Raw genomic sequence first — 111,682 nt, 5'->3', positions numbered from 1 at the left:
CGGTGTCAGGCGCGGCGGTGGCTGCCTCGGCGGCGCTGGGAGGCGAAGACCGCTCCGCCGAGCAGGATCAGGCCGGTGCCGGCGGTCAGGGCCATCAGCTCCGTACCGTCGGCGCCGGTGGAGGCGAGTTCGCCGCCGGTGCCCGGGGGCGAGGCCGTCGGGTGCGGGGCGGTGGCGGAGGAGCTGGGCGACGGGGTGGGTGTGGCCGTCACGGAGGTGCTCGGACCGGGGCTCGGCGAGGGCGCGGCGGTCGGGGTCGGGGAGGCGGTGACCGGTACGGGGGCCTGACCGGTGGCGGCGTGGGCGGTGGAGAGCACCACCGCGCTGTAGGGCGCCAGGGTGATCCGGCAGGTCCCGCCGGGGCAGTCGGCGTGGTCCGGCGCGCCGGGGGCGAAGCTGCCGTCGGCCGCCACCGAGGCGCCCTGGATCTTCACCCCGGCCTTGGCGTCCAGGCCGGGCGCGGTCATGGTGAGCACCGACACCCCGGTGGCCTCGCCCGGCCGGACGCCGACCGTCGCGGCCGCGCCGTCCAGATTCTCCAGCAGGACCCGGGTGCTCCCGTCGGCGTTGCGGACGGCGTGCGCCGCGAGGTTGCCGCCGCCGGAGACCTTCGCCTCCAGCAGCTTGCCGGTGCCGAGCTGACGGGCCAGCAGCATCCCGTAGTAGGACGGCGCGGCGGTGTGATGGTGCTCGCCGTCGGCGAGGATCGGGCTGTACGCGTTGCCCAGGGCGCCGGTGAGGTAGGTGCCGGAGAGGCCGCCGTGGATGTTGACGCCGGCCGCGCCGTGCTCGGCCGCGATGAGCAGGAAGTCCGCCATCCACAGCGCGGAGGCGTAGCCGTCGGTGACGCCCGCGATGCCGCCGCAGGAGATCGAGTTGGTCTCCGACAGCCGCAGCGGGACGCCGAGGCCGGCCGCCGTGGCGGACAGCTTGCCGATGGTGCCCGCCGCCGACGAGGCGCGCTCGCGGGAGAGCAGGCCGGCCGCCGTGGCGTCCTTGGACCTGCAGCCGCTGATCGCGTAGTAGTGCTGGTCGAGCTGGCCGATCTTCCCCTTGGCCCAGCCCGCGTAGGCGGGCAGCATGCCGGTGCTCGCCAGGTCGGGCCCGGCGAAGGGGACCTGCGGGGCGCCCTTGCGGATCGCGTCCAGGCAGCGCTTGGCGTCGGCGGGCAGGTCGTCGGCCCCGTAGCCGGTCGGGCGGTAGCCCTTGCTCTGCCAGCTGCTCGGTTCGTTGCCGCAGGCCAGCGCCGTCAGGGCGGGGCCGAGCGCGGCGCTGACGGCGGCCACGTCCCTGGTGACGGCGGCGGCGTCGAGGTGGGCACCGTTCTCGGAGTAGATCACCCGCCAGCCGGTGGCGTCGGTGAGGCGGCGCAGCGCGGCCAGCGCCTCGGGCGAGGAGGTCGTGAAGTCCTTGTCCACCGTGTTGCCGCCGAAGCGCAGGACGCCGGGCCCGAGGTTCTTCAGCAGCTGCGGGTAGTTGCCCCGGGCGTCGAACTCACCGGTCCGCAGGTGGGTCGACTCGTAGGAGAAGCCCAGGAAGCCCTCGAGCAGCGTGCCGATCACGGCCGGTTGCGCCCCGATCGTCACGGTGGCCTCCGACGGCGTGGCCTTCGACGGCGCCGCGGAGGCGGCCGGCGCGGTCAGCAGGACCAGCGTCATGGCGCTGAGCAGCGAGGCGCTCTTCGGCAGAGCCATGGTGAGATGCCGCCAATCTCTCGGGCAGGCGGACCGCACCCGCCCGCGGTCCGGGCATCGGGCGGGTGCGGCCTCGCGGTCGGTACCGGATGACGTCATGCGGAACGGCGTGCGGCCCCGGCGGGTTCATCGGGTGCGGGCACGAACCGTCCGGCCGGCGGCGGTCCGGCCGGTGGTCCGTCAGGCCACCCCCGCCGGGGCCCGCTCCGGGCCGGGCGTACCGGCGCCGGCCGGGGACGGGTCCTTGAGCAGGACGAGCGCGGCGGCCGAACCGGCCAGGGCGATCGCGGCGCAGACCCAGGTGCCGCTGTGCATCGCCGTGGTGAAGGCCTGGTCGGCGGCCTCGACCAGCCGCGCGCCCGGGCCCGGCGGGAGGTGGGCGGCGACCAGGTGGGCGGAGGGCAGGTCGGCGTCGGCCGGGGCGGGCGCACCGGGCAGGTCGGTGTGCAGGTTGCTCCGGTAGGCGGCGGAGACCACGGTGCCGACCACGGCGATGCCGAGGACGCCGCCGAGTTCACGGACCACGCTGTTGAGCGCGCCGGCCATGGGGGCCTTCTCCCGGGGCAGGGCGGCGACGGCGGCCGCGCTGGCCGGGGCCATGATCAGGCCCATCCCCGCGCCGACCACCGCCATGGCCACGGCGAGCAGCGCGAACGGTGTGCCGACCCGGACCAGTGACACCCCGGACAGGCCGAGCGCCATCAGGGCGAGGCCGGCGGCGATCGCCCGCCGGGTGCCGATCCGGGCGGTGCTGCGGTCGCTGGTGGCGGCGGTGGCGGCCATCGCCAGCGCGAACGGCAGCGCTCCGAGGCCCGCCTTCAACGGGCTGTAGCCGTGCACCAGTTGCAGGTACTGGGTGAAGACGAAGAGCAGCCCGAACAGGGCGAAGAAGGTGACGGCCAGGACGCCGCCCGCGACGCTGACCGCGCGGACCGCGAACACCCGGATGTCCACCATCGGCTGGCCGGCCCGGAGCTCCCAGCCGGCGAAGGAGGCCAGCAGCAGGACGGCCGCGGCGGCCTCGACCAGCGAGCCGGTGGACAGCCAGCCGCGCTCGGGGCCGCGGACGATCACATCGACCAGCGCCGCCAGGCCGGCGGCGGAGAGCAGCAGCCCGGCGAGGTCGAGCCGGCCGGCCCGGCGGCCGGGGAACGCGGGGATCACGGCGACGGTGGCGACCAGGGCGGCGGCGACCAGCGGCACGTTGATCCAGAAGACGCTGCTCCAGGAGAAGTGGTCGAGCAGCAGGCCGCCGGCGATCGGGCCGATCACGATGCCGAGGCCGGCGGTGGCGGACCAGATCGCGATGGCCCTGGGGCGCTCCCGCTCGGGGAACAGCGACACGATGGTGGAGAGCGTGGCCGGCATGACGAAGGCGGCGCCGAGGCCCATCACGGCGCGCAGCGCGATGAGCTGGCCGGCCGAATCCGCGCAGGCGGCGACCGCCGAGCCGAGCGCGAACACGGTCAACCCGCCGATCAGCGCCCGGCGCTGGCCGAACCGGGCGCCGAGGCCGCCGGCGGTGATCAGCATGGCGGCGAAGACCAGGGTGTAGGCGTTGTTGATCCACTGGAGGTCGGCGGTGGAGGCTCGCAGCGCGGTGGCGAGCGCGGGCAGGGCGGTGTTGAGCACCGTGTTGTCGATGGTGACCACCACCAGCGAGGAGCAGAGCGCCGCGAGGGCGGCCCAGCGGCGCGGGTGGCCGCTGTCCGGATCGGTCATCAGGCTTCCTTACTCATGTAACCTTACGCCCGTTAGCTGTTGGACGAGGAAGCTAGCGCACTCGCCTAACAGGTGTAAAGTCACATCTCATGGAGCAGGATCCGACCACCCTCGACCAGCGGGAAGAGCCGCCGGCCCGGCACCGGAACCGCCGGGGCGAAGGCCCCAGGCTGCGGGAGGAGATCGTCCGGGCGGCGATCGCGCTGATCGAGCGCGGCGGCTCCAAGGAGTCGGTGACGCTGCGCGCGGTGGCCCGCGAGGTCGGCATCGCCGCACCCTCCATCTACGGCCACTTCGCCGACCGGGACGCGATCGTGGACGCCGTGGTGGCGGAGGCGCTGACCCGCCTGCAGCAGACCGTCAGCGCGGCCACCGCCGCCCAGGACGACCCGGTGGACTCGCTGATCGCGGGCTGCGCCGCGTACGTGGAGTTCGGCAGCCGGGACCCGGCCTGCTACCGGATCGTGTTCGGCTCCTCCCGGCACCGGACGCAGCCCGTGCCGTGCGAGCGCCCCTCGCCCAGCGGGCTGGACGTCTTCATGGCGCTGGTCCACAGCCTGGAGGCCTGCGTCCGCGCCGGGCGCTCCGCCAGCACCGACCCGTTCGCCGACGCGGTCGCCCTGTGGACGGCGCTGCACGGCCAGGTCACCCTGCGCGCCGCGCTGCCGGACTTCCCCTGGCCGCCCACCGACACGGTCACCCAGCTGGCGCGCAGCCTCGGCCGGGTCACCCCGTAGGGCGCCGCCCTCGGCAGCGCGAAAGGGGCACCCGGCGAACCGGGTGCCCCTTCGGGCCTTGGCCGCTCGGGCGTCAGATGATCAGGCTGAGCGGCAGGATCAGGACTATCGCGACCACCGAGATCACGGTCTCCATCACCGACCAGGACTTCACGGTCTGGCCGACCGTCATCCCGAAGTACTCCTTGACCAGCCAGAAGCCGGCGTCGTTGACGTGCGAGAAGAACAGCGAGCCGGCGCCGACGGCGAGCACCAGCAGGGCCGCGTGGGTGCTGGACATGCCGGCGGCCAGCGGGGCCACGATGCCGGCCGCGGTGATGGTGGCGACCGTGGCCGAGCCGGTGGCCAGCCGGATCAGGACGGCGATCAGCCAGCCGAGCAGCAGGGCGGAGATGTGCCACTTGCCGGCCCACTCGCTGACCGCGGTGCCGACGCCGACGTCGATCAGGGTCTGCTTGAAGCCGCCGCCCGCGCCGACGATGAAGACGATGCCGGCGATCGGGGCGAGCGACTTCTCCACCGTCCGGGAGATCCGGGCCTTGTCGAAGCCGGCCGCCCGGCCGAGGGTGACCATGCCGAGCAGGGTGGCGGCGAGCAGCGCGATCAGCGGCGAGCCGATGAAGTCGAAGATCCGCTGCAAGGTGGCCTTCGGGTCGTCGATCACCACGTCGACCAGGGCCTTACCGAGCATCAGCACCACCGGCAGCAGGATGGTGGCGAGCACCGCGCCGAAGCGCGGGGTGTGCTCGGGGCGCTCGGCGGCGGCGGGGGCGGTCTCGGCCGGGAGCTCCAGCGGGCCGACCCAGCGTTCGGCGACCCGGGCGAACAGCGGACCGGCGATGACCAGGGTGGGGACGGCGATCAGCAGGCCGAGCGCCAGGGTGATCCCGAGGTCGGCCTTGAGCGCGTCGACGGCGACCAGCGGGCCGGGGTGCGGGGGCACCAGGCCGTGCAGCACGGAGAGTCCGGCCAGCGCGGGTATCCCGATCCGCAGCAGCGGGACGGTGCCGCGGCGGGCGACCAGCAGCACGATCGGCACCAGCAGCACCACGCCGACCTCGAAGAAGAGCGGCAGGCCGAGCACGGCCGCGATCAGCGCCATCGACCAGGGCAGTGCCCGGCGGCCGGAGCGGGCCAGCACGGTGTCGGCGATGATGTCGGCCCCGCCGGAGTCGGCGAGCAGCTTGCCGAGCATCGCGCCGAGGCCGATCAGCAGACCGACGCCGCTCACCGTGGCGCCGAACCCGCCGGCGAAGCTGCTGGTCAGTTTGTCGAAGGGGGCGCCGGCCACGGCGGCGAGCAGCCCGGAGCCGATGGTCAGGGCGAGGAAGGGGTGCAGCTTCAGCTTGGTGATCAGCAGCACGATGGCGGCGATGGCGGCCAGCACCGCGATCAGCAGGGTGGTGTCGTTGCCGGTGTGGGGCAGGGCCGGTGGGGCGGCCACGAGCAGCGAGGTGGGGGTCACGCGAGGTCTCCATTGACGGGCCGCAGCAGCTGCGCGGCCATCTCGGCGAGGTCGTCGGGGGCGGGGCCGACGTCGAGGACGGCTCCGTGCTCATCGGGCCGGAGCGGTTCGAGCGCGGCGTACTGGGAGTCGAGCAGGGTGGCGGGCATGAAGTGGCCGCTGCGGTGGGCGAGGCGGTCCCCGACCAGCCGGTGGCTGCCGCTGAGGTGCAGGAAGAACGCGTCCGGGCAGTGTGCGCGCAGGATGTCGCGGTAGCCGCGCTTGAGGGCGGAGCAGGTCACCACTCCCCCGGTGCCGGCGTGCCGCCGGGCGCCGAGCCAGTCGCCGAGTGCGTGGAGCCAGGGCTCGCGGTCCTGGTCGTCCAGCGGGATGCCGGCCGACATCTTGGCGATGTTGGCGGCGGGGTGGAAGTCGTCGGCCTCCGCGTAGGGCAGGTGGAGGCGCTGGGCGAGCAGCCGGGCGACGGTGGTCTTGCCGACGCCGGAGACGCCCATGACGACGATCGCGGGCGGCTGGTTCTCGACGTTGAGAGCCATGGGTGATGCTCCTGTTCTGCCTGTTCCGTCGGCCACTGTGGCGTAAAGGTATGACTTATTCAAGACGATGAAACTTAATCGTCATACTTTTGCTGCCCGCTAGGCTGTCGGGATGGAGATCCAGGGCCTGCCCGGCCGCCTGCTCGCGGACCTCGGTCCGGCCATCGCCTCGGGCGAGATCCCGGTCGGTACGGTGCTGCGCGCCGAGGAGCTGGAGGCCCGCTACGCCGTCTCGCGCACGGTGGTGCGGGAGGCGGTGCGGATCCTGGAGTCGATGCGGATGGTCGAGTCCCGGCGGCGGGTGGGCAGCACGGTGCTGCCCAGGAGCGACTGGGACGTCTTCGACCCGCTGGTGATCCGCTGGCGGCTGGCCGGCGCCGACCGGGGCGCCCAGCTGCGCTCGCTCGGCTCGCTGCGGGTGGCGGTCGAGCCCGCCGCGGCCGCACTGGCGGCCCGGGCCGCCAGCGACGACGACCGGCGCGAACTGAGCGCGCTGGCCGTCGAGCTGACCGTCACCGCGCGCGCCGCCGACCTGCGGACCTTCCTGCGGCACGACATCGCCTTCCACTCGGCCGTGCTGCGGGCCAGTGGCAACGAGATGTTCGCGCACCTGGGCGACACCGTGGGCGCGGTGCTCACCGGCCGCACCGAGCACGACCTGATGCCCCACCAGCCCGCGGACTACGCCGTGCGACTGCACCGGGAGGTCGCGGACGCGATCTGCGCAGGTGACGCCGAGTCAGCCGAACGGGCGATGCGCACGATCGTGCTGGGGGCGCTGGAGGAGCTGGACGCAACCCTGGACTGAGCCGAGCGCTGCACCGGCGGGGTGGAATGTTCCTGGACGCACGGGGCAGGCTGGGCGTGGACGCGTCGCCGCCCGGTCACTCCGGCGCTCGCCGAGACCTGGGGGGTTTCCGAATGTCCGCCGCACGCCGCCGACTTCCCGACGAGGTCCGCTCCGCCGCCGTCCGGGCCGTGCTCTGCATCGCCTTCACGCTGGTGGCGCTGATGATCGCGGTGCTGGCCTCGTACGCGCGCAGCGGGCTGCTGACGCCGGCCCTGCTGGGCATGGCCCTCGGGGTGTTCGGCTGCGCCTGGTGCCTGCTGGAGATCGTGATCGCCCGTCAGATCGCCGCCCAGCGACTGCGCGGGCCGAACGCCGCCTCACCGCTGGCGGGCAGCCGGGAGCGCGGCCGCGGCCGCCCCGCGGTGGAGCGGCGCACGCCGTCGCACGGCTGACTCCCGCAAGGTGCCCCGTGCACCGGGGCCGGGGCGGGCGCTACCGCGCCAGCGCGCCCAGGCGGCGCCAGTTGCGCAGCAGGCCGGTGGGCACGCTGCCCGGACGGTCGCGCGGGACGCGGACCCGCAGCGCGCCCGGCCGCAGGCCGCAGCGGACCGGCACCGGGAGCACCAGCGACTCGCCGTCCACCGCGACCGGGATCTCGGGCTCGGCGGAGGTGACCACCACGTCACGGGCGGTCAGCTCGGTGAGCCCGGCGGACTGGCCGCCCAGTGCCACCGCCGCTGCCTGGGCCGCGTTCTGGAGCCGGATGCCGAGCACCCCGAGCTGCCCGGTGTCCAGCCGCGGCCGCCGGCCGGCGCCCAGCCGGTCGCGGGTGTCGTACGGGTTGTTGCTGATCAGCAGCGCCTGGGGCTCGGTCAGCCGCACCCCGTCGGCATCGGCGGTGATCAGCGCGCCGGACTCGCCCGCCAGCAGCTCGGGGAGGGCGTCGAGCGCCGTCCCGGCCTTGGCGTCGCGGTAGGCGGGGCTCTGCACGATCTCCGCGTACGCGCCGAAGGACACGGTGTTCACGAAGGCGCGCCCGGCCACCGTGCCGAGGTCGACCCGCAGTTCGACACCGTGGACCAGGGCGTCCAGGCAGCGCGCGGGGTCGGTGCGGTCGAGTCCGAGGTCCATCGCGAAGTGGTTGCGCGTCCCGGCGCAGACCACCAGGAACGGCAGGTCGTGCTCGGCCGCCACCCCGGCGACCAGCGCCTGGGTGCCGTCGCCGCCCGCGACACCGAGCAGGTCGGCGCCGTCGGCGACGGCCCGCCGGGCGATCGCGGCGACGTCCTGGGTGGTGCCGGTGTCCAGCACGATCACCTCGGCGCCCAGCGCCTCGGCCCGGGCCACCAGGTCGAACCGGCCGACCTTGCCGCCGCCGGAGCGCGGGTTCATGATCAGCACCGCCCGCTTCGGGCGCGGGCTCACCCGGACCAGCAGGTCGGCGACCGGCCGGGTGAGCCGCAGGGCCCGGTCCGCGCAGACCAGCGCGGTGCCCCAGAGCAGCAGCGCGCTGCACGCGGGCACCCACAGACCGCTGCTGACGAAGAACGTCAGCACCGAGCCCACGGCCACCAGCACCAGCGCACCGCCGAGCACCCGGACCAGGCCCCGGCGCGCCACCGTCCACCAGGCCCCGGCGGCGGCCGCCGCCAGACCGGCCAGCGCGACCAGCAGCACCCAGGCCCCGCGCAGGCCCACCATCGCCAGGACCGCCAGCAGGGCCAGCGCCCCGCAGGCCAGCGCCACCCTGGCGAGGCGCCTGGCCCGGCCCGCCGCCGCCTTCGGTCCGCTCGTCATCGGCTTGCGCACTGTTCCCCCTGATCCCGGCCCGGTCCCGGCTCGACCCGCTCCGCAGGGACGGTAGCGCGACCCGCGCCCGCGCGGCGCGCCGCCCGGCGGAGCGGGTCAGCCGCGGTCGCCGACGGCGAAGCCGTACTGGCGGGGCCAGCGCCGCTCGGCGCCCAGCACCCGGGCGGCGTGGTGCGGCCAGTGCGGGTTGCGCAGCAGCTCGCGACCGAGCATCACCGCGTCGGCCAGGCCCTCGCCGACGATCCGTTCGGCCTGCTCGGGTTCGGTGATCATACCGACGGCGCTCACCGGGAGGCCGCCGCCCGCGCGGACCCGGGTGGCGAACGGCACCTGGTAGCCGGGGCCGGCGGTGATCACCGCGTGCGGGGCCAGGCCGCCGCTGGAGACGTCCAGCAGGTCGATGCCGACGGCCTGGAGCTCCTTGGCCAGCAGCACGCTCTCCTCCACCGTCCAACTCGGCTCCTCGGGCAGCCAGTCGGTGGCCGAGACCCGGAAGAACACCGGCAGCTCCGCCGGCCAGACGGCGCGGACGGCGGCCGAGACCTCCAGCGCGAGGCGGGCGCGGCCGGCGAAGGAGCCGCCGTAGCCGTCGGTGCGGTGGTTGGCGGCGGGCGACAGGAAGGTGTGGATCAGGTAGCCGTGCGCGCCGTGCACCTCCGCCACCTGGAAGCCGGCCGCCAGCGCGCGCTCGGCCGCCTCCGCGAAGGAGCGGACCACCGCCTCGATCTCGGCCACCGTCAGCTCGTGCGGCAGCGGGTTGGCGCCGAAGGCGAGCGGGGACGGGCCGACCGGCTGCCAGCCGCCCTCGGCCGCGGGCAGGGGCGCGCCGCCGAGCCAGGGCTGCCGGGTGCCGGCCTTGCGGCCGCTGTGGCCGAGCTGGATCGCGGGGACGGCGCCGTGGCTCGCGACCAGGGCGGCGACCCGCGCCAGGGCCCGCTGCTGGTGGTCGTTCCACAGCCCCAGGTCGTACGGGGAGATCCGGCCCTCCGGGCGCACCCCGGTCGCCTCGACCATCACCAGGCCCGCCCCGCCGGCGGCCCGGGCACCGAGGTGGGCGAGGTGGAAGTCGGTCGCAGCCCCCTGCTCGACGCCGTCGGCCGCGGCCGAGTACATGCACATCGGCGACATCCAGACCCGGTTGGGGATGGTCAGCGAGCGCAGGGTGAGCGGCTGGAACAGGGCACTCATGGCAAGTCCTCCGAGAGGTCGGCCGGTCGCGGTGACCCCGCACGATACCCACGCTAGTTCGAGATCTGTCAAACTACGAGAGTTCTCGTACCATGTGAGGGTGCCCGAGACGGAGACCGCCCCCGAAGCCCTGCCCGAGCCCGGCCTGGACGAGATCCGCCTGGAGGCCGTGCTGCACGCGCTGGCCGATCCGGTCCGGCTGCGGATCGTCACCGAGCTCGCCCGCCCCGGGTCCGAGCTGAACTGCCTGGCCTTCGAGCTGCCGGTGACCAAGTCCACCAGCACCCACCACTTCCGGGTGCTGCGGGAGGCCGGGGTGATCCGGCAGGTGCGGCGGGGCACCTCGAAGATGAACACGCTGCGCCGGGACGACCTGGCGCAGCTGTACCCGGGCCTGCTGGAGAGCGTGCTGGCGGCGGCGCTGGGCCGGCGGCCGCAGGACTGACGCTCAGCCCTGCGCATCCTCCTGCGCACTGCGCGGGAGGTCGATGCCGTGCTGGGCCGCGATCCGCAGCAGGCCGGTGATCCGGCCCCGGTAGGCCTCGACGCCGTCCTCGTCCCCGTCGGCGCGCGCCTGCTCCAGCGCCCGGCGGGCCGAGGCGAGCTGCTCGCGAAGTTCCTGGCCGAATTCCTCTGCCACAGCCGCCCTCCGGTGCCGAAGTGGACGAACACCCGCCGATCCAGGGATCCGCCCGGGGCGTCCAGCATGGACGAATGCGGGCAATTCATCAACCAGCGGCAACGCTGACCAGCGCCACGCCCACGATGGAGTGAACCAGGCCTCGCGCGTCGGCCGCATCCCGCTGCCGCCATCGGCTCGTCACCGGAGTTGTCCCGGCGTTCATCCTTGATCGACAGATGGTCTATACCAATCCGGTACGGTGACCCCCTAAGCTGCAATTCGACGGCTGTGGGGGCCTCATGACTGCCGATCATCTACCTGCACCACCGACCGACCGGGAGCTGTACTGGTACTTCGGCCCACAGCGCCGCTGGGTACCGATCTGCTCCTCGCTCGCCTTCGTCTGCTCCGCGCTGACCATGGTGTCCTTCGCCCTGCGGACCATCGCGCTCTGGCCGTTCCTGGCCGTGCTCGCGATCAATCTGGTCGCGCTGGCCCTGTCCTGCGTGAACGGGCTGCGCGGGCGCCGCTTCACCCGCCGCTCGCACGAACTGCTGCTCTCCGCCTGGCAGCCCGCCCGCACCCCGGACGTCGACCTCTACCTGCCGACCTGCGGCGAACCGCTGCCCGTGCTGGCCAACGCCTACCGCGCCGTCGCCGCCCTCGACTGGGCCGGCGCGCTGACCGTCTGGGTGCTCGACGACGCCGACCGCCCGGAGGTCGCCGAGCTGGCCCGCCGGCACGGCTACCGCTACGTGGTGCGGCCCGACCGCGGCCACCTGAAGAAGGCCGGCAACCTCAACCACGCGCTCGGCCTCAGCGGCGCCGAGTTCATCGCCATCCTGGACGCCGACTTCGCCCCCCGCCCGGACTTCCTGCACCACCTGGTGCCCTACCTGGCGGACCAGCGGGTCGGCATCGTGCAGAGCCCGCAGTGCTTCGACACCGACCCCGCCATGGGCTGGATCGAGCGGGCCGCCGGTGCCGCCCAGGAGTGGTTCTTCCGCTGGATCCAGCCGTCCCGGGACGCCAGCGACGCGGCGATCTGCTGCGGCAGCAACGCCGTCTACCGGCGCGCCGCCATCGACGCCGCCGGCGGCTTCGCCCGGCTCGACCACAGCGAGGACATGTACACCGGCCTCGCCCTGCATGAGCGCGGCTACCGCACCGTCTACGTGCCGGTGCTGGTCGCCAAGGGCACCTCGCCGGCCGGCCTGGCCCCCTTCGTCAACCAGCAGTACCGCTGGGCGATGGGCAACCTGCACCTGCTCGGCAGCTCGGACCTGGCCCGGATGAAGCTGCCCTGGCGGATGCGGCTGTGCTACTACGAGGGCGTGGTCGGCTACCTGACCATGTTCGTCAACATCCTCACCGCCCCGCTGCCGCCGCTGGTGATGCTGTTCTGGTACCCCGGCCAGATCCGGGCCTGGTACGCGCTGCCGCTGATCTCCCTGCTGTGGCTCTGGCACGTGCTGCTGCCCCGGGTCAGCCGCACCCGCTGGCGGGTCGAGGTGATCCGCGCCAACACCCTGATGGCCTTCGCGGCCGGCGCCGCCCTGCTGCACACCCTGCGCGGGCGCAGCGCCGCCTGGGTGCCCACCGGTGCGGGCCGCGCCAAGCCCGGCGGGATGGCCCGGCGGGTGGCGCTGGTGACCATGCTCTGGACGGCCGCCACGGTCGGCGCCACCGCGCTCGGATTGGGCCTCGCGGTCACCCGCTACGGCTGGGGCCCGAACTGGGGGCTGGCGCTGTACCTGCTGGTCCAGGCCCAGATCGGCCTGCCGCTGGTACGTGACCTGGCCGTCGAACTGCGCGGCGCGGCCCGCCCCGGCCGGCGCCCGGCCGGCCCCCCGATGCGCCCCCGCCGCTGGCCGGAGGCGCTGGCCGTCACCAGCTCGCTCGCCCTGACCGCACTGCTCGCCTCCGGCTGGGTGGCCCCGATGCTGCCCTGGCTGGGCTGAAAGGTCGTCACACCCGTGTCCATCCAAGCTGTTCCCGACCAGCGGACCGAACTGCTCACCGTGCTCGCCTCCGAACCGCCTGAGGAACGGGGCCGGTTCCGCCCCGACATCGAGGGGCTGCGCGCCGTCGCGCTGCTCGCCGTGCTCGGCTTCCACGCCGCCGTCCCCGGCCTGGCCGGCGGATTCGTCGGCGTGGACGTCTTCTTCGTGCTCTCCGGCCACCTGATCACCGGCCTGCTGGTGCGCGAGGCCGCCACCGGCCGGATCCGGCTGGCCGAGTTCTTCTCCCGCCGGGCCCGCCGGCTGCTGCCCTCCGCCGCCCTGGTGCTCGCCGCGGTCGCCCTGGCCGGCGCCTGGCTGACCGCGCCGCTGCGCCGCACCGACCTCGAACACGACGTGCTGGCCGCCGCGCTGTCCGTCGCCAACTGGCGGTTCATCGGACAGCAGACCGACTACCTGGCCGCCGGTCGCGACCAGAGCCCGCTGCTGCACTTCTGGTCGCTGGCCGTGGAGGAGCAGTTCTACCTGATCTGGGCCCCGCTGGTCGCGCTGCTGGTGGTGCTGACCGCCCGCCGCCGGCGCGCCCTGCGGCCGCTGCTGCTCGGGCTGACCGCCGGGCTCGGCCTCGCCTCCTTCGCGCTGGCCCTGCACTGGACGGCCGGGTCGGTCTCGCTCGCCTACCTGGGCACCCCGTCGCGGGCCTGGCAGTTCGCGGCCGGCGCGCTGGTGGCCGTGCTGCCGGCGGCGCCGGTGCGGCGGCTGCGGGCGGCGTACGGGCCGAGCGCGCCACTCGGGGCGGCGGCGCCGAGGGCGGTGCGCGAACTGCTCGGCTGGGGCGGCCTGGTGGCGATCGGCTGGGCCGTGCTGCGGTTCGACGCCGCCACCCCCTACCCGGGCTGGGCCGCGCTGCTGCCCACCGCCGGCACGGCGGCCGTACTGCTGGCCGGCGCCGGCACCGGTACCCACACCGCCGGCCGGCTGCTCGCCGCCCGGGCACCACGCGCGCTCGGCCGGCTCTCGTACAACCTCTACCTGTGGCACTGGCCGGTGCTGGTGCTGGCCGAGGCCCGGTACGGCGCGCTCGGCTGGCCGGTGAAGGTGCTGCTGACCGCCGCCGCCGCGCTGCCCGCGTACGCGGCGATGCGCTGGCTGGAACGGCCGCTGCGGCGCAGCCGGGTGGTCGCCGAACTGCCCCGCCGCGGGCTCGCCCTGGGCCTGACCGCCGTGGTGCTGCCGGTGGTGCTGGCGCTGGTGGTGGGCACCGGCACGCTGCGGCTGCTCGGCCCGGCCGGACCGGTCGACCTGGCCGGCCTCACCGCGGGGAACCCCGACGGAACGTCACTGCTGCTGCCCGGCGGGGTGACCGGCGGGCCGGTCGTGCCCAACCCGGTGCAGGCCCGGCAGGACTTCCCGCCGGACGGTGCCTGCGAGGTGCCGCCCACCGCCGTGACCAGCCCCGAGTGCCGCTTCGGCGATCCGGCGGCCACCGACCGGATCGTGCTGCTCGGCGACTCGCACGCGGGCCAGTGGTTCTCCCCGCTGCTCGGGATCGCCGCCCAACGGCACTGGGCGCTGGAGGAGTTGGTCAAGCAGGGCTGCCCGCTGGCACAGCTGCCGGTGGTCAACCCGCAGCTCGGCCGGGCCTACCACGAGTGCGACGAGTGGCGGGCGGGCGCGCTGGAGCGGCTGCGCACCGGGCCCAGGCCCCGGCTGATCGTGATCGCCTCGCTGAACCGCTACACCGCCGACCGCGAGCTCCTGCTGCGCGGCTGGCAGCAGACCCTGGAGCCGCTGCGCGCGCTCGGCGCCCCGATCGTCTACCTGGAGGACCCGCCGACCCCCGGCCTGGACGTCCCGGCCTGCCTGTCCGGGCACCCGGAGAACCCCGCCGCCTGCTCCTTCCCCCGGGCCCGGGGCCTGTGGCCCGATCCGCTGGCCGAGGCCGTCGCGGCGGGCACCGTGCCGGGGGTGCGGAGCGTGTCGGTCAACCCGGTGCTCTGCCCCGGCGCCGGGCGCGACTGCCCGGCCGTGCTGGACCGGATCCTGCTGTACCGGGACGACGCCCACCTCACCAACACCGCCGCGGTGGTGCTGGCCCCGCGCCTGGAGCGGCTGCTCGCCGAGGCCGGAGTGCCGGCCCCGGCGGCAGGCGGCGGCGCCGGGTGGCGGGAGCTGCTGCGCGACGAGTTCGACGGCCCGGCGGGGAGCGCCCCGTCGAGCGCGCTGTGGCAGCACGACCTGGGCACCTGCTACCCGGGCTGCCCGGCTGCGCAGTGGGGCACCGGGGAGGTCGAGACGATGACCGACTCGACCGAGAACGTCCGCCTCGACGGCGCGGGCGCGCTGGAGATCCGGCCCACCCTGGTGGACGGGCGGTGGAGTTCGGGCCGGATCGAGTCCCGGCGCTCGGACCTCGCCGCGCCGGTGGGCGGGGTACTGCGGCTCGAGGCCTCGATCGCGCTGCCCGAGGTGACCGGCCCGGCGGCGGCCGGCTACTGGCCGGCCTTCTGGACCCTGGGGTCGGGCCTGCGCGACGGGTACACCGGCTGGCCGGGGATCGGCGAGCTGGACGTGCTGGAGTCGGTGAACGGCCGGCCCTCGGTCTTCGGCACCATGCACTGCGGCACGGCCCAGGGCGGCCCCTGCCAGGAGCCCGTCGGCCTCGGCTCGGGTGAGCAGCGGTGCGAGGGCTGCTGGGGCGGCTTCCACACCTACGCGGTGGAGGTCGACCGCTCGACCTCGCCCGAGCAGGTGCGCTGGTACCTGGACGGGCGGGAGTTCCACCGGGTGACGGCCGACCGGATCGACGCCGGGGTCTGGGACCGGGCCGTGCACCACGGGCTGTTCCTGATCCTCGATGTGGCGGTCGGCGGGAGCCTGCCGGGCGCGTACGGCGGCGCGGCCGGCCCGGCCACCGAGCCGGGGCACCCGATGCGGGTGCGGTACGTGTCGGTGGCGGCCCGGGGCTGAGCGGCTCCCGCTGACGGGCGGTGGCCTCCTGACCGGGGCCCCGCCCGTCAGCGTGCCGGGGTCACCTCCGCGCGGCGGACGTGCTCGGCGATCAGTGCGGCGATCGCGGGTCACAGGGCGCGCGGGAGATCGTGGCCCACGCCGTCGAACACCACCAGCTCGGCCCCGGGGACGGCGGCGGCGGCGGCCCGACCGCCGCTGGGGTCACACATCGCGTCGGCGGCGCCGTCGATCACCAGGGTGGGCACGGCCAGCGAGCGGAGCAGCTCGGTACGGTCCCCCGAGGCGAGGGAGGCCACCGCCTGGCGGGCGACGCCGGGCGGATCGTAGGACCGGCCGGCACGGTCGGCGACCGCGGCCTCGTCGGACTCGAAACCGGGCGAGCCGAACACCCGGACGGCGCGCACCATCCGCTCGACCACCTCCTGCCGGCCGGTGGGCTGCGGCCCCGCCAGCGCGGCCAGTGCCTCGGGCTCGGGGCGGCCCACCGCGAGGTCGCCCGTGGTGGACATCATGGAGGTCAACGACCGCACCCGGCCCGGGTGTTCGATCGCCATGGTCTGCCCGATCGCCCCGCCCGGCGAGAGGACGACCACGTGCGCCCCGGCCAGCCCGAGCACATCGAGCAGTCCGACGGCGTCGGCGGCCATGTCGGAGAGGGTGCAGGAGGCCGAGGAGTGGTCGCCGGCCCGACGTGCGCGGCCCGCTGCTCATCCACCGGCACACCACTCCTCAGCTCCGGGCCCCGCCGGTGTCGAACTCCCCACGGGCGACGGCCGTCACGAACGCCCGCCAGGCAGCCGGGGCGAAGGCGAGCCGGGGCCCGTCCGGATCCTTGCTGTCCCGCACCCGCCCGGGGCTCGCGTCGTCCACCTCGACGCAGTTACCCCCGGTGCCGTCGCTGTACGAGGACTTGCGCCACCGCGGGGCGCCCGGGTCAGTCGCTGTCGGCATGTGTGTGGTCCTCCGCCGCCGACTCGAGCAGATGCAGGGACGCCTCCGGCGACATCGCGGCGGCCCTGGCCAGATCGTACGACCTCTGACACCTGGCCACCACGCCCGGATCGTCGAGCAGTTGGCCCGAATGGAGCGCCTCCACGTAGGCGGCGGGCGGGGCGTCCGGAAACGTCATCAGGAAGACCGAGCCCGGCATCATCGCGTGCGCCCCGGCCGCGAACGGCAGCACCTGGACCAGCGCCTTCCCCGCCCGGGCGACCTCGACCACATGGCGCAGCTGGCCTGCCATCACCACCGGGCCGCCGACCGGGGTGCGGATCACCGCCTCGTGCAGGATCACCCACAACTGCGGGGCTGTTGGGCCGTCCAGCACGCGCGCCCGCTCCAGCCGGGCGGCGACGCTCACGTCCACGTCGGCCTCTGCGGCGAACGGCAGTGCCGCCCGGATCACGGCGCGGGCGTAGTCCGCCGTCTGCAGCAGGCCGGGCACCAGCGCGGGGGCGTACTCGCAGATGGTGTCGGCCATCGCCTCCAGCTCGGCCGCCTGCGCGAAGTACGGCGCGTGCCGCGAGCGCGCGACCAGGGCGTACAGCCGCTTGAAGTGGCCGTCGGTGCCGAGCACCGCGTCCAGCCGCTCGGAGAGCTCCTTCTGCGGCTTGCGGGCGGCCGACTCCAGGTAGCCGATGTAGGCGCCGGAGTGGAAGAGCAGCTCGCCCAGGGCGTCCTGGCTCAGGCCCCTGGCCTCCCGCAGGCGCCGGAGCTCCGCGCCGTAGAAGCTCCTCGGAGACTCGGACGGGTCGAGATCGCGCGGGTTCACCATGCCGTTGCACCCCCTTGCCGACAGATCGCCTGTCGGATCGTCACCACTGTCCAAGGCTAGCTCCTCAGCGCGATGCTCTGGGCACGGAACGTGACGACGGAAGGACGGAGACTGCCCATGGACCCGAACGACGAGCCACCCGGCAGCGCGCACCCCTGGGCGCCGGGGGTCGGTGAGTTGGTGCTCGATCCGGCATCCGGGCTGGTGGGTGAGTACCGGGGGGCGGAGGACGGGCTCTGGTACCTGCGGCCGCGCGGGGGTGGGATCGAGTGGTGCGTGCGGCCTGGGCGGGTGCGGCCGGTGGTGCCGGTCGAGGGCGTGCGCGGTGCGTGAGCGGGCGCGCGAGGTCGCGGCGGCGCTCGCGGACGCCACGGGCGCCCGGGTGGTGGTGGTCGGGATGCCGCACGGGTACCTGCTGGCGACTCCCGCGCCCACCGACCCGGCGCGCTTCGCGGCCGTCCTCCCGACGCTGGGCCTGGCCGACCGCTTCGGGCACAGCACGCGCCACGGCGGGGTGCTGTGGTGCGAGCTCACCGTGGACTGACCTGGTGTTCGGAAACCCGCATGCGTCGGCCCGCGTGCTTCTGGGAGCATGCCCGGATGCTCCAGCATCTCGAAGCGATGGTCATCCGGCACACTCACCGCCTCCCCGCTCCCGCCGGGCCCGCGGGGGAAGGCGCCACCGCGGCGCGGCAGTTCGACGCCGCGTTGATGTCCGTGGGCTTCAAGCTCTCGGCGGAGCTCCTGGAGCAGCTGTCGGGGCTGGCCGGACAGACGGTGGTGGACACCGCCGTGCGCACGCTGGACACCGTCCGCACGATGACCGGCGACCACGTCCGGCACAACAGCTACTTCATCGACTTCCCGCTCAACGTGCCGGACACGCTCGAGTTCTGGACGCGCTGCATCGCCGAGGCGCTCGCCGCCGACGACGAGGAGGACGAGGAGGAGGACACGCCCGCCCGCACGCTCGACCGGCTGCGCGGCGGCCTGGTCGACCTGCTGACCCTCCCGTCGTACGGCACCTACCGGCACACCTACGCGGAGCTGCTCGCCGCGCACGGCGAGCTGATCGCCGCCGCGGGCGACCGCCTGACGGTGCTGCACCCGGGTGCGGCCCTGGGCGACGAGGTCACCGCCCTCTACCTGGCCCTGGCGGGCAGCACCACCCCGCTGGGCGAGGAGGGCCTGCGCGACCTCGGCGTCCTCGCCGGGCACTGCGCCGACGGCCCCCAGCCGCCGGCCGTCCCGATCCGGGAGAACCGCGCCCTCGTCAACCTCGCCCGCCTCGAGGCCGGCGCAGGCCTCCTGCTGGACACCGTCACCGATGTGCTCCGGCTGGCCTGCGCGCTGTCGGACGGCGATGTGACCCTGCTGGCGCCGACCCGGTTCCGGCCCTTGTCCCGGCCGGTCCGCCGGGCGCTGCTGGCCGGCCTCGACGAGGTCGTCGCCGCGGCCCCCGCCAAGCTGGCCGACGTCACCGCGCACCGCGAGGCGTTCAAGCGCCTCGGCGAGCGGCTCCACCCGCACGAGTACCCGCGCTGGCCGCACGCCGCCCAGGTGTTCGCCGTCGCCCGGGGCGAGCAGGAGGCCCGCTCCTTCGACAGCCGCGTCGAGGAGCTGCTCGGCGCCGAGGACGTCACCGCGGCGGCGCGCCTGCTGACGGCCGCCCCGGGCCGGCTGCTGCGCTCGCTGGACCGCCTGCTGCGCACCTGCCGCACCCAGGACGAGCGCGAAGCCGTCGTGGCCGCCGCCGAGCAGGTCGCGGCGCAGGCCTCCGGGCGGGTCCTGCTGTCGGTCCGCGAGCACTTCCACAACCGGACCGAGGAGGCGGCCGGGAGCCGCGTCTTCGTCAACCGCCTCGGCCGCGCCTGGGTCACCCCCGACGCCCGCCCGCCCGTGCTGCCGGCCGAGCGCGAGCGGCTGGTCGCGGCGCTGGACGCCGAGGTGCGCCGCCGGCTCCCGGCGCCGGCGCACCTGCTGGTCGACCCCGACGTCCTGGAGGTCGCGCTCCCGCTCAGCGGCAGGGCGACGGCCGCCGGGCTCGGCGTGCTGCCGCGCGGCTCGCTCTCCCCGGTCGACGGGGAGCTGCTCCGGTTCTTCGTGCACTGGAAGCAGACCGAGCACAGGACCGACTTCGACCTGTCCGCCCTGCTCCTGGACGCCTCGTACGGGACGGTCGGCTGGCTGTCGTACACCGCGCTCACCCAGGTCGAGGGGGAGCACTCCGGGGACATCACGGATGCGCCGGACGGTGCCTCGGAGTTCATCAACCTGCGGCTGGGGGCGGTGCGCGGCACCTTCATCGTCCCGCAGGTCAACATCTACTCGGGCGAGGGCTTCGAGGAGGTCGAGGAGTCCTTCTTCGGCTTCATGCTGCGCGAGGGCGAGCAGCAGGGCCGCCCCTTCGAGGCGCGCACCGTGCGGATGAAGTCCGAGCTGCGCGGCCCGGGGAGGGTCGCGTTGCCGCTGGCGTTCCTGCGCGGGCGCGACGGCAGCTGGCGGGCGAAGTGGCTGCACCTGTACCTCACCGGCAGCCCCGACTCCAACCGGGTGGAGGGCAACCGGGTGTCGGTCGCCACGCTGCTGCGTGGCATCGTCGAGCGCGACCACCTCACCGTCGGGTACCTCACCGGCCTGATGGGAGGCGGCGCCACGGCCACCACGCGGTGGGACGGCGCGAGCGTCCCGGACGGCCCGGTCACCTTCGTCGGGCTGGCACGCCCGGCGGGGCTGCACCCGGATTCCGTGGTCATCACCCCGGAAAACCTGCGCGACCTGATCCCCGCCTGACTGCTACCGTTGACCTCGGCGAGGCCATGAAGGGGCTTCCTTCTCAACTCACTCCGAACTAGTCCCTTCGCTCTCCTCGCCGTCGGCCTCACGCCGGGGTGCCCATGCGGCACCCCGGCGTCGTCGTTTCTCCGTGCCCAGCGACAGCAAGCACGCCTGGCGGCTCGAGCGCGTCTCCCGACCGCCGCGGGACCACCGGAGCGGGCCGTTCCGGATCGGATCCGGATCAGATCCGGATCGCCAGCTTGCCCCGGACATGACCGTCCCTCAGGTACTGGATCGCGGCCGGCACCTCGGCCAGCGGGAAGGTCCGGTCGAGCGCCGGGGCCACCGAGCCGGCCTCGATGAACCCGGTGAGCACCTCCAGGAGGGCCGCGCGCGGGACGGCGGCGACGGCCCGCAACCGGTGGCCGACGAAGGGCGACAGCAGCGGGGCCCGCAGCTGCCGGCCGAAGCCGCCGGTCCAGTCGCCGCCGCGCTCGCCGCCGACGATCGCCAGGGTGCCGCCCGGGGTGAGGGCGCGGCGCAGCCGGGCGATCGGGCGGTTGCCCGCGATGTCGACGATCAGGTCGTAGCGGCGGGTGCCGTCGGCCGGGTCCTCGCGGGTGTAGTCGAGCACCTCGTCGGCCCCGAGCGAGCGGACCAGATCCTCCTTGCCGGTGCTGCACACGCCGGTCACGTGCGCGCCGAGGGCCTTGGCCAGCTGGACCGCGAAGCTGCCCACCCCGCCCGCCGCGCCGAGGATCAGCACCCGCTGCCCCTTCGTCAACCGGCCGCTGTCGCGCAGCGCCTGGAGCGCGGTGCAGGCCGAGACCGGGACGGCGGCAGCCTGTTCGAAGGACAGGTTGGCCGGCTTCGGGGCGATCCGGTCCTCCTTGGCGCAGGCGTACTCGGCGTAGGAGCCGTCGCAGGTGCCGTACACCTCGTCGCCGGGCCGGAAGCGGGTGACCTCGGGGCCGACGGCGACCACCACACCGGCCAGGTCGATGCCGCGGATGCGGACCTTGGGCGCCCGCAGGCCGAAGCCGAGGACCCGGAGCAGGTACGGCTTGCCGGTCGCCAGGTGCCAGACGCCTTGGTCGACGCCGGCCGCGCGGACCTGTATCAGCACCTCGCCGCGGCCGGGCGCCGGCTGCTCGATCTCGTCGAGCCGCAGGACCGAGAGCGGCCCGTAGCCGTCCTGGACGATCGCCTTCATGAGGACTCTCCCTGGATGTCGGGGTACTGGAACACGTCGTCGAGCGGGAGCCCGAACACGTGGGCGATCTGGAAGGCCATCTCCAGCGAGGGCGAGTAGCGGCCCTGCTCGATGGCGATGACGGTCTGCCGGGTCACGCCGATCCGGCGGGCGAGTTCGGCCTGGGTCATCTCGCCGTGGGCGAAGCGCAGGGCCCGGATCGTGTTGGTGACGCGGGTCGGCTTCACCACGGGTGGAAGCCCAGCCGGTAGGAGGCGATCTTCGCGGTGGAGCTGAGCAGCGCCGACAGGACGAACGCCAGGTAGATCGCGTTGGCGATCCAGAACTGGTCCACGTCCGCCATCGCCAGGCAGAGCCCGGTCACGCTGCCGATCACCACGAAGGACTGGCCGATGTACTCCCCGAACCGGTGGATCTCCCGGTCGCGCTGGTCCTTGACGTTCGCCCCCTCGGGCGCGAGCACCGACGCCAGGATGCCGAGCACGATCGACCCGGCGATCGCCAGCCCGACCGACCACAGCAGCGCCGCCACGTACGGCGCCTGCCCCAGCGGCTCCCCCGCCGGCCGGTCGAGGACGGTGGCCAGGTACCCCGCGTACGCCGCGACGGTGACCACCACCATGATCCAGGCGCGTTTCTCCTCGTATGCCACTGCCGCTCCCCATGTAAAGAAAACCAGACACCGAGGAGTGTCAAGCAGCCTGGACCTGGTGTCAAGTTTTCTATACACGACTTCGGGACCGACGGACCCCAACAGGCTGCAACCGGCCTCTTTCTGTGCGAAGTTGGATACTCAGGGTGATAACGTCCGTGCTCGATGCACCTCTTCGAGATCCGCATTCGTCCACGGCCCGCCGCCACCCCCGACGAGGTGGGCGGATGGCGGTGATCACCGGACTGGCCACCCTGACGGCCTACGGGCGGGGGGCCGAGCAGCTGTGGGCGGGGCTGCTGGGCGGCGTCCCGGCCCGCACCCCCGTGACCAGGTTCGACGTCGGCGCCCGGCGGGCCCGGTACGCGGCCACCCTGCCGGGCGACCCCGACCTCACCGACGAGCTGGCCACCCTGGTCGACCAGGCCTGTGGCCAGGCCGGGTTGACGGCCGATCAGCGGGCCGAAACCCCGCTGCTGCTGGCCCGCCAGCCGACCGGCGCCGTGGACCGGGCCACCGCCGGGCTGGCCGCCGCCTGCGGGCTGCTCGGCCTCCAGCGGATCCACACCAACGCCTGCGCCGCGGCCGGTTCGGCGGTCGCCGACGCCGCCGCGCTCATCGCGCTCGGCGAGCACCCCCGGGTGGTGGTGGCGGCGGGCCAGCTGGTCGACGCCACCGGCTTCGCCTCCTTCGACAGCGCCGGAGTGCTGGCCCCGGACGGGATCGCGCGCCCGTTCAGCCTCGGCCGGCAGGGGCCGGTGCTCGGCGACGGCGCCGGCGCCCTGGTCATCGAGGCCCCCACGGAGGCCCGCCGCCGGGGCGCCGCACCACTGGTCCGGCTGGCCGGCTGGGGGCAGGCCGGCGACGCGCACCACGTCGCCCGCCCGCACCCGCAGGGGCTCGGCATCGCCCGGGCCACCGCCGCCGCCCTGCGCCGGGCCGGCCTCGCCCCGGAGGCGATCGGCTACGTCAACGCCCATGCCACCGCCACCCCGCGGTTCGACCCGAGCGAGGCGGCCGGCCTGTACCGGGCCCTCGGCCCGCACGCCCACCGCGTCCCGGTCAGCTCGACCAAGGCCCTGCACGGGCACTGCCTGACCGCCGCCGGCATGGTCGAACTCGCGGTCTGCGCGCTGGCCCTGCGGCACGGCCTGCTGCCGGTCAACGCGGGCCACCTCGGCCCGGATCCGGACTGCCCGCTGGAGCTGGTCCTCGACCGGCCCCGGCCGGCCCGGGTGCGCCATGCGCTCAGCCTGAGCGCCGGGTTCGGCGGCACCTGCACCGCCCTGCTGCTGGAGGCCGTGTGACCGACCGCGGGCACCACCGCCGCTCCGTCGTGCTCTGCGAAGCCCACTGGCCGCCGCCCGGGGCGCCGGCGGCCCGGCCGGAGCAGGGGCGGTTCCTGCACTCCCGCTTCCCGCCGCTGGTCGCGGCCGTCGCCGAGGAGTGCCTGCGGCAGCGGTACGGCGAGCCTCCGGCGCCCCCCGCACGCGGGGAGCGGACGGCGGTGCTGCTCTCCTCGCTGCGCGCCGACGAGCCCACCGCCGCCGCCGTGGCCGAGGCCGTCCGGGCGCGGGCCCAGGTCGCGAAGCCGCTGCTCTTCCAGTCCGCGCCCACGGCCGCGCTCGGACAGCTGGCGGCACGCTGGGGGCTGGCCGGACCGATGCTCTCGATCACCCCGCTCGGCGACCGGCTCCAGGACGGACTCGCGCTGGCCGGACGCCTGTTGGCGCTGGACGAGGCGGCCCAGGTGCTGCTGATCTGCGCCGACCTCGCGGCCGGCCCCGAGGAGGCGGACACCGCCCACGCGTTGCTGCTCGAACCCGGCTCGATCAGCCCATAGTGATGACGCTCCGTCAGTTATTCATCTAGGCTTACATCCTGGGGTCGGGCGACGACGGGGAGGGCTCTCCATGACGGAACGGTCGAAGGCGGCGGCACCGGTCTGGCTGGCCGCGCTGGTGGTGGCGGGGGCGCTGCTGGCCGGGTGCGACCCGGGCGACCCGGCGCCGCCGCCCGAGCAGTCCGGCGCGAGCACCAGCGCCACGGCGTCCGCGCGGATCAGTGCCTCGCCCAGTGCGGCCCCCACCCTCTCGGTGGAGGCCGACTACTTCACGGTCGGGCAGTGCGCGAAGCCGACCACCAACCTGGGCCCGGACGGCAGCAAGGGCATCGCCCTCGCCGCCGCCGACTGCGCGGAGGCGCTGGTGGTCGCCAAGGTGACCGGGCGCAGCGAGCCGCTGCCACCGGTCGGGGCCGACGACAGCTTCGGCTCGATCTGCGCGGACGACACCGACTTCGCCCTGGACCTGATGGACAACCTGTTCCGGACCACCGGCGCCCACACCTCCGGGCAGACCGCGTACGCCTGCCTGCGCTACACCGGCAGCACCCATCCCGGGGATCCGGGCATGGGCGGCGGGCTGCGGATCCTCGAGGGCGACTGCCTCTACACCACCACCGCGAGCGACGGCGGCCGCAAGGCCGACGAGGCGCGCTGCGACGGCACCGGGGACAACCCGCCGGAGTACAAGGTGACCAAGCGCTTCACCAAGGGGCTGGCCGCACGCGGCCAGTCGGACAGCTGCCCGCCGTCGACCGCCGTGGAGTTCGAGCTCAGCCGCACCGGCACGACCTCGCTGCTGCACACGGTGATCTGCGCCGGGCCGCTCTGACCGGCCGTCAGTCCTGCGCCGGGGCGGGCACCTCCGCCGGGCGCTTGAACATCCGGGTGGCGGTGATCTCGCCGTGGACGGCGGGGCCGTCCGGGTCCGGCGCGGCCGGCAGGCCCGGGCGCAGGTGCTCCTCCACCGAGATGTACTTCAGGCCGGCCCGCAGGTCGGCGTCGTTGCGCAGCCGGATGACCAGCGGGAACTCGGCGAGCGCGGTGGTGTCGAACAGCCCGGTGGTGTAGATCAGCTGGACTCCGAGGGCGTCCGCCACGGCCCGCTGGAGCTCCAGCAGGTAGGTGGCGTTGGCGCGGCCGATCGGGTTGTCGAGGAAGAGCGTGCCGGCGTGCCGCAGCTGGGACTGGCCGCGGTCGTTGGCGCGCAGCGCGGCCATCGTGCAGTAGAGCGCGATGGCCGCGGTGAGCAGCTGGCCACCCGAGAACACGTCGGACATCTGGCCGACGCTCACCCGCTCGGCCCGCAGCACCGCGTCCGGCTTGAGGATCTCCACGCCGACGCCCTTGGGGCCGATCGCGGCGGCCACGCCGCGCAGCAGCAGGGACATGCCGTCCCGGCGCAGGTCGCTGTTCTTCTTCACGGCGGCCCTGGTGGCCTCGTCGATCACCTCGCCCAGGCGCTCGGACAGCACGGTCTGGTCCGGGTCCTCGAAGCGGATCCGGAGGAACTCCTGGCCGGACCACTCCCCCAGGCCCTCGGGGAGCCGGGAGAGCCGCTGGGCGGCGCGCAGGGTGGCGAGCGAGGACTCGACCAGGCCGCGCAGGCGGTCGACGATACTGCTGCGGTTGCGCTCCAGCTGGGCCAGCTCGTCCGTGAGCACCCGCAGCCGGGGGGCGAAGGCGGTGGCCCAGGCGGCGGCGTGGTCCGGCAGCGCGGCGGCCGGCAGCTCGCGGATCTGGTGCCGGGCGGGGGTGCGGACGGCCTCGTAGCGGGCCGCGTTGGCGTGCCGGACCAGGGCGTCGGAGGCGTCCCGGACCGCGAGTTCGGCGCCGGTGAGCTCGGTGGCGGCGGTGCGCAGCGAGCGGCGGGTGTCGGTGGCGGCGTTGCGGGCGTCGGCCAGCGCGCCGGGGTAGGGCTCGGCGGGCTGCTCGGGCTCCTCGGTGTGGTCGCGCAGGCCGTCCCGGAGCTGGGCGGCCAGCTCGTCGAAGTCCGTGGTGGCCGACTGCGCGGTCTCCAGGGTGCGCTGCAGGTCGGCGTGCTCGGTACGGGCGACGTCGACCCGCTCGCGGCGCTCGGCCAGCCGGCCGGTGGCGGTGCGCAGCAGCAGCTGGGCGTGCTCGGGGTCGGTGGGGACCAGCTCCTCGGGCAGCTCGGTGTGCGCGTCGCCGTTCACCGGGGCGGAGCGCTCGGCCTCGCCGCGCAGCCGGCCGAGCTGCTCGCTGGCGGTGGCGGACCGGGCCTCGATGGTGGCGACCAGCTCTTCGGCCCGGCTGGCGGCGGCCTGGCGGGCCGGCCCGTCCGCGCCGTCCGGGCTGGCGAGCAGCTCCTCGGCGCGGGTGCGGACCTTGTTGGTGAGCCGGTCGAGCTCGGTGGCGGCCGCGGCCTCGTCCCCCTCGGCGCGGGCCTGTTCGGCCCGCAGGTCGGCGCCCACGCCGACCTTCTCGTACAGCTGGGACGCCGCCCGGTAGGCCTCGCGCAGGGCGGGCAGCGAGGCGGGCGGGCCGGCCGGCTCCGGGGCGTCCTCGGCCAGGCCCGCCAGCTCGGCGCGCTCGGCGCGCAGGGTGCGGGCGGTGCGGCGGGCGTCGTCGGCGGCGCGCTGGGCGGCCCGGCGGTCCTCGTCGCAGGTGCGGGCGCGCTCGGTGCACAGCACCTGGCGGCGCTCGCACTCGGCGGTGTCCTCGGCGAGTTCGCGCTGCCGGCGGGTCCAGTTGGCGCGCTCGCGCAGCCGGAAGGCGAGGCCGGCCAGCGCGTCGGCGGAGCGGCGGGCCTGCTGGGCCGCCTCGCGCAGCTCCTCGTGCCGGGCGGCGGCCGCGGCGTGGTCGGCCTCGGCCTCGGTGTGGTCCGCGCGCAGGGTGGCGAGCTGGGCGGCGGCGGTCTCGGCCTGCTCGCCGGCCGCGCGGGCGGCGTCGGCGAGCTCGGCGAGGGTGCCGGGGGGGCACTGGGTGTGCCAGGAGGCGAGCCGGGCGGCCAGCGCGCGGTCGCCACCGAGCCGGGCAGCCAGCTCGCGGATGTGCTCCTCGCGGGCGGTGGCGCGGGTGCGCAGCTCGCGGCGCTCGTCGTCGGCGGCGCGCTCGTCGTGCATGGCCGGGTTGGGCGGCACCAGGAAGAAGGCCGGTTCGGCCTCGATCGGGGCGATCAGCGCGGCGGCGGTGCCGACGGCCACGGTGGAGCGCGGCAGCAGCGCGGCGGCCTGCAGCGCCTGGCGGGCGCGGTCCAGCGAGGACGGGTCGGTGACCACCACGCCGTCGACCAGCTCGGGGCGGGCGGCCAGGATCGCCTCGTGGTCGGCCGGGTCGACGGACTGGGCGAGGTAGCGCCAGCCGGGCAGCGCGGGGATGCCGTGCTCGCCGAGGTACTCGACGGTGGCCAGCACGTCCGGGCCGGGCGGCAGCAGGCCGCCGTCGCCGAGCGCGGCGAGGATCCGGGAGTCGTCCGCCGCGGCCGTCCGCAGGTCGAACAGGGTGCGCTCGGCGGTGGCGACGGACTGGTCGAGCTGGTCGCGCAGCGCCTCGGCGTTGGTGTCCAGGATCCGGGGGGTGAGGAAGCCCTCCCGCTCCTCGCCGCCCTCCTGGTAGGGGGTCAGCGAGAGCAGCTCGGCGAGCCGGGGCTCGGCGGCGAGCAGGGCGGCGGTGCGCTGCTCGGCGGCCAGCGCCCGCTCGGCGGCGGCCCGGGCGTCGGTGGCGCGGGCCGCGGCGAGCTCGGCCCTGGCCTCGGCGGCGGCGGCCTCGCGGACCCGGGCGGCGGACTGCTCGGCGACGCCCCGGGCCTGCGCCAGGGCGGCGGTGGCGGCCTTCTCCGCGTCGGCGGCGTGCAGGGCGGCGCGGGCCGGATCCGGCTCGTCGGCGGTCGGGTCGATCCAGCCGGCCTCGACGGCGGCCCTGGTCTCCTGCTCGACCTCGGCGAGGCGCTGGCGCAGGTGCTCGGCCTCGCTGCGGGCCTTCTGGGCCGCGGTGGCGGCGGCGGTGGCCTCGGCCTGGGCGGCGGAGCCGTCCTCCTGCAGCTCGCCGGCGCGCAGCTCCTCCTGGTCGGCCCGGGTCTCGGCGGCCAGGGCGGCCGTCTCCAGGGCGCGGGCCAGCGCACCGGCGGCCTGGGCACGGGCGGCGAGCGCGGGGGCGGCGTCCAGCTCGGCCTCCCGGATCGCGACCGCGACCCGGGCCGCCCGGTCGGCGGCGGCGCGCTGGCGGAGCACGGCCTCGGCGGCCTGCCAGGCGGCGTGCAGGGTGCGCGCCTCGGTCAGCTCGCGGCGCAGGCCGGCGGCCTCGCCGGTGGCGGCGGCCAGCCCCAGGGTGGCGTGCCGGTGGGTGAGTTCGGCGGTGATCAGGGAGTGCCGGGTGCGGTCGGCCTCGGCGGCGGTGACGGCGCTCGCCGCGGCGGCCACCTCGATCGCCAGGTCGTGCGCCCGGTCGCGCTCGACGCCGGCCCGGGCGGCCAGCGCCTGGGCGAGCCGGCGGGTGCGGCGCTCGGCGGTGCGGTGGCTCTCCCGGACGCCCTCGCGGGCGGCGGTGGCCTCGACGATCCGCTCCAGCAGCTCGACCGAGCCGGCCGTGAAGTCCCGCTCGGCGGTGAGCTCGGAGCGGCGGCCGAGCTTGGCGGCGAAGCCGTGCACCAGGTCGGCCAGGCCGTCGGTGTCCCGGGTGTCGGTGACCGCGCGCAGCAGCAGGTCGGTGAAGTCGGAGTCGTGCTTGACCGCGAACAGGCCGGCGGCCTCGCCCTCGTCCGCGTTCATCTCGCGCTGGTAGCGGAAGAGTTCGGGGTCGAGGCCGAGCTCGCCGAGGTGCTCGTTCCACCGGTCGTGGATGTCCTCGAAGACCAGGTCCAGGTGCGGGTGGGTCTTGCCGGCCTCGGTGAGCGAGTCGCGGAAGCCCTTCATGGTGCGGCGCCGGCCGCGGGCCTTGCTGTCGGGGCCGAGGCCGGCCCGCTCGGCGACCGGGAGGGAGTCGAGGGTGAGGCCCGGGCCGGGCCGGAAGGAGTACCAGGTCTCGGCGAACTTCCGCGGATCGGAGGAGACCTGGCGGCCGCGCCACTCGCTGACCTTGCCGACCACGATCAGCTCGCCGGTGACGGTGTGCTGCCACTCCAGGGCGACGTGGCCGCAGTCGTCCGCGAGCAGGAACTTGCGCAGCACGCCCGAGCTGGCGCCGCCGAGGGTGTTGCGGTGGCCGGGGAGCATCACCGAGAAGATCAGCTTGAGCAGGACGGACTTGCCGCCGCCGTTCTCCAGGAAGAGCACGCCGGCGGGCGCGGGCCGGCGCTGCGGGCCCTCCGGCTCCTCGCCGAACAGGCCGATCTGCTGCGGCCGGGGCTCGGCCACCGGCTCGCCGACACCGCGCAGGTCGAGCACCGTGTCGGCGTAGCGCGCGCCGGCCGGTCCGATCGAGTACAGGCGGACCCGGTTGAGCTCGTACATGTGCGGCGGTTCTCCAGAGGGCGGGGGCTCGTAGCAGGGGCTGGGAATGCGGGGTGCGGGGTGCGGGGTCGGCGGGGTCGGGGCCTGGGGGGGCGGGGCCGGTCAGAGCGAGTGGAAGGGCAGGCCGGCGTCGGCGACCAGGTCGTCGGAGTGGTCGGGCGGGAGGAGGGTCGGGCTGCCGTCGGTGACCGGGACGACGCCGAGGTCGGTGAGTTCGGCCATCGCGGCGCTGCCGGCCAGGTCGCGGACCTGGAGCTGGTAGCGGGCGGTGGTGCGGTAGGTGCCGCCGGCGTCGTCGGAGGTCTTCTGCAGGAAGCCGGAGTCGACCAGGAAGAGCACCGCCTTGGAGACGATGCCGATGGTGGAGCCGGCCAGGCGGCGGGCGTCCTTGGTGGCGCCGGTGGCCGAGCGGCGGGCCCAGACCCGCCAGGCGGCCTCCAGGCCGGGTGCGTCGCTGGCCGGGTCGGAGTTGGTGCCCTCGGCCTCGGCGCGCTCCTCCAGGCGGCGGCAGGCCTGCCGGACGAACGCGTCCACGCCGTTGACGGTGACCCGGCCGAGGTAGCCCTCGTCCGCGAGGTCCTCGGGGCGGGGGAAGGCGAGGGCGGCGACAGCGAGGTGCGCCAGGCCGTGCAGGAAGCGGTCGGTGGACTCCGAGGCGGCGCGGCGCGAGTAGTCGCCCATCCGGACGGCGAAGACCGAGTCCTCGGCGGCGGCGACGGCCATGCCGGCCCGCGGCGACACCTCCAGGACCACCAGGCCCATGCCGGTGGCCACCGCGTCGGCGAGGCGGGCGAAGCCCGGGTCCTCCCGGTGGCGGCGGACCAGCTCGGCGTACTCGGCGTCACGGGCCGGCAGCAGCTTGGCCTGGAGGCCGAAGGAGACCAGCCGGGCGGCGTCGGCGACGTCGGCGGGGGTGAGGGCGGCCGGGGCGGCCGGGGCGCTCTCGGGGGGCCAGGCCGTGTCGTGCGGCGTCATCACGGGCGGGGCTCCTTGGTGCGGGACTGGCGGGGCTGCTGGGGCACGGGGCTGGGGAGTGCCACCGGAGGACGTCGGACACGGGGGTCTGGCATCAGCCGGCCTCCTTGCGGTCGGCGGCCATGCCGGCGGCGTCGAGGAGGGCGCTGCCGACGATGAGGTCGGCGCCGCCGAATTCGGGGTCGTCGAGGCGGGTGCCGTCGTCGACGGCGAACAGGAGGCGCTCCTCGCCCTGGCGGTAGGCGGTGCCGACCGGCGGGCTGGCGGCGTGGACGGCGAGCAGGGCGACCAGGTACGGGAGGTCAGGGTCCTGGCGGCGGGCGTCGGCGAGCAGGCCGGAGAGCCGGCGGGGGGCGTCCGCCGGGAGGTCGAGGAGCTCGAGGGCCGACTCCAGCTGGGCCTCCGAGAAGCGGCTGTCGTCCGGGGTGGCGACCAGGTCGGGCTCGGGCAGCTCCGCGCCCAGGTGCTCGCGCTCGACCGGCGGGGTGAGCAGCAGCTCGACCAGGTCGCCGACCCGGACCGCGACCGGGGTCCGCAGCCCGGCGCCGTGCGCGAAGAAGGCGTCGGTGGGCCGGGTGGCCCGGGCGACCGGGAGCTCCAGGAGCGGGGCCAGCAGGTGCCCGTACAGGTCGATGCCGCTGCGGGCGCCGGGCGTGGCGAAGGCCTGCCGGTCCTGCTCGGCGCGGAACAGCGGGCCGGCCTCCAGCAGCCGGGTCTGCAGCTGGGTGTGGCGGCGGATGCAGTCCTTGACGATGTCGACCAGCTCGGCGGCGCGGCGCTTGTGCTCCGGCTCCTCGGTCTCGTCGCGGGCCTTGCGGATGTTGGTGAGGATCGCGTTCTCGTGCCGGTAGCGGTCGGCGATGTGGTCGAGCGCCTCGTCGATCAGGTCGGGGACGGTCTCCATCCAGTCGACCGCCCGGACGTTGCGCCGGGTGGCCTCCAGGGCGCGGCGCAGCGTCTCGGCGTACTGCACGGTGCGGTAGCGGGCCTGCTCGGCGGCGAGCTGGGCGTCGGCGAGGCGGCCGCGCCGGATCAGCACCTCCAGCTTCACCTCGGCGGCGATCTGGGCCGAGGTGACGTCGGTGTCGAGCGCGCCGACCAGGACGTTGACCGCCTCGTCGGTGGTGCGCAGGTAGACGCCGCCGTCGGGGCCGGGGACCTCCTCGATCAGCTTGAAGTCGTAGTCCCGCCGGACGTACCCGCCGTCCGGGCCGAAGGTGCCGTAGACGGCCCGGAAGCCGCGGTCGACGCTGCCGACGTTGATCAGTGACTCCAGCACCCAGCGGGCCACCCGCTCGTGCTCGGCGGTGGCCCGGCCCGGATTCTGCGCGGCGATCCGGGGCAGCAGGCGGCCGAGCACTATGTCCCGGTCGGCGCCGGTGTCGAAGTCCATGTTGAGCGTGACCAGGTCGATCGCGGCCAGGCCGACCTCGGCCATGGTGTACGAGCCGTACTCGCCCGCCAGGTTGACCTTGCGGCTGTCGAGGTCGTGCAGCGGCGCGGTGCAGGCCAGGGCCTTGAGCCGGCGGGCCAGCCCCTCGTCGGCGGCGGGCCCGGGCGCGGGCCGGCCGGCTGCGGCGGGCGGCCGGAGCTGCTGGTCGGCGGGCTGGTCTGCGATGGCGGTCACGGTGGACAACATTAGAGGTTCGCACCGACAAGGGCCGAAACGAGCCCTGATGTACCGGTTGGAGTACCGCCGGAGCCGTGTTGAACATGTTCAATTTTACCTCTAGGGTCATCCCTGAGCAGGTCGGGAACCCTTCCGGACCGATCATCGACATGGGGGCGTGCGACATGGCGGACAACCCGGAACGGCTGCGCCGGAGCATCCGGCGCTGGCTGTGGATCTTCATCGTCTGTCTGGTGCTGAGCGGCCTGACCGCCTTCCCGCTGGAGACCGAGACCCGCTGGCTGGCCGGCGCGGTCGGCGGCGGCCCGATCGGCGACCACTTCCCGGCACTGGCCGGCTGGACGGCGCGGGTCCGCGACGGCGTGGCCGACACCAACGCCCGCTACCCCTTCCTCGCCTACGGCACCGACTGGCTGGCCTTCGCCCACCTGGTGATCGCCACCGCCTTCTGGGGCCCGCTGAAGGACCCGGTGCGCAACATCTGGGTGATCAAGTGGGCCGTGCTGGCCTGCGCCGGGGTCATCCCGCTCGCACTGATCTGCGGACCGCTCCGCGACATCCCGCTGTACTGGCGATTCGTCGACATGTCGTTCGGCGTCATCGGCGTGATCCCGCTGCTGATCGTGGTGCGCGGGATCCGCCGGCTGGAGTGGGCACAGGCCGTCCGGAGCCGTCCGGCGGCCCTGGCGGCCTGACGGGCCCCGTGCGCGCCCCGCCCCCGCGGGGCGCGCGCAGCCCGCCGCTGATCCTGCGTCAACGCGGTGCCGCGCAGGCTCTACGATCGGCGCAGGAGCTGCTGGCAGGAGCTGCTGGGAGGCGGGCAGGCGTGGCCGAGATGGTGATCGATCTCAACGCGGACCTCGGTGAGGGGTTCGGGCGGTGGACGCTGACGGACGATGAGGCGCTGCTGTCGGTGGTGACCAGCGCCAACGTGGCGTGCGGCTTTCACGCCGGGGACCCGTCGACCATGCGCCGGGTGTGCGCGCTGGCCGCCGAACGCGGGGTGCGGATCGGGGCCCAGGTCTCCTACCGCGACCTGGCCGGCTTCGGCCGCCGGGCGATGGACGTCCCGCCCGAGGAGCTCGCGGACGAGATCGCGTACCAGATCGGCGCGCTGCAGGTCTTCGCCCGCGCCGCGGGCTCCCGGGTCTCGTACGTGAAACCGCACGGTGCGCTCTACAACCGGGTGGTGCAGGACAGCGAGCAGGCCGAGGCCGTGGTCTCCGGCGTGCTGCGGGCCGGCGCGGTGTGCGACGGCCCGCTGCCGGTGCTCGGACTGCCCGGCTCGCGGCTGCTCGCGGTGGCCGAGGGGGTCGGGCTGCCGGTGGTGACGGAAGCTTTCGCCGACCGCGCCTACACCTGGGCGGGCACCCTCGTCCCGCGGCGCGATCCGGAGGCCGTGGTGCACGACCCGGAGGCGGTGATCGCCCGCGCGGTGAGCATCGCCAGGGACGGCGAGGTGACCGCGGTCGGCGGCGAGCTGGTGGACGTCGCGGCGCGCTCGCTGTGCGTGCACGGGGACACCCCGGGCGCGGCCCAGCTGGCCTGGCGGGTCCGCGGGGCGCTGGCCTCCGCCGGAGTACGGGTCGAGGCCTTCGTCTGATGGCCGACGGGCCGATCGTCCGGCGGGTCGGGGAGGACGCGCTGCTGGTGGAGCTGGACTCGGCCGAGCGGGTCGCCGCGCTGTACACCCTGTTGACGGCCCGACGGGCCGAACTCCCGGCGATCACCGAGATCGTCCCCGCCGCCCGCACCGTCCTGCTGGACGGGGTCGCCGACCGCCGGGCGCTGGCGCGGCTGCTGGCCGGCTGGGCGGTGCCCGAGCACCCGCCCGCCGAGGGCCCGCTGGTGGAGATCCCCACCCGCTACGACGGTGCTGACCTGGCCGAGGTGGCGGCCCGCTGGGGCGTCTCGGCCGAGGCCGCCGTACGGATCCACAGCGCACCCGAGTACCGGGTCGCCTTCTGCGGCTTCGCCCCCGGCTTCGGCTACCTGACCGGCCTCCCGGCGGGGTACGAGGTGCCCCGCCGGGCCACCCCGCGCAGCTCCGTCCCGGCCGGCTCGGTCGCGCTGGCCGGCCCGTACACCGGTGTCTACCCCCGCTCCTCCCCCGGCGGCTGGCAGCTGCTCGGGCGGACCGCCGCCGCGCTCTGGGACCTCGGCCGGGAGCCGGCTGCCCTGCTCGCACCCGGGGTCCGGGTGCGGTTCACCCCGGTGGCCCGGCATGGCTGAGCCGCGCTGGCCGGGCACGGCCGAGCTGGAGGTGGTGCGGCCCGGCCCGCTGACCACCGTCCAGGACCTGGGGCGGCGCGGGGTCGCGCACCTGGGCGTACCGCGCGCCGGGGCGCTCGACGAACCGGCCCTGCGCGCCGTCAACCGCCTGGTGGGCAACCCGGACGGCGCGGCCGCGCTGGAGACCACCCTCGGCGGGGTGGCGCTCCGGGCGCTCGCCCGCTGCGTGGTCGCGGTCGGCGGCGCCCCCGCGCCGGTCACCGTCGACGGCCGGCCGGGCGCCTGGGGCGCGGCCGTAACCCTGCGCCCGGGCGCGGTGGTCGAGGTCGGGCCCGCCACCCACGGCGTGCGCAGCTACCTGGCGGTGGCGGGCGGGTTCGCGGTGCCGGCGGTGCTGGGCAGCCGCTCGGCCGACCTGCTGTCCGGGCTCGGCCCGGCCCCGCTCGCGGCCGGTGACCGCCTGCCGGTGGGCCCGGCGGGCGACGCGCCCCGCGCCGACCTGGTGCCGCTGCCCGCGCCCCCGGGCGAACTGGTGCTGCGGCTGCGGCTCGGCCCGCACGACGACTGGTTCGCCGCCGTGCCGGGCCTGGCCCGCTCGATCTACCGGGTGGCCGCCGCGAGCAACCGGGTGGCGCTGCGCACCGAGGGCCCGCCGCTGGCCCGCGCCCGTGGCGGCGAACTGCCCAGCGCGGGCATGGTGCTGGGCGCCGTACAGGTGCCGCCGGACGGGCAGCCGGTGGTCTTCCTGGCCGACCACCCCACCACCGGCGGCTACCCGGTGGTGGGGGTGGTCCCGCACGCCGATCTGGCCGCCGCGGGGCAGGCCCGACCGGGGACGGTGGTGCGGTTCCTGCCGGTGCGGGACTGACGGGCCAAGGTGCGCGGCCTGGTCGACGGGCCGGGTCAGCAGCGGACCAGCAGCACCGAGAGGACGGTGCAGGTGGCACTGCCGGTGTCGTTGGCGGCGACCGGGTCGGCCGGGGCGGAGGCCGTCCGGGCGGCCGTGGTGGTCACCGGACCGAGGCCGAGCAGGCCGACCGCACTGCGGAAGGTCGAGCCGGCGGTGGCGCCGTTGGCGAGCGCGCCGTAGCTGCAGGTGACGGTCCGGCCGGCGGTGGTGCAGCCCGCGCTGAGGTTGGTGGCGGTGGCGCCGACCGGCAGGGTGGCCGTGACGGTGGCCGAAGTGACCGCGGCGGGCCCCTGGTTGCGGGCGGTCAGGGTGTAGCTGATGGCACCCGGAAGCAGCGCGGGGGCCTGCGCGGTCAGGGTGACGGCGAGGTCGGCCCGGGGCTGCACCGGCGGGCGCGGGACGAAGGCCACGCCGGAGGGGAGGGCGCCGACCGCGGTGGTCGCGGTCACGGCGTTGCTGGCGGTGTCGACCACGGCCAGGGTGCCGCCGCCGACCGCGGTGACGTAGAGGAACGCGCCGGAGGGGCTGACCGCGAGCGCGGCCGGCGCCGGGCCGACCGCGATCGTGCGGGTCACGGTGTTGCTGGCGGTGTCGATCACGGACACGGTGTCGTCCGCCAGGTCGGCCACGTACGCCCGGGCACCGGAGGGGTCGACCGCCACCGCGTGCGGGATCCGGCCGACCGGGACGGTGGCGGTCACCGTCCCGGTGGCGGTGTCGACCACGGAGACGCTCGCGGCGTAGGAGTTCGCCACGTACAGCCGGGTGCCCGCGGGGTTCAGCGCGGCCGCGACCGGGCCGGAGCCGACCGGGACGGTGGCGGCGACCGCGTTGCTCGCGAGGTCGATCACCGTCACGGTGTGCCCGCCCGCGTCCGCGGTGTAGGCGCGGGCACCGGCCGGGTCGACGACCACGGCGTTGGGGCCGGGGCCGACCGGGACGGTGGCCGCGACCGCGTTCCCGGCGGTGTCGATCACGGACACCGAGTTGTCACCCGCGTTGGCGACGTAAGCGCGGCTGCCGCTCGGGTTCAGGGCGACCGCGCTCGGGAAGGGGCCGACCGGGACGGTGGCGCTGACCGTGTTGCTCGCGGTGTCGACCACGGAGGCCGTCGCGTCGCGGAGGTTGGCCACGTACACCCGGGTGCCCGCGGTGTTGACCGCCACCCCGTCGGGGCCCCGGCCGACCGGGACGGTGGCGATCACCCCGTGGGTGGTGGCGTCGAGCACCGAGAGGGTGTCGTCGTCGGTGTTGATCACGTACGCACGGTCGGCGAGGGCCGTGGCGGCCGAGGCGGGCGGCGCTCCCAGGCCGGCCCCGACGGCTAACGCGACGGCGGCGGCGACCAGGGCGGCAAGTCTCGGACGGGAGCGGGCGGCACGGGACATGCGGGTACTCCTTCTCGGTGGCATCGCGTACTCGGTGGCAGCGCGGAGCAGCGGCGGATCCGGTCGGGCGTGGGCGCGCCGGGGCCCGGCAGGTGCGCCGGGGCGGCGGGCGCGAGCGGTCGTGCGCGGGGCAGCGGGGCAGCGGGCGGCACTCGCGACGAATGGCGCACGGTCGCGACGAGTAGCAACCTAGAGGCGCTGCGTGATCGGCACAAGACCGGGTCGGGAGTGCCAGGACCGCACCCGCGGGGCTCGTGGGCGGCTCCGCCCGGGAACGCCGGGACCGGAAGCGATCAGGGGGTCGGCGGGCGCCGACCGGAGAGATGGAGCGGCGATGGCCGAGCGCATGGTCGAGATCGACGGCGTCGAGCTGTGCACCGAGTCGTTCGGCGACCCGGCGGACCGGCCGGTCCTGCTCGTCATGGGCGCCGGGGCCTCGATGCTCTGGTGGGAGGAGGGCTTCTGCCGGCTGCTCGCCGAGGGCGGGCGCTTCGTGGTCCGCTACGACCACCGCGACACCGGCCGATCGGTCTGCCATCCCCCTGGCCGGCCCGGATACACCGGCGCCGACCTGGTCGAGGACGCCGCCCGCGTGCTCGACGCCCGGGGGATCGCGGCCGCACACGTCGTGGGTGTCTCGGCCGGCGGGGCGTTCGCGCAGTTGCTGGCGCTCACCCATCCCGATCGGGTCCGCTCCCTGGTCCTGATCAGCACCTCCCCCGCCGTGCCCGGCGACCGCGAGCTTCCGCCGCCGACCGAGGAGTTCACCCGGTTCCTCCCGGCCGCGCCCTGCGACCGTTCGGACCTCGACGCGGTGATCGAGCACCAGGTCGCCTACGCGTGCCTCCTCGCGGGGGGCCGGCGCCCGTTCGACCGGGCCGCCGCCCGCCGCCTGATCCGGCGCGACCTGGAGCGCGCGCGTGACATCGCCGCGGCCCGCAACCACGACTCGCTCCCGGACGGCGGGCCCGCACCGGCGCCGCTGTCCTCGATCACCGCGCCCACGCTGGTGATCCACGGGAGCGCCGATCCGGTCTTCCCGCTCCGGCACGGCGAGGCACTCGCCGAACAGATCCCCGGGGCAAGGCTGTTGACCCTGCCGGACGCCGGCCACGGGGTCGAGCGGGCCGACTGGCCGACGATCGTCACCGCCGTCCTCGCCCACACCGGGGCCACCCGCACCGACCGGGCCGGGGATCGCCCGCAGGCCGAGACACGGCCTAGTGCGCCAGGTAGCCGCCGTCCACCGGCAGGACGACGCCGGTGATGAAGGAGGCCTCGTCGGAGGCCAGGAAGAGGATCGCCCGGGCGACCTCCGCGGGCTCGCCGAGCCGTCCCATCGGGTGCTGGCGGACGACCTCCGCCAGGTACTCGGAGCCGCCCGGCTCCTGCGGCAGCCGGCGGACCCGGTCGGTGTTGATGGTGCCCGGGGCGACCGCGTTGACCCGGATCCCCTGGGCCGCCCACTCGACGGCCAGATGCTTGGTCAGCCCGCTGGCGACGAACTTGGCGGGCCCGTAGACCGCCTGGCCGGCTTGGCCGGCCAGGCCGGAGATCGACGAGAGGCAGACGATCGCGCCGCGGCCGGCCGGGGCCATCCGCTCGATCGCGTACTTGCAGGTGAGGAACATCCCGCGGCCGTCGACGGCCATCACCTGGTCCCAGTCCTCGGGGGTGGCCTCCAGGACGGTGTGCAGCGGGAGGATCCCGGCGTTGGCGACCAGGACGTCGATCCGCCCGTACCCGGCGACCGACTCCTCGATCATCCGCCGGGCGTCGGCCGGCACCGAGACGTCGCCGACCACCGCGCGCACCCGGGCCCCGGTCGCGGCCAGCGCGGCCCGCAGGGCCTCCAGCGCGGGCGCGTCCAGGTCGGTGACCACCAGCAGGGCCCCCTCGGCGGCGAAGAGTTCGGCGGTGGCCCGCCCGATCCCCTTGGCCGCGCCGGTCACCACGGCGGCCCGGCCCGCCAGCCGGCCGCCCGCCGATGGTCCGGCCGCCGATCCCGTCGATCCGATCGATCCCGTCGAGCCCGTCATCGTCCGCTCCTGTCCGTCCGGTTGGCCCCGGGCACCAGGTTGGCGTACCGGACCGCCCGGACCGCCTCCGGCGCGCGCGTCAGCGCCCGACCGCCGCCAGGAACGCCGCCGGATCGCTGACGCTGAGCCGCAGTTCGCGCAGCCGGACCGGCAGCCGCACGGCCCTCGCCCGGACGAACGGTTCGAGCTCCAGCCGGACCAGCCCCTTCGCGGAGCCGTTCACCAGCCAGTACCCGCCGAAGCCGTGGACGCCGAAACCGCTCACCGAGCGGGAGTCGGGCCCCACCGTCCGGATCGAGGCCAGCGGGATCTCCGCCCGGAACGCCCACCCCATCCGGACCGTCAGCACCCCGTCGGACACCCGCACCACGGCCCGTCGCGGGCCCATCCACAGCGGGGTGGCCAGCGCGGAGAACCAGCCGTCGTACCTGATCGCGAATTCGTTCGATGACATCCCATCAGCTTCACATCCGGGGTCCGCCGGCGAAAGAGGCCTGCACGCGATCTTGATGTTCCGGCCAGATTCACGTCATCTCAGCGGCTTATCGTCACAACTCGCGCCGCACGGTGCCCCAGCACCGTTCGCGTCCTGCCCGGGTGCCGGTACGGCCATGCCGCCCGCCACGACGAACAGGACCGCAGATGCGCATCCACCGACCGATAGCCATGGCCGGTGTCCGGTGATCGACTGGTTCCACGGGGCCGTGCTCGGCCTGATCCAGGGGCTCACCGAGTTCCTCCCGATCTCCTCCAGCGCCCACCTGCGGGTCTTCTCCGCCCTGTTGGGCTGGGACGACCCCGGCGCCGCGTTCACGGCGGTGACCCAGCTGGGCACGGAGTCGGCGGTGCTGATCTACTTCCGCAAGGACATCGCCGCGATCATCTCGGCCTGGACCATCGCCCTGTTCCGGCCCGCACGCCGGCAGGACCCCAACGCCCGGCTCGGCTGGTTCGTGATCATGGGCACGCTGCCGATCGGCCTGCTCGGCGCCGCGTTCCAGGACACCATCGAGACCTCGCTGCGCGACCTGCGGGTGATCGGCACCACGCTGATCGTCTTCGGCCTGATCCTCGCGGTGGCCGACCGCAGCCGCGCCGTCCGCCATGCCCGGCCGATCAGCTCGCTCACCCTGCCGCACGCGATCGGGTACGGCCTGGCCCAGTCGCTCGCCCTGATCCCCGGGGTGTCCCGCTCGGGCGGCACGATCAGCGCCGGCCTGCTGCTCGGCTACAGCCGGGAGGCGGCGGCGCGGTACTCGTTCCTGCTGGCCATCCCCGCCGTCCTGGCCTCCGGGACGCTCGAACTGTTCAAGATCGGCGAGGGGCCGGCCCCGGCCTGGGGCCCCACCCTGCTGGCCACCGCGATCGCCTTCGTGGTGGGGTACGCCGCGATCGCCTGGTTCCTCAGGTACATCTCGCACAACAGCTTCCTGCCGTTCGTGGTGTACCGGGTGGTGCTCGGCGTGCTGCTGATCGTGCTGGTCAGCACCGGGTACCTGGCCGCGGACGCCGGCGTGGCCGCCGAGTAGCGCCGCGGCGCCGCACGGGCAGCGGCGGCGGGTCAGCCCTGCGTGGAGCGGCGGCGCCACACCCAGAAGCCGCCCGCCGCCACCAGCAGGACGGCCGCCGCCACGGCCAGCGCGGTGCGCACGCCCGAGGAGCCGTCGGCCTGCTCCGCGGGTGCCGCGGCCGGTCGGCCGGTGCCGGCGGTGGGCGAGGCGGTCGCGTCGGGCGAGGCGGTCGCGCCGGGGGTGCCCGCGGACGGCTGGGCGGCGGCCGGCTCGGAGGCGGCGGCCGTCGGGCTCGGGGTGAGCGGCTTCGCCCCCGGGGCGGCGGCGGTGAGCTTCAGCACCGGCGCCGGGTGGGCCGGCTTCGCGGCGCCCTGCGGCAGCTCGATCCAGCGGTCGATCTGGCCGTCGGTGTAGCCGACCAGCGACTTGAAGGCCAGCTCGGGGGCGTCCGGCAGCTGCCGGACCTTGATCGAATACTGGGCGTCCGCACCCGGCGCCAGGGCGGGGCCGGCCACCGCGTAGCCGTCCGCGATCGGGCTGAGCGTCCAGCCCTCCGGGCCCTTGACCAGGCTCACGTCGCCGGGCTGCAGACCCTCCGGCAGCACCACCCGGACTTCCTTGATCCCCGCGGAGGACGACTCGCCCTCCGCGTCGAAGGCGATCACGGCGTCCGCCGCCAGCGCCTGCGGGGTGCTGGACTCCACCTCGACGTGCGCGAAGGCGGGGCCGGCCAGGGCCAGCGCACCCACCAGGGCTGCGGCCGGTACGGCGGCGCGGGCGAGCAGACGGGAACGCGGCATGGGACCAGCACACTCCTGGGCGGCGGCGGGACGGGGCGCACCCATCATGCCAGCCCACCCCGGGCCTCGGGCCCAGGTCGGCCCAGGTCGGCGCCGGTCAGCCCCGGTCGCGGGCCGTCAGCCGGCCGCGGACGGCGGCGTGGACCTCGGCCTCCTCGGCCGGGTCGGCCGCCAGCCGGCGCAGGCGCTCCAGGACCCGGACGTCGCCGGTGGTGGTGACGTGCCGGGCGGCCAGCTCGCGGGTGGTCTCCTCGCAGTCCCAGAGGCACTCGACGGCCGGGCCCGCACCGAAGTGCGGATCCGTCACCGAGAGCGCCTGCGCGGCCCGACCGCGCAGCTGGGAGGAGGCGGCCTCACCGTAGACGTGACGCAGGGCGGGGACGGCTCCGGCGGCGGCCAGCCGCCCCGCGCCGTCGACCAGCGATCCCAGCCCGCTGCCGGTGACGCCGCGCACGGAGATCCAGCGCCGCAGCGCGTCCACCACCAGCGGGCCGTCGGACGGCTCACCGGCGTCGGCGAGCAACTGGCAGGCGCGCTCGCCGAGGGCGCTGTCGGCGCCGCCGGTGGCCGGGTCGGCCCATCGACGGGCGTGCGCGAGCGCCTCGGCGCCGCGCATCCGGCCGAGCACCTCCAGGGCGGCCGCGACCACCCGCTCGTCCACGTCCGCCGCGGCGGCCTCGATCAGCTCGGCGGCGGCCGGGTCGCGCTGCTCCACCAGGTGGCGCAGGACGGCGGTACGGGCGCCGGGGGCGCCGGTACGGGCGGCGGCCAGCAGGGCGGGCCGGTCCTCCGGGCGGACCACCGCGGTCAGGCAGCGGGCCGCGGCGGCGGCGCGCCGGACGGGTGCCTCGGGATCGGTGGCGGCCGGATCGCTCTGATCGGCCCAGGCGAGCACATCGGCGGTGCTCCAGCCCGGGGTGACCACACCGCGGCCCATCTGGCGTTGCCAGAGGTCGAACGGGGACTGCTCGCTCGCGGCGGCGATCCGGGGGTGGTGGGCGGCCCACAAGCGCCAGGGCCGGGGTTCGTACGCGGCTCTGACGGCCGCCCGCAGCCGGGCGTCGCCCTCGGCGCCCTCGGGGAACCGGCGCAGCACCGAGGGGGCCAGCGCGAGCAGCGAGCGGTCGTCGTCGCGCAGGGCCAGCTCGTCCAGCGCCCAGGCCCAGTTGGCGCCCACGGCGGCGTAGCCGCGCAGCAGGTCCAGGGCGTCGCGGCGGCCGTAGGCGGCGAGGTGGCCGAGGACCGCGAGGGCGAGCCCGGTGCGGGCCTCGTCCTGGTCGATGCCGTCCTCGACGGAGTGCAGGTGCAGCTCGACGCCGGTGAGCGGCGCCTCCAGCTCCATGTAGAGGCGGGCGTAGTAGAGGGAGCGGTTCTCGATCTGCCAGTCGGCGCGGGGGTCCTCGGTGACGCACTGCTCCAGGGCGGCGATCGCCTCGTCGCGGTCGGCGGCCAGGGCATGCAGTTGCCCGTCACCACGGCCTCGCTGGAGGAGGCCGAGGAGGCTGGCACTTGGCGCTATCACTGGCTCGAACATGAGGTCAGCATCCGTTGCGGCGGTCGTCGAGGCAACGGGATTTCCGTCGCCGGGGTCGGTTCGGTCCTGCTCAGGCGCCCGGGCGCCGGAATCACCGAAGGCTACCGCCTGGTTGGCGGATCCGCACACAGGGCGACTCGAAACGGCCAGGTGCGGGCCACTGTGCACCCGCCGCGCGGCCGCGCGCGAGGGCCCCCGGCACAACCGTGCAAAACCCCCACAGACCGGAACGGGGCCGACGGGGGTCCGCCCCCCTTCGGCCCCTCACCCGGTGTGCCCGATCCGGAACGCTTCGTACCGGCAGCGCCCTTCGCCCGCCGTGTCCTCGGGCCGGACGGCGGTGCCCGTCGCCCGCCGCGCCCTCAGACCGGACGGCGGCGCGCCGGCAGCACCGCGGTGATCTCCTCCCGCAGCTCGGCCACGGCCGGCAGGCCCTGGTAGCGGCCGGCCAGCCGGTACATCTCGCGCAGCCGGTCCCAGGTGCGCAGCGAGGAGGTCTGGCTGATGGCCGCCAGCGCCAGCTTGGCCTGGACCTGGGCGGCGTCCGGCTCGCCGGAGATCCAGTAGACCGAGGCGAGGGTGATCCGGTCCAGCAGTGCGGAGCGCTCGCGCCCGGTGCCGGCCCGCAGGTCGATGGCCTGCCGGGCGTGGTACTCGGCGAGCCTGGCGGCGCCCGGGTCGTGCTCGGCGAGGGTCCGGTAGACGAGCGCCTGCATGCCGTGCAGCTCGGCCTCGTTGAACAGCTGCATCCAGCTCGGCGGGGCCTCCTGCGGCTCCTGGACGAAGAGCTCCTCGGCCTCGCCGAGCACCCGCCGGGTGGCCTCGGAGCGGCCGAGCGAGGCCTGCGCCCAGGCGTCGACGGTGTGCAGCATGGCGCGGGTCCTGGGCAGGGCGCGGTCGCCGGCGCTGGCCCGGGCCAGCTGCATCAGCTCGATCGCGTCGTCGGCCCGGCCGAGGTGGAGCATCTGCCGGGCCGCCCGGGAGATCGCCTCGCCGGCCCGCGGCCGGTCGTCGGCCTCCTTGGCGGCCTGGGCGGCGATCACGAAGTACCGCTGCGCGGTGGGCTCCAGGCCGACGTCGTGGGACATCCAGCCGGCCAGTACGGCCAGGTTGGCGGCCACCGTCCAGAGTCTGCGCTCCAGTGCCGGGTGGTGGCGGTGCGTCAGCAGGCCGCCGACCTCGTTGAGCTGGCCGACCACGGCCTTGCGCTGGAGCCCGCCGCCGCGGGAGGCGTCCCAGGCCCGGAACACCTCGACGGAGCGCTCCAGGGCGGTGACCTCCTCGGCGCCGACCGGCCCCGCGTCGTACACGTCGACCACCGGCCGGGGGCCGGCCTGGGTGAGCACCTGCCGAGGTCCGGGCCGGTCGGCCGCGTACGCCACCTGGCCGCTGTTGAGCCAGTCGTGAAGGTTGTCTGCGATGACGGTGCCCGCGGCGAGCGCGGCTCCCGCGCCCACCAGACCGCGTCGGTTCAGCATGAGGTCCATTCCCGTGAACTCGGTGAGGACCGCAGCCGTTCGATCCGGCTCCCAGGCTTGTTCCGACGCGGTGGTCGAGCCTGTCCTGGTGGGCCGGTGTCGTTCCAGACCTAAGTCCTCAGTGGTGACGACACGGCCGAGCCGCTCCGTGAACACGGCGGCCAGCAGCCTGGGCACCGGATCGCGGGGGATCTCCCCCTGCTCGATCCAGCGCCGGACCCGCGAGGTGTCGGTGGACAGCTGCTGCTGCCCCATCGCCGCACCGCGCCGGTTGACCAGCCTCGCCAGCTCGCCCTTGGACCAGCCGGTCAGGGCGAAGAGGTCGGCGAGTCGGCTGTTCGGCCCCTTGCTCACGTGAAGCCCCCAGGTTCCTCGGCTGATTTCGACAGTAATGGCACTGTCATGTGCCACGCGACCATTCGCCAGGCTTCGCCAGGGTCCGCCACATGGTGTACCAGTGGTGATCGGGTGTCAGGTAGGAATGCGCCACCTCGACCTCGCTTCGAGGGGCCCGGATCACCGGGCCCGGGCATGTTCCCACCGGCCGGTGACGGCTTGCGGGGGCATCGTCCGAGAGGGTGGCGCGGCCGGGTGGCGCGGGGGCGTCGGGCACGGCACGGCAGGACGGCGCCACCGCATTTCCCCAGGGTGCGGAGGGCCGCCGGAATGCCGGCTCCGCGCCCGACGCCCGCACTCCACCCCGGCCGGCCCCGGCGGAACCAGGAACCGCCGGACGTCCAGTCGCCGTCGGCCAGGAAGGGACCCTCACCAGCCCATGTACTCCTCCGCCAGCACCGGCGCCCGACCGTCGAATCCCACCCAACTCGACGGCGGCGCACCGCGCTACACCACCGGCCAGCCCCGCACCGGGCTCCGGCCGCCCACCGCCGCCGGCGGGCGGCCGGGCCCCCGCGGCGGCGAGCCGCGCGACCCACGGGCGCTCGGCGTCCGTACCGCGCCGGGCGGCCGCCCGGCCGAGCCCGCCCACCGTGCCCCCGGCGGGCGGCTGTTGACCTCCCGCACGCCCGAGGGGTTCGTGGACCGGGTCGACCCGGCCGCGCTGCAGACCCCCGCGGTGCGGGCCGCGCTGGCCAACATCTCGCGGATATGTCCCGCCTTCCTCCCCCGCCAGGTGCTCCGGGAGGGCAGCCGCCACATCCTCATCGCCGGCACCATCGGCCGGGCCCCCGTGGTCGCCAAGTGCCTGTCGCCGCAGGCGGTCCGCGGGCCGCAGAGCGAGCAGCTGATGGAGCGGTTCCACCACGAGATCGCGGTCTACCGGGCCTTCGTCCGGCACCGTCCGCCGGTCCGGCTGCCCCGACTGGTGGCCGCCGACCAGGACCGCTGCGTCCTGGTGCTGGAGCGGGTGCCGGGCCGGCCCGCGGCCCGCGAGCGGCACCCGGTCAACGCGCCCACCCCGGGCGAGGTGCGGGCCGTGCTCGGCGCCGTGCGGACGCTCAACCTGTGGCGCCCGCCGACGGACGTGTTCGGCAAGCCGCTGGACTACCAGCTGGAGGTGGCCCGTTACCACTCGGTCGGGCAGCTCACCGACCGGGACGCGGGTGACCTGCGGCAGTTGCTGCACGGCCTGACGCACACTCCGTGGCAGCTCTGCCACGGCGACGCGCTGCTGGGCAACCTGCTGCTCGCGCCCTCCGGCCCGGTGCTGCTGGACTGGGAGGAGGCCGGCTGGTACCTGCCCGGGTACGACCTGGCGGTGCTGTGGAGCGTGCTCTCCGGGGACAGCGCGGCCCGGCGCCAGATCAGCCAGCTCGCGCAGTCCGGCGGGACGCTGGCGCGGGACGCCTTCCTGGTCAACCTGGTGCTGGTGCTGATGCGCGAGCTGCGGCTGCACGACGTGCCGGGCGCCGGCGAGGAGCAGCGGATCATGATCCGCCGGCTGTACGACGACGCGGCGCTGGCCCGCCGCGCGGTCCGGGCGGCGGTCGGCACCCGGTAGGCGGTCGGTACCCGGTGGGCCCGTTCAGGACTTGCGGGCCGCCCGGTCGAGGGTGCTGCGGCCGACGGCCTCCAGCACGACCTCGTCGGCCGGGAAGTACGTCCGTCCGCTCAGCACGTCGCGCAGGTAGCGCTCCAGCGGGTGCCGCCGGCTCAGGCCCGGGTTGCCGGTGAGAGCGACCGCCTGCTGGACCGCCGTGGTGACGGCCCGGTTGACCAGCAGCTGGGCCGCACCGGTCCGGGCGACGGCCGCGGCCTCGCCGCGGTCCACCCCGGCCGCCAGGCCGTGCACCAGCTCCTCGGCGCCGATCAGCGCGAGTTCCGTCTCGCCCAGCGCCGTGCGGTAGCGCGGCAGGGTGGCGAGCGGCTCGCTGAGGTTGGCCGGGGTGCGCTGCTGGAGGAACCGCACCAGCCAGTCCTGGGCCGCCCGGGCCACCCCGAGCTGGACGGCGCTGAGCGCCAGGTCCTGCCAGGCCCGGGTGGTCTCCGCGGCCGCCTGCTCGGCCGGCCCGGCGCTGCCCGGCACGGCCAGCCGCAGCGCCCCCTCGGGCCCGACCCGGACGCCGTCCAGGAGCACGTCGTGCCCGGCGCTGGCCCGCAGGCCGAGCTGGTCCCAGGTCGGGTCGATCTCGACCCCGTCGCTGTCGCCCCGCACCAGGAAGACGCCCACCCGGGGCACCTGCTCCTCGGTCCTGGCCGAGACCGCCATCCAGGCCAGCGCCTCGGCGCCGGCGCAGTCCGACTTACGGCCCGTCAGCCGCCAGGCCTCGCCGTCCCACCGGGCCACCGTGGCCGGCAGCCCTCCGGCCTGCCCGGGCTCGGCGCGCAGGGTGTTGACCAGAGCGGGGCCGCGCCGGGATTCGGTGAGGAACTTGCGGTAGCCGGCCGTGGGCCAGGCCCCGGTCCTGGCCTGCTCGGCGTGCTGGAGCAGGGTGAAGGCGGTGAGCACCGCCACCGAGGCGTCGCCGCGCCCGAGTTGGGCCAGCAGCCGGACGGTGTCGGTGAGCGTGCCGCCGGCGCCGCCGAAGCGCGCGCCCACCGTCAGGGTGAGCAGCCCGGCCTCGTGCACCGCCTCGATGCCCTGGTACGGGAAGGTGCCGTCGCGGTCGTGCTCCTCGGCCCGGGCGGCCAGCAGGTCGACCACCCGGGGCAGCTTGGCGAGGGTCTCGGTGACGGCGTCGCGGTCGTCGACGGCGGGGCCGGCGGTCCTGGTCATGGGCGGTGCCTCCGGGCGGCAGCGTGGGATGCGGCATGGTGCGGGTGGCACGCGGACGGGCGTGCGCCGACGGGATGCGGCACCCCGGACCCCGGGGGCGGGAGAGGACGGCCGACCGGCTCGTCCGGGTGCCACGGGCGGAGCGTTCGGCTCCGCCTCAGCGGCCCGGACACGACGCGCCGGCGGTCCGCCGCAGGTCGAGGTGCCTGCGGCGGGTGAGCAGCGGGAGGCGACGTGACATGGTCGTGACTGTACGAAGGGTTGATCGGCAGCGTCAAGCGAGGTACGGGCGCCTGGTCAGCCCTGCTTGAACATGTCCGCCGGCAGCGGCTTGAGCAGCTGGTAGAGGTCGTCCGAGATCGGCCGGTCCCAGGAGGCGATGGTGACCTGCACCCCGTCGCTGCGGCCGAACTGGGAGCAGAACACCCGCTCCTCGGAGACCTTCACCTTCTTGACGATCAGCAGGTCGTCGCCGAGCAGCACCGGGAAGTCCTCGGCCGAGACCAGCTCGACCGGCTCCTCGTGCTCCAGTGCCGCCAGGAGTTGACGTACCTCGAAGGGCACGCCGTCCTCGGACTCGCGGGCCGGGGAGGTCTCGGGCAGGTTGCCGATGAACATCGCCGGGCCCCGACCGCCGAGCAGGTCGTACCGGAGGAAGATCCCCTGGCAGGAGCCGTCCGTACCGGTCATCATCATGGCCCCGAAGTGGCCGGGCCAGTCGCCCGGGTCCATCGCGAGCACGTCGAAGTCCGGGCCGGCGGGCGAGCCGGAGCGACGGCGGAGAAATGACATGACACCATCGTACGTGCCCCCGACCGGCCACCTCGCGGCCGGGGGGCGATCAGGCGGAGATCTACGCTCAGGGACCAATGTTGACTCTGAGCAACCGTCCGGGCTACGTTCGGTTCAGCACGACAGCCGCTGTGGACTCGGTCCACCGGGGGGCGGCTTGTCCCAGCGCGCCGTTTTCTGCGTGTCCTCCAGCTGTTCATCTTGTCGTGCGGACCACGTGCACCAGCCAGCTCCACCGGCGTCGGACCCCGGAACCTCGGACCGGCACCGAACAACTCCACAGACCAGGTTCGCGGGGCCCCGGCCTGTCGCATCCGCGGACCTTGCCCGGGACACCGCCGCGTGGGGGCGTGCGGATCCCGGGCGAGGCACCGTCTTCCGAGTAGCTCTCGGCGGGCGAGGCCGTCCTCCCGGCGACTGCCGGCCCTCTGGTGGGGCCGGGACCGGCAACGCACCTCGGTGCGGTTGGGGAACACCACGGGAGGAAGTTCGTCATCGGCGCCGATGACGGGCAACACAGCGGGCGCCGTGCCATTACCGCGTGGGGGCGGTGGGCACGGCGTCTGCCTGCTCTTACTGTGATCCGATGCTTGTCGAACAGTCAACAAGAATCGGTCCATCAGAATTCATTTGTGACCTCGGTGAGCCCCGGATCGACATCCCGGGTTCAACCGGGCACGGCCGGCGGCACTCCCGGGGCGGGACAGTGCCGCGCCGCCCCGGGTGGATGCCCGCCGCCGGGCTCAGGTGAGGTCGAACTCGCCGTCGCGGGCCCCGAGCACGAAGGCCCGCCACTCCGCCGGGGTGAAGATCAGCGCGGGACCGTCCGGATCCCGGCTGTCCCGCATCGCGATGTAGCCCTCGACGAAGGCGATCTGGACCTCCCCGACCTCCGGGTCGGCGCCCTGGCTGCTGGACAGCCACTCGGCCCCGGTCAGATCCAGCTCCGGCTTGCCGCCCGCCGCCGGCGCCTGCGGGTCGCTGTTCTCCACGCTCGTACTCATGCCGTGCTCCTCCCGATCCGTCCGAGGACCCAGCCTAGCCAGGGCGGTGCCGGGCGGCGGGGGATCGCCCGGGTTTGCCACCTGGCCGGGCCGTTGTCGGGTGATCCCCCGCCGCCCGGCCGCACCGCTGTGCTATGCGGTGACACGGCCGGTTCCGGGCCGTGGCTTCGACCCGCCGGGAGCGGTCGGCTGCGAGAGTGGTGCTCCAAGCCGTCCCCACGACCCAGGGAGCCGCCGATGGACCGCCGGGACGCCGTGAGCGCCGACGTCATCCCCATCTCGGACGCGCCGTCCGCACCCGGCGATCCACGGACCGCCTCGGTGCCCCGACCGTCCCGGCCGACCGGACTGGGGCGGGTCGGGGTGGTCCTGGTCTCGCACAGCCAGGAACTCGCCCTCGCGGTCCGCGCGCTGGCACTGGCGCTGGCCGACACCGCCGACCCGGCCCCGGTGGCCGCCACCGGCGGAAGCCTCGCCGACGGCCTGGGCACCAGCGCGGTGCTGATCGCGGCGGCGGCCCGCCGGGTGGACCAGGGGCACGGGGTGGCCGTGCTGTGCGACCTGGGCACCGCGGTGAGCACGGTGCTGCGCCTGCTCTCCGAGGCGGACGAGCACGGCCTGCCGTTCCCGGTCCGCTTCGCCGACGCGCCGTTCGTGGAAGGAGCGGTGGCCGCGGTGCTGACGGCGACCGCCGGCGGCGACCTCGCGGCCGTGCTCGACGCCGCCGAGGAGACCTACCGCCAGCACAAACTCTGAGGCAGAACGGGCATTTCCGGAGCGATCGGCCACGCGTCGGACGGTGCGCCGATAGCATCGGCGCAGTGCACGGGGCGGGGAGGCTCCGGCTCGAACTTGGGGGGAGTCCCAGCCATGCGTGTGGTCGTGACCGGCGGGGCAGGATTCATCGGCGCCAATCTCGCCCGGGCGCTGCTCGCCCGGCCCGAGGTGGCCGAGGTCCGGGTGGTCGACAACTTCGTCACCGGCCGCAAGGCCAATCTGGAGGGGGTCGACGTCGCCCTCTTCGAGGGCACCATCCTGGACCGCGACCTGCTCGACACCGCGTTCGCCGGTGCCGACGCCGTGGTGCACCTGGCCGCCCTGCCCTCCGTCCCGCGCTCGGTGGCCGACCCGCTGGCCAGCCACCACGCCAACGCCACCGGCACCCTGGAGGTGCTGGAGGCCGCCCGCCGGGCGGGCGGCCTGTACGTGGCGGCGGCCTCCTCGTCCTCGGTGTACGGGGCCAACCGGGAGCTGCCCAAGCGCGAGACCATGCGCACCGCCCCGATGAGCCCCTACGCGGTCAGCAAGCTGGCCACCGAGGCGTACCTGGCGGCCTATCACCACTGCTACGGCCTCGGCGTGCTGCCGCTGCGCTTCTTCAACGTGTTCGGCCCGCTGCAGCCGGCCGGCCACGCCTACGCCGCCGTGGTGCCCGCGTTCCTGGACGCCGCGCTGGCCGGGCGGCCGCTGACGGTGCACGGTGACGGCGGCCAGAGCCGCGACTTCACCTACGTCGGCACGGTTACCCAGGTGATCACCGAGGCGGTGCTGCGCCGGGTGGTCCACCCGGACCCGGTCAACCTGGCCTTCGGCACCCGGACCAGCCTGCTGGACCTGATCGCCGAGCTGGGCTCGGTGCTGGGCACCGAGCCCAGCACCGAGCACGTCGAGCCCCGGCCCGGGGACGTCCGGGACTCGCAGGCCGACAACGCCCGGCTGCGCGAGCTCTTCCCCGAGGTGGTGCCGGTGCCGCTGCGCGAGGGCCTGGAGCGCACCGCGGAGTGGTTCCGCACGCTCTGACGCCACGGTCCGGCGGCCGGTCGGGCGGCCGGTCGGGCGGCCGGTCGGGGCGCCTGCTCAGACCGGCGCCCCGGCGTGGTCGAACACCGTCCCGCCCGTGGCGTCGAGGGCGAGAGCGATCCGTCGGCGGGTGTACTCGTCCAGCTCCGGCAGCGCGTCCTGGGCGTACCAGGCGACCGCCAGCGACTCGTCGTCGTTCACCCGGGCCTCGCCGGAGAGGTAGCGGCAGCGGAAGGTCAGGTCCAGGTACTGGCACTGATCGCCGTTCGGGTAGTCGATCATCGGCGAGACCGACACCATGGTCAGCGACTCCGGCTCCACCAGCACCCCGGTCTCCTCCAGGCACTCGCGCACCACCCCGTCGGCGGGCTGCTCGCCCGGGTCCAGGATGCCCCCGATCAGGGCCCAGCGGCCGTCGTCGGCCCGGCGGCCGAGCAGCACCCGCCCGGTCTCGTCCAGGACGACGGCGGCGACCCCGGGGAGCCAGAGCGGGCGGTGTCCGACCAGGGTGCGGAGTTCGGCGAGAAACGCGGGAATGGCCATGGGCACCGACCCTATCGCCGCGGGCCGACTACCGGCCCCCGCGCCGCTCGTCCATCGGCCGCGCCGGCGAGCCCACCACCACGGTGTCCGCCGGTACGTCCCGGGTGACCACGGCCGCCGCGCCCACGAAGGCGCCGCGACCGATCTTGCGCCCCTGGAGCACCACCGCGTTGCTGCCCACCGTGGTCCCGTCCTCCAGCAGCACCGAGCCGGAGACGTTGCCGCCCGGGTAGACCGTCACCCGCTCGCCGAGCAGGCTGTCGTGACCGACCGTGGCGTTGTAGTGCACCTGGCTGTGCGCCCCCAGCCGGACGCCGCTGGACACGTACGCGCCGCCCATCACCAGGCAGCCGGGGCCGAGTTCGGTCTCCGGGGCGATCAGGGCCCGCGGGTGCACCAGCGTCACGGGCCGGCCGCCGAGACCGTCCAGCAGGGCGGCGAGCCGGCCTCGGACGGCCGGATCGGCGATCCCGATCAGGTAGCCGGCGCCGGCCGGCAGGGCGGCGGGCGCCAGCACCGGCAGGCCCCGGACGAGCGAGCCCTGGGCCCGGTCGTCCAGGAAGCCCGCCACCGGCACCCCGGCGGCCAGCGCGGTGTCCAGCGCCTCCCGGCCGACCCCGCCGGCCCCGGCGATCCACAACTGCTCGGTCAACGCTGCCTCCTGGCACGGGACGGACCGGGCCGGGGCCCGCGGGTGCGGGCCCCGGCCGGGGTGGGACGTTCGCTCTCAGGCTCTCAGGAGGCTTCCTCGACCGCCCGCACGGGCTGGCCGGTGAGCCTGGGTCCGGTCGCCTGCCGGGGCAGCACCACCCGCTGGACGGGTGCCTCGGCGGGGGCCGGGAAGCCCGGGTTGACCCCGCCCGCGGCGGTGATCCCCTGCGGGCGCAGCAGCTGCTGGGCGGTACGGGACAGGATCTTGAGGTCCAGCGCCGCCGAGCGGTGCTCGATGTACCAGAGGTCGAGCTCGATCCGCTCCGGCCAGCTGATCGAGTTGCGACCGCTGACCTGGGCCCAGCCGGTGAGGCCGGGCCGGACGGCGAGCCGGCCGCGCTGGCGGGGCGAGTAGTGGACCACCTGCTCGGGCAGCGTCGGCCGGGGGCCGATGATGCCCATGTCGCCGCGGGCCACGTTCCACAGCTGCGGCAGCTCGTCCAGGCTGGTCCTGCGGAGCAGGGCGCCGATCCGGGTGATCCGGGGGGCGTCCTCCTCCTCGGCGAAACGTTTGTCCCGCATGGTACGGAACTTGAGGATCTGGAACTCCCTCCCGTCCCGGCCGGTGCGGGTCTGACGGAAGATCACCGGTCCGCCCATGGTGCAGCGGATCAGCAGTGCGATCACCAGGCCGAGCGGAACCGCTACGGCCCCGGCCAGCGAGGCCACGGCGAGATCCCCCGCTCGCCGCATTCCTCCCCCAACGGGCATGACTCCCCCAACGTTTGTGGTGCGACGGGTGTGCGGCTCAGCCGACCGACCAGGGCAGTCCGCGGGCCCTGGCCACGGCCGCGTAGGTCTCCAGGGAGACCCGGGCGACCGCCCGCTGGTCGAACTGGTCCAGGGCACGGCGACGGGCCGCCGCGCCCAGCTGCTCACGCAGGGCGGGCTCGGTGAGGAGCCGGCCCAGCGCTGTGGTGAGGGCCCCGGCGTCGCCGGGTGGTGCGAGCAGCAGGTGCTCGCCGTCGGTGCCGATCTCCCGGCAGCCGCGGATGTCGCTGAGCACCATCGGCAGACCGCTGGCGGCGGCCTCCATGGCGGAGCGGGAGAACCCCTCCCGGTAGGAGGGGAGTACGAAGACGTCCAGCGCGGCGTAGAGCTCCGGCATGTCGCTGCGGCTGCCGAGGAACTCGATGCCGCTCTCCGCGCCGAGGGCGTCGGGCTTGTCCGGGTCCTCCGGACCGATCCAGACGAACCTGGCCTTGCCGGCCAGCGCCCGGGCGGTCTCGGCGTACTCCCGGATGCCCTTCTCGGCGACCCGCCGGCCGACGCCGCCGACCAGCAGTTCGGTCTCCTCGACGCCGAGTTCGGCCCGGATCCGGGCCCGGTCGGCCGGATCGGCGGTGAACCGGGAGAGGTCCACCCCGTTGCCCACCACCCGCGAGCGCCGGCCGGGGACGGCCCGCGCGAGCGTGGCGCGGTCCTCACCGTTCTGGTACAGCTCGGCGTGCGAGAAGCGGGCCGCGAAGGCCTCCGCGCCGAGCACGAACGCCCGCTTGGCGAGCGGGTCGTGGGCCTGCGCCCAGAGGCCGTGGCAGGTGTTGACCACCACCGGCACCCGGGCCGCCCGGCCCAACACCCGGCCGAGCACGCCGGTCTTGGGGTTGTGGGTGTGCAGCACGTCCGGCCGGATCCGGCGCAGCACCGCGAGCAGCTCACGGCCGGCCGCGGCGTCCGCCCTCGGCTCCCAGGCGCGGGTGAGCGCGGACAGCGGCTCGTGCCGGACGCCGATGGCCTCCAGCTGCGGCACGTACGGGCCGGGGGCGCTGATGCCGTAGGTCTCGAAGCCGGCCTCCAGGTCCACCTTGAGCTCGGTGGCCAGCAGCAGCTGGAGGCTCATGTCGACGGTGGTGAGGTGGGCGACCCGCAGCGGGCGTCCGCCGGGGCCGCGCAGCCGGGGGGCGAGGTGCTCAGGCACGGGCGCCCACCGCCTTCGCGGTGGCGACGATCCGGGCGTAGGCGCGCTCGGGGATCAGCCGGCCGTACAGCTTGGCGCGGAAGAAGTCGATCGGGTCGGTGCGGCGGACCGGGACGCGGCAGAACCGGGCCGGGTCGAAGCCCGGCAGGTTGCGGCCGACCTGGCCGGTGGCGGAGGTGCGGAAGCGGGCCCGCAGTGCGGCGTCCATGTGCGGGACACCGACGCCCCAGGTGTAGGCGAAGTGCTGCGGCCGGGTGCCCAGGTGCTGCTCGACGTCGTCGTTGCAGCCGTCCAGCTCGGCGGTGGTGAGCAGCTCGGGGCGGGCGTGGGTGCGGGTGTGGTTGGCGACCGTGCAGAGCCCGGAGTCGGCCATCTCCTTGAGCTGCTCCCAGCTGAGGCCGCGGCCGCCGCGCCCCTTGGCGGTGGAGCCCTCCCAGCGCATCTCGCCGCCGACCTGGCCGCTGGCCAGGTAGATGGTGAAGGGCAGCGAGCGCTCGCGCAGCAGCGGCCAGGCGTTCTCGTACACGTCGGCGAAGCCGTCGTCGAAGGTGAGCACCGTGCCGGGGGTGCGGCGGCCGGCGGCCAGCCGGTCGGCGGCCTCGTCCAGCGAGATCACCCGGCCGGGGGGCAGTTCGGCCAGCAGGTCGACCTGCGCGGTGAAGTCCTGGGTGGTGACGTCGAGTTCGTCGGTGGTGCCACCGCCGACCCGGTGGTAGATGAGGACCGTGGCGCCCTCTCCGGGGACGCGGCCGGCGGCCCGGGCGAGCTGCTGCTTGACCTGCGCCCTGATGCCTGTGGCTGCCGCGGGCGCCGCGGTGGTGCTCATCGTTCCCCCCTCTGCGGCACCCTCCCCGGCGCCGGCAAGCGGACTCTCTCGCCCGGCCGCAGCAGTCGCTGGGACCGGCGGGACCCACAGTAGGGGGAAATATGGGGCTGCTGCCCGGGAAATGTGAAAGAAGGGGGTAGGTGGGCCGAAAATCAGCCGGTCCGACCGGTGATGTCCAGATCCTGGACCTTTGTGACCGGCTAGAGTGCCGCGCCGCGCCCCGGGCGGAACCGGGCGAGGGCGACCCGGCCGAGCATCAGCAGGCCCGCCGCCAGGCAGCCCGCGACCGCCATCGCCCAGGCCGGGCCCTCGGTGTCCGGGACCACGACGGCCACCAGGATGCCGAACACGACACAGCCCGCGCCCGCCAGGACCAGCAGCAACTGGTGCTGCCGGTGGGCCCGGTGTGTCCGCTGGGTGACGCTGCGGTGACTTCCGGTGTCTGCCATACCTCCACGGTAACCCCGACCGGGGTGGTCGGCACAGCGATTCGAACGCGCCGTCCCGTGCGCCCCGCCGTGGCCGAACGCGCCCCCGCGAAAAGTCGCCGCCGACCGTACAACCATCTCGGCGCGTCGGTGGTCTCCACTACATTGAGCGATCCAGGAGCCGTCCGAGGCATGGGTTGGGAGTCCCCGCCACGGACCGGATCACCCGGGAGCGGCGCCGCCGCGTCCGGGGTCGGAGGCCGGGCTCCGCCTTCCGACGGTACCGCCACGCCGCACCGGCGACCGAGGGGGGAACCGTGCCGCACTCCGAGACCACGACCATCAGCACCCCACCACCGCCCGCAGCTGCCAGCACTGCCGCTGCCGCCCGAACCGTCCCGGCCGTCCCGGCTGCTCCGGCCTCGCCGGCCTCGCCGGCCGACCACCGCGGCAGCTGGCTCCGGTTCTCACCGGCCCAGCCGCTGTTCCGGGCCCGCGCCGCGCAGCGGCTGGCCGTGCTCGCGTACCACGGTGTGACCGAGCCGCGCTCCTTCGGCGCCCAGCTGGACCGGCTGCGCCGGCTGGCGACGCCGGTCTCGCTGTCCGCGGTGGAGCAGGCGGTGGCCCAGGGCCGCCCGCTCCCGCCGCGCAGCGTGCTGATCACCTTCGACGACACCGACCGGACGGTGCTCACCCATGCGCTGCCGGCGCTGGCCGCCCGGCGGATCCCCGCCGCCGCCTTCGTGATCGCCGAGCTGATCGGCACCGATCACCCGTTCTGGTGGCACGAGGCGGCCTTCCTGGCCCGGCACGGCGGGCGCTCCCGGCTGGTGCCCACCGGCCGGCCCGCCGAGCTGCTGGCCAGGCTCAAGGCCCTGCCCGACCCGGACCGCCGCCGCAGCCTGCACGAGCTGCGGGTGAGCGCCCACCGCCGGCCGCCCCGGCAGGAGCAGCTCACCCCGGAGGACCTGCGGGCGCTGCGGGACAACGGGGTCTCGATCGGCAACCACACCCTGGGCCACCCCTCGCTCGGCCGCTGCGACGACGCCACCGTGCACTCCGAGATCGCCGGGGCCCACCTGGCGCTGGACAAGTGGCTGGGCGAGCCGCCGACGGCGTTCGCCTACCCCGACGGGGGCTACGACCCGCGGGCGGACGCGGTGCTGCGCCAGCTCGGCTACCGGCTGGGATTCCTGTCCGACCACCGGCTCGGGCCGCGGCTGCCCGCGCACCCGCTGCGGATCAGCCGGCTCCAGGTCGACTCCACGACCAGCACCCGGCGCTTCGACACCATCCTGTCCGGGCTGGAGCCGGCGCTGCAGCGGTGGCGCGGCGCGGCGGTGTAGCGGCGCAGGCACCGGGCGGCGTCCGGTCGGCGGCCGGTCAGGGTGCGAGGAGGCGGCTGCGGAGGGCGTCGACGGTCGGGGCGTCGACCCCGAGCCGGTCCCGCACGTAGGCGGCCGGGGAGCCGTACTCCTTGCCGAGGTCGGCGAGGAACCGGCGGATCAGCTCGGCGGGCGCGGTGCCGTAGCCGGGCCAGCCGAGGGTGCGGCCGGGGTTGCGGGCGTGCCAGTCGGCGACGAAGCGGTCGGTGGCCAGGCCGGTGAGCGCGAAGTCGGCCGCGATCTGGTCCTCGTCCACCCCGAGCAGGCCGAGGACGAGGGCGGCGACGATGCCGGTGCGGTCCTTGCCGGCCGCGCAGTGGAAGGCCAGCGGCGCGTCGGCCGCGGCGATGGTCCGGATCACCTCGGCGAGCTCCGCCGTCCCGTCCTGCGCCACCTCGGCGAACTTGCCGGCCAGGAAGCTCACGGTCTCGATCTCCGGGCCGAGCGCGGCCTGGTCGTACGGGCGGTGCTCGATGCTGAGGTTGTGGTAGCCGAGGCCGGGGAGGTCGGGGACCCGGCCGGACCGCTCGATCTCCCAGGGGTAGCGCAGGTCGATCACGGTCCGCACGCCCAGGGCCCGGAACCGCCCCAGATCCTCCCCCGCCAGCTTCCCCAGCGAGTCGGAGCGGTACAGCAGCCGCCAGCGGACCGCGCGGCCGTCGGCGGTGCGGTAGCCGCCCAGATCGCGGAAGTTGTGCAGTCGTTCGAATGCCAGGTGTCGTTCGGTCACGCCCGGATCCTAGGCTGACGGCTGCTCAGGCGGTAGGGACGGGGGCGGTGATCAGCCTGCCCTCCGGGTAGTGGGCGGCGGCCTGCGGGAGGGCTTCCGGCCGGCCGCTGCGCAGCACCGTGAGCCGGCCGGTGCCCGCGCTGCCGGCCCGGGCGGCGATCCGCCGCAGCGCCTGGGCGGCCACCGCGTCGGCGCTGCCGTACATGGTCAGGCCCGGGGCCGTCCTCGCGGCGACGGCGGTGCGGATCGCCTGCTCGACCAACTCGTAGTGGGTGCAGCCGAGGACGATCGCCGCGGTGCCGGCCGGGGTGCGGCCGGCGGCGTCGGCGACAGCGGCCGCGATCATCGCCTCGTCGCCGCACTCGACCGCGTCGGCCAGCCCGGGGCAGGCCACCTCGGTGACCTCGGCCCCGCCGGCGAACTCGGCGATCAGGGCGCGCTGGTAGGGGCTGCCGGTGGTGGCCGGGGTGGCCCAGATGGCGACCGGGCCGCCGCCCGCGGCGGCGGGCTTGATCGCCGGCACGGTGCCGATCACCGGCAGCCCGGGCTCCAGCTCCGCGCGCAGCAGCTCCAGTCCGTGCACGGAGGCGGTGTTGCAGGCGACCACCAGGGCGTCGGGGCGGTGCTCGGCGGCGGCCAGGGCGCAGGCGAGCGCGTGCTCGGCGATGTCCGCCGAGGTGCGCGGGCCCCAGGGCATACCGTCGGGGTCGTTGGAGAGCACCAGGTCGACGTCGGGACGCAGCCGACGCAGGGCCGCTGCGGCCGGGAGCAGTCCAAGTCCGGAGTCCACCAGTGCGATCTTCACAAGGCACGACTCTACTTGACCGGGCCCGGCGCCCCCGGGTGCGGCAGACTGCCGGAGTGACGGTGCTGCGCTTGGTCCCGGTGGTGTCCCTGCTGGCGTGGGTCTGGCTGACCTGCTGCCATGGCTACTTCTGGCGCACGGACCAGCGGCTGCCCGAGCGCCGCCCGCCCCGCCGGTGGCCCGCGGTGGCGGTGGTGGTCCCGGCCCGGGACGAGGCCGCGGTGCTGCCGGAGAGCCTGCCGAGCCTGCTGGCGCAGCGGTACCCGGGTGCGGCCCGGGTGATCCTGGTGGACGACCACAGTACGGACGGCACCGGCGCGCTCGCCCGGGCGCTCGGCGCGGCCGGCGGCCTGCCGCTGACCGTCACCGTCCCGCCCCCGCTGCCGGACGGCTGGACGGGCAAGCTCTGGGCGCTGCGGCACGGGGTCGCGCTGGCCGGCCCGGCGGAGTACCTGCTGCTCACCGACGCCGACATCGCGCACGGGCCCGACTCGCTGGCGGAGCTGGTGGCCGCCGCCGAGCAGCACGGCCTGGACCTGGTCTCGCAGATGGCCAAACTGCGGGTGGCCACCGGCTGGGAGCGGCTGATCGTGCCGGCCTTCGTCTACTTCTTCGCCCAGCTGTACCCGTTCCGGTGGAGCAACCGCCCGGGCTCGCGGACCGCGGCCGCGGCGGGCGGCTGCTCGCTGGTGCGGCGGGAGGCGCTGGAGCGGGCCGGCGGGGTGGCGGCGATCCGGGGTGCGGTGATCGACGACGTCTCGCTGGCCCGGGCGGTCAAGCGGGCCGGCGGCCGGACCTGGCTGGGGCTGGCCGAGCGGGTGGACAGCGTCCGCCCCTACCCGGGGCTGCGGCCGTTGTGGCGGATGGTCTCGCGCAGCGCGTACGCGCAGTTGCGGCACTCGCCGGTGCTGCTGCTCGGGACGGTGCTCGGGCTGGCGCTGGTCTACCTGGTGCCGCCGGTGGCGACGGTGGCCGGGCTGCTCGCCGGGTGGCCGGCGATGGCGGCCACTGGGGCGGCGGCCTGGGCGCTGATGGCGGGGACGTTCGCGCCGATGCTGCGGTACTACCGGCTGCCGGTGGCGGGGGCGGTGCTGCTGCCGTTCACCGCGCTGCTGTACCTGCTGATGACGGTGGACTCGGCGGTGCAGCACTGGCGCGGGCGCGGCGCGGCCTGGAAGGGGCGGACCTACTCCCGGCCGCAGGAGGGCTGAGCGCGCGGCCCGAAATGCCGGGCGCCCCAGGGGTGCAACCGCCATCATGGCCCGATGGAACGTCACCTGATCTCGCGGATCGCGCACCGCCACCACCCCGTCGCCGCCCCGCTCTTCGACGAGTCCGTCGAACGGCTGCTGGCGCGGGCGCTGCCCGGGCGGGCCGAACGGCTGCTGGACCTCGGCTGCGGGGAGGGCGCCTGGCTGCTGCGGGCGCTCGCCGCCCGGCCGTCGCTGCGGGCCGTCGGGGTGGACCTCGACGCCGAGGGCCTGACCAGGGCCAGGGAGGGTGCCGAACGGCTGGGCCTGGCCCGGCGGATCGGCCTGCACCACCAGGACGCCCGGGAGTTCGAGGCGAAGGAGCCGTTCGACGCGGTCCTGTGCATCGGCTCGACCCACGCCTTCGGCGGGCTGGCGCAGACCCTGGCCGCCGTCCGCCCGCTGCTCGCCCCGGACGGGGTGGCGGTGGTCGGCGAGGGGTACTGGCAGCGCGAGCCCGACCGGGTCTCGCTGGAGATCTTCGGCGACGGCTTCAGCGACCTGAGCGGCACCGTGGCCCGGGTGACGGCCGACGGCTGGACGCCGGTGTACGGACACGCCAGCAGCGAGGCGGAGCTGGACGAGTACGAGTTCGCCTGGACCGGCTCGCTCGCCGAATGGGCGCTGGACCACCCGGAGGATCCGGGCAGCGCCGACGCCCTCCGGGTGGCCGCCCAGCACCGCGACGAGTGGCTGGACGGCTACCGGGGCGTGTTCGGCTTCGTCACGCTGGTGCTGCGCCGCTCGGCGCCCTGATGCGTTCCGCCCGCGGCTACTTCTGGGTGCGGGTGAGGAAGTCCGCGATCAGCGGGGCGATCTCCGGCAGCCGCTCCTCCAGCGCGAAGTGGCCGGTGTCGAACAGGTGCAGTTCGGCGTCGGGCAGGTCGCGCAGGTAGGCACGGGCCCCGGGTTCGGGGAAGAAGGCGTCGCCCCGGCCCCAGACGATCAGGGTGGGCGGCTGCTCGGCGCGCAGCCAGGCCTGCCACTCGGGGTAGCGGGCGAGGTTGGCGTGGTAGTCCAGGGCCAGCTCGACCTGGATCTCCTTGCGGCCCGGGAGGTCCAGGAAGTGCTGGTCCAAGGTCCAGCCGTCGGGGGCGACGGCGCTCGGGTCGGCGGCGCCGCGCTCGTACTGGCCGCGGGTGACCTCGGCGGTGAGGATCGAGCGGACGGCCTGTTCGGCGCCCTCGACGCCGGGGCGGTTGGCGACCATCCCCCGGGCCAGGTCGGAGAGGCCCTCCAGGTAGGCGTTGCCGTTCTGGACCACCAGACCGGTGATCCACTCGGGGTGCCGGACGGCCATCCGGAAGCCGATCGGGGCGCCGAAGTCGAAGACGTACATCGCGAACCGGTCCAGCCCGAGGGCCAGGCAGAAGCCCTCCAGGACCTCGGCGAGGGTGTCGAAGCGGTAGCGGAACTTCGCCGGCGGCGGGCTGTCGCTGTGGCCGAAGCCCGGGTAGTCGGGCGCCACCAGGTGGAAGCGAACGCCCAGCGCGTCGATCAGCCGGGTGAACTGGTGCGAGGCGGAGGGGAAGCCGTGCAGCAGCAGGAGGGTGGGCGCGTCGGCCGGCCCGGCCTCGCGGTAGAACACCCGCACGCCGTCGACCTCGACCGTGCGGTGGTGGACCTGCGGGATGACGGGCTCCGGCATCTCTTCTCCCCGTGAGGTGTCGCGGACGGCAGCGCGCCGGGCCGCGGGTGGTGGTCCACCGCGGCCCGGCGCGAAGCGGTCGATCAGCGCCCGAACAGGCGCAGCGCGGTCGGCTTGGTGTACTCGTAGCGCGCCATCTGCTCGAAGTCCCGCCACCAGCGGGCCCGGCCCGAGGGGGCTTCGAGCACCTCCAGGTAGAGCTGCTCGAAGGCGGTGGTCACGCTCTCCAGCGAGAACCTGCCGACCACCCACTCCCGGCCCCAGCCGCCGAGTTCGGCCCGGCGGCCCGGGTCGTCCAGCAGCTGCTGGATCTGCCCGGCCAGGGCCTTCGGCGAACGGGAGCCGTCGCCGAAGCCGTACATGCAGCGGGAGGCGTGCGGCTCGACCAGCGGGCCCGGCTCGTGGACGGCCGTGTAGCCGGCCGCGCCGTGCACGATGACCGGTTTGGCGAAGGCCAGACCGCGCAGCGCCGAGCCGCCCATGCCGAGCACCAGGTCGGCGGCCTGGTAGGCCGGCCGTGGATCGGCCAGCTGGCCGGGGACCAGGACGGCCTCGCGGCCGAGCTCCTGGTTGACCGAGACCGCCTGGGCGCGGAGCTTGTCCAGGCTCGGGCCGGTGCCGACGACCGCCAGCCTGATCCGCGGGTCGTCCAGCAGCCGGACCGCTTCGAGGGTCAGCGCCGCGCCGGCGTCCTTCTCCAGGTCGGGCACCAGCCTGGTGACGATGGCGAGCAGCAACTCGTGCTCGGTGACGCCGTGTTGGCGGCGGAAGGCGGCGCCGTCCACCACGCCCGGCGCGTCGGTGCCGGTGTTCACCGGCGGCTCGATCAGCCGGACGTCGTGGTGCCCGAAGGCCTTGCCGTCGCCCATCAGCGCGCCGAGCCCGAGCACCAGCGGTTGGTGCCTGGGCAGGCCGCGCAGCATCCGGATCCCGTAGAAGGTGGTGACCACCGGGATCCGGCCGAGCCGGCCGGGCCCGAAGAAGGAGTTGCGGGCGGCCCGCACCTCCCAGGCGTGCAGCACCTCGGTGCCGTGCTCGGCGGCCAGCTTGCCGAGCCGGCTGCGCACCTCGCGGTGCGGGGTGTCCGGGCCGCCGGCCACCACGACCTCCAACCCGTGCCCCGCGGCCACCTCGACCAGCGGTGCCGGGCCGGCCACGCCCTGGGCGAAGAGCACCGGGTCGTGGCCTCGCGCGCGCAGCGTCCGGGCGATGTCCACCGCGTTGAGCTGGGCCCCGCCCAGCGCCAGGTTGTTCAGGTGCACCAACACCCGGACTGGTCTCACCCTCATTCCTCCCACTGGTGCGGGACGAACACCGGCGCGGCCAGCACCACGGCGCGCGGCGGGGTGTCGAGCATCGGGCCGAACACGTCGAACTGGCCGACCGAGTGCCAGCTCATCAGGGTGCCGCCGTCGGTCTTGCCGATGCTGTAGACGCCGGCCCACAGGGTGTACCGGCCGCGCGGCACCGGCAGCCGCGGGATCACGCAGGCGATCTGCCGCTCGTCGCCGGTGAGCCGGACCTCGTGGCTGATCTGGAAGATCGGGCTGGAGGTGCCCTCGCTGACGCCCAGGTGCAGGGTCGCGTCGCCGCGGTAGTCCCCCGCCAGGGTGAGCTCGACCGTCATCTGCTCGTCGGTGGTGAGGTTCTCCCGGCCCTCGCCCCGGATCGCGTGCTTGAGCAGCTGGATCGGCTCGTCGGTGCGGGTGGTGGCCTCGGACTGGGCCTCGATCGAGTCCCGGTACCCGGCCAGCGCGTCCTTGATCCCGGCGTCCACCCGGACGGTGCCCTGCTCCAGCCAGATGCCGCGCCGGCAGATCGACTGGACGGCGGGCAGGTCGTGCGAGACGAACACGATGGTGGTGCCCTGCTCGGCGACCTCGCGCATCCGGTCCAGGCAGCGCTGCTGGAAGACCGCGTCGCCGACCGCGAGCACCTCGTCGACCAGCAGCACGTGCGGCTCCAGGTACGCGGCGACCGCGAAGCCGAGCCGCATCTGCATGCCGGAGGAGTAGAACTTCACCTGCCGGTCGATCGCGCCGCCGAGCCGGGCGAACTCCACGATGTCGTCGAACCGGCCGGCCACCTCCCGGCGCTTGAGGCCGAGCAGGGCGCCGAACAGGTAGATGTTCTCCCGGCCGGTCAGGTCGGGGTGGATGCCGGCCCGGATCTCGATCAGCGCGCCGATCCGGCCGCGGACGTCGATCACCCCGGCGTACGGGTACATCACCCTGGTCAGCATCTTGAGCAGGGTCGACTTGCCCGAGCCGTTGGAACCGATCAGACCGACCGACTCGCCGGGCTCGATGTGCAGGTTGATGTCCCGCAGCGCCCAGCGCCACTCCTCGCCGCGACCGCCGCGCAGCTTGCGGGCCAGCTGCTCCACCCGGTCGCGCAGCAGCATCCGCTGCTGGTCGGCCTTGAAGCGCTTCCACACCTGCTCGGTGCGGATGGTGCCCAGCTCCCACTCACGCGACATCGGCGATCCCCGTCTCCAGCTTCTTGAACACCAGGTAGCCGCCGACCAGGTAGACCGCGGCGCTCAGGGCGGCGATCAGGGTCAGCCGCAGGTCCGGGGCCTGGCCGTACAGCAGGGCCCGGCGGTACCCCTCGATCACCGCGCCGAGCGGGTTGATCCCGCAGTAGATCTCCTGCAGTTGCAGCGGGATCCGGTCCAGCGGGTAGGCGACCGGGGTCGCGAAGACGCCCATCTGGGTGATGATCGGCAGCAGGTGCCGGACGTCGCGGAGGTAGACCACCGCGACCGCGAGCACCAGCGCCACGCCGTAGGTGAAGGCCAGCTGGATCAGCACCAGCGGGAGCACCCACAGGAAGGTGACGGCCGGTGCCGTCCAGGTCACCAGGAAGAGGATGCCGAGCACGCCGATGCCGATCAGCATGTCGACGCCGGCCACCAGCATGGTGGCGAGCGGGAAGACCTCCCGCGGGCAATAGACCTTGTTCAGCAGGCTGAGGTTGTTGGCCAGGCTGACGGCGCCCTGGTTCATCGTGTTGCTGAAGAACTGCCAGACGATCAGGCCCACATAGGCGAACAGCGGGTACGGAACGTCACCGGTCTCGATCTTCACAGCCCGGTGGAAGACCAGGGTGAAAATCGCACAGAGCGCCAGCGGGGTCAGCACCGCCCAGGCGAAGCCGAGCACCGCCTGCTTGTACCTGGCGCGCAGATCGCGCTCCGCCAGTGCGCGCACCAACTCCCGTGCGCCCCACAGCTCCTTGGCCACCTGCGCGGGCCGGAGCCGACGTTTGAACACCAGATCCGGAGGCGGACCGGCCGCGAGGCCCGCTCTGGTCTCGGTCTGGCTTCCGCGCTCGTCGATGACCTGCGCGCGTTGTCCCCCCACGGACTCCCGCCCTCTCCGGTGCCGATGTGAACGGGCCGCGCAAAACGGACGGCGCGGCCCCGATGTCCACAATGGCACAGAGTGTGCAAGGCGGTAGGTGGTTCGGTGAAGATGATCCTGGTCAGACGGTCATGGCTGTTCGATCAGACGGTCCAGCTCGGCGGGCATCCCTTCGACCCCGCCGGCCCGGCTGGGAGCGGCGCGGTAGCGGCCGTCCACCACCACGGTCGGCAGTTCGTCCACCGCGTACCGGGCGAACAGGCCGGGCACCGCGGCCACCGAGCGGTCCACCTCGGCGGAGCGGTACGCGGCGCGGAAGCCGCCCTCGTCCAACCCCTGCGCGGCGGCCCAGGCCGCGGCGAGGTCCTCGGTGGTCAGGTCCGCGTGCTCGGAGTGCACCGCGGTGAACACCTGGCGCTGCAGGCGGTCGACCGCACCGAGGCGCTCCAGGGTGTAGTAGAGCCGGGCGTGCGCCGTCTGCACCCGCTCGTCCGGGCCGCCGGTCCAGATCGCCGGGATCCGGCGCAGCGTCACCTCGCCGGTGTGCCGGGCCGCCCAGCGCTCCAGCGGCTCCTCCAACCGGGCCGAGTGCGAGCAGTCGTACCAGAAGAACTCGACCGCCTCGTGGGGCGCCGGGACCCGCAGCGGCTGGGGCAGGCCGGGGCGGGCGGCGAGCGCGCCCTCGTGCGGGTGGTCGGGCAGGGCGGCGGCGGACGGCGCGCCGAGCAGGCCGGCGGAGACGGCCAGCAGGACGGCGGAGCGGAGCAGCGTGTTCACGCCCGGCAGCCTGCCAGCCGGGCGGCGGACCGGCTGCTCCGAACACGGACGGATCCCCCGTTCGGAGCAGCACAGCCACCGGATCCGGTAACGCCGCTAGCGGCGGCGGGCGACCTGGTCGAGCAGGTGCTGCCAGGTGTCGGTGGCCTTGGCCAGGTCGAAGTGGTCCAGGGCGTGCCGGCGGGCCGCCGCGCCGAGGCCGGCGCGGTCGCCGGCCAGCACCGTGCCGAGCGCCTCGGCCAGCGCCGCCGGGTCGCCGGGCGGCACCACGGCGCCGGTGACGCCGTCGCGCACCACGTCCCGGACCCAGCCGACATCGGTGGTGACGGCGGGCAGGCCGGCCAGGGCGGCCTCGATCAGGACCCCGGGCACGCCCTCGCTGTCACTGCTCAGCAGCAGCGCGTCGGCGGCCCGGTAGAGCGGGGCCGGGTCGGCGAGCCGGCCGAGGAAGTGCGCCCGGCCGGTGGCGTCCTGGGCCTCGGCGGCCTGCCGCAGCGGGCCGTCCCCGGCCACCGCGAGGTGCACGTCGGGCAGCAGCGCGAGCGCCTCCAGCGCCAGGTCGAGCCGCTTCTCGGGGGCCAGCGCACCGATCCAGGCGACCAGCAGGCCGTGCGCCGGCAGGCCCAGCTCGGCCCGGGCGGCGCGCCGTTCGGCGTCGTCGGCGGCGGGGGCGAGCCGGTCGGCGGGGCGGCTGTTGGGGATGGTGCGGACCTTGCCGGCGGGCAGCCGGAACCGCTCCAGCAGGACCTGGCGGGCGCCGTCGGAGATCGCCGAGACGGCGGCCGCACGGTGCAGGAAGGCGCCCACCCGCAGCCGCCGGGACCAGCTGGCGGTCCAGTGCCGGGGGTCGCCGATGTTGACGTAGACGAACGGGGTGCCGGTGCCGAGCAGCCCGAGTGCGCAGGCCTGCAGGGTGCTGGAGCCGTGCGCGACCACCACGTCGGCCGCCCCGGCGGCGGCCCGCAGTGCCCGCAGGGTGGCGGGGTGGTGCCGGGACGGGCCGAGCACCGGGGCGTCGTGCCCGGCGGGGGCGTCCGGGTGCGGCTGCAGGGACCGCAGCGCGGACGGGCGGCCGCGCCGCAGCAGCTCCGCGTGCAGGTCGCGGGCGAGGTTCTGGGCGCCCCGGTGCCGGGGGTCGGTGATCAGGTGGAGGACGCGCGGCGGCGCCGGCACGGGGGCTGACATGGGCTCGACCCTGGCACAGCGGCGGGTGGCCGCGCAGCCGGTTCGGCCGATGCGGGCCCCTGATCGGTACCGATCCGGAGCCCGACCTCGCCGATTCCCTGGCGGACACCCCTTCCGGCCTGGAATGCTGAGCCGCAGTCAGGCGCGGTCGGCAGGGAGGTCGGCGGCGCCCAGGGGTTCCCCCGGGGGGTTGCGGCTGTGCATGTGCTCTATGTGATCGACAGCGTCAGCCGGGTCGGCGGTGCCGAACAGGGGCTGGTGGCGATGGCGCCACAGCTGGTCCGGGCCGGTGTCCGGCTCGATGTGGCGTATCTGAAGGAGTCCCCGGGCGGCTTCCAGCCGGAGCTGGCCGCGGCCGGGGCGACGGTGTTCGGCGTGCACCGGTCGAGCCGGGCGGGGCGGGTGGCCGGGCTGCGTGCGCTGGTCCGCGAGCGCCGGCCGGAGCTGGTGCACACCACGCTCTACGAGTCGGACGTGCTGGGCCGCGCGGCGGCGCTGTCGGCCGGCACCCCGGTGGTGTCCAGCCTGGTCAACTCGTCGTACGGGCCGGAGCACCTGCACGCCCGCGGGCTGAACCCGTGGAAGGTGCGGGCGGCGCAGGCCGTGGACGCGGTGACCGCGCAGGGCACCCGCCGGTTCCACGCGCTGACCGAGCACGTGGCCCAGGCGATGGCCGCCCGGCTGCGGGTCTCGCGGGAGCGGATCGACGTGGTGCCGCGCGGCCGGGATCCTCAGCTGCTGGGCTCGGTCACCCCCGAGCGCCGGGCGGCGGTCCGGGCCGCCCTGGGCCTGCCGGACGAGGTGCCGGTGGTGCTGGCGGCGGCCCGCCAGCAGTACCAGAAGGGGCTGGACGTCCTGCTGGAGGCCTGGCCCGCGGTGCGCCGGCACACCCCGGAGGCGGTGCTGCTGCTGGCCGGTAGCGACGGGGCGGAGACGCCGCGGCTGAGACAGCTCGCCGAGGCGGCCGGGCAGGTGGTCTTCCTCGGTGCCCGCGGGGACGTGTTCGACCTGATGGCCGCCGCCGACGCGTTCGCCGTGCCGTCCCGCTGGGAGGGGCTGGGCAGCGCGGCGATGGAGGCGATGGGCGTCGGGGTGCCGCTGGTCTGCTCGGACGTGCCGGCGCTGCGCGAGACGGTCGGCTCGGAGGACTACGCGACGCTGGTGCCGCCGGAGCGCCCGGCCGAACTGGCCGCCGCGCTGATCGACACCCTCGACGACGCGGCCGCCGCCGCGGTGCGGGTGAAGGCCGCCCGGGCCCGCTTCCTGACCTGCTTCACCCTGCACCACGTGTCGGCGCGGATGGTGGAGTTCTACGAGCGTTCGCTGCACCGGCGCACACCCTGACGGACCGTCGAATCCGGACATAGCGGCAGCAACCGCCAGGCCCGGCCCAAGCTTCCCGTAACGGCCTGCGTCAGAATGGTGAAAGTGCTTGCGCCGCAGGTCCGGGACGGCAAGCATCACTGTCGGGGGCCTGTGGATCGTCGGGGGGACGGTGCCGGGTACGCTCCGGGCCGACCACGCCCGGGAGGGGCGATGCCGTCAGGGGGGCTGATGACACCACAGCCGATTCCGCACCAGCCGCCGCGGGTCCCGTCACCGGACGGAGCCTCGCGGCCGACGCCGTTTGGGCGCCCGGTCGCGGCCCCGAGCCACCTCGCCCCGGCGTTACGCCCGACGGGCTGACCACCAGTACGTACCGCCCGGCTCGCCGGGCAGGCCCGCACCAGTGCGCGCCGCCGATGCCTGGCGGGTGCGGGCCGACCGCCACGCCAGGCGCCTGCACCACGAACGCGAGGGGATCCAACCGGTGGAACCGGCTAACCACTTCACCGTCCTGCGCCGCTACTGGCGACTGCTGGCCGGTTGCACCGCGGCCGCGCTGCTGGTGGGCTTCCTGCTCACCCCGGCCGGTGACGCCGTGGACACGGCCAAGTGGCAGTGCAAAGCAGCCATAACGCCGGTCGCCGGCTCCGGCGACGTGGTCAAGGCCGACCAGGTGCTGTCCTACGCCCAGGGTTCGGAGGTCGCCAACGCCGCGGCCAAGAAGCTCAACCTGCCGATGGCGTCGGTGACCGGTCGCCGGACCGTCACCGCGGCCGGCACCCAGATGCTGGTCTTCGCGACCACCGGTCCGACCCAGCAGTCCTGCATGGACCTGGCCGGGGCGCTGGCGAACGCCACCGTCGACGGCTACAGCGCCGAGACCCAGAAGAGCGCCGACGAGCAGATCAAGCGGGCCCAGGAGCAGCTGAAGACCCAGCAGGCGCAGATCGACGACCTGCAGCGGGCCGCCTCCAAGGCGAGCGGCGCGGACCAGGCCCGGCTGAAGCCGCAGCTGGACGCGGCCACCAACGAGCTGACCGAGACGCTGAAGCGGATCACCACGCTGCGCTCCACCTCGCAGACCGACGCCATCCAGCAGTGGGGCTCGATCGACGCCAAGGAGACCGGCGGCAGCCTGCTCAGCTCCCCCAGCCGGGGCCTGCGGCTCACCCTCGCCGTGGTGCTCGGCCTCGCGCTCGGCGTGGTCGCCGCGCTGATGCTCAGCCGGATGGACACCCGGCTGCGCGGCCGCAACAGCACCGAGGAGGCGTTCAACCTCCCGGTGATAGGCGAGATCCCGCTGCTCTCGCGCCGGCTGCGGCGCACCCGCGAGCCGCTGGTGGTGGCCCGGCCGTCCGATCCGGGCGCCGAGGCGTACCGCTCGCTGCGCTCGACCCTGCTGCTGACCGGTCCGGCCTCGCTGTCCGCGCAGTTCGGCGAGGGCGGGATCTCGCAGGCCGAGCGGGTCTCCCGGCGGCTGGCCGAGCCGTCCCCGGTGATCCTGGTGATGTCCGGGCGCAGCGGCGACGGCCGGACCACCACGGTGGCCAACCTGGCGGCGGCGCTGGCCGAGACCGGCCGCGAGGTGCTGGTGCTGGACTGCGACTTCCGCAGCCCGCAGGCGCACGTCCACTTCGGGATCAGCGACGGCCCCGGCATGGCCGAGCTGCTCAGCGGCGAGCAACTGCCCAACCTGGACGACCTGATCCGCCGCACCAACGTGGACGGCGTCCGGCTGATCACCGGCGGCAACACCAACGCGTACCCGGCGGCGCTGGTGCTGCGCGCGGGCGAGGTGCTGCGCCGGGCCCGCCGGCATGCGGACGTGGTGCTGATCGACAGCTCCCCGCTGCTGCACGCCAACGACGCCTACGACCTGGTGCAGCACGCCGACGCGGTGCTGGTGACCGTGATGGCGGGCAATGTGAAGCCCGAACAGGCCGACCGGGTCAGCGAGTTGCTCTCGCGCACCGGCGTGCCGGTGGCCGGCGTGGCCCTGCTGGGCACCGACGGCCCGTCCGGCCGCCGGGCCCGGGAGGCGGTGCGGGTGGTCACCACGGTCGGCGGCCGGGCCGGCGGTCCGGCCGCGGCGGCGGCCACGGCGGCCCCGGCCGCCGCGCAGCCGGCCGCCGGGGCCCGGGCGGCGGAGGACCCGGACCCGCCGACCGGCCCGAGCTGGGCCCGGCGGCGGGCGGCCGAGACCCCGGCCGAGACCACCATGCAGCTGCGCCTGAACGAGGACCTGTGAGCACGGCGCCCGGGCGGACCCGGGTGCTCTGGCTGGCCAAGGGCCTGGGCCGGGGCGGCGCCGAGCAGTTGCTGGTCAACTGCGCCCGGCACGCGGACACCTCACGGTACGAGATCGAGGTGGCCTACGTGCTGCCGTGGAAGGACGCGCTGGTGCCCGCCCTGGAGCAGGCCGGGGTGCGCACGCACTGCCTCGGCGGCGCCCCCGGGGCGCTCTGGCCATGGCGGCTGCGGCAGTTGCTGGCCGAGCGGCGCTACGGCCTGGTGCACTCGCACATGCCGATCCCGGCGGTGGCGGCCCGGCTGCTCTCGTTCGGGCCGCGCGGCCCGCGGCTGGTGCACACCGAGCACAACGTCTGGGAGCGCTACCGGACGGCCACCCGCTGGGCCAACACGCTGACCTACCGGCGCAACGACGCGGTGGTCGCGGTCTCGCACGCGGTGGCGGCCACCATCACCCGCCGCCGGCCGGGGGCCGGCTGGGTGAGCGTGGTGCACCACGGGCCGGATCTGGCCGGCGCCCCGACCGGGCCGGCCGCCCGGGCCGCGGCCCGGGCCGAGCTCGGGCTGCCGGCCGACGCGGTGGTGATCGGCACGGTGGGCAATCTGACCCCGAAGAAGGACCAGGCGACGCTGCTGAGCGCGTTCGCCCGGCTGCGCGCGGAGCAGCCGGACACCGCGCTGGTGCTGATCGGCGCCGGTCCGCTGGAGGCCCAGTTGAAGGCGCAGGCAGGTGAAGGAGTTGTGTTCGCCGGTTCCCGCCCCGATGTGCCCGCACTGCTGGCAGGCTTGGACGTGTTCACCCTGAGCTCCCGCCAGGAGGGCCTTCCGGTCGCCCTGATGGAGGCGATGACCAGCGGGCTTCCGTCCGTGGTCACCAGGGTCGGCGGAATGCCGGAGGTGCTCGACGACGGCGAGCAGGGCTTCCTGGTGCCGCCGGGCGATCCGGCCGCGCTGGCCGGCGCCCTGGGTCGGCTGACGGCCGACGAACAGCTGCGCCGGCGGCTCGGCGCGGCCGCCCTGGACCGCTCGAAGTCCTTCGACGTGGCCGGGGCCCAGCAGGCCATCGAGCAGGTGTACGCGCAGGTGCTGGAGCGCTGAGCGCCCGGCCCACCGGAAGGGATCGACCACCCCCGTGACCACCCCGTCCGACGAGCCGTCAGCAGCTGGCGAGCTGACCGTCCGTCCGCTCACCGAGGCCGACACCCCGGCCGTGCTGGAGCTGCTCACGGCCTCTCTGGCCGGCGGCCCGACCGGCACCCGCAGTGCGGACTTCTTCGACTGGAAACACCGGCACAACCCGTTCGGGAGCAGCCCGGGCCTGCTGGCCGAGACCGCGGACGGACGGGTCGTCGGGGTCCGGCTGTTCCTGCGCTGGCAGTGGCACGCCGACGGTCGGACGGTCCACGCGGTCCGCCCGGTGGACACCGCCACCCACCCGGACTTCCAGGGCCGGGGCATCTTCCGCCGGCTCACCGTCGGCCTGCTGGAGCAGGTCGCCGACGACACCGAGCTGGTCTTCAACACCCCGAACGCCAACAGCCTGCCCGGCTACCTCCGGATGGGCTGGCGGGTGGTCGGCAAGGTCCCGATCGCGCTGCGGATCGCCCGCCCGGCAGCCTTCGCGCTGGGCGCCCGGGCCGCACTGACCCGCCGGGCCGCGGCGGCCCGGCGACCGCTGCGCTGCGCGCTGCCCACCGCGGCCGAGTGGTTCGACCGCCCGCCGGCCGGGCTGCCGGAGCTGCTCGCCGAGCGGGCCCAGGCGGACGCGGCCGACCACCGGCAGTCCGTCCTGCGCACCGAGTCCTTCCTGCGCTGGCGCTACGGCGACGCGCCGGGCCTCGACTACCGGGTGCTGACCTGCGAGCGCGGCGGGGAGCTGGCCGGGGTCGCCTTCGGCCGGCCCCGGCGGCGCGGCCCGCTCACCGAGTTCACCCTCGCCGACGTGCTGGTGCGGCCGGGCGACCGGGGCACCGCGGCCCGGCTGCTGCGGGCGGCCGCCGCGGCCGGCTGCGACCACGCCGCCACCCACCTCTCCCCCGGCACCGAGGCCGCCGCGGCAGCGCTGCGCGGCGGCTACCTGACCGCGCCGCGGACCGGCATGACGCTGGCCGCCCGCGGCCCCAAGGGCCCGCTGCCCGCCGAACGCACCCTGGCCGACTGGCGGTTCAGCCTGGGCGACCTGGAGGTCTTCTGATGGACCGTCCGTCGGCCGCCAGCGGGCGGCCGGACCTGCGCGCGCTCGCCGAACGGGTGCACTGGCCCACCGTGGTGGCCGTGGGCGCGGTCGTCGGCTACGTCACGCTGTTCGTGGTGGCGATGGTGCACACCAGTTACGACACCTGGGGTGCGCTGCTGGTGGCCCCCGCGCTGATGGCGATCGGCACCCCGATCCTGGCCCGGGTGGCGGCCGCCAACCCCGAGCGGGGCATCTTCAAGCTGCTGATGCTGGCGATGGGCCTGAAGCTGTTCTGCGCCTTCCCGCGCTACCTGATGGCCTTCGTGCTCTACGGCGGCGCGGCGGACGCGAAGATGTACCACCAGAAGGGCAGCGCGCTGGCGCTGTACCTGGACAACACCGACCTGCTGTCCCAGGGCGTGCACTACGACCTGGGGATGAAGGTGGCCGGCACCGGCTTCGTCATCATCGTCACCGGGGTGGTGTACGCGATCACCGGCCCGACCCTGGTCGGCGGGTTCCTGGTGTTCTCCTGGATGGGCTTCTGGGGGCTGCTGCTGTTCTGGCGGGCGGTGCAGATCGCCTTCCCGGAGGCGGACTCCCGGCGGTACGCCAAGCTGGTCTTCTTCCTGCCCTCGCTGCTGTTCTGGCCGTCCAGCATCGGCAAGGACGCCTGGATGATGCTCTGTCTGGGCCTGACCACCTACGGGGTGGCCCGGCTGCTGGACCGCCGGTTCGGCGCCTTCGTCTGCATCGCGCTCGGCTCGCTGGGCACCGCGATGGTCCGCCCGCACGTCACCGTGCTGGCCGGCGCCGGTCTCTCGGTGGCGTACGTGCTGCGCAAGCGGCCGCAGCAGGTGAGCGCGCTCGGGCCGCTGCGCACCATCCTGTCGGTGGTGGTGATGGGTGCCGGTGTGATGCTGATGCTGCAGCAGGTCTCCACCTTCTTCGGGACCGAGGGCACCAGCGGGGACAGCATCAACCACGTGCTGTCCGAGACCTCCCGGCGGACCTCGCAGGGCTCCTCGATGATCAATGCGGCGCCGCCGGAGGACGCCGCCCCGCAGTTCAGCCTGAATCCGGCGGGGCTGCCGGTGGCGGTGATCAGCGTGCTGTTCCGGCCGTTCCCGTTCGAGGCCTCCAACATCCAGAACCTGATCCAGTCGGTGGAGTGCTTCGCCCTGCTGATCATGTTCATCCGGAGCTGGCCGCACCTGCGCCAGCTGCCCCGGCTCTTCCTGCAACGCTCGTACATCGCCTACACGGTGGTCTACACCCTGCTGTTCTGCTGGGCCTTCTCCACCATCAACAACATGGGCATCCTGTCCCGCGAGCGGGTGCAGGTGCTGCCGCTGTTCCTGGTGCTGCTGGCCGTGCCCCGGTCGGAGTCGGCCCGGGCGACGCCGGCCCGGCGCTCCCGGGCGCCGGTCTGGCGGGTGCAGCCCGGGCAGTGGGGCGACCGCGGCGCGGGCGCCGTGCCCCATGAACACCCGGCCCGCGTCGGCGGGCCGGACTCACCACCTCGACCCAGGGGGGATCGAACCGAATGACCACCACCGACCTCGCACTGCCCGCCGCCCTCGGCGGCACCCCGGCCTTCCCGGACGGACTGCCGCTGACCCGTGTGCAGGTACCGGACCGCGAGGCCCTGCTGCAACGCCTCGGCGCGGTACTGGACAGCGGCCAGCTCACCAACGGCCCGACCGTGCGCGAGCTGGAGCAGCGGGCGGCCGAACTGCTCGACGTGCCGCACGTGGTGGCCGTCTCCAACTGCACCGCGGGCCTGATGCTGGTGCTCCAGGCGGCCGGCGTCGGGCAGGGGCGCCCGGTGGTGATGCCCGGGTTCACCTTCTCGGCCACCGCGCACGCGGCGCACTGGGCCGGCGGCACCCCGGTGTTCGCCGAGGCCAGGGAGCAGGACATCACCCTGGACGTGGCCGACGCCGAGGCCCGGCTGAAGGCGGCCGACCGGCCGGCCGCGCTGATGGCCACCCACGTCTACGGCACCCCCTGCCAGGTGGAGGGGCTCCAGGCGGTCGCGGACGCGGCCGGGGTGCCGCTGGTCTACGACTCGGCGCACGGGTTCGGCAGCCGCCGCAAGGGCGTGCCGATCGGCAACTTCGGCCTGGCCGAGGTGTTCTCGATGAGCCCGACCAAGGTGGCCGTGGCGGGCGAGGGCGGTCTGGTGGCCACCCGCGACGCCGCGCTCGCCCAGACCCTGCGCACCGGCCGGGACTACGGCAACCCCGGCGACTACAACACGCTCTTCCCCGGCCTGAACGCCCGGATGAGCGAGCTGCACGCCGCCGTCGGCCTGACCTGGCTGGCCGAGCTGCCCGCCCGGGTGGCCCACCGGGGCGCGCTGGTCGAGGAGTTCGCGGCCGTGGTGGCGGGCCTGCCCGGGCTGCGGCTGGCCCTGCCGGAGGCCGGCGACGTGTCGACCTTCAAGGACCTGACGCTGATCCTGGACGCGGAGGTGTTCGGCCTGTCGTCCTCGGAGCTGGCCGGCGCGCTCAAGGCCGAGGGCATCGACACCCGGCGCTACTTCCACCCGCCGGTGCAGCGGCAGCAGTCGTACGCCCACCTGGGCCAGGCCGAGGACCTGCCGGTGACCGACCGGCTGGCCGACTCGGTGCTGACCGTGCCGCTGTGGACCCAGATGGACGCGGCGACGGTGCGCCGGGTGGCCGAGGCCGTGCTGCGGATCCAGCCGTACGCGGAGCGCCTGCGCGCCGCCGGGAGCTGAGCCCGGCCGGCGGTGCCGCCGTCGCCCCCGACTGCCGGCGGCACCGCCGTTCGAGGCACGAACACCGGGCCGGGCTTAGCCGGTTCAGGTGAACTCGGTTGGACCGCAAGCCTGTTGAGCCGGGAGGATGTCGGGCCGGGCCGGTCGGCCCGGACTCTCGGCAGGCCTCCCCCCGCCTGTCCCGGCACGGATATGGAGCACTCTCGGTGTTCAAGGGCTTCCGCGGCTTCCTGCTGCGTGGGAACGTCGTCGACCTCGCGGTCGGCATCGTCATCGGCGCGGCCTTCACCGCCGTCGTCACCGGGTTCGTCACGGCCTTCCTGACCCCGCTGATCGGCGTCGCCACCGGCGCGGTCGGCGACTACTCCAAGAAAGCCTTCGAGATCGGCGGCACCAGCTTCCCGTACGGCGCCTTCCTGAACGCGCTGATCAGCTTCGTCCTGGTCAGCGCGGTGATCTACTTCGCCGTGGTGGTCCCGGTCGGGAAGCTGCAGAACCGCTTCGAGCCGATCAAGGACGTGCCGGTCGCCAAGATCGACTGCCCCGAGTGCCTGAGCCGCATTCCGGCCGCCGCCTCCCGGTGCTCGTACTGCACCAGCGAGCTCACCGGCCACGCGGGGCTCCCGCCCCAGAGCCTGCAGAGCCACTGACCGGCAACTCCGGCCTCCGGTCGTCGGCCTGCGCCGACGGCCGGAGGGGCACGCACGACCCGCTCGGCCCGGCGGAATCCGGCGGATCGGGCGGCGGCAGCCCGCCATCGCCCGTTCGATTCGCGTTCGACTACTCGTCAGGAACCTGAGCTGGCCGAAATCGGGTGGCAAAATGTCGGATCTTCCCACTTTCGGACCGTTTGTTCGAGCGAAGACTGTGTAAACAGTTGAACTCCCCTGCCTTCCACTCTCCTCAGCAGGCACATTGTGGGCTTACGGTATGCCCCATGACCTCGCCCCGCTCCTACGACGGAGTCGGCTACCCCTCTCCGTCCTTCGGCTCCGGCACGCCCATCTACGACAGCCTCGTCGCAGAACGCGGTGTCCCGCAGATCGCGCCCATCAACGTGCCGGCGGCGTTGCCCCCGGCCACCGGCGGCTACGGCTCCTCCTACCAGAGCAGCTACCTGCCCTCCTTCGACAGTCCGGGCAGCAACCTCCCGGCCCTGCCCCCGGCCCGGCTGGCCCTGGGCCCGGGCCCGAGCAGCGCCCCGATGGCCACGCACATCCCGGCCCAGACCGGCCCGGCGATGTACCCGGCCCCGCAGCCCCCGATGCCCGGCTACGCCTCGGCGCCCAGCTTCCAGCAGGCCCCGCCGTCGTACCAGAGCCAGGCCGGCCAGGGGTTCAACGGGCAGAGCTTCGGCGGTCAGAACACCTTCGCCCAGGCCCCCCAGGGCTTCGGCGGCCAGGGGTTCAACGGGCAGAGCTTCGGCGGTCAGAACACCTTCGCCCAGGCCCCCCAGCAGCAGAGCTTCGGCGACCAGAGCTTCGGTGGCAACCAGCTCCGGCCCACCGCCCCGGTCGCCCCGATGCGCCCGGCTCCGCAGCAGTACGGCGGCCAGACGCAGTACCCGCAGTACCCCCAGGCCGGCTGAGCCCCGGCCCGCAACCCCGCCGAACGAGGGCGTCGGGGTCGGGAGCAGGGCGAGAGGTCGACCTCCAAGGGCCGTCCGCACTCCACAGCACCACGGAGCGCGGGCGGCCCTCGCGCAACCGCCGGCGGCCCGCCCCCGCACCGGCGCCGACTGGCAGGATGGGGACATGCCGCAGCTGACCGGTCTCCACCTGTACCCCGTCAAGTCCACCTACCGGCTGAGCCCGCAGAGCGCCGACGTCGAGCCCTGGGGCCTGACCGGTGACCGCCGCTGGATGCTGGTCGACGACCGCGGCCGCGCGGTCACCCAGCGCGACCAACCCCTGCTGGCGCTCTACCGGGCGACCCCGGCACCCGACGGCGGCCTGCTGATGACCGCTCCCGACGGGGCCACGGTCGAGATCGCCGCCCCGTCCGTGGAGCGCGGCGACCCGCAGGCCGAGGTCGAGATCTTCGGCACCCTCTTCGGCGCGGCCGAGGCCGCCAAGGAGGTCCAGCTCTGGTTCGCCGAACGGCTCGGCGACGTCCGCCTGGTGCACCTGGACCGCCCGCACACCAGCCGCCCGATCAAGGAGAAGTACCGCCTGCCCGGCGAGACCGTGAGCATGGCCGACGGCTTCCCGCTGCTGCTCACCACCACCGCCTCGCTGGCCGAGCTGAACCGGCGGATCGCCGCGGACCACCCGGACGACCCGGTGAAGGGCGCGGCCCTGCCGATGGAGCGGTTCCGCCCCAACCTGGTGGTCGACGGCGCCGAGCCGTGGGCCGAGGAGAGCTGGCGGCGGGTGGCGATCGGCGGCCTGACCTTCCGGGCGGCCAAGCTGTGCGCACGCTGCGTGGTCACCACCACCGACCAGGAGAGCGGTGTCCGACGGGGGCCCGAGCCGCTGCGGGCGCTCGGCCGGCACCACCGGATCGGCCAGAAGCTGATCTTCGGGGTCAACCTGGTCCCGGAACGGCCCACCGGGGTCACCGGCGACCGGCTCGGCACCGTCCGGATCGGCGACGAGCTGACCGTGCTGACCCACGGCCCGTACGTCGACCCTGAGGACGCGCCGTGAAGGCCGCTCCACAACCGTGCCCGCGCTCGCTCGTTGAAGCGGGAGAGCGGCTCTGACCGGTGCCCGGAGCACGCTACGGTGGGGCGGCACGAAGGCCTCGACGAAGGTGGGGATGACAGACCGTCATGGCTGAGCACAGGGTCCGGGTCACACAGGACAGCGGTTCCCGCTGGCGCCGGCGCGCCGCGGACTACGAGACGCTGGGCGAGGCGCTGGCCGCGGCCGAGCACGGCGACACCCTCACCCTGCGCCCCGGCACCTTCCGCGAGAGCGTGCTGCTCGACAAGGCCGTCCACCTGGTCGCCGCCGACGGCCCCGGCACCGTCCGGCTGCTCCCCGCGGCCGGCGTCCCGCTGACCGTCACCGCCGCGGCCGGCGTCCGCGGCCTGGTGATCGAGGCCTCCGACAGCGCCGCCCCGGCCGTCCTGGTCACCGGTGAGGACGCCGCCGCCGAGCTGACCGACTGCCGGGTGGAGGCCCGCTCCGCGGTCGGTGTCGAGGTGGCCGCCGGCGCCGGCGCCACGCTGCGCGGCTGCACCGTCGCCAACCCCACCGGCCTGGGCGTACGGCTGCGCGACGAGGCCCGGGCACTGCTCCAGGACTGCGAGCTGACCATGGCCGGCCAGGCCGGGCTGGCCGTGCTCGGCGGCTCCACCGCCCACCTGGAGCGCTCCCGGATCCACCACGCCTCGGGCGCCGGACTGCTCCTCGCCGACCAGGGCTCCAGCGCCGAGCTGACCGGCTGCGAGATCTACGAGGTCCGCGGCAGCGGGGTGCAGGCGGAGGCCCGGGCGACCGGCCGGCTGACCGACTGCACCGTCCACCGGGTCAGCGGCAACGGCCTGACCCTGGACACCGAGGCGGAGCTGACCCTGACCGGTTGCCGCCTGCACGACCTGCCGGAGAACGCCGCCGACTTGCGCGGCCGCTCCCGGCTCGGCCTGCACCGCAGCACCGTGCACTCGTTCGGCCGCGGCGCGCTGTCGGTCTGGGACTCCGGCACCCACGCCGAGGCCAGCGCCTGCGAGATCCACTCCGCGACCGGGGACTACCCCGCGCTCTGGGTCAGCGACGGCGCCCGGGTCGAGCTGTCCGACTGCACCCTGCGCGACCTGCCGGACGCCCTGTTCGTGCTGGACCGGGGCTCCTCCGCCGCGGCCGAGAACTGCTCCTTCAGCCGGATCCGCAGCTCCGCGGTGTCGGTCAGCGGCGGCGCGACCGCCGACCTGACCGCCTGCCGGATCCAGCAGGCCGGCACCGGCCTGTGGTTCCGCGACCACAGCAGCGGCGGGCGGCTGACGGACTGCGAGATCGCCGAGGTGGCCACCGGGGTGATCGTCACCAAGGGCGCCGACCCGGTGCTGCGCGGCTGCAGCATCCGTGCGAGCAGCGACGCCGGGGTGTACGTCTCGGCCCAGGGCCTCGGCAGCTTCGAGGAGTGCCGGGTCTCGCACGGCAAGGGCTTCGGCTTCCACATCATCGACGGCTGCCGGACCAGGCTGACCCGCTGCCGGGCCGAGCAGAACGGCCGGGCCGGCTTCGAGTTCTCCGAGCCCGGCCCGGTCGCCGAGGCCTGCGTCTCGGACGACGTGGCCCCGCCGCCACCGCTCGCCCTGCCCGCGCCCCGGGCGCTCGCCCCGGCCCCCGCACCCACCACGGTGACCGTTGCCGCCGTGGTCGGGACGGCGCCGCTCACCGCGCCGGCCGGCAGCCCGATCGCACCGCTCCCCGACTGCCGGCCGGCCGACGAGGCACTGGCCGAACTGGACGCGCTGGTGGGCCTGGCCACCGTCAAGCAGGAGGTGCGGACCCTGGTCGACCTGATCTCGGTCGGCCGCCGCCGGGAGCGGGCCGGGCTGAAGGCCCCCTCGCCGCGGCGCCACCTCGTCTTCACCGGCGCCCCCGGCACCGGCAAGACCACGGTGGCCCGGCTCTACGGGGAGATCCTGGCCTCGCTCGGGGTGCTGCAGCGCGGCCACCTGATCGAGGTGGCCAGGGTGGACCTGGTCGGCGAGCACATCGGCTCCACCGCGATCCGCACCCAGGCCGCCTTCGAACAGGCCAGGGGCGGGGTGCTGTTCGTCGACGAGGCGTACGCGCTGGCCCCGCCGGACGGCGGCCGGGACTTCGGCCGGGAGGCGATCGACACCCTGGTGAAGCTGATGGAGGACCACCGCGACGAGGTGGTGGTGATCGTGGCCGGCTACACCGCCGAGATGGAGCACTTCCTGGCCGCCAACCCCGGGCTGTCCTCGCGCTTCTCCCGGACCGTCACCTTCCCCGACTACAGCGCCTCCGAGCTGCTGGAGATCGCCCGCGCGCAGTGCGCCGAGCACGAGTACGAGATGGCCTCGGCCACCGAGGGCGCGCTGCTGGACCACTTCGCGGGGATCGACCGCGGTCCCGGTTTCGGAAACGGCCGCACCGCCCGGCAGGTCTTCGAGACCATGGTCGAGCGGCACGCGATGCGGGTCGCCCAGCTGGCCGACCCGTCCACCGAGGACCTGCAACTGCTCGTCCCCGCCGATCTGCCCGGCTGATCGGATCCGCCGACCGGCGTGGCAGGATGGGGCCAGTTCGAACCGGAGGGGTATCACGTGGCAGACAGCAGCAACCTGCTCGCCGAGCAGCGCCGGGCGATGATCCTGGACGAGGTGCGTCGGCGCGGCGGGGTCAGGGTCAACGAGCTGACCCGGCAGCTGAGCGTCTCCGACATGACGATCCGCCGCGATCTGGACGCGCTGGCCCGCGCGGGCGTGATCGAGAAGGTGCACGGCGGCGCGGTGCCGACCGAGGCCGCCCGCACCCACGAGCCCGGCTTCGAGGCGAAGTCCGCGCTGGAGCTCAGCGCCAAGGAGGAGATCGCCCGGGCCGCCGCTCGGCTGGTCCAGCCCGGCAGCGCGATCGCGCTCTCCGGCGGCACCACCACCTACGCGCTGGCCCACCACCTCACCGAGATCGAGCAGTTGACGGTGGTGACCAACTCCGTGCGGGTCGCGGACGTGTTCGACCGGGCGCAGCGCCAGCTCGGCCGCCAGCCGGCCACGGTGGTGCTGACCGGTGGCGTGCGGACGCCCTCGGACGCCCTGGTCGGGCCGGTGGCGGACCGGGCGATCCGCTCGCTCCACTTCGACCTGCTGTTCCTGGGCACGCACGGGCTGTCCGCCACCGCCGGGCTGTCCACGCCGAACCTGGCGGAGGCGGAGACCAACCGGACCTTCATCGCCTCGGCCCGGCGCACCGTGCTGGTGGCCGACCACACCAAGTGGGGCACCATCGGCCTGTCCAGCTTCGCCGAACTGTCCGACGTGGACACCTGGGTGGCCGACGCGGCGCTGCCCGCCGAGGCGGTGGAAGCCGCCCGGGAGCAGGTCCGCGAGCTGATCCTGGCCGGCACCGACGCCGCGGACGCCACCGACGAGGAGGACGAGCAGGACTCCTAGAGCCGGCTCAGTCCAGGCCGGGGGCGGCGCCTTCGAGGAAACGTTCCATCAGGCCCAGGTACGGCGCGATCTCGATGCCCTGCTCGGCGAGCCAGGCGTCCGAGTAGTACTTGTCGAGGTAGCGGTCGCCCGGGTCGCAGATCAGCGTGACCACGCTGCCCCGCTGCCCGGCCGCCTTCATCTCGGCGACGATCCGCAGCGCGCTCCACAGCCCGGTGCCGGTGGAGGCGCCGGCCTTCTTGCCCATCGCCCTCTCCAGCAGCCGCATCGCCGCGATCGAGGCGGCGTCCGGCACCTTCATCATCCGGTCGACCGCGCCGGGGACGAAGCTGGGCTCCATCCGCGGCCGGCCGATGCCCTCGATCCGCGAGCCGGTCGCGCAGGTGGCGTCCGGGTCGGCCTTGACCCAGCCGTCGAAGAAGCAGGAGCTCTCCGGGTCGGCGACGCAGATCAGGGTGTCGTGCTGGAGGTAGTGCACGTACCGGGCGATGGTCGCGGAGGTGCCGCCGGTGCCGGCGGTGGCGACGATCCAGGCCGGCTCGGGGTGGGGCTCCAGCCGGAGCTGGGCGAAGATCGACTCGGCGATGTTGTTGTTGCCCCGCCAGTCGGTGGCGCGCTCGGCGTAGGTGAACTGGTCCATGTAGTGGCCGCCGGTCCGCTCCGCCAGCCGGGCCGAGACCTCGTACACCTCGGCGGCGCTGTCCACCAGGTGACAGCTGCCGCCGTGGAACTCGATCAGCTCGATCTTGGCGCGGCTGGTGCTGCGGGCCATCACCGCGACGAACGGCACGCCGATCAGCTTGGCGAAGTACGCCTCGGAGACCGCGGTGGAGCCGCTGGACGCCTCGATCACCGGCTTGCCCGGTCTGATCCAGCCGTTGCACAGGCCGTACAGGAAGAGCGAGCGGGCCAGCCGGTGCTTGAGGCTGCCGGTGGGGTGGGTGGACTCGTCCTTGAGGTAGAGGTCGATGCCCCACTCCTCGGGGAGCGGGAAGCGCAGCAGGTGGGTGTCGGCGGAGCGGTTGGCGTCCGCCTGGACCTTGCGGACCGCCTCCTTGAGCCAGGCCCGGTACTCGCCGTCGGAACGGTCCACGTCCGTGGTCTGCACAACCATCGCGCGTTCTCCCTCGCCTCTGTCGCCTCGTGCGTCACTCCCACTCAGTGTAACAATCAACTACGATAAGTAACCTTAACGGATGATACAGCTTCCGCTTATCGGGCCCGCGCCGTGCTCCGGCGCGGGCCCGCCCGGCGGGCGCCCGTGGCTACTCGGCCGCGATCGCCCGCAGCACGTCCAGCCGGGCCGCCCGGGCGGCCGGTCGCAGCCCCGCCACCGCACCGGCGACCAGGCCGGCCAGCAGGACCACCGCCAGCTGCCCCGGCGGGATCGCGAAGGATCCGGTGCCGGCCGCGTCCGAGGCCCGCACCAGCGCCCACCCCAGGAAGGCGCCGAGCACCAGGCCGCCCACCGTGCCGAAGGCCGCCACCAGCACCGACTCCCAGCGCACCATCGCCCGCAGGGCTCCCCTGGTCTGGCCGACCGCGCGCAGCAGCCCGAGCTCCCTGGTCCGCTCGTGCACGGCGAGGGTGAGGGTGTTGGCGATGCCCAGCAGCGCGATCAGCACCGCCAGCGCCAGCAGGGCGTAGACCACCGAGAGCATCATGTCGACGCCGCCGGCCGCGCTCGCCGCGTACTCGTCCCGGGTCTGCACCTGCGGGTTGCCGTATCCGGCGGCCGTCCGCTCCACCGCCGCCCGGCCGGCGGCCGGCGCGACGCCCGGGCGCAGCGCCACGGCCACCAGGCTCGCGCTGTCCTGCCCGCGGTGCGGGGCCCAGGCCTGCGGGGTCATCAGGTAGTCGCCGGCCACCCCGCCGCCGTCGAACAGGGCGCGGACGGTGAACCGCGCGCTCGCGTCGGCGAAGGTCACCTCGAGGGTGCTGCCGACCCGCCAGCCGTGGCCGGCCGCCTCCGTCCGGGAGACGGCGAGCCCGTCGGTGCCCAGGGCGCCGAGCGAGCCGTCGATCCGGCCGAGCGCCACCACGCCGTCCAGGCGGGCCGGGTCGGTGATGTCCAAGGTCCGGCCGTGCCCGTCGATCCGGGCGACCCCGCGGCCCAGCGCGACCGCCTGCCGGACCTCGGGCAGCTGCGCCAGCGCGTCGGCGAGCCGGGGGCTGACGCCGCTGCCGCCGGCCCCGAAGGCGGGGGCGGTGACCGCCAGGTCGCCGGCGAAGGAGCGGGCGACGGTGGAGTCCAGGGTGGCCCGGACGGACGCGCCGAAGACGGTGAACATGGCCACCACCGCGACCCCGACCATCAGTGCGGTGGCCGTGGCGGCCGTCCGGCGGGGGTTGCGGGCGGCGTTGCGGCGGGCCAGCGCCCCGCTCACCCCGCGCAGCCGGGCCAGCGGTGCGCCCAGCACCCGCACGGTGAGCGCGGCCGCGACCGGGCCGAGCACCACCACGCCCGCCAGGGTGGCCACCGCCCCTGCGGCCGTGCGCCCGACCGAGGGGCCACCGGTCGCGCCGGCCACGGTCAGCGCCGCGCCGGCGGCGGTGAGCAGCCCGCCGATCAGCGTCCGCCACCGGGCCGCGCGCCCGCCGGCCGCGTCGTCCACGGCCGTCTCGCGCAGCGCGGCGAGCGGGGCGGTCCGGCCGGCCCGGACGGCCGGCAGCAGCGCCGAGCCGACGGCGACCGCGGTTCCCACGGCGAGCGGCAGCAGGACGGCCGCCGCCCCGATCACCATGCCGCCGGTCGGCAGGCTGAAGCCCAGGGCGGCGAACAGCGCCTTGAGGCCGGTGGCGATGCCGACCCCGCCGAGGAGCCCGGCCGCCGAGGCCAGCAGCCCGACCGCCAGTGCCTCGCCCAGGGTGGCGCCGAGCACCTGGCGGCGGCTCGCGCCGAGGGCCCGGAGCAGGGCGTTCTCCCTGGTCCGCTGGGCGACCACGATGGCGAAGGTGTTGTGGATGGTGAAGGTCGCGACCAGCAGCGCGATCCCGGCGAAGACCAGCAGCAGCGTGGTGAACAGGGTCAGGAACCGCCCCGACACCTGGGCGGTGCTCTCCGCCGAGGCGGCCTCCCCGGTCAGCGCCTGGGTCCCGGCGGGCAGGACCGGCCGCAGCCGGTCGACCAGTTGACGCTGCGAGAGGCCGTCGGCCGCGCGGACCCGGATGGAGCCCGCCTGCCCCTCGCCCTTGGGGGTGAGGTAGCGCTGGGCGTCCGCCAGGGTGAGCGCGGTGAAGGTGCTGGGGCCCATCCCGTCGGCGTCGGCGCCGAAGGTGGCGATGCCGACCACGGTGATCCGTACCGGATCCGGGGTGCGCAGCACCGCGGTGTCCCCCAGGTGCAGGCCGCCGGCGGTGGCCGCGCCCCGGTTGAGCACCGCCTCGCCCGGCGCGGCCGGGGCACGGCCCTCGGCCAGCCGGTAGGGGTTCAGCCGGGCGTCGGTGAGCCAGTTCCCGGCCAGGGTGGGCGGGCCCTGGCCGCCGACCGGCTTGCCGTCCCGGCCGACCAGCTGCCCGCTGCCCTGGACGGCCGGCTCGGCCGCCGCCACGCCGGGGACGGCGCGCAGCCGGTCGGCGAGCGCGCTGTCGACCGGCGCCCGGACCCCGCCGGGGGTGTTCGGCGCGTCCAGCACGTCGGCGCTGCGGACCACCGCGTCGGTGCCCCGCTCGGCGTCCGCGAACAGAGCGTCGAAGTTGGCCCGCAGGGTGTCCCCGAGCACCATGGTGCCGGACAGGAAGGCGACGCCGAGCAGCACGGCGAGGAAGGTCCCGGCCAGCCGCCGGCGGTGCGCGCCCAGCGAGCGCAGCGTGATCCGCAGGGTGGCGCTCATCGGCCCGCCCCGCGGTCGAGGTCCTTCATCCGGTCCAGCACCCGGTCCGCGGTCGGCGCGTCCATGGTGTCCACCAGCCGGCCGTCGGCCAGGAACAGCACCTGGTCGGCGTGGCCGGCGGCGGTCGGGTCATGGGTCACCATGACCACCGCCTGACCCATCGCGTCCACGGCCCGGCGCAGCAGGCCGAGCACCTCGGCGCCGGTACGGGAGTCCAGGTTCCCGGTCGGCTCGTCGGCGAAGACCGCCTCCGGGCGCCCGGCCAGCGCCCGCGCCACCGCGACCCGCTGCTGCTGGCCGCCGGAGAGTTCGCTCGGCCGGTGCCCGAGCCGGTCTCCGAGGCCGACCACCTCGATCAGGTCGGCCAGCCACTCCTGGTCGGGCGCCCGGCCGGCCAGGTCGAGCGGGAGGGTGATGTTCTCCCGGACGGTGAGGGTGGGGACCAGGTTGAAGGCCTGGAAGACGAAGCCGACCCGCTCCCGGCGCAGCAGGGTGAGGCGCCGGTCGTCCAGGGCGCCCAACTCGGTGTCGCCGAGGTAGGCGTGGCCCTCGGAGAGGGTGTCCAGGCCGGCGGCGCAGTGCATCAGGGTGGACTTGCCGGAGCCCGAGGGGCCCATGATCGCGGTGAACCGGGCGGCCGGGAACTCGACGCTCACGCCGTCCAGGGCGCGGACCCGGGTGTCGCCGACGCCGTACTCCTTGACGGCGCCGGCGACCCGCGCGGCGGCCCGCAGGCCGGTGGTGACGTTCACCGGGCGGCGCCCGGTGAGCGCTCCGTCAGGACGGCGCGGCGGGTGCGGTACTCGTCGACGTCGATCTCGCCCTCGGCATAGCGGCGGCCGAGGACGGCCAGCGGCGCGTCGCCGCAATGCCGGAGCCGGCCGGCCCGGCGGGCGACCGTCACCACCACCGCGACCACCGCCAGCCAGAACAGCGGGACCAGCAGGATCCACGGGCCCGGCCAGTGGCCGTCGGTCTCGGCAAGCAGGGTGTACATCGGGGACCATCTCCCTCGTCGGCGCTCTCACTGCCCGGACGTCCCGGGCCCTTCGAGACTCCCGCCGCGGGCGGCCCCCGCGCGTCCTCCCGGCAGCGGCTCCCGGGGTACTCCGCGCGGAGTACCCCGGGGCCCGGGCGCGGGCCCTCGGAGCAGCGGCCGGTTCGGCTAGGATCGCGGGCACGGCAGCGCGGGTCGGCCACCGGCGGGAGCAACCACCGGCCGGGTGCGCACCGGCCTCCCGCCGTCGGCGGTACCACCCGGAGGCACTCGATGACCGTTCCCTACATCGGCCCAGGATCGAACCCCACCGACTGGGTCACCCGGCACTACCCCGGGCCGCTGCGGGCTGCCCTGGAGCAGCGCGGCGGGGTCCCGCACTCGGCCCGCAGCATCGTCGCGCGGCAGCTCTCGATGCGCAGCGCGGAGCAGTTGCGCGAGCGGATCGAGCGGCGCTGGTACCAGCGCTACGCGCATCTGACCGGGCCGGTCCTGCTCGCGCGGGCGGACGAGATCGCCGAGATGCTGGTGGCCGCGCCGGACTGCGAGGTCTCCGACCGGTGCGAGGACGGCTGGCTGCTGGACGAGGAGGCGAACTGCACCTGGTGCCGCCCGAGCCGGACCGAGTTCGACCTGACCGGCCAGGACGAGACCGAAGGCCGGCGCGCCTCCCCCGACACCGTCGCCCGGATGGCCGGCAGCATCCGGGCGCAGCTCCGCGAGGGCCGGCGTTCGGTCCGGGCGGCCACCGAGCGGGCCCGGGTCGAGCGGATCGCGCGCGCCGAGCGGGAGCAGGGCCGGGCGGCGGGCTACCCCAGCCACCCCGGCCGGACCAGCCCGGACTCGTAGGCGAGCACCACCAGTTGGGCCCGGTCGCGGGCGCCGAGCTTCACCATCGCCCGGCTGACATGCGTCTTGGCGGTGAGCGGGCTGACCACCAGGCGGCGGGCGATGTCCTCGTTCGACAGGCCGAGGCCGACCAGGGCGAGCACCTCACGCTCGCGGTCCGTCAGGACGTCCAGGCCCGCGTCGGCGGGATCCGCGGGCTGCTTGGAGCGGGTGGCGAACTCGCCGATCAGGCGTCGGGTGACGCCGGGCGAGAGCAGCGCGTCCCCCGCGGCGGCGACCCGCACGGCCCGTACCAGGTCGGCCGGTTCGGTGTCCTTGACCAGGAAGCCGGCGGCGCCGGCCCGCAGCGCCTCGAAGACGTACTCGTCGAGCTCGAAGGTGGTCAGGACGACCACCCGGACGCCGGTCAGCGCCGGGTCGAGGCCGATCCGCCGGGTGGCCTCCAGACCGTCGAGGCGGGGCATCCGGATGTCCATCAGGACGACGTCGGGGCGCAGTTCGGCGGCGAGCCGCAGGGCCTGCTCACCGTCGTCGGCCTCGCCCACCACGGCGAGGTCGCGCTGGGCCTCCAGCAGGGCCCGGAAACCGGCCCGGACGAGCAGCTGGTCGTCCGCCAGCAGGACCCGGATCACCGCGCCCGCCCCTGGTCCGGGGTGGGCAGCCAGGCCTCGACCCGGAAGCCGGCACCGGCCGGCCCGGACGCCAGGGTGCCGCCGAGCGCGGCGGCGCGCTCGCGCATGCCGACCAGGCCGGTGCCGGAGCCGCCGGCCTCGCCGCCGCCGGCCGGGCCCGGGTCCTCGATCCGGACCCGCAGGCCGTCCGGCTGCCAGCCGAGCGTGACCTCGGCGGTGCGGGCGGCGGAGTGGCGCAGGATGTTGGTCAGCGCCTCCTGCACGATCCGGAACGCGGCCAGGCCGAGGCCGACCGGGGCCTCGCGGACGGTGCCGGTGGTCCGCACGCTCACGCCGAGCCCGGCGCGGGCGGCCTGGTCGACCAGCTCGCCGAGCCGGTCCAGGCCGGGGGCCGGGCTGCGCGGGGCGGCGCCGGCCGGGCCGCGCAGGGTGCCGAGCACCTGGCGGACCTCGCCGAGCGCGGCCTTGCTCGCGCCCTTGATGGTCACCAGGGCGCTGCGGGCCTGCTCCGGGCGACTGTCCATCAGCTCCAGCGCGACCCCGGCCTGGAGGTGGATCAGCGAGATGCTGTGCGCGAGGATGTCGTGCAACTCACGGGCCATCCGCAGGCGTTCCTCGTCGACCCGGCGGCGCTCGGCCTCGGCGGCGGCCTCCCGGACGGCGGCCATCCGCTCCCGCCGGAAGCGCAGGATCTCGGCGCCGGCCAGGACCAGCAGCAGCCAGGCGGCGACGCCCAGTTCCTGCCAGCCGTTGGGCGCGCCCGCGGGCGCGCGCAGCCAGCCGCCCGGCAGCACGTGGCCGAGCAGCAGGTGGGCGCCGTAGAAGGCGGCGGCGCAGACCCAGACCACCCGGCGGTGGCCGAGCTGGACGGCCACGCAGTAGGCCACCACCAGGCTGAGGAAGACCGGGCCGTACGGGTACCCGGCGACGATGTACCCCAGGGCCACCAGGGTGGTGGCCACGGCGACGGCCACCGGGTGGCGCCGGCGCAGCACCAGCAGCGCGGGGCCGAGCAGCAGCAACAGGTAGCCGAAGGCGTCCAGCGGGGCACGCAGCGGCTGGTGGCGCGCGGCGGCGACGGTGCCGGCCACCTGCGCCACGGCGACCAGCACGGCGAGCGCCACCGGCCGGCCCGCCTTGGCGGCGCGTACCCAGGGAGGCTGCCAGGGCGGCTGCGGATCGCTCATGCGGTGAGGCTAGCCGGGCCGCCGCCCGCCGGTCGTCAGCCTGACGGGGTGGGCGCGGCTACTCCCCCCGTAGTACGCGGACGGCCGGGCGGGCGGGACCGGCGCCACCCTGCCGCTTCCCCGGCCGAAGGCCGGGAGGTGCCGCCGCCCGGATCCGTACGGGTACGGCCGGGCACGCCCGGGGCCGAGGAGATGCTCCGACCCGATCGGCCGGGCAAGCCCTAGCCGAGCGGGATCGCCACCGCCGTGCCGCTGACCCGCACCCGGGGGTCGCCGGGGCGCAGGCGGACCCGCAGCAGGCCGGGGCGGCCGAGGTCCTCGCCCTGGTGGAGGGTGAGGTCCGCGCTCTCCAGGCCGTCCAGCTCGCGCAGGTAGGCGCCGAAGGCCGCCGCGGCCGCGCCGGTGGCCGGGTCCTCGACCACGCCACCGACCGGGAACGGGTTGCGCACGTGGAAGACCCGCTCGGACTCCCGGTGCACCAGCTGGAGGGTGGTCAGGTCGAGTTCCGTCATCAGCGCGGCCAGCCGGTCGAAGGCGTACGACAGGTCGGCCAGCCGGGCCCGGGTGGCCGCCGCCAGGACCAGGTGGCGGGCGCCGGCGTAGGCGATCCGCGGCGGGAGCGCCGGGTCGAGCTCGCTCTCCTGCCAGCGGAGCGCGGCCAGCGCCTCGGCCAGCTGCTCGGGCGCCACGGCCTCGGTGTGCGGCTCGACGCTGGTGAGCGTAGCCGTCAGGACCTCACCGGGGCCCGCCTCGACCAGCACCGGCACCGGGCCTGCCTTGGTCTCGAAGAGCAGCTCCCCGGCGCCGATCCGCTCCCCGAGCGCGACGGCGGCGGCCACCGTGGCGTGCCCGCAGAACGGCACCTCCGCCTTGGGGCTGAAGTACCGCACCGCGAAGTGCCGGTCACCGCCGGCGGCCGGGGTCAGGAAGGCGGTCTCGGAGTACCCGAGGTCGGCGGCGACGGCGAGCTGGGAGGCCCCGTCCAGCCCGGTGGCGTCCAGCACCACCCCGGCCGGGTTGCCGCCGTTCGGGTCGGCGGTGAAGGCGGCGTAGCGCAGGACCGCGGAGGCGGCGGAAGAGTCGTTCATGGCCGCGCCAACGCCGGGGCGGCGCACGGGATTCCCGCACGCCGTCCGGACCGGTCGGCGCCGGTCAGCGCAGCGCCCGCACCGGCTGCGCCGCCGCCCGGGGGTCGGCGGCCGGGCCGGCCTCGGCCGGGTGGCCGGGGCGCCGCAGCAGCAGCGCCACCACGACCGCCGCGAGCAGGGTGACGCCCGCACCGCCCAGCAGGGCCAGGTGCATGCCGTCCACGAAGGCGGCCCGGGCGTGCTCGGCCACCGGTGCGGGGGCGTTGGCCGCGGCCGCCAGCGAGGAGCGGGCCCGGTCGGCGAGTCCGGCGGGCACCCCGGTCAGGTCGAGGTGGCTGCGGTAGGTGGCGCTGAGGAGGCTGCCGAGCACGGCGATGCCGAGGGCGCCGCCGAGCTCCCGGGAGAGGTCGTTGACGGCCGAGCCGACGTTCTGCAGGGCGCGCGGCAGGGCGTCGGTGACGGCGGTGGTGGCCGGGGTCATGGCCAGCCCCATCCCGGCACCGAGCGGCAGCAGCCCGGCGGCGATCAGCCAGTACGGGCTCGCGCCGTCCAGCCCGGCGAGCAGGGTGAACGCGGTGGCGATCAGCAGCAGCCCCAGCACCCAGGGCGCCCGGGTGCCGAACCGGTCGGCCAGCCGCGGGGTGAGGCGGGAGACCGGGACCATCGCGGCCGCCATCGGCAGCACGCTCACGGCGGCGACCAGCGCGTTGTCGCCCCGGACCAGTTGGAGGTACTGCATCACCACGAAGATGAAGCCGAAGAAGGCGAAGAACTGGAGCAGGATCGAGATCGACCCGGCCGCGAAGCGGCGGTTGCGGAACAGCCTCGGGTCCAGCAGCGGGTGGCGCTGCCTCAGCTCCCAGCCGACGAAGCCGGCCAGCACGGCCAGGCCGAGCCCGATGCCGCCGAGGGTGGCGGGGGCGCCCCAGCCGCGGACCGGTGCCTCGATCACCGAGTGCACCAGCACGGCCAGACCGGCCGCCACCAGCAGGGCGCCGCCGAGGTCGAGCCGCGGGGCGCCGGGCTCGGCCGACTCCGGGACCACCAGCAGGGCGCCGACCAGCGCGACCAGGGCGAGCAGCACGTTCAGCAGGAACACCGACCGCCAGGACCACAGCTCCAGCAGCGTGCCGGAGGCCAGCAGACCCACCACCGCGCTGGCGCCGGCCACCGCCGCCCAGACGCTGACGGCCTTGGTCCGCCGGGCGCGCGGGAAGGTGCTGGTGATGGTCGACAGGGTGGCCGGCATCACCAGGGCGGCGCCGACGCCCAGCACACCGCGCAGCGCGATCAGGGTGTTCGGGTCGGTGCTCAGCGCGGCCAGGCCGGACCCGCCGCCGAAGATCGCCAGCCCGGCCAGCAGCGCCCGGCGGCGGCCGAAGCGGTCACCGATCGCACCGGCCGGCAGCAGCAGTGCGGCGAACACCAGGCTGTAGGCGTCGATGATCCAGGAGAGCTGGGTCTGGTCGGCGTGGGTCTCCCGGCCCAGGTCGGGCAGCGCGACGTTGAGCGAGGCCATCGCGGCGACCACGGCGGCCAGCGCGAGGCAGGTGACGAAGAGCACGGCACCGGGCCGGGTCGCCCGGTCGGGGGCGGTCGCGGGGGCGGTCGCGGGGTCGGGCGGCTGGACGGCGGGCATGGCGGGCCTTCTTCCTGGCTTCCTGGTGGCTGCCACCGGGTGGCTCCGGCGGTCCTGGCCCCAGGTTGGCGAGGGCCCCATTAGCATTTCAACCGTGATGAATAAATCCCCGCGCCGGGGGCGGCGGGCCGGCAGCCCCGACACCAAGGCGCAGATCCTCGAGGTCGCGCGCCGCCGCTTCCTGGTCGAGGGCTACCACGCGGTCACGCTGCGCTCGATCGCCACCGAGGCGGGCGTGGACCTCGCGCTGGTCAGCTATCACTTCGGCGCGAAGAAGGGCCTGTTCGGCGCGGCCCTGGCCCTGGCCGCCAACCCGGCCGAGATCCTGGTGCGGACCTTGGAGGGAGATCCGGCCACCTTCCCCCAGCGCGCCCTGCGGGCCATGCTCACCGTCTGGGACGACCCGGGGACGGCCGCCCCGCTGCGCGCCATGCTCGGCGGCGCCGCCCAGGACCAGGCACTCTCGGCGCTGGTCAAGGAGGTGATCGAGCGGGAGATGATCGACAAGGTGGCGGCCCGGATCGGCGGCCCGGACGCCCACCGGAGGGCCTGCGACTTCTGCACCATGATGGCCGGCCTGATCATCACCCGCTGCGTGCTGCGCCTGGAGCCGATCGCCTCGCTGCCGGTTGATGAAATCGTCCGCAGCTACACCCCACCGCTGCGGTACGCCCTGCGGGCCCGGCGCTGAGGGGCGCGGAGCCCGGCCCGGCCTGCGTCGGCACGGCCCGCCGGGATGCGGGGGAACCGGGGAGACGCGGCGCAGCGCGAACCGTCCCGGCGGGCACGAGAGAGCAGATCCCGACCCCCACCGCCGGACGGCGTGGGAGCAGCGCACCGACCGGCTCCGCCGCGTGGAGCGCCGGGGTCTCCCCGCCCCGGTCGAGGTGATCCCGTGACCTCGCCCCCCGGCGCCGGCCGGGCCGCGGTTGTGCCCGCGCGCTACCCGCCGTAGTGCCGGGCCTCGATGACGTTGCCGTCCGGGTCGCCGAAGTAGCAGGAGCGCGGGGCGAGGCCGCGGGCGCCGTACAGGTCGGCCTGGTCCGGGCCCACCGGGTGGCCGGCGGCGGCGAGCCGGCCGCGCAGCGCGTCGTACTCCTGCGCGCTCATCGCCAGGCAGAGGTGGTTGACCGGGTGCCCGGCGCTGCCGGGCGCGCCGAGCGCCTCGTCCAGGCCCGGGGCGCTGCGGCGCGGGGTGAGGTCCACGATGGTGGCCGGGGTGATCCGGACGCTGACGAACGGCGCCGCGCCCCGCCGGTACTCCGCCAGCCGCAGCGGCTCCAGCCCGAGCACGTCCCGGTAGAACTCGGCCGACCGGACCGGGTCCTCCACCCAGAGCACCACGTGGTCGAGCTGATACGCCATCATGCCTCCCTCGCACGGCCGCTCCGAGGGTACGCCGCCCGGGCGGGCGGCGGTCAGGGCGCCGCCACCGCCTGCGGGTCGTCCAGGTAGGGCTCCCAGGCGAGTTCGGCGGCGCCGACCAGCCCGGCGTGCCGGACCTGCGCGGGGACGATCGGCATCCGGCCGCTGCGGCCCCACAGACAGCGGTCGGCGACCACGGCGGCGAGCCGCTCGGGGGCCCCGGCCAGCAGGTCCAGATGGAGGCCGCTGAGCACGATCCGGTCCGGATTGAGGATGTTCACCAGCCCCGCCAGTCCCAGCCCGAGCCGGTCCACCACGTGCTCGACGGCGGCCCGGGCGGTCGGGCTGACCGCCGCCGAGCGGGCCAGCTCACGGGCCTGGGCGAGCACCGGCCGGGCCGGGTCCGGGGTGCGGCCGGCCGCCGCGAGCAGGGCCTCGGGGTCGGTCTCGGAGTTGAGGCAGCCGCGGTTGCCGCAGGCGCACCGGCGGCCCTGCGGGTCGACCGTCAGATGGCCGACCTCCAGGGCGAGTCCGGCGCTGCCGGTGTGCAACCGACCGTCGATCACCAGGGCGCCGCCGACGCCCCGGTGGCCGGAGGTGACCAGCAGCAGGTGGCGGGCCTCGCGCCCGGCGCCGTGGCGGTGCTCGGCCAGCGCGGCGAGGTTGGCGTCGTTGGCGACCGCACTGAGCAGGCCCGGCCGGGCCCGCGGGCCGAAGTCGGCCCGCGCCACCTCGGCCGCGAACAGGTCGGCGACCGGGGTGCCGCTCGGCCAGGCGAAGTGCAGCGCGGCGAGCGCCGTACCGTCCGGCTCGGTGACCGGGTTGGGCAGGGCGAGGGCGATGCCCAGGCAGCGCCGCTCGCTCTCGGCGGCGAGCCGGGCGCCGGTCTGCGCGACCGCGCGCAGCAGCCGCACCGGGTCGGTGGCGGCGGGCAGCGGCAGGTGGACCGGGTCGAGCAGCCGCCCGCCGAGCCCGGCCAGCGAGACGCTCACGCCGTCGGCGTGCAGCTGGGCGGCCACCACCAGCGGACCGTCCGGGTCGACGGCCAGCCGGTGCGAGGGCCGGCCCCGGCCGCCGCCGGCCGGGCGGGAGTCGATGGTGATCAGCCCGAGCGCCTCCAGCTCGGCACTGACGGCGCCCGCGGTGGCCCGGGTCACCTCCAGGTGGCCGGTGAGCGCCGAGCGGGTGGGCGCCTGTCCGGTGTGGACCAGGCGCAGCGCCGGGCCGAGCAGGGTGCGGCCGCGGTCCGGGACGGGGCGGCGCCGGGGCTCGGGCGCGGGGGGTGGGCTTGTCGGTGAGTGCTGCACTCCCCTATTCTGACTTTGTGCCGCCAATAAACAAAACCACCGTCCCGTCCCGCACCCACGACCACCCGATCGGCGGCACCCCCGAGGCCTGCGCCGCCCCGGACAGCACAGCCCCCGCCGCCCCGGCGTCGGCGCCCACCTGGTCCGCCGCCCGGCTCGCGCTCACCGCCTTCTTCGCCGTCGACGGCTTCCTGTTCGCCGCCTGGGTGGTCCGGATCCCGGACGTCCGGGCCCAGGTCGCCGCCTCGCACAGCGCGCTGGGTCTGGCCCTGCTGTGCGTCTCGGCCGGGGCGGTGGCCACCATGCCGGTCGTCGGCCGGCTCTGCGTCCGGTACGGCAGCCGGCCGGTGACCGTCGCCTCGCTCACCCTGCTGGCGCTCGCCGTGCCGTTGCCCGCGCACACCCACTCGGTCGGCACCCTCGGCGCCGTCCTGCTGCTCTTCGGCGCGGGCTACGGCGCGGCCAACGTCGCCATGAACAGCGCCGCCGTCGAGCTGGTGGCGCAGCTGCGCCGGCCCGTGATGCCGAGCTTCCACGCCGGGTACAGCCTCGGCGGGCTGGTCGGCGCGGCGGTCGGCGGGCTGCTGGCCGGCACCCTCAGCGCCGCCTGGGCGCTGGCCCTCGGCGGGCTGCTGGGCCTGGCCGTGAGCGCCGCCGCGGGCGCCGTCCTGCTGCGCGCCCCGGGCGGCGGGCCGGCGCCGACCACCTCGCCGCGGCCCCGCCCCGCCGGCGGCGCCACCTCCCGGCACGCCCGGCTGCTGGTCCTGCTGCTCGGCCTGACGGCACTGTGCACCGCGTACGGCGAGGGCGCGCTGGCCGACTGGGCGACCTTGCACCTGACCGACGACGTGCACGCCGGCGCCGGGCTCGCGGCGGCCGGCTACGCCACCTACGCGCTGGCGATGACCGCCGGGCGGATCAGCGGCACCTGGCTGTCCGTCAGGCTGGGCCAGCGCCGGCTGATGCTGCTCGGCGGGCTGACGGCGGGCGTCGGCATGCTGGTGGCCGCGCCCGTCCCGTCGGTGCCGGCGGTGCTCGGCGGGTTCGTACTGGTCGGCCTGGGCCTGGCCAACCTCTTCCCGCTCGCCATCGCCGAGGCCGGGGCGGCCGGCGGCCCGCAGGGCGTGGCCACCGCCTCCACGCTCGGCTACGCCGGCATGCTGATCGGCCCGCCGGTGATCGGCTTCCTGGCCGACGCCAGCAGCCTGCCGACCGCCCTGCTGACGGTGGCGGCCACCTCGGTGGTGGCCGGGCTGCTCGCGCTGGCCGTCGGCGGCCGCCGTCGCGGCACCGCCCGTGAGGGTGCGGACACGCTCCGCGACACACCGGCAGCCTGACGGCCGGAACGCCCCCTCCCGGGGAGGATGGTTTCGCCCGGTCCCGGCAGCAGTGGGCTGCGACGGGCGCGTGTGCGGAGCACACGCGGTGGCAGCGAAGGAGAAATGCGTACCGATGGCTACTGGCACCGTGAAGTGGTTCAACGCCGACAAGGGGTTCGGTTTCATCCAGCAGGACGACGGCGGCCCGGACGTGTTCGTCCACTTCTCGGCCATCCAGACCTCCGGCTTCAAGGCACTCGAGGAGGGCAACCGGGTGGAGTACGACGTCACCCAGGGCCCGAAGGGGCCGCAGGCCGAGCGGGTCGTCCCGATCGGCTGACACCCGGCCCCCGGCGTCCCGTCCCGCAGCACGCGGGGCGGGACGTCCGCGTTCCGGGGCACGGACCGGCGGGCGGGCCCGGCGTGGCAGGATGCGACCGGGGACCACGAGCAGGGACGGACCGGGCAGATGGCGATCGAGGTACTGCGGGCGAACGGGCGGGCGGCCACCCGCTGGCTGAACGGCGGCGGTGTGACCAGGGAGGTGGCCGGTGCCCCGGCCGGCTCGGGGCTGACCGACTTCGCCTGGCGGGTGAGCCTCGCGGACGTCGCGCAGGGCGGCCCGTTCTCCCGGTTCGAGGGCGTCGACCGGGTGATCACCGTGGTGCAGGGCGCCGGCATGGCGTTGACGGTGGACGGCACCGAGAACCGGCTGGCCGAGGCGTTCCGGCCGTTCGCCTTCCCGGGCGAGGCCGAGACCGGCTGCCGGCTGTTGGACGGCCCGGTGGTCGACTTCAACGTGATGACCCGCCGGGGCCGGGCCGCGGCCGAGGTCGACATCGAGGCCGGCGACGTCCGGCGCGCGCTGCGCGTCCCCGAGGGGGCCGAGCTGCTGCTGGTCTGCCTGGCCGGCAGCGCCGCGCTGGGCGGCGCCGACCTGCGGCTGGAGCGCTTCGACGCGGCGCTGCTGCCCGAGGGCGGCGAGGAGCAGCTCCGGGTGGACGGCGTGGCTGCCCTGGTGACGCTCCGCCGGCTGGGCTGAACCCCCGGGCCGGGGGCACCGGTCCGTCTCGGGATGCTGCCGGCCGGTGCCGGCCGTGGGAGGAGGGTCAAGACGTGCGGGTGCTGGTGACCGGGGCGTTCGGGTTCGTCGGAGGAGCCGTGGTGCGGCAGCTGGCCGCCGCGGGCCACCAGGTGTGGGCGTTCGGCCGGCGCGCGCACGGTGCGGCGGCGCTGCCGGTCGACCGGGTCTGGACCGGCGACATCCGGGACCGGGCGGCACTGGAGCCGGCCCTCACCGGCGTAGACGGGGTCTGCCACCTGGCCGCGCTGACCCGCAGCCGGGAGTCGCTCGGGCGGCCCGAGGCGCACTGGGAGGTCAACCACGGCGGGATGGCCGCCCTGCTGGACGCGCTGGCCGCGCGGCCCGGCCGGCCGCGGGTGGTGTTCGGCTCGACGGCGGCGGTGTACGGGGCGCCGGCGCGGCAGCCGATCGACGAGCGGGCCGAACCCGCTCCCGGGAACCCGTACGGCGCGTCCAAGCTCGCCGCCGAGGAGCTGCTGCGGGAGCGCGCCGCGGCGGGCGGCCCGAGCGCCGTGGTGCTGCGCTGCTTCAACGCGGCCGGCACGGGGGACGTGGACGAGGCCCGGATCATCCCCAAGGCGCTGGCCGTGGCCGCCGGGCGGTACCCGCGGCTGGAGCTGAACGGGGACGGCAGCGTGGTGCGGGACTTCGTGCACGTCGAGGACGTGGCCTTGGCGTACCTGCTGGCGCTGGAGGCGGCCCCGGCCGGCCGGACGTACAACGTCGGGGCGACGCCGGCCAGCATGCTGGAGATCATCGCGGCCGTCGAGCGGGTGACCGGCCGCCGGGTGCCGGTGGAGCACCGGCCGGCCCAGCCGGAGGCGCCGCGGCTGGTCGCGGACACCGCACTGATCCACCGCGAGCTCGGCTGGCGGCCGGACCGCTCCGACCTGGACCAGATGGTCAAGGACGCCTGGCACGCCGCCTCCTGACGGATCGTCGGGCACCTATGATCGGGGCAGGCCGCGGCACCGCACCACCGACGGGCAAGCTCGCAGCCCCGCACCCGGCACGGCACCGCCGCACGAACCCGCCCCGAAGGAGACCCGTGTCCGAGCAGGCCGAGAACCTCTACCAGGCCGTCGGCGGCACCGACGGCCTGCGCCGGCTGAGCAACACCTTCTACGAACTGGTGCTGGCCGACCCGCTGCTGGCACCGGTCTTCGCCGACTTCACCCCGACCCACATCGAGCACGTCGCCGTCTGGCTGGCCGAGGTGTTCGGCGGCCCCGATCGCTTCACCACCGAACTCGGCGGCCACCAGGCCCTGTTGACCGCGCACCTGGGCCTGGCCATCACCGAGGAGCAGCGCCTGCGGTGGATGGAGCTGATGACCACCGCGGTCGACCGGGAGCTGCCGGACGGCGAGCCGCTGCGCAAGCGGGTGCTGGAGTACTTCGACTGGGGCACCCGGATCGCGCGCGAGGTCTCGGCCGAACCGGTCGGGCAGGACCTCGGCGACCCTGGCCCGACGCCGCGCTGGGGCTGGCACGGGTTGGAGTGAGCGGCCGGCCCCCGGCTACTCGGGGATGTGCAGGTCCCAGCCCACCAGCGCGCGCAACTGCTCGGCGGTGACGCCCTCCGGCAGCGGGCGCGGGGCGTCGTGGCGGATCGGCGGCTGCCAGCCCTCGGACGGCGTCCAGGAGCGGACCACCCGGGCGGGGGCGCCGGCGACCACGCTGTGATCGGGGATCTCGCCGCGGACCACCGAGTTGGCGGCGACCACCACGTTGCGGCCGATCCGGGCGCCGGGCAGGATCACCGCCCCGGTACCGATCCAGGAGCCGGCCCCGATCTCCACCGGCTCGTTGCGCGGCCACTGCTTGCCGATCGGCAGCTCGGTGTCGCGGTACTCGTGCGCCTGGTCGGTGATGTAGACCCCCGGGCCGGTCCAGACGTTGTCGCCGAGCACGATCGACTGGTGCCCGACCAGGTGGCTGCCCCGGCCGATCACGCACCCGCCGCCGATCCGGACGATCGGCTCCGGTCCGAGGTCGAGCCCGGGCAGGAAGCCGGCCGAGATGGTGACCCGCTCACCGATGATGCAGAACGGCCCGATCGCGATCGACTGCTCGTTGAAGACGGTGCCCAGCGGGAAGGCCAGCTTGCTGCCGTCGCCCAGCTCGCCGAAGCGGTACGGCCCGGGCTGCTGGTTGGAGACCGCGCCGGCCTCCTGCACCCAGCGCCAGCCGCGGTGCACCAGCCGCCCGGCGGCACGGCGGCCTCGGGAGCGGGCAGCGGTCAGGAGCGAACGGGTGATCGACATGCGGACACCGTATCCGCCGGCCGACCCGGGGCGGCCGGCCGAGGGATCAACATCACACGATCCGACTGGCAGACTGCCCCCGTGAAGATCTCCGAATACGTCGACGCGCTGCGCCACGAGGGCGCCCTGCTGGCCGACGCGGCCGCCCGCACCGCCCCCGACGCTCCCGTCCCCACCTGCCCCGACTGGCGGCTGCGCGACCTGGTGACGCACACCGGCCAGGTGCACCGCTGGGCCACCGCGTACGTCCGCGACGGCCATCGGGGTCCGCTGGACGAGGCCGGCTCGCAGGCCGCCTGGGGGCCGGTGCCGGCCGACCGCGAGCTGGTCGAGTGGTTCCGGGACGGGCACGGCCGGCTGGTGGCCGCCCTCGAACAGGCACCGCGGGACCTGGACTGCTGGTCCTTCCTGCCCGCGCCGTCCCCGCTCGCCTTCTGGGCCCGGCGCCAGGCGCACGAGACCGCCGTGCACCGGGCGGACGCCGAGTCGGCCGCCGGATCGGCCGCCCCCACCCCGACCGACCCCGCGTTCGCCGAGGACGGCCTCGCCGAGCTGCTCACCGGCTTCGTGGTCCGCCCGTGGGGACGGCTGCGCAGCGAGCGGCCGCGCCGCCTGCTGGTACGCCCCACCGACCGACCGGCCTCCTGGCTGGTGACGATCAGCCAGGAGCCGGTGGTGACGGTCGAGGCCGAGGGCCCGGCCGACTGCACGCTGAGCGGCCGGGCCGACGACCTCTACCTGCTGCTGTGGAACCGGCTGGCGGCCGACCGGGTCGAGGTGACCGGCGACCGCTCGGTGCTCGACCTGTGGCGGCAGGGCTCGGCGGTCACCTGGAGCTGACCGCTCACTCGGCCCACGGGGCCGGGCGGCGCTCCAGGAAGGCCCGCATGCCCTGCTGCGCCTCGGCCGAGCCGAACAGCCGCGCGGACTGGGCGACCCGCTCCTCGGCGTCCCGCTCGAAGGAGGCCACCACGTCCGCGTTGGCCAGCCGCTTCGACTCGGCGAGCCCCTGCGGCGAACCGAGCCGGACGGCCTCCAGCACGGTCTTCAGCGCCGCCTGCGGGTCCTCGGCCGCCTCGGTGATCAGACCGATCCGGGCCGCCTCGGCGGCCAGGAAGGTCTCGCCGGTGAGGTAGTAGCGGGAGGCGGCCCGCGGGTCCAGCTTGGGGCGCAGCGGGAGCGAGATCACCGCGGGCGCGAGGCCGAGGCGGACCTCGGTGAAGGCGAAGGTGGAGGCGGGCCCGGCGATCGCCAGGTCCGCCGCACCGAGCAGGCCGAGGCCGCCGGCCCGGACGTGCCCGTCGACCAGGGCGATCACCGGCTTCGGGCAGTCGATGACGGCCCGCTGGAGGTCGACCAGCCCGCGCGGGCCGACCGTCGGGTCGTCGCCGGTGGCCTCGGAGAGGTCCGCGCCCGCGCAGAACACCTTGCCGGTGTGGCCGAGCACCACGGCCCGTACGGCGGGGTCGGCGGCCGCGTCCGCCAGCCCCTGGGACAGCTCGGCCATCAGCCGGGTGGAGAGCGCGTTGCGGTTGTGCGGGGAGTCCAGTTCGAGGGTGGTGACGGCATCGGCGGTGGTGATGCGGACGAAGGGTACTTCGCGGGTCATCGCGGCTGCCTGCTTTCCGGCTGAGGGTGGGTCGGACGGTGGTGACTCTCGCACGAGCCGGTCTCCCCGGGCCAGGGTGGGGCGGAAAACCGCTGGTCGGCGGCGGGTCGGGGGCGGGAGCATCGGGGTATGACGGACCGACTCCTGCTGCTCGCCCCCCGGATCAACGACACCGGCCTGCAGCTGCTCACCGCCGCCCGCCGGCGCGGCCTGCGCGCGCACACCGCCACCCGCTGGGCGGTGCCCGAGGAGCTGTCCGGCCTGCGACCGGCCCACCTGTACGGCGGCCCGCTGTTCGCCGACGTGGTCGGCCGGGAGCTGGGCATCGCCGCGCTGGAGGACCCGGCCGACTGGCTGCCCGGGCTGCCGTACGAGCTGACGGGGCGCCGGATCGAGTGCAGCACGCTGGCCGAGGCCCGCCGGCTGCGCCGCCCCGCCTTCGTCAAGCCGCCGAACGACAAGCTCTTCCCCGCCCGGATCTACCCGGACGGCACCGGCCTGCCGGGCCCGGACGCGCTGGAGGACGACTTCCGGGTGCTGGTCAGCGACATCGTCGCGTTCGACCGGGAGTACCGGCTGTTCGTCCTGGACGGCGAGGTGCGCACCGCCAGCCGCTACCTGGTCGGCGGCCGGCTCGACGTGGCCCCGCTGGAGGAGGACCCGTACCGGGCCGGGGTGCTGGCCTTCACCGCCGAGGTGCTGGCCTGCGGCGGCCTGCCGAGCGCGGTCGCGGTCGATGTCGGCCTGCTCGCCGGCGGGCGCGGCTGGGCCGTGGTCGAGGCCAACTCGGCCTGGGCCAGCGGCGGCTACGCCTGCGACCCGGACCGCGTGCTGGACGTGGTGCTGCGCGCCGCCGGGCCCGAGGAGGCCGTCGCCCCCAGCGACCTGCGCCACCGGCGTGCCCTGGCCACCGTGGCCCGCTGACCGGCCGCGCGCCGGGCGGTCCGGGGCCGCCGCCGCGCGGGGGCTCGGACCGCGGGGCCTCGGACCGCGGGGGCCTCGGGCAGCCGGGGCCTCGGGCAGCCGGGGGCTCAGGCGGCGAGGGCCGGGGCGCTGCGGCGCTGGGCCCAGCGGACGGTGGGGCCCATGGCCAGCCCGCCGGCGGTGAAGAGCCCGGCCAGGACCAGCCAGCCGAGCAGGCCGTGGCCGATCACCAGCCAGGTGACCAGGGCGGGGCCGAGCATCAGGGCCGCCGCCTGGCCGGTGTTGAAGACGCCCTGGTACGCACCGTGCGCGCCCTCGCCGGCCAGGTCGTAGCTGAGCGACCAGGTGCCGGCCTGGCCGCGCACCTCGCCGAGGGCCTGCAGCCCGACCCCGGCCACCACCAGCAGCGCCGCCGCCGTGGTGGGGACGCCGTGGGCGAGCGCGAGCACCCCGCAGGAGGCGGCCACCAGCAGCCCGCCGTGCCGGAAGGCCCGGGCCGCGCCGGCCGGCTCCGCCACGCCCCGGGTGGCCGGCACCTGGAGGGCGATCACCAGCACCGTGTTCACCAGCATCGACCCGGCGACCATCGCCCGCGGCGCGTCGGTCTCCCGGACGATCCACAGCGGCACACCGATCTCGAGCATCGCGAACTGCAGGACCAGCACCGCGTTCAGCGCCGTGACGGCCAGGAAGGGGAGGTTGCGCAGCGCCGGGTTGGCGCCGGCCCCGGCCACCGGGCCCGGGCCCGCCGGGCCGGCCGGCGCCGGGTTCGGGACCAGCACCGCGTAGAGCACCGCCACCGCGACGAAGGTGACCGCGTCGAAGAGCAGCGCCGCCAGGTAGGCGCCGCGGGTGTCGGCCTGGAGCACCAGCGCGGCCAGGCAGGCGCCGAGGGCGATGCCGATGTTGGTGACCGAGCGCAGGTAGGCCCGGCCGGCCACCCGGCCGTCGGCGGGCAGCACGTCGGCGTAGAGCGCGTTGCGGACGGCCGCGGAGCCGCGGTCGGCGGTGGCGACCAGGCAGGCCAGCGGGACGAACGCGGCGTAGCCGTCCACCAGCGTGTACCCGGCGGTGCCGAGCGCCTCGGCGGCGACCAGGACGACCAGGACCCGCTTGGCGCCCCACCGGTCGGCCGCCCGTCCGGCGGGGACTCCCGCCAGCACGCCGCAGACGCCGGCGGCGGTGAGGCCGAGTCCGACCTGGGCGGCGCCGAAGCCGAGCATCCGGGTGAACCAGAGCACCCCGAGCGTCATGAACAGGCCGTTGCCGAGGGTGTTGACGAAGGTGATCACGCTGAGCCGGCGGACCGTCGGGTCGGGGTGGATCAGGCGGGCGGGCAGGGCGGAGCGGCCGGTGCGGCCGGCGGTACCGGTGGTCATGTGGTGATCACACCGCAGGCCGGAGGCAGTCCGTAGTGATTTAGGCTGGCGCTGAATCATGGGGGGTTCGCATGCACCGTTTCCGCCTGGGCCTGGCCGATCTGGCCGCCGCCTCGTTCGCCTGCTCACCGCTCCAGGAGGCGGTGCTCAGCCTGCGGATGTGGACGCATCCGGGGGTCTACGTCCATCAGACGCCGTGGTTCGAGCGGATGCGGCCGGCCTTCGAGCGGCTGGACGCGGCGCTGCTGCGCTCGCTGGTGGCGACCAACCGCTACGTCCCGGACTTCCTCACCCCGCGCCCCACCGCCCCGTTCCCGGAGTTCCGGGCCGAGCTGGCCGAGGTGCGCGCCCTGCCGCCCGGCGAGCTGCCCGACCAGCTGGCGCGCACCTTCCTGCCGCACGACCGGCGGATCCCGGCCCCGCTCGCGGCCGGACTGGCCGATCCGGCCCGGCTGCTGGCCCGGATCGCCGACGCGGTCGAGGAGTACTGGCAGGAGTGCCTGAGCCCGGAGTGGTGGCCGCGCGCGCGGTCGGTGCTGCGCGCCGACATCGTGCACCGCTCCCAGGTGCTGGCCGAGCGGGGCGCGGCGGCGGTGTTCGGCGATCTGGACGGCCGGCTGCTGTGGGAGGACGGCGTGCTGACGATCCGCCGGGACTGGGGCGCGGGCGACGTGGACGTGGTGGTGGAGCAGCGCGGGCTGGTCTTCCTGCCGACCTGCTTCGCCCGCGGCGCCATCACCTCGATCAGCGACCACCATCCGCCGGCCATCACCTATCCGGCCCGCGGGCAGGCCACCCTGGCCGGTGCGGTCCAGCCGCCGCCGACCGCACCCGCCCTGGCGCAGCTGGTCGGCCTGCCGAAGGCCCGGCTGCTGGCCCTGCTCGACGAGCCGTCCTCCACCACCGAGCTGGCCCGCCGCCTCGGGGTCACCCCGGGCGCGGTCAGCCAGCACCTGGCCGTGCTGGCAACCACCCGCCTGGTGACCCGGGCCCGGCACGGCCGGATGGTGCTGTACGCGCGCAGCCCGCTCGGCGACCGGCTCTGCGAGTGAACCCACGGCCCGCCATTCCCACCAACTCCCTTGTGGTCTGGACCTGTTGACGAGGCTGTCGGCCGGACCTACAGTGCGGTTGGCTCCCCGGCACCCCTGTACGGATCCCCCACACCACACAGGGAGCACCGATGCTCGTCCGGTTGAGGCACCGCGCCAGGGGCAGACTCCTGGCCCTGCTGGCTTCGCTCGTCCTACCGCTCGCCCTGCTCGCCGCCACCCCCGCGCACGCGGCGGGGAAGCTCACCGCCGCCTTCACCAGCGCCGACAACGGCTCCTGGTGGAAGGGCACCTTCGTGGTGCGCAACGACAACGCCGCCGCCGTCACCGGCTGGACGCTGGAGTTCGACCTGCCCGCCGGGGTCACGATCAGCAGCAGCTACAACGGCACCGCGACGGTCGGCGGCCGCCACGTCACCGCGGTCAACGCCTACTACAACGGCACCGTCCAGCCGCACGCCACCACCGAGCCGTACAGCTTCTGGTTCGTGGCCACCGGCCCGATCTCCGCCCCCGTCAACTGCCGGATCAACGGCGACAGGTGCGACGGCACGGCGGACGTCCTGCCCGGCCCGCCCGGCACCCCGCAGGTGACCGGCGCCACGGCGCACACCCTCGCGCTGAGCTGGCCGGCCGCGGCCGCCGGTGACTTCCCGGTCGCCTCCTACGAGGTGCTCTCCGGCACCACCGTGCTGGCCACCACCGCCACCACCGCGGTCACGGTCACCGGGCTGACCCCGGCGACCGGCTACAGCCTCTCCGTCCGGGCCAAGGACACCCGGGGCAACACCGGGCCGGCCGGCCCCGCGGTCGCCGCCCGCACCGTCGACCCGGCCACCGACCCGACCCCGCCGACCGCGCCCGGCGCGCTGCGCTCCACCGCCGTCACCAGCAGCAGCGTCACGCTGGCCTGGAACGCCGCCACCGACAACCAGGGGGTGGCCGGCTACGACCTGTACCAGGACGGCGCGCCGGTGCAGACGGTCACCGCCACCACGGCGACCGCAACCGGCCTGTCCCCGGCCACCGCCTACACCTTCACCGTCCGGGCCCGGGACGCCGCCGACAACGCCTCCCCCGCCTCCGCCCCGCTCACCGTCACCACCGGCGACCTGGCCGGCCAGGGCAGGTACACCCGGGTGGGCTACTTCGCCCAGTGGGGCATCTACGGTCGCCAGTACTTCGTCAAGAACCTGGACACCTCGGGCAGCGCGGCCAAGCTGGACGTGATCAACTACGCCTTCGAGAACATCGACCCGGTCAACCTGACCTGCCTGGCCGGCGTCACCAAGGGCACCACCGCCGACCCGCAGGACCCGGACCAGGGCACCGGAGCGGGCGACGCGGACGCCGACTACGCCCGGCCGTTCAGCGCCGCGCAGTCGGTGGACGGGGTGGCCGACGACGGCTGGGGCAAGCTGCGCGGCAACTTCAACCAGCTGAAGAAGCTCAAGGCCAAGTACCCCGACCTCAAGGTGGTGGTCTCGCTCGGCGGCTGGACCTACTCCAAGTACTTCTCCGACCTCGCCGCCACCGATGCCTCCCGGCAGAAGTTCGTCAAGTCCTGCGTGGACACCTGGATCAAGGGCAACCTGCCCGCCTACGCCGGCGCGGGCGGCGACGGGGTGGCCGCCGGGATCTTCGACGGCATCGACCTGGACTGGGAGTGGCCCGGCTCCCCCGACGGGCACGCCGGCAACCACTACTCGGCGAACGACAAGGCCAACCTGACCCTGCTGCTGGCCGAGTTCCGCCGGCAGCTGGACGCCCTCGGCGGGCCGCACCGGCTGCTCACCGCGTTCACCCCGGCCGACCCGGTCAAGATCGGCCAGGGCTGGGACCTCTCGACGATCTTCCGGTCCCTGGACGTGGCCAACATCCAGGGCTACGACTTCCACGGCGCCGGCAGCGACAACTCCTGGGAGCCGAACCGCACCGGCCACCAGGCCAACCTCTACGCCGACGTCCAGGACCCGTACGGCTTCCACTTCAGCATCGACAGCGCCGTGCAGACCTACCTCGGCGCCGGGGTCAACCCGCGCAAGCTCACCATCGGCCTCCCGTTCTACGGCCGCGGCTGGCAGGGCGTCACCGACGGCGGCGCGAGCGGCGAGTGGCAGGCCGCCACGGGCGCGGCGCCGGGGCAGTTCGCCGAGGAGGCGGGCACCCGCGGCTACCAGAACCTGATCACCGGCGTGCCGGGCCTCACCGTCCACCACGACACCCAGTCGGTCTCGACCTACGCCTACACCGGCGCCGGCGGGCAGTGGTGGAGCTTCGACGACCCCTGGGCGATCGGCCAGAAGACCGCCTACCTGAAGTCGAAGAACCTGCTCGGCGCGATGATCTGGGAGATGTCGGGCGACACCCCGACCGGCACCCTGATCACCGCGCTCGACAACGGCCTCACGTAGCGGCCCCGGCCGACGCCGCCGGGCCGCGCGTCAGCGGCCCGCGATCGAGGCCAGCTTCCGGGCGGCCCGGTGGTCGCGCATCACCTCGGCGAAGGTGGTGTGCCCCTGGGTCGCCCGGGCGAAGGCCCGCCAGGCGGCGCCGATCAGGCAGACCGCCGCGTGGAACACCTCCGGACGGCGCTCGAAGGCCGCCAGCATCACCTTGCCGGCCCGCATCTCCACACCCAGCCCCGCCTTGATCGCGAAGGCGTAGTTGAGCCCCTGCCGCCGCACGTCCGCACCGCCCTCCGCCTCGGCCACCTTGACCGCCCACTCACCGGCCAGCCGGCCCGAGCGCAGCGCGTACGAGATGCCCTCGCGGGTCCACGGCTCCAGCAGGCCGGCGGCGTCACCGGCCACCAGCACCCGGCCGCGCGACAGCGGCGAGTCCTCGGCCCGGCAGCGGGTCAGGTGGCCGGACTCGATGCTCGGCGTGAACCCGGACAGGCCCAGCCGGCGGATGTAGTCGGCGAGGTACTCCTTGGTCCGCTCGCCGTCACCGCGGGCGGAGATCACACCGACCGTCAGGGTGCCGGAGTCGGTCTTGGGGAACACCCAGCCGTACGAGCCCGGCAGCGGCCCCCAGTCCAGGTGGATCCGGCCGGCCCAGGCCCGGGAGACCGACTCCGGCACCGGGATCTCGGCCTCCAGGCCCAGGTCGATCTGGTCGAACTCCACCCCGACGTGCCGGCCGATCCGGCTGGCCGAGCCGTCCGCCCCGACCACCGCGCGGGCCTCCACCCGGCGTCCGTCCGCGGTGGTCACGACCACCGTGCGGCCGTCCTCGCCGCTCTGCTGCTCGACACCGGTCACGGTGACGCCGGTGACCAGCACCGCGCCCGCCTGCTCGGCGGACTGGGTCAGCCGCAGGTCGAACTCGTCCCGGTTGACCAGGCCGAAGAGCATCCGGCGGGAGCGGCGGGTGCGGGTGTAGCGGCCGTCCAGCGCGAAGGTGACGGCGTGGATGCGGTCCTGCAGCGGCAGCTTGAAGTCCGGCGGCAGGCTGTCCCGGGAGAAGCCGATGATGCCGCCGCCGCAGGTCTTGTAGCGGGGGTGCTCCGCCTTGTCGAGCAGCAGCACCCGCCGCCCCTGCACGGCCGCGGCGTACGCGGCGGACGAGCCCGCCGGGCCCGCGCCGACCACCACCACGTCCCAGACGCCGCCCAGCGGGTCCGGCCCGACCGTCTCGGGATCGGCCGTGGGATCGGCCGCGAGATCGGTCACGGAATCGGTGTCGGAGTCGGTGAAGTCCATCGGATCCTGGCCAAGCGAGCTACCGGTATCAGTCACGTCGGCCAATGGTAGACGCCCCGGCCGTCCGGGCTCTCGGCGGCGGCGCCAGCAGGCCTTTCGAGCCGCGCCGCTGACGGCCCCTAGGACGCCCGGGCGCCCGCCCGCCGGAGCGCCGACCAGAGCGCCAGCCCCACCGCCAGGCCCGCCCCGGCGCCGAAGCAGAACTCGTCGACCGGGGAGCGCTGACGCCTCGCCAGCCGGTGGGCCGCCCCGACGGCGGCCGCCGCGCCCGCCACCCACGGCAGGGCGACGGCCTGGCGCGCCGGCGCCGGTCCGACCGGCGCGGCGGCCCGCGCGGCCAGCACCGCAAGCCCGGCCAGCGAGCTTCCGTACTGGAGCGCGCGGTACAGCGGCACGCCGGCGACCGTCCGCCCGAGCACCGGCAGCGCCCGCACCCCGGCCCGCCCCTGGTGGGTGAAGGAGTCCCAGAGCAGGTGGCTCGCCGCCCCGACCGCGGCCGAGACCGCGAACCACCCGGGCCCGGCGGCGCCGCCCGGCCGAGTTGCTGCCGGGAGGCGCCCCGGCAGCAACTCGGCCGCCGCCGTCCGCCACAGGCCCCGCCAGAGCGCCACCGAGGCGGCCGCCAGCGCCACGTCCAGGGTCGGCACCGCCCACCAGCGGTGGGTCGACCCGCCGTAGCGGTAGACCCCGGGCAGCAGCGAGTCGGCGAAGAACGGCAGGTCGGGCGCCATCGACCCGGCCACCAGCCCCGCGGCGACCAGCGGCCCGCGCCCTCGCGCGCCGTCCAGCAGCGGGAGCACCGCGGCCGGGTGGCTGAAGGTGAACGGCATGTGTCCATCCTCCCCGTTGCCACGCCGGCCGCATCCGCTGTCGGTGCTGCTCGCTACGCTGCGGCCATGACCTCCTACCACCGGCGCTACGCCGCCGGCGAGCACGAGGCCGTCTGGGCGGAGCTGCGCGCGCTCGGGCCGGTGCCCGACCCGCTGCGCGAGGACGTCACCGCCGTGGCCGAGCTGACCATGCGCAGGGTGGAGCGGCACCTCGACCGGATCGAGCAACAGCTGGCCGGGCTGGACTTCGCGCCCGCCTGGCAGGTCCGGGAGCGGCCCACCACCGCGGGCCTGGCCGGGCTCGACCGGCTGGCCGGGGCGATCGGCCGGCTGCCGGCCGCGTACGAGGCCGGTCTACGGGTGCTCGGCGGGGTCTCCTTCGTCGGCGACTGCCCGGCCCTCGGGCTCGGCCACCGCCTGCCCGCCGGCGCGCCGATCTACCCGGACCCGCTCTGGCTGCCCTCGGTGGAGTCGCTGCGCGAGGAGTGGGAGGACTACCGGGCGGACGCCGCGGAGTACCCGGACCTCGCCACGGACGGCTTCTACCAGGGCGCCCCGGACGAGCCGCACCAGGCGAAGGTCAGCGGCGCGAGCTTCGACCTGGTCCTGCCGGACGGCTGCGCCGACCCGGTGGTGGACGGGGTGGGCGGCCGGCCGGGGATCACCCTGGTCGGGTACCTGCGCACCTCGGTCGCGTGGGGCGGATTCCCCGGCTGGTCCTTCGCCCCGCCGCAGGCGGTGCCGCCCGCACTGGCGGCCCTGCGGGCCCGGCCGGACTTCTAGCGCCTGCCCTCGCACGGGCGCTGGCTCGAGTCCACCCACCTACGAGGACTCCCACCCGCGCGCCGAGAGCAGGCACCGGACACCGCGGGGCCGCCCTCCGGGCGACGCCGGGGATCTACCGGCCCGAGGGCGCGTCCGACCGATCCCGCCGGGCTCCCGACGCCCCCGGGCACCGTCCGCCGGAGGCCGGGCGTGTCGTGGCGTGGCTGCTCCGCCGGCGGCCGGCCGCGCCGCGGACGGCGGCTGCGGCTGCCGGCGGTCGACCGGGAGCCCTGCACCGGTGAGCGCCGATGACTTCCCCGCCGCTCACCGCCGAGGGCGAGCAGGGCCCGGCGACGCATCCCCGTACCGGCCCGGCTCAGCCGGCGGGCACGCCCGCCGCCGCCGGGATCCCGGCCTCCAGGTAGCGCAGCCGGCCCTGGGTGCGCGCCTCCAGCGCGCCCACCAGCCGGCGGTGCCGGTTCGGCGGGAGCAGCCCGGCGGCCTCCTCCGCGGTGACGAACCGCCAGCCGCGCAGCTCGTCCCGGGGCAGCCGGATCCTGGCCCGGGCCGCCTCGTCCAGCCGGCCGCCGTCGAACATCAGCCGCAGGCCGCCCCGGCGCGGGCCGGTGCAGGGCTCCCAGTCGACCGCCAGCAGTCGCAGCGCGGCGCCGTCCAGCCGCAGGCCCAGCTCCTCCTCGGTCTCCCGCAGCGCGGCGTCGCTCGGCGCCTCGCCGCGCTCGACGACCCCGCCCGGGAACTCCCAGGACGGCTTGTAGACCGGGTCCACCAGCAGCACCCGGCCCTGCTCGTCGAAGAACAGCACGGCGGCGGCCACGGTGTCCCCGGTGGCGTCGTCGCTGCGCACGATGGGGCAGCGGGCGTCGCCGCCCTCCACCAGCTCGGCCAACCGCTCGGCGGTCTGCCGCGGGGTCAGCCCGCCGGTGTCGAGCAGCTGGGCGTCCCGGCCGAGCCAGCGTCTGGCCTGGCGGTAGTGCGGGAGGTGCTCCAGCCGCCACTGCCGGGCCCGCTCGCTGCGCTCCGGGTGGCCGGGGTACTCGTCCCCAGCCCTGATGCGGTCGAGCAGGATCGTTTCCGCAGGATCCAGCACGATGTGGTGCACCGCCAGCCCCCGGGTGGCCAGCGCGCCGAAGATCTCGTCCCGGTAGTCCTCCCGGAGCAGGGTCATCGGCACCACCAGCGGCCCCGGCACCTCGGCCAGCAGCGCCGCCGCGACCTCGGGCACCAGCCGCCGCCAGGAGGGCAGGTCCTGGAAGTCGGACACCGGCGCCAGCCGGTCCGCCGGCAGCATGCCGCGCAGCCCGGCCCCGACCAGCTCGGGGTCGTACAGCAGGCTCCCCGGCAACAGCTCCACCAGCTCACGGCAGGCGGTGGTCTTGCCGGCCCCGAACGGGCCATTGACCCAGACGATCACAATCTCCCCTGTCGTCGGCCCACCCCGGCGCGGCCGCGCCGAGGTCCTGACGCCGCGCCGTCCGGCGGCCACGCCACCCCAGGTGGTACCCGCGACCGCCCGGTCCCCATGCCTGCGGCCCCTCCGGCGCTGCTCATCCCGCCCCGGACGCCGCCTCCAGCAGCTGCTTCTTCAACACCTTGCCCATCGCGTTCCGCGGCAGCTCGTCCACCAGCACCACCCGCCGGGGCCGCTTGTGGACGGACAGCCGCTCGGCCACGAAGGCCGTCAGCTGATCGCCGGTCACCGCGCCGTCGGCGATCACGTACGCCACCACGGCCTGGCCGAGGTCGCTGTCCGGCGCGCCGACCACGGCGGCGTCGGCGACGGCGGGGTGGTCACGCAGGGCGGCCTCGACCTCCCCGGCACCGATCCGGTACCCACCGCTCTTGATCAGGTCGACCGAGGCGCGGCCGACGATCCGGTGGAAGCCGTCCGGTCCGATCACGGCGACGTCCCCGGTGCGGAACCAGCCGTCGGCCGTCCAGGACTCGGCGTCGGCGTCCGGCCGGTTGAGGTACCCGGAGAACAGCGTCGGCCCGGCCACCTGCAGCTCGCCGACGCTCTCGCCGTCCGCCGGCACCGGCCCGCCGTCCTCGCCCACCAGCCGGGTGCGGACGCCCTCCACCGGCAGCCCGACGCTGCCCGGCCGGCGCTCGCCGGCGGCCCGGGTGGAGACGGTGATCAGCGACTCGGTCATGCCGTAGCGCTCGATCGGGGCCTGCCCGGTCAGCGCCGCCAGCCGCTCGAACACCGGCACCGGCAGCGGGGCGCTGCCGGAGACCAGCAGCCGGGCGGCGGCCAGCTCGCGGGCCACCGCCTCGTCGGCGGCGACCCGGGACCAGACCGTCGGCACCCCGAAGTACAGGCTGCCGCGCGCCCCGGCGTACGCCGCCGGCGTGGGGCGCCCGGTGTGCACCAGCCGGCTGCCGGTGCGCAGCGCGCCCAGGACGCCGAGCACCAGCCCGTGCACGTGGAACAGCGGCAGCCCGTGCACCAGGGTGTCCTCGGCGGTCCACCGCCAAGCCGCGGCGAGCGCGTCCAGATCGGCGGCGATGGCCGCGTACGACAGCAGCGCGCCCTTCGGCGCCCCGGTGGTGCCGGAGGTGTAGAGCACGAAGGCCGGGCGCTCGGGCGCGGGTTCGGGAGCGGTGAGCTCGCCGCGCGCCGCCTGGTCCACCGGGAGCGCCTCGATGTCCTCGGCGCGCTCCCCCGGGCCCACCGCGAGCAGGGTCGCGCCGGAGTCCCGCAGGATGTGCCCGCGCTCCTTGGGCCCGGAGTCCGGTGCCAGCGGCACCACCGGCACACCGGCCAGCAGGCCGCCGACCACGGCCACCACCGTCTCCACCGTCGGCCGCGCCAGCACGGCCAGCGCCGGCGCACCGGCCACCCGGCGGGCCACCACCGCGGCCGCGCCGAGCAGTTGCTCGCGCGACAGCGCCCGGCCGTCGATCACCAGCGCGTCCGCCGCGTCGCCGAAGCCGCCCTCAAGTGCCGTCAGCAGTCCCATGCCCGGGAGCCTACCGGCGGGTCGGCCGTCGGTGTCGGGATCGCCGTGGGATCGGCCGGTGAGCGCTCCCCGGGCAGACGGTTCCGGCCGTCGGCGGCGCACGCCGAAGGGCGCGGCCCCCGCCGGGTGCCGCGCCCTTCGTCCGGTGCTCGGAGATCAGCCCTTGCGGGCCTTGACCTCGCCGGTGAGCTGGGGGAGGACGGTGAAGAGGTCTCCGACGATGCCGTAGTCGACGAGTTCGAAGATGGGGGCTTCGGGGTCCTTGTTGACGGC

104 protein-coding genes and 1 pseudogene are annotated in these 111,682 nt (G+C 75.4%); 47 read left to right on the top strand and 58 right to left on the bottom strand.

Annotated elements, in window-relative coordinates; all coding sequences use genetic code 11:
• Positions 1-5: 5 nt before the first annotated feature.
• Together AB0K43_RS19140 and AB0K43_RS19135 are read right to left on the bottom strand one after the other, a co-directional pair.
• On the bottom strand, positions 6-1,694 hold the full coding sequence (locus AB0K43_RS19140) for a hypothetical protein (RefSeq protein WP_363641171.1): 1,689 nt from the start codon (positions 1,692-1,694) through the stop codon (positions 6-8).
• Between the two features lie 180 nt (positions 1,695-1,874).
• Positions 1,875-3,416: an MFS transporter gene (locus tag AB0K43_RS19135; protein ID WP_363641169.1), complete on the bottom strand. Its 1,542-nt coding sequence runs from the start codon at positions 3,414-3,416 to the stop codon at positions 1,875-1,877.
• Between the two features lie 89 nt (positions 3,417-3,505).
• On the opposite strand from AB0K43_RS19135, the gene AB0K43_RS19130 reads away from it, so the two are divergent.
• Positions 3,506-4,153: a TetR/AcrR family transcriptional regulator gene (locus AB0K43_RS19130; protein WP_363641167.1), complete on the top strand. Its 648-nt coding sequence runs from the start codon at positions 3,506-3,508 to the stop codon at positions 4,151-4,153.
• A 73-nt stretch (positions 4,154-4,226) separates the two neighbouring features.
• Here AB0K43_RS19130 and AB0K43_RS19125 read toward each other — a convergent pair whose 3' ends face one another.
• Positions 4,227-5,603: a gluconate:H+ symporter gene (locus AB0K43_RS19125; protein WP_363641205.1), complete on the bottom strand. Its 1,377-nt coding sequence runs from the start codon at positions 5,601-5,603 to the stop codon at positions 4,227-4,229.
• Positions 5,604-5,614: 11 nt separating this feature from the next.
• On the bottom strand, positions 5,615-6,154 hold the full coding sequence (locus AB0K43_RS19120) for a gluconokinase (RefSeq protein WP_363641165.1): 540 nt from the start codon (positions 6,152-6,154) through the stop codon (positions 5,615-5,617).
• 112 nt (positions 6,155-6,266) lie between these two features.
• On the opposite strand from AB0K43_RS19120, the gene AB0K43_RS19115 reads away from it, so the two are divergent.
• Entirely contained in the window at positions 6,267-6,962 is a 696-nt protein-coding gene (locus AB0K43_RS19115) for an FCD domain-containing protein (protein WP_363641163.1), read from the top strand.
• A 113-nt stretch (positions 6,963-7,075) separates the two neighbouring features.
• Entirely contained in the window at positions 7,076-7,396 is a 321-nt protein-coding gene (locus tag AB0K43_RS19110; protein WP_363641161.1) for a hypothetical protein, read from the top strand.
• Between the two features lie 40 nt (positions 7,397-7,436).
• On the opposite strand, the gene AB0K43_RS19105 is transcribed toward AB0K43_RS19110, so the two are convergent.
• Both AB0K43_RS19105 and AB0K43_RS19100 read right to left on the bottom strand, forming a co-directional pair.
• Complete coding sequence (locus tag AB0K43_RS19105) at positions 7,437-8,741, bottom strand: diacylglycerol kinase family protein (protein ID WP_363641159.1); 1,305 nt, start codon at positions 8,739-8,741, stop codon at positions 7,437-7,439.
• Positions 8,742-8,849: 108 nt separating this feature from the next.
• Entirely contained in the window at positions 8,850-9,941 is a 1,092-nt protein-coding gene (locus AB0K43_RS19100; RefSeq protein WP_363641157.1) for an NADH:flavin oxidoreductase/NADH oxidase, read from the bottom strand.
• Between the two features lie 100 nt (positions 9,942-10,041).
• On the opposite strand from AB0K43_RS19100, the gene AB0K43_RS19095 reads away from it, so the two are divergent.
• Positions 10,042-10,386 (top strand): helix-turn-helix domain-containing protein, encoded by a 345-nt coding sequence (locus AB0K43_RS19095; RefSeq protein WP_363641155.1) that lies wholly within the window; start codon positions 10,042-10,044, stop codon positions 10,384-10,386.
• Positions 10,387-10,389: 3 nt separating this feature from the next.
• Here AB0K43_RS19095 and AB0K43_RS19090 read toward each other — a convergent pair whose 3' ends face one another.
• A complete protein-coding gene (locus AB0K43_RS19090; protein WP_363641153.1) occupies positions 10,390-10,581 on the bottom strand; it encodes a hypothetical protein in 192 nt (63 codons plus the stop codon).
• Positions 10,582-10,862: 281 nt separating this feature from the next.
• On the opposite strand from AB0K43_RS19090, the gene AB0K43_RS19085 reads away from it, so the two are divergent.
• Together AB0K43_RS19085 and AB0K43_RS19080 are read left to right on the top strand one after the other, a co-directional pair.
• Positions 10,863-12,524, top strand: coding sequence for a glycosyltransferase family 2 protein (locus AB0K43_RS19085; protein ID WP_363641151.1), 1,662 nt, complete (start codon positions 10,863-10,865; stop codon positions 12,522-12,524).
• Between the two features lie 60 nt (positions 12,525-12,584).
• Positions 12,585-15,494 (top strand): SGNH hydrolase domain-containing protein, encoded by a 2,910-nt coding sequence (locus AB0K43_RS19080; protein ID WP_363641203.1) that lies wholly within the window; start codon positions 12,585-12,587, stop codon positions 15,492-15,494.
• Between the two features lie 110 nt (positions 15,495-15,604).
• Here AB0K43_RS19080 and AB0K43_RS19075 read toward each other — a convergent pair whose 3' ends face one another.
• The 3 genes from AB0K43_RS19075 to AB0K43_RS19065 form a co-directional block, all read right to left on the bottom strand.
• On the bottom strand, positions 15,605-16,144 hold the full coding sequence (locus AB0K43_RS19075; protein ID WP_363641149.1) for an alpha/beta fold hydrolase: 540 nt from the start codon (positions 16,142-16,144) through the stop codon (positions 15,605-15,607).
• Positions 16,145-16,226: 82 nt separating this feature from the next.
• On the bottom strand, positions 16,227-16,448 hold the full coding sequence (locus AB0K43_RS19070; protein WP_363641147.1) for a DUF397 domain-containing protein: 222 nt from the start codon (positions 16,446-16,448) through the stop codon (positions 16,227-16,229).
• The gene (locus AB0K43_RS19065; protein ID WP_363641145.1) at positions 16,432-17,271 is read right to left on the bottom strand and encodes a helix-turn-helix transcriptional regulator; all 840 of its coding nucleotides are present in this window, start codon (positions 17,269-17,271) and stop codon (positions 16,432-16,434) included. Before AB0K43_RS19065 ends, AB0K43_RS19070 begins: the two co-directional genes overlap by 17 nt.
• A 117-nt stretch (positions 17,272-17,388) precedes the next feature.
• Here AB0K43_RS19065 and AB0K43_RS19060 point away from each other — a divergent pair, with 117 nt between their 5' ends.
• Genes AB0K43_RS19060 through AB0K43_RS19050 form a run of 3 tightly spaced genes read left to right on the top strand, consistent with a single transcriptional unit; the run spans position 17,389 to position 20,064 of the window.
• Positions 17,389-17,604: a hypothetical protein gene (locus AB0K43_RS19060; protein WP_363641143.1), complete on the top strand. Its 216-nt coding sequence runs from the start codon at positions 17,389-17,391 to the stop codon at positions 17,602-17,604.
• Positions 17,597-17,815, top strand: coding sequence for a hypothetical protein (locus AB0K43_RS19055; protein WP_363641141.1), 219 nt, complete (start codon positions 17,597-17,599; stop codon positions 17,813-17,815). Before AB0K43_RS19060 ends, AB0K43_RS19055 begins: the two co-directional genes overlap by 8 nt.
• A 56-nt stretch (positions 17,816-17,871) precedes the next feature.
• Positions 17,872-20,064, top strand: a complete 2,193-nt coding sequence (locus AB0K43_RS19050; RefSeq protein WP_363641139.1) for a TerD family protein — start codon at positions 17,872-17,874, stop codon at positions 20,062-20,064.
• A 226-nt stretch (positions 20,065-20,290) separates the two neighbouring features.
• Here AB0K43_RS19050 and AB0K43_RS19045 read toward each other — a convergent pair whose 3' ends face one another.
• From AB0K43_RS19045 to AB0K43_RS19035, 3 genes are read right to left on the bottom strand one after another with little or no spacing between them, the layout of a single operon-like run.
• Positions 20,291-21,262: an NAD(P)-dependent alcohol dehydrogenase gene (locus AB0K43_RS19045; protein WP_363641138.1), complete on the bottom strand. Its 972-nt coding sequence runs from the start codon at positions 21,260-21,262 to the stop codon at positions 20,291-20,293.
• Positions 21,259-21,462 carry a helix-turn-helix transcriptional regulator gene (locus AB0K43_RS19040; RefSeq protein ID WP_363641201.1) on the bottom strand — a complete coding sequence of 68 codons (204 nt, stop codon included), beginning with the start codon at positions 21,460-21,462 and terminating at the stop codon, positions 21,259-21,261. The genes AB0K43_RS19045 and AB0K43_RS19040 overlap by 4 nt, the downstream gene beginning before the upstream one ends.
• A 23-nt stretch (positions 21,463-21,485) precedes the next feature.
• Positions 21,486-21,914: a hypothetical protein gene (locus AB0K43_RS19035; protein WP_363641136.1), complete on the bottom strand. Its 429-nt coding sequence runs from the start codon at positions 21,912-21,914 to the stop codon at positions 21,486-21,488.
• A 227-nt stretch (positions 21,915-22,141) separates the two neighbouring features.
• Here AB0K43_RS19035 and AB0K43_RS19030 point away from each other — a divergent pair, with 227 nt between their 5' ends.
• The 3 genes from AB0K43_RS19030 (at position 22,142) to AB0K43_RS19020 (ending at position 24,589) form a co-directional block, all read left to right on the top strand.
• Positions 22,142-23,221 carry a beta-ketoacyl synthase N-terminal-like domain-containing protein gene (locus AB0K43_RS19030; RefSeq protein ID WP_363641134.1) on the top strand — a complete coding sequence of 360 codons (1,080 nt, stop codon included), beginning with the start codon at positions 22,142-22,144 and terminating at the stop codon, positions 23,219-23,221.
• Positions 23,218-23,757 carry a hypothetical protein gene (locus tag AB0K43_RS19025; RefSeq protein ID WP_363641132.1) on the top strand — a complete coding sequence of 180 codons (540 nt, stop codon included), beginning with the start codon at positions 23,218-23,220 and terminating at the stop codon, positions 23,755-23,757. The genes AB0K43_RS19030 and AB0K43_RS19025 overlap by 4 nt, the downstream gene beginning before the upstream one ends.
• Before the next feature lie 70 nt (positions 23,758-23,827).
• Positions 23,828-24,589 (top strand): hypothetical protein, encoded by a 762-nt coding sequence (locus tag AB0K43_RS19020; RefSeq protein ID WP_363641130.1) that lies wholly within the window; start codon positions 23,828-23,830, stop codon positions 24,587-24,589.
• Positions 24,590-24,596: 7 nt separating this feature from the next.
• Here the strand turns inward: AB0K43_RS19020 and AB0K43_RS19015 are convergent, their stop codons facing one another.
• From AB0K43_RS19015 to AB0K43_RS19005, 3 genes are all read right to left on the bottom strand, one after another.
• Positions 24,597-29,168 carry a hypothetical protein gene (locus AB0K43_RS19015; RefSeq protein ID WP_363641128.1) on the bottom strand — a complete coding sequence of 1,524 codons (4,572 nt, stop codon included), beginning with the start codon at positions 29,166-29,168 and terminating at the stop codon, positions 24,597-24,599.
• A gap of 102 nt (positions 29,169-29,270) precedes the next feature.
• The gene (locus AB0K43_RS19010) at positions 29,271-30,143 is read right to left on the bottom strand and encodes a hypothetical protein (RefSeq protein ID WP_363641126.1); all 873 of its coding nucleotides are present in this window, start codon (positions 30,141-30,143) and stop codon (positions 29,271-29,273) included.
• Positions 30,144-30,237: 94 nt separating this feature from the next.
• On the bottom strand, positions 30,238-31,761 hold the full coding sequence (locus tag AB0K43_RS19005; protein ID WP_363641199.1) for a hypothetical protein: 1,524 nt from the start codon (positions 31,759-31,761) through the stop codon (positions 30,238-30,240).
• A 176-nt stretch (positions 31,762-31,937) separates the two neighbouring features.
• Between AB0K43_RS19005 and AB0K43_RS19000 the strand changes: the two genes are divergently transcribed.
• The 4 genes from AB0K43_RS19000 (at position 31,938) to AB0K43_RS18985 (ending at position 34,873) form a co-directional block, all read left to right on the top strand.
• On the top strand, positions 31,938-32,468 hold the full coding sequence (locus tag AB0K43_RS19000) for a hypothetical protein (protein ID WP_363641124.1): 531 nt from the start codon (positions 31,938-31,940) through the stop codon (positions 32,466-32,468).
• 140 nt (positions 32,469-32,608) lie between these two features.
• Positions 32,609-33,376, top strand: coding sequence for a 5-oxoprolinase subunit PxpA (locus AB0K43_RS18995; protein WP_363641197.1), 768 nt, complete (start codon positions 32,609-32,611; stop codon positions 33,374-33,376).
• A complete protein-coding gene (gene pxpB / locus AB0K43_RS18990; protein ID WP_363641122.1) occupies positions 33,376-34,005 on the top strand; it encodes a 5-oxoprolinase subunit PxpB in 630 nt (209 codons plus the stop codon). Before AB0K43_RS18995 ends, pxpB begins: the two co-directional genes overlap by 1 nt.
• The gene (locus AB0K43_RS18985; protein WP_363641120.1) at positions 33,998-34,873 is read left to right on the top strand and encodes a biotin-dependent carboxyltransferase family protein; all 876 of its coding nucleotides are present in this window, start codon (positions 33,998-34,000) and stop codon (positions 34,871-34,873) included. The genes pxpB and AB0K43_RS18985 overlap by 8 nt, the downstream gene beginning before the upstream one ends.
• Before the next feature lie 35 nt (positions 34,874-34,908).
• Here AB0K43_RS18985 and AB0K43_RS18980 read toward each other — a convergent pair whose 3' ends face one another.
• Positions 34,909-36,303 (bottom strand): beta-propeller fold lactonase family protein, encoded by a 1,395-nt coding sequence (locus AB0K43_RS18980; protein ID WP_363641119.1) that lies wholly within the window; start codon positions 36,301-36,303, stop codon positions 34,909-34,911.
• 334 nt (positions 36,304-36,637) lie between these two features.
• Here AB0K43_RS18980 and AB0K43_RS18975 point away from each other — a divergent pair, with 334 nt between their 5' ends.
• On the top strand, positions 36,638-37,570 hold the full coding sequence (locus AB0K43_RS18975; RefSeq protein ID WP_363641117.1) for an alpha/beta fold hydrolase: 933 nt from the start codon (positions 36,638-36,640) through the stop codon (positions 37,568-37,570).
• On the opposite strand, the gene AB0K43_RS18970 is transcribed toward AB0K43_RS18975, so the two are convergent.
• Both AB0K43_RS18970 and AB0K43_RS18965 read right to left on the bottom strand, forming a co-directional pair.
• A complete protein-coding gene (locus AB0K43_RS18970) occupies positions 37,524-38,342 on the bottom strand; it encodes an SDR family NAD(P)-dependent oxidoreductase (protein WP_363641115.1) in 819 nt (272 codons plus the stop codon). The genes AB0K43_RS18975 and AB0K43_RS18970 overlap by 47 nt on opposite strands.
• A gap of 79 nt (positions 38,343-38,421) precedes the next feature.
• Positions 38,422-38,796: a hypothetical protein gene (locus AB0K43_RS18965; protein WP_363641113.1), complete on the bottom strand. Its 375-nt coding sequence runs from the start codon at positions 38,794-38,796 to the stop codon at positions 38,422-38,424.
• 226 nt (positions 38,797-39,022) lie between these two features.
• On the opposite strand from AB0K43_RS18965, the gene AB0K43_RS18960 reads away from it, so the two are divergent.
• Positions 39,023-39,871: an undecaprenyl-diphosphate phosphatase gene (locus AB0K43_RS18960; RefSeq protein WP_363641111.1), complete on the top strand. Its 849-nt coding sequence runs from the start codon at positions 39,023-39,025 to the stop codon at positions 39,869-39,871.
• Between the two features lie 32 nt (positions 39,872-39,903).
• On the opposite strand, the gene AB0K43_RS18955 is transcribed toward AB0K43_RS18960, so the two are convergent.
• The 3 genes from AB0K43_RS18955 to AB0K43_RS18945 all read right to left on the bottom strand — a co-directional run bounded on the left by AB0K43_RS18955 (position 39,904) and on the right by AB0K43_RS18945 (position 44,019).
• Positions 39,904-40,653 (bottom strand): DUF1775 domain-containing protein, encoded by a 750-nt coding sequence (locus AB0K43_RS18955; protein ID WP_363641109.1) that lies wholly within the window; start codon positions 40,651-40,653, stop codon positions 39,904-39,906.
• Between the two features lie 97 nt (positions 40,654-40,750).
• Positions 40,751-42,187, bottom strand: coding sequence for a HEAT repeat domain-containing protein (locus AB0K43_RS18950; protein ID WP_363641107.1), 1,437 nt, complete (start codon positions 42,185-42,187; stop codon positions 40,751-40,753).
• A gap of 362 nt (positions 42,188-42,549) precedes the next feature.
• The gene (locus tag AB0K43_RS18945) at positions 42,550-44,019 is read right to left on the bottom strand and encodes a hypothetical protein (protein WP_363641105.1); all 1,470 of its coding nucleotides are present in this window, start codon (positions 44,017-44,019) and stop codon (positions 42,550-42,552) included.
• A gap of 421 nt (positions 44,020-44,440) precedes the next feature.
• On the opposite strand from AB0K43_RS18945, the gene AB0K43_RS18940 reads away from it, so the two are divergent.
• Entirely contained in the window at positions 44,441-45,625 is a 1,185-nt protein-coding gene (locus AB0K43_RS18940) for an aminoglycoside phosphotransferase family protein (protein WP_363641103.1), read from the top strand.
• Positions 45,626-45,649: 24 nt separating this feature from the next.
• Here AB0K43_RS18940 and AB0K43_RS18935 read toward each other — a convergent pair whose 3' ends face one another.
• From AB0K43_RS18935 to AB0K43_RS18920, 4 genes are all read right to left on the bottom strand, one after another.
• Positions 45,650-46,840, bottom strand: a complete 1,191-nt coding sequence (locus tag AB0K43_RS18935; protein ID WP_363641101.1) for an acyl-CoA dehydrogenase family protein — start codon at positions 46,838-46,840, stop codon at positions 45,650-45,652.
• Positions 46,841-46,997: 157 nt separating this feature from the next.
• Positions 46,998-47,081, bottom strand: coding sequence for a putative leader peptide (locus AB0K43_RS18930; protein ID WP_363641195.1), 84 nt, complete (start codon positions 47,079-47,081; stop codon positions 46,998-47,000).
• Between the two features lie 56 nt (positions 47,082-47,137).
• Positions 47,138-47,632, bottom strand: coding sequence for a hypothetical protein (locus AB0K43_RS18925; protein ID WP_363641099.1), 495 nt, complete (start codon positions 47,630-47,632; stop codon positions 47,138-47,140).
• 743 nt (positions 47,633-48,375) lie between these two features.
• Positions 48,376-48,636 carry a DUF397 domain-containing protein gene (locus AB0K43_RS18920; RefSeq protein WP_363641097.1) on the bottom strand — a complete coding sequence of 87 codons (261 nt, stop codon included), beginning with the start codon at positions 48,634-48,636 and terminating at the stop codon, positions 48,376-48,378.
• Between the two features lie 237 nt (positions 48,637-48,873).
• Between AB0K43_RS18920 and AB0K43_RS18915 the strand changes: the two genes are divergently transcribed.
• A complete protein-coding gene (locus AB0K43_RS18915) occupies positions 48,874-49,392 on the top strand; it encodes a PTS fructose transporter subunit IIA (RefSeq protein WP_363641095.1) in 519 nt (172 codons plus the stop codon).
• Positions 49,393-49,506: 114 nt separating this feature from the next.
• Entirely contained in the window at positions 49,507-50,436 is a 930-nt protein-coding gene (locus AB0K43_RS18910; RefSeq protein WP_363641093.1) for an NAD-dependent epimerase/dehydratase family protein, read from the top strand.
• Between the two features lie 57 nt (positions 50,437-50,493).
• Here the strand turns inward: AB0K43_RS18910 and AB0K43_RS18905 are convergent, their stop codons facing one another.
• From AB0K43_RS18905 to AB0K43_RS18880, 6 genes are all read right to left on the bottom strand, one after another.
• On the bottom strand, positions 50,494-50,979 hold the full coding sequence (locus AB0K43_RS18905) for an NUDIX domain-containing protein (protein WP_363641091.1): 486 nt from the start codon (positions 50,977-50,979) through the stop codon (positions 50,494-50,496).
• Positions 50,980-51,007: 28 nt separating this feature from the next.
• On the bottom strand, positions 51,008-51,631 hold the full coding sequence (locus AB0K43_RS18900) for an acetyltransferase (RefSeq protein WP_363641089.1): 624 nt from the start codon (positions 51,629-51,631) through the stop codon (positions 51,008-51,010).
• Between the two features lie 83 nt (positions 51,632-51,714).
• Positions 51,715-52,383 (bottom strand): sugar transferase, encoded by a 669-nt coding sequence (locus AB0K43_RS18895; RefSeq protein ID WP_363641087.1) that lies wholly within the window; start codon positions 52,381-52,383, stop codon positions 51,715-51,717.
• Between the two features lie 55 nt (positions 52,384-52,438).
• Positions 52,439-53,608: a glycosyltransferase family 4 protein gene (locus tag AB0K43_RS18890; protein ID WP_363641085.1), complete on the bottom strand. Its 1,170-nt coding sequence runs from the start codon at positions 53,606-53,608 to the stop codon at positions 52,439-52,441.
• On the bottom strand, positions 53,601-54,434 hold the full coding sequence (locus AB0K43_RS18885) for a polysaccharide deacetylase family protein (RefSeq protein WP_363641083.1): 834 nt from the start codon (positions 54,432-54,434) through the stop codon (positions 53,601-53,603). Before AB0K43_RS18885 ends, AB0K43_RS18890 begins: the two co-directional genes overlap by 8 nt.
• Positions 54,435-54,634: 200 nt before the next feature.
• Positions 54,635-54,883 carry a hypothetical protein gene (locus AB0K43_RS18880; protein ID WP_363641081.1) on the bottom strand — a complete coding sequence of 83 codons (249 nt, stop codon included), beginning with the start codon at positions 54,881-54,883 and terminating at the stop codon, positions 54,635-54,637.
• Between the two features lie 296 nt (positions 54,884-55,179).
• Here AB0K43_RS18880 and AB0K43_RS18875 point away from each other — a divergent pair, with 296 nt between their 5' ends.
• The gene (locus AB0K43_RS18875) at positions 55,180-56,208 is read left to right on the top strand and encodes a polysaccharide deacetylase family protein (protein ID WP_363641079.1); all 1,029 of its coding nucleotides are present in this window, start codon (positions 55,180-55,182) and stop codon (positions 56,206-56,208) included.
• A gap of 37 nt (positions 56,209-56,245) precedes the next feature.
• On the opposite strand, the gene AB0K43_RS18870 is transcribed toward AB0K43_RS18875, so the two are convergent.
• Positions 56,246-56,977, bottom strand: coding sequence for a tyrosine-protein phosphatase (locus AB0K43_RS18870; RefSeq protein WP_363641077.1), 732 nt, complete (start codon positions 56,975-56,977; stop codon positions 56,246-56,248).
• Between the two features lie 25 nt (positions 56,978-57,002).
• A complete protein-coding gene (locus tag AB0K43_RS18865; protein ID WP_363641075.1) occupies positions 57,003-57,782 on the bottom strand; it encodes an aspartate/glutamate racemase family protein in 780 nt (259 codons plus the stop codon).
• A 56-nt stretch (positions 57,783-57,838) separates the two neighbouring features.
• On the opposite strand from AB0K43_RS18865, the gene AB0K43_RS18860 reads away from it, so the two are divergent.
• Positions 57,839-58,993 carry a glycosyltransferase gene (locus AB0K43_RS18860; protein WP_363641073.1) on the top strand — a complete coding sequence of 385 codons (1,155 nt, stop codon included), beginning with the start codon at positions 57,839-57,841 and terminating at the stop codon, positions 58,991-58,993.
• A 54-nt stretch (positions 58,994-59,047) separates the two neighbouring features.
• Positions 59,048-59,788 (top strand): class I SAM-dependent methyltransferase, encoded by a 741-nt coding sequence (locus AB0K43_RS18855; protein WP_363641071.1) that lies wholly within the window; start codon positions 59,048-59,050, stop codon positions 59,786-59,788.
• 16 nt (positions 59,789-59,804) lie between these two features.
• On the opposite strand, the gene AB0K43_RS18850 is transcribed toward AB0K43_RS18855, so the two are convergent.
• The 6 genes from AB0K43_RS18850 to AB0K43_RS18825 form a co-directional block, all read right to left on the bottom strand.
• On the bottom strand, positions 59,805-60,680 hold the full coding sequence (locus AB0K43_RS18850) for an alpha/beta hydrolase (RefSeq protein WP_363641069.1): 876 nt from the start codon (positions 60,678-60,680) through the stop codon (positions 59,805-59,807).
• An 83-nt stretch (positions 60,681-60,763) separates the two neighbouring features.
• Positions 60,764-61,963: a glycosyltransferase gene (locus AB0K43_RS18845; RefSeq protein ID WP_363641067.1), complete on the bottom strand. Its 1,200-nt coding sequence runs from the start codon at positions 61,961-61,963 to the stop codon at positions 60,764-60,766.
• A gap of 2 nt (positions 61,964-61,965) precedes the next feature.
• Positions 61,966-63,159, bottom strand: a complete 1,194-nt coding sequence (locus AB0K43_RS18840) for an ABC transporter ATP-binding protein (RefSeq protein ID WP_363641065.1) — start codon at positions 63,157-63,159, stop codon at positions 61,966-61,968.
• Complete coding sequence (locus tag AB0K43_RS18835; protein ID WP_363641063.1) at positions 63,149-63,955, bottom strand: ABC transporter permease; 807 nt, start codon at positions 63,953-63,955, stop codon at positions 63,149-63,151. Before AB0K43_RS18835 ends, AB0K43_RS18840 begins: the two co-directional genes overlap by 11 nt.
• A 219-nt stretch (positions 63,956-64,174) precedes the next feature.
• Entirely contained in the window at positions 64,175-64,822 is a 648-nt protein-coding gene (locus AB0K43_RS18830) for a thiol:disulfide interchange protein DsbA/DsbL (protein WP_363641061.1), read from the bottom strand.
• Positions 64,823-64,918: 96 nt separating this feature from the next.
• Positions 64,919-66,007: a glycosyltransferase gene (locus AB0K43_RS18825; RefSeq protein ID WP_363641059.1), complete on the bottom strand. Its 1,089-nt coding sequence runs from the start codon at positions 66,005-66,007 to the stop codon at positions 64,919-64,921.
• A gap of 198 nt (positions 66,008-66,205) precedes the next feature.
• Here AB0K43_RS18825 and AB0K43_RS18820 point away from each other — a divergent pair, with 198 nt between their 5' ends.
• From AB0K43_RS18820 to AB0K43_RS18770, 11 genes are all read left to right on the top strand, one after another.
• A complete protein-coding gene (locus tag AB0K43_RS18820; RefSeq protein WP_363641057.1) occupies positions 66,206-67,351 on the top strand; it encodes a glycosyltransferase family 4 protein in 1,146 nt (381 codons plus the stop codon).
• Between the two features lie 466 nt (positions 67,352-67,817).
• Positions 67,818-69,581: an AAA family ATPase gene (locus AB0K43_RS18815; protein ID WP_363641055.1), complete on the top strand. Its 1,764-nt coding sequence runs from the start codon at positions 67,818-67,820 to the stop codon at positions 69,579-69,581.
• A complete protein-coding gene (locus tag AB0K43_RS18810) occupies positions 69,578-70,681 on the top strand; it encodes a glycosyltransferase (protein WP_363641053.1) in 1,104 nt (367 codons plus the stop codon). The genes AB0K43_RS18815 and AB0K43_RS18810 overlap by 4 nt, the downstream gene beginning before the upstream one ends.
• A gap of 34 nt (positions 70,682-70,715) precedes the next feature.
• Positions 70,716-71,777 (top strand): GNAT family N-acetyltransferase, encoded by a 1,062-nt coding sequence (locus AB0K43_RS18805; protein WP_363641051.1) that lies wholly within the window; start codon positions 70,716-70,718, stop codon positions 71,775-71,777.
• Positions 71,777-73,309: a hypothetical protein gene (locus AB0K43_RS18800; RefSeq protein ID WP_363641049.1), complete on the top strand. Its 1,533-nt coding sequence runs from the start codon at positions 71,777-71,779 to the stop codon at positions 73,307-73,309. The genes AB0K43_RS18805 and AB0K43_RS18800 overlap by 1 nt, the downstream gene beginning before the upstream one ends.
• Entirely contained in the window at positions 73,306-74,505 is a 1,200-nt protein-coding gene (locus AB0K43_RS18795; protein ID WP_363641047.1) for a DegT/DnrJ/EryC1/StrS family aminotransferase, read from the top strand. Before AB0K43_RS18800 ends, AB0K43_RS18795 begins: the two co-directional genes overlap by 4 nt.
• A gap of 206 nt (positions 74,506-74,711) precedes the next feature.
• Entirely contained in the window at positions 74,712-75,155 is a 444-nt protein-coding gene (gene mscL / locus AB0K43_RS18790; RefSeq protein ID WP_363641045.1) for a large conductance mechanosensitive channel protein MscL, read from the top strand.
• 287 nt (positions 75,156-75,442) lie between these two features.
• Complete coding sequence (locus AB0K43_RS18785) at positions 75,443-76,093, top strand: DUF6643 family protein (protein WP_363641043.1); 651 nt, start codon at positions 75,443-75,445, stop codon at positions 76,091-76,093.
• Positions 76,094-76,259: 166 nt separating this feature from the next.
• Positions 76,260-77,153, top strand: a complete 894-nt coding sequence (locus tag AB0K43_RS18780; RefSeq protein ID WP_363641041.1) for an MOSC N-terminal beta barrel domain-containing protein — start codon at positions 76,260-76,262, stop codon at positions 77,151-77,153.
• Positions 77,154-77,278: 125 nt separating this feature from the next.
• Positions 77,279-79,693, top strand: a complete 2,415-nt coding sequence (locus AB0K43_RS18775) for a right-handed parallel beta-helix repeat-containing protein (RefSeq protein ID WP_363641039.1) — start codon at positions 77,279-77,281, stop codon at positions 79,691-79,693.
• Positions 79,694-79,750: 57 nt separating this feature from the next.
• A complete protein-coding gene (locus AB0K43_RS18770; protein ID WP_363641037.1) occupies positions 79,751-80,596 on the top strand; it encodes a DeoR/GlpR family DNA-binding transcription regulator in 846 nt (281 codons plus the stop codon).
• Between the two features lie 7 nt (positions 80,597-80,603).
• Here the strand turns inward: AB0K43_RS18770 and AB0K43_RS18765 are convergent, their stop codons facing one another.
• From AB0K43_RS18765 to AB0K43_RS18750, 4 genes are all read right to left on the bottom strand, one after another.
• Positions 80,604-81,710 (bottom strand): PLP-dependent cysteine synthase family protein, encoded by a 1,107-nt coding sequence (locus AB0K43_RS18765; RefSeq protein WP_363641035.1) that lies wholly within the window; start codon positions 81,708-81,710, stop codon positions 80,604-80,606.
• A gap of 151 nt (positions 81,711-81,861) precedes the next feature.
• Complete coding sequence (locus AB0K43_RS18760) at positions 81,862-84,429, bottom strand: FtsX-like permease family protein (protein WP_363641033.1); 2,568 nt, start codon at positions 84,427-84,429, stop codon at positions 81,862-81,864.
• Positions 84,426-85,181 carry an ABC transporter ATP-binding protein gene (locus tag AB0K43_RS18755; protein ID WP_363641032.1) on the bottom strand — a complete coding sequence of 252 codons (756 nt, stop codon included), beginning with the start codon at positions 85,179-85,181 and terminating at the stop codon, positions 84,426-84,428. Before AB0K43_RS18755 ends, AB0K43_RS18760 begins: the two co-directional genes overlap by 4 nt.
• The gene (locus tag AB0K43_RS18750; protein WP_363641030.1) at positions 85,178-85,426 is read right to left on the bottom strand and encodes an SHOCT domain-containing protein; all 249 of its coding nucleotides are present in this window, start codon (positions 85,424-85,426) and stop codon (positions 85,178-85,180) included. The genes AB0K43_RS18755 and AB0K43_RS18750 overlap by 4 nt, the downstream gene beginning before the upstream one ends.
• A 273-nt stretch (positions 85,427-85,699) precedes the next feature.
• Between AB0K43_RS18750 and AB0K43_RS18745 the strand changes: the two genes are divergently transcribed.
• Positions 85,700-86,275, top strand: coding sequence for a hypothetical protein (locus AB0K43_RS18745; protein ID WP_363641028.1), 576 nt, complete (start codon positions 85,700-85,702; stop codon positions 86,273-86,275).
• On the opposite strand, the gene AB0K43_RS18740 is transcribed toward AB0K43_RS18745, so the two are convergent.
• From AB0K43_RS18740 to AB0K43_RS18725, 4 genes are all read right to left on the bottom strand, one after another.
• Positions 86,236-86,907 (bottom strand): response regulator transcription factor, encoded by a 672-nt coding sequence (locus AB0K43_RS18740; protein WP_363641026.1) that lies wholly within the window; start codon positions 86,905-86,907, stop codon positions 86,236-86,238. The two genes, AB0K43_RS18745 and AB0K43_RS18740, sit on opposite strands and share 40 nt — an antisense overlap.
• On the bottom strand, positions 86,904-88,094 hold the full coding sequence (locus AB0K43_RS18735; protein ID WP_363641024.1) for a histidine kinase: 1,191 nt from the start codon (positions 88,092-88,094) through the stop codon (positions 86,904-86,906). Before AB0K43_RS18735 ends, AB0K43_RS18740 begins: the two co-directional genes overlap by 4 nt.
• 221 nt (positions 88,095-88,315) lie before the next feature.
• On the bottom strand, positions 88,316-89,182 hold the full coding sequence (locus AB0K43_RS18730; RefSeq protein WP_363641022.1) for a PhzF family phenazine biosynthesis isomerase: 867 nt from the start codon (positions 89,180-89,182) through the stop codon (positions 88,316-88,318).
• Positions 89,183-89,246: 64 nt separating this feature from the next.
• Positions 89,247-90,821: an MFS transporter gene (locus AB0K43_RS18725; RefSeq protein ID WP_363641020.1), complete on the bottom strand. Its 1,575-nt coding sequence runs from the start codon at positions 90,819-90,821 to the stop codon at positions 89,247-89,249.
• A gap of 97 nt (positions 90,822-90,918) precedes the next feature.
• Here AB0K43_RS18725 and AB0K43_RS18720 point away from each other — a divergent pair, with 97 nt between their 5' ends.
• Complete coding sequence (locus tag AB0K43_RS18720) at positions 90,919-91,512, top strand: TetR family transcriptional regulator (RefSeq protein WP_363641193.1); 594 nt, start codon at positions 90,919-90,921, stop codon at positions 91,510-91,512.
• Between the two features lie 251 nt (positions 91,513-91,763).
• Here the strand turns inward: AB0K43_RS18720 and AB0K43_RS18715 are convergent, their stop codons facing one another.
• Entirely contained in the window at positions 91,764-92,189 is a 426-nt protein-coding gene (locus AB0K43_RS18715) for a VOC family protein (protein WP_363641018.1), read from the bottom strand.
• A 50-nt stretch (positions 92,190-92,239) separates the two neighbouring features.
• Positions 92,240-93,493, bottom strand: coding sequence for an ROK family protein (locus AB0K43_RS18710; protein ID WP_363641016.1), 1,254 nt, complete (start codon positions 93,491-93,493; stop codon positions 92,240-92,242).
• 17 nt (positions 93,494-93,510) lie between these two features.
• Here AB0K43_RS18710 and AB0K43_RS18705 point away from each other — a divergent pair, with 17 nt between their 5' ends.
• The 5 genes from AB0K43_RS18705 to AB0K43_RS18685 all read left to right on the top strand — a co-directional run bounded on the left by AB0K43_RS18705 (position 93,511) and on the right by AB0K43_RS18685 (position 97,400).
• Entirely contained in the window at positions 93,511-94,830 is a 1,320-nt protein-coding gene (locus AB0K43_RS18705) for an MFS transporter (protein WP_363641014.1), read from the top strand.
• A 115-nt stretch (positions 94,831-94,945) separates the two neighbouring features.
• A complete protein-coding gene (locus AB0K43_RS18700; protein ID WP_363641012.1) occupies positions 94,946-95,152 on the top strand; it encodes a cold-shock protein in 207 nt (68 codons plus the stop codon).
• A gap of 129 nt (positions 95,153-95,281) precedes the next feature.
• Positions 95,282-95,854 carry a HutD family protein gene (locus tag AB0K43_RS18695; protein ID WP_363641010.1) on the top strand — a complete coding sequence of 191 codons (573 nt, stop codon included), beginning with the start codon at positions 95,282-95,284 and terminating at the stop codon, positions 95,852-95,854.
• A 74-nt stretch (positions 95,855-95,928) separates the two neighbouring features.
• Positions 95,929-96,828: an NAD-dependent epimerase/dehydratase family protein gene (locus AB0K43_RS18690; RefSeq protein WP_363641008.1), complete on the top strand. Its 900-nt coding sequence runs from the start codon at positions 95,929-95,931 to the stop codon at positions 96,826-96,828.
• Between the two features lie 116 nt (positions 96,829-96,944).
• Positions 96,945-97,400 (top strand): group II truncated hemoglobin, encoded by a 456-nt coding sequence (locus AB0K43_RS18685; protein WP_363641006.1) that lies wholly within the window; start codon positions 96,945-96,947, stop codon positions 97,398-97,400.
• 15 nt (positions 97,401-97,415) lie between these two features.
• Here the strand turns inward: AB0K43_RS18685 and AB0K43_RS18680 are convergent, their stop codons facing one another.
• Positions 97,416-98,162: a DapH/DapD/GlmU-related protein gene (locus tag AB0K43_RS18680; RefSeq protein WP_363641004.1), complete on the bottom strand. Its 747-nt coding sequence runs from the start codon at positions 98,160-98,162 to the stop codon at positions 97,416-97,418.
• Positions 98,163-98,243: 81 nt separating this feature from the next.
• Here AB0K43_RS18680 and AB0K43_RS18675 point away from each other — a divergent pair, with 81 nt between their 5' ends.
• A complete protein-coding gene (locus AB0K43_RS18675) occupies positions 98,244-99,002 on the top strand; it encodes a maleylpyruvate isomerase family mycothiol-dependent enzyme (RefSeq protein ID WP_363641002.1) in 759 nt (252 codons plus the stop codon).
• Positions 99,003-99,006: 4 nt separating this feature from the next.
• On the opposite strand, the gene AB0K43_RS18670 is transcribed toward AB0K43_RS18675, so the two are convergent.
• Positions 99,007-99,771 (bottom strand): enoyl-CoA hydratase family protein, encoded by a 765-nt coding sequence (locus tag AB0K43_RS18670; RefSeq protein ID WP_363641000.1) that lies wholly within the window; start codon positions 99,769-99,771, stop codon positions 99,007-99,009.
• Between the two features lie 129 nt (positions 99,772-99,900).
• Here AB0K43_RS18670 and AB0K43_RS18665 point away from each other — a divergent pair, with 129 nt between their 5' ends.
• On the top strand, positions 99,901-100,695 hold the full coding sequence (locus AB0K43_RS18665; RefSeq protein WP_363640998.1) for an ATP-grasp domain-containing protein: 795 nt from the start codon (positions 99,901-99,903) through the stop codon (positions 100,693-100,695).
• 107 nt (positions 100,696-100,802) lie between these two features.
• Here AB0K43_RS18665 and AB0K43_RS18660 read toward each other — a convergent pair whose 3' ends face one another.
• Complete coding sequence (locus tag AB0K43_RS18660) at positions 100,803-102,074, bottom strand: MFS transporter (RefSeq protein ID WP_363640996.1); 1,272 nt, start codon at positions 102,072-102,074, stop codon at positions 100,803-100,805.
• A gap of 71 nt (positions 102,075-102,145) precedes the next feature.
• Between AB0K43_RS18660 and AB0K43_RS18655 the strand changes: the two genes are divergently transcribed.
• Entirely contained in the window at positions 102,146-103,126 is a 981-nt protein-coding gene (locus tag AB0K43_RS18655; protein WP_363640994.1) for a winged helix-turn-helix domain-containing protein, read from the top strand.
• 131 nt (positions 103,127-103,257) lie between these two features.
• Positions 103,258-105,540 (top strand): glycosyl hydrolase family 18 protein, encoded by a 2,283-nt coding sequence (locus AB0K43_RS18650; protein ID WP_363640992.1) that lies wholly within the window; start codon positions 103,258-103,260, stop codon positions 105,538-105,540.
• Positions 105,541-105,570: 30 nt separating this feature from the next.
• Here AB0K43_RS18650 and AB0K43_RS18645 read toward each other — a convergent pair whose 3' ends face one another.
• Together AB0K43_RS18645 and AB0K43_RS18640 are read right to left on the bottom strand one after the other, a co-directional pair.
• Positions 105,571-106,833 carry a geranylgeranyl reductase family protein gene (locus tag AB0K43_RS18645; protein WP_363641191.1) on the bottom strand — a complete coding sequence of 421 codons (1,263 nt, stop codon included), beginning with the start codon at positions 106,831-106,833 and terminating at the stop codon, positions 105,571-105,573.
• A 119-nt stretch (positions 106,834-106,952) separates the two neighbouring features.
• Entirely contained in the window at positions 106,953-107,663 is a 711-nt protein-coding gene (locus AB0K43_RS18640; RefSeq protein WP_363640990.1) for a DUF4184 family protein, read from the bottom strand.
• 66 nt (positions 107,664-107,729) lie between these two features.
• On the opposite strand from AB0K43_RS18640, the gene AB0K43_RS18635 reads away from it, so the two are divergent.
• A complete protein-coding gene (locus tag AB0K43_RS18635; RefSeq protein ID WP_363640988.1) occupies positions 107,730-108,446 on the top strand; it encodes a hypothetical protein in 717 nt (238 codons plus the stop codon).
• 358 nt (positions 108,447-108,804) lie between these two features.
• Here AB0K43_RS18635 and AB0K43_RS18630 read toward each other — a convergent pair whose 3' ends face one another.
• From AB0K43_RS18630 to AB0K43_RS18620, 3 genes and pseudogenes are all read right to left on the bottom strand, one after another.
• Positions 108,805-109,860, bottom strand: coding sequence for an NUDIX domain-containing protein (locus tag AB0K43_RS18630; protein ID WP_363640986.1), 1,056 nt, complete (start codon positions 109,858-109,860; stop codon positions 108,805-108,807).
• A gap of 133 nt (positions 109,861-109,993) precedes the next feature.
• Entirely contained in the window at positions 109,994-111,409 is a 1,416-nt protein-coding gene (locus tag AB0K43_RS18625; RefSeq protein WP_363640984.1) for an acyl-CoA synthetase, read from the bottom strand.
• A 156-nt stretch (positions 111,410-111,565) separates the two neighbouring features.
• A pseudogene (locus AB0K43_RS18620) lies at positions 111,566-111,682 on the bottom strand (electron transfer flavoprotein subunit alpha/FixB family protein); the annotation flags it as partial.

Origin of the sequence: Kitasatospora sp. NPDC049258 (genome assembly GCF_040678895.1) — a bacterium.
Classification (GTDB): domain Bacteria; phylum Actinomycetota; class Actinomycetes; order Streptomycetales; family Streptomycetaceae; genus Kitasatospora.
Note: the sequence above shows the minus strand (reverse complement) of the source record. Positions and strands in the feature narration are given on the sequence as shown.

What these genes read in the sequence shown, in the direction of transcription:
- AB0K43_RS18795 (WP_363641047.1), top strand. Translation starts at nt 73,306, where the DNA reads ATGACCACCACCGACCTCGCACTGCCCGCCGCCCTCGGCGGCACCCCG.
- AB0K43_RS18840 (WP_363641065.1), bottom strand. Translation starts at nt 63,159, where the DNA reads ATGTCGCGTGAGTGGGAGCTGGGCACCATCCGCACCGAGCAGGTGTGG.
- AB0K43_RS19140 (WP_363641171.1), bottom strand. Translation starts at nt 1,694, where the DNA reads ATGGCTCTGCCGAAGAGCGCCTCGCTGCTCAGCGCCATGACGCTGGTC.
- AB0K43_RS18780 (WP_363641041.1), top strand. Translation starts at nt 76,260, where the DNA reads ATGCCGCAGCTGACCGGTCTCCACCTGTACCCCGTCAAGTCCACCTAC.
- AB0K43_RS18640 (WP_363640990.1), bottom strand. Translation starts at nt 107,663, where the DNA reads ATGCCGTTCACCTTCAGCCACCCGGCCGCGGTGCTCCCGCTGCTGGAC.
- AB0K43_RS18955 (WP_363641109.1), bottom strand. Translation starts at nt 40,653, where the DNA reads ATGCCGCGTTCCCGTCTGCTCGCCCGCGCCGCCGTACCGGCCGCAGCC.
- AB0K43_RS18920 (WP_363641097.1), bottom strand. Translation starts at nt 48,636, where the DNA reads ATGAGTACGAGCGTGGAGAACAGCGACCCGCAGGCGCCGGCGGCGGGC.
- AB0K43_RS18670 (WP_363641000.1), bottom strand. Translation starts at nt 99,771, where the DNA reads ATGACCCGCGAAGTACCCTTCGTCCGCATCACCACCGCCGATGCCGTC.
- AB0K43_RS18635 (WP_363640988.1), top strand. Translation starts at nt 107,730, where the DNA reads ATGACCTCCTACCACCGGCGCTACGCCGCCGGCGAGCACGAGGCCGTC.
- AB0K43_RS18965 (WP_363641113.1), bottom strand. Translation starts at nt 38,796, where the DNA reads ATGTCATCGAACGAATTCGCGATCAGGTACGACGGCTGGTTCTCCGCG.
- AB0K43_RS18885 (WP_363641083.1), bottom strand. Translation starts at nt 54,434, where the DNA reads ATGAGCACCACCGCGGCGCCCGCGGCAGCCACAGGCATCAGGGCGCAG.
- AB0K43_RS18880 (WP_363641081.1), bottom strand. Translation starts at nt 54,883, where the DNA reads ATGGCAGACACCGGAAGTCACCGCAGCGTCACCCAGCGGACACACCGG.
- AB0K43_RS19065 (WP_363641145.1), bottom strand. Translation starts at nt 17,271, where the DNA reads ATGGTGAACCCGCGCGATCTCGACCCGTCCGAGTCTCCGAGGAGCTTC.
- AB0K43_RS19070 (WP_363641147.1), bottom strand. Translation starts at nt 16,448, where the DNA reads ATGCCGACAGCGACTGACCCGGGCGCCCCGCGGTGGCGCAAGTCCTCG.
- AB0K43_RS19115 (WP_363641163.1), top strand. Translation starts at nt 6,267, where the DNA reads ATGGAGATCCAGGGCCTGCCCGGCCGCCTGCTCGCGGACCTCGGTCCG.
- AB0K43_RS18895 (WP_363641087.1), bottom strand. Translation starts at nt 52,383, where the DNA reads ATGCGGCGAGCGGGGGATCTCGCCGTGGCCTCGCTGGCCGGGGCCGTA.
- AB0K43_RS18825 (WP_363641059.1), bottom strand. Translation starts at nt 66,007, where the DNA reads ATGTCAGCCCCCGTGCCGGCGCCGCCGCGCGTCCTCCACCTGATCACC.
- AB0K43_RS19045 (WP_363641138.1), bottom strand. Translation starts at nt 21,262, where the DNA reads ATGAAGGCGATCGTCCAGGACGGCTACGGGCCGCTCTCGGTCCTGCGG.
- AB0K43_RS18645 (WP_363641191.1), bottom strand. Translation starts at nt 106,833, where the DNA reads ATGGACTTCACCGACTCCGACACCGATTCCGTGACCGATCTCGCGGCC.
- AB0K43_RS19110 (WP_363641161.1), top strand. Translation starts at nt 7,076, where the DNA reads ATGTCCGCCGCACGCCGCCGACTTCCCGACGAGGTCCGCTCCGCCGCC.
- AB0K43_RS19085 (WP_363641151.1), top strand. Translation starts at nt 10,863, where the DNA reads ATGACTGCCGATCATCTACCTGCACCACCGACCGACCGGGAGCTGTAC.
- AB0K43_RS18700 (WP_363641012.1), top strand. Translation starts at nt 94,946, where the DNA reads ATGGCTACTGGCACCGTGAAGTGGTTCAACGCCGACAAGGGGTTCGGT.
- AB0K43_RS18725 (WP_363641020.1), bottom strand. Translation starts at nt 90,821, where the DNA reads ATGCCCGCCGTCCAGCCGCCCGACCCCGCGACCGCCCCCGCGACCGCC.
- AB0K43_RS18720 (WP_363641193.1), top strand. Translation starts at nt 90,919, where the DNA reads ATGAATAAATCCCCGCGCCGGGGGCGGCGGGCCGGCAGCCCCGACACC.
- AB0K43_RS18935 (WP_363641101.1), bottom strand. Translation starts at nt 46,840, where the DNA reads ATGACCAGGACCGCCGGCCCCGCCGTCGACGACCGCGACGCCGTCACC.
- AB0K43_RS18905 (WP_363641091.1), bottom strand. Translation starts at nt 50,979, where the DNA reads ATGGCCATTCCCGCGTTTCTCGCCGAACTCCGCACCCTGGTCGGACAC.
- pxpB (WP_363641122.1), top strand. Translation starts at nt 33,376, where the DNA reads ATGGCCGACGGGCCGATCGTCCGGCGGGTCGGGGAGGACGCGCTGCTG.
- AB0K43_RS18855 (WP_363641071.1), top strand. Translation starts at nt 59,048, where the DNA reads ATGGAACGTCACCTGATCTCGCGGATCGCGCACCGCCACCACCCCGTC.
- AB0K43_RS18800 (WP_363641049.1), top strand. Translation starts at nt 71,777, where the DNA reads ATGGACCGTCCGTCGGCCGCCAGCGGGCGGCCGGACCTGCGCGCGCTC.
- AB0K43_RS18985 (WP_363641120.1), top strand. Translation starts at nt 33,998, where the DNA reads ATGGCTGAGCCGCGCTGGCCGGGCACGGCCGAGCTGGAGGTGGTGCGG.
- AB0K43_RS18655 (WP_363640994.1), top strand. Translation starts at nt 102,146, where the DNA reads ATGCACCGTTTCCGCCTGGGCCTGGCCGATCTGGCCGCCGCCTCGTTC.
- AB0K43_RS18975 (WP_363641117.1), top strand. Translation starts at nt 36,638, where the DNA reads ATGGCCGAGCGCATGGTCGAGATCGACGGCGTCGAGCTGTGCACCGAG.
- AB0K43_RS18970 (WP_363641115.1), bottom strand. Translation starts at nt 38,342, where the DNA reads ATGACGGGCTCGACGGGATCGATCGGATCGACGGGATCGGCGGCCGGA.
- AB0K43_RS18660 (WP_363640996.1), bottom strand. Translation starts at nt 102,074, where the DNA reads ATGACCACCGGTACCGCCGGCCGCACCGGCCGCTCCGCCCTGCCCGCC.
- AB0K43_RS19100 (WP_363641157.1), bottom strand. Translation starts at nt 9,941, where the DNA reads ATGAGTGCCCTGTTCCAGCCGCTCACCCTGCGCTCGCTGACCATCCCC.
- AB0K43_RS18850 (WP_363641069.1), bottom strand. Translation starts at nt 60,680, where the DNA reads ATGCCGGAGCCCGTCATCCCGCAGGTCCACCACCGCACGGTCGAGGTC.
- AB0K43_RS18665 (WP_363640998.1), top strand. Translation starts at nt 99,901, where the DNA reads ATGACGGACCGACTCCTGCTGCTCGCCCCCCGGATCAACGACACCGGC.
- AB0K43_RS18680 (WP_363641004.1), bottom strand. Translation starts at nt 98,162, where the DNA reads ATGTCGATCACCCGTTCGCTCCTGACCGCTGCCCGCTCCCGAGGCCGC.
- AB0K43_RS18750 (WP_363641030.1), bottom strand. Translation starts at nt 85,426, where the DNA reads ATGTACACCCTGCTTGCCGAGACCGACGGCCACTGGCCGGGCCCGTGG.
- AB0K43_RS19060 (WP_363641143.1), top strand. Translation starts at nt 17,389, where the DNA reads ATGGACCCGAACGACGAGCCACCCGGCAGCGCGCACCCCTGGGCGCCG.
- AB0K43_RS18940 (WP_363641103.1), top strand. Translation starts at nt 44,441, where the DNA reads ATGTACTCCTCCGCCAGCACCGGCGCCCGACCGTCGAATCCCACCCAA.
- AB0K43_RS18715 (WP_363641018.1), bottom strand. Translation starts at nt 92,189, where the DNA reads ATGATGGCGTATCAGCTCGACCACGTGGTGCTCTGGGTGGAGGACCCG.
- AB0K43_RS18695 (WP_363641010.1), top strand. Translation starts at nt 95,282, where the DNA reads ATGGCGATCGAGGTACTGCGGGCGAACGGGCGGGCGGCCACCCGCTGG.
- AB0K43_RS18730 (WP_363641022.1), bottom strand. Translation starts at nt 89,182, where the DNA reads ATGAACGACTCTTCCGCCGCCTCCGCGGTCCTGCGCTACGCCGCCTTC.
- AB0K43_RS19010 (WP_363641126.1), bottom strand. Translation starts at nt 30,143, where the DNA reads ATGACGCCGCACGACACGGCCTGGCCCCCCGAGAGCGCCCCGGCCGCC.
- AB0K43_RS18650 (WP_363640992.1), top strand. Translation starts at nt 103,258, where the DNA reads ATGCTCGTCCGGTTGAGGCACCGCGCCAGGGGCAGACTCCTGGCCCTG.
- AB0K43_RS19015 (WP_363641128.1), bottom strand. Translation starts at nt 29,168, where the DNA reads ATGTACGAGCTCAACCGGGTCCGCCTGTACTCGATCGGACCGGCCGGC.
- AB0K43_RS19030 (WP_363641134.1), top strand. Translation starts at nt 22,142, where the DNA reads ATGGCGGTGATCACCGGACTGGCCACCCTGACGGCCTACGGGCGGGGG.
- AB0K43_RS18760 (WP_363641033.1), bottom strand. Translation starts at nt 84,429, where the DNA reads ATGAGCGCCACCCTGCGGATCACGCTGCGCTCGCTGGGCGCGCACCGC.
- AB0K43_RS19130 (WP_363641167.1), top strand. Translation starts at nt 3,506, where the DNA reads ATGGAGCAGGATCCGACCACCCTCGACCAGCGGGAAGAGCCGCCGGCC.
- AB0K43_RS19135 (WP_363641169.1), bottom strand. Translation starts at nt 3,416, where the DNA reads ATGACCGATCCGGACAGCGGCCACCCGCGCCGCTGGGCCGCCCTCGCG.
- AB0K43_RS18735 (WP_363641024.1), bottom strand. Translation starts at nt 88,094, where the DNA reads ATGAGCGATCCGCAGCCGCCCTGGCAGCCTCCCTGGGTACGCGCCGCC.
- AB0K43_RS18910 (WP_363641093.1), top strand. Translation starts at nt 49,507, where the DNA reads ATGCGTGTGGTCGTGACCGGCGGGGCAGGATTCATCGGCGCCAATCTC.
- AB0K43_RS18785 (WP_363641043.1), top strand. Translation starts at nt 75,443, where the DNA reads ATGACCTCGCCCCGCTCCTACGACGGAGTCGGCTACCCCTCTCCGTCC.
- AB0K43_RS19020 (WP_363641130.1), top strand. Translation starts at nt 23,828, where the DNA reads ATGACGGAACGGTCGAAGGCGGCGGCACCGGTCTGGCTGGCCGCGCTG.
- AB0K43_RS18915 (WP_363641095.1), top strand. Translation starts at nt 48,874, where the DNA reads ATGGACCGCCGGGACGCCGTGAGCGCCGACGTCATCCCCATCTCGGAC.
- AB0K43_RS18930 (WP_363641195.1), bottom strand. Translation starts at nt 47,081, where the DNA reads ATGTCACGTCGCCTCCCGCTGCTCACCCGCCGCAGGCACCTCGACCTG.
- AB0K43_RS19050 (WP_363641139.1), top strand. Translation starts at nt 17,872, where the DNA reads ATGCTCCAGCATCTCGAAGCGATGGTCATCCGGCACACTCACCGCCTC.
- AB0K43_RS19075 (WP_363641149.1), bottom strand. Translation starts at nt 16,144, where the DNA reads ATGGCCGCCGACGCCGTCGGACTGCTCGATGTGCTCGGGCTGGCCGGG.
- AB0K43_RS18980 (WP_363641119.1), bottom strand. Translation starts at nt 36,303, where the DNA reads ATGTCCCGTGCCGCCCGCTCCCGTCCGAGACTTGCCGCCCTGGTCGCC.
- AB0K43_RS18745 (WP_363641028.1), top strand. Translation starts at nt 85,700, where the DNA reads ATGACCGTTCCCTACATCGGCCCAGGATCGAACCCCACCGACTGGGTC.
- AB0K43_RS19120 (WP_363641165.1), bottom strand. Translation starts at nt 6,154, where the DNA reads ATGGCTCTCAACGTCGAGAACCAGCCGCCCGCGATCGTCGTCATGGGC.
- AB0K43_RS18775 (WP_363641039.1), top strand. Translation starts at nt 77,279, where the DNA reads ATGGCTGAGCACAGGGTCCGGGTCACACAGGACAGCGGTTCCCGCTGG.
- AB0K43_RS18625 (WP_363640984.1), bottom strand. Translation starts at nt 111,409, where the DNA reads ATGGGACTGCTGACGGCACTTGAGGGCGGCTTCGGCGACGCGGCGGAC.
- AB0K43_RS18765 (WP_363641035.1), bottom strand. Translation starts at nt 81,710, where the DNA reads ATGGTTGTGCAGACCACGGACGTGGACCGTTCCGACGGCGAGTACCGG.
- AB0K43_RS18995 (WP_363641197.1), top strand. Translation starts at nt 32,609, where the DNA reads ATGGTGATCGATCTCAACGCGGACCTCGGTGAGGGGTTCGGGCGGTGG.
- AB0K43_RS19105 (WP_363641159.1), bottom strand. Translation starts at nt 8,741, where the DNA reads ATGACGAGCGGACCGAAGGCGGCGGCGGGCCGGGCCAGGCGCCTCGCC.
- AB0K43_RS19000 (WP_363641124.1), top strand. Translation starts at nt 31,938, where the DNA reads ATGGCGGACAACCCGGAACGGCTGCGCCGGAGCATCCGGCGCTGGCTG.
- AB0K43_RS18950 (WP_363641107.1), bottom strand. Translation starts at nt 42,187, where the DNA reads ATGTTCGAGCCAGTGATAGCGCCAAGTGCCAGCCTCCTCGGCCTCCTC.
- AB0K43_RS18925 (WP_363641099.1), bottom strand. Translation starts at nt 47,632, where the DNA reads ATGTCATTTCTCCGCCGTCGCTCCGGCTCGCCCGCCGGCCCGGACTTC.